We start from the raw sequence: 112106 nt of genomic DNA on the forward strand, positions 1-112106 counted from the left end.
TGGAGGGCAACGTCTTCCAGCCGATGATCCAGAGCCGGGGGCTCGGCCTGCACGCGGCGGTGGTCCTGCTGGCGGTGACGCTCGGCGGCAGTCTGGCCGGGATCGTCGGCAGCCTGCTCGCGGTGCCGGTCGCGGCACTGCTCGCGGTGGTCTGGAACTACGTGCGCGAGCAGCTCACCGACCCGGCCGAGGGGTCGGGGGCGGACGAGGCGCACGACGGGGTCGTGGTGCCGTCGTAGCGCGCCACGCGCGGTTCGGACAGGAGGGCCGGTCGGGTCCGGTCGGGTTCGGTCGGGCGGGGTCGGCGGCAGTGCGGGGGCCGGGCCGGGCGGTGTGCCGCGACGGGCCGGCCTCAGGCCGCCTTGACGACCTCCCCGCGGATGGCCGCGGCCCACTCGACCACCAACAGCTCGTACTCCGCCCGCTCCTGGGCCGACAGCGACCCGCCCGCGCGCAGCCACAGAGCCCGGATCTGCTCGTTCAACTCGGCGGCAGACCGCACGGAACCAGGGGCTGATGAACTCGGGGACATGCGCAACAGCCTAGGGGCAAGCACTGACACTGCGCTACCGGGTGGCTACGCAAACCCTATGGGCTCGGTCACGGGCCGCGTTCGCCGTGGCCGGGCGGTGCCCGGGTCGCGGCGAGGGACGGCGGCTTCCCGCCGCCCCTCGCGACAACTTCACGCGTAGTACTCTCGCCGGAGTGGTCCGATGACGCGACGGGAGGGTGTCCATGGCGAGACGGAACGACGAGCGGCGCGCCGCCCTGGTCGATGCCGCGATCGAGGTGCTGGCCCGGGAGGGAGCCCGGGGCCTGACCTTCCGGGCGGTGGACGCCGAGGCCGCCGTGCCCGTCGGTACCGCGTCCAACTACTTCGCCAACCGCGACGATCTGCTCACCCAGGCCGGCGCCCGCGTCTACGAGCGGCTCCAGCCCGACGAGGCCACGCTCACCCGCCAGCGGACGGCGGGCCGCGACCGGGAGACGTACGCGGAGCTGATGCGTGAACTGGTCAGCCGTGTCGCCTCGTTCCGCACCGGCTACCTGGCCCTGCTCGAACTGCGCCTCGAGGCCACCCGCCGGCCCGAACTGCGCGGGGTCCTCACCGAGCGGGTCCGTGCCGACGTCGACGCGAACGTCGCCTACCACGAGGCCTCCGGACTCCCCGGGGACGCCATGGCGGTGAAGCTGCTCATCCTGGCGCTCAACTGGCTGATCGTGGAGCAGCTCACCCTGCCGGACGTCTTCACGGCGGCGGAGCGCGACGAGCTGGTGACGGCGGCGGTCGACCGGATCGTGGCGGCCGGGTAGGCCGGACCCGCTGCCCGCTGCCCGCTGCCCGCCGTCCACGACCTGCCGCATGCCGTGTGCCGCCCGCCCCGTGTCCTGTGCCGCCGCCTAACGCGCGCAGCCCCGGCACGGTCGCGGAACGACCGTGCCGGGGCTGCGCGGGTCCGACTGCCGCCCGGGCGGGATCAGCCCGCCGACTCCGCCGCGTGCGGGCTCAGGACGCCCATCGAGACGAGGACGATGATCACGATGCCGAGGACCACGCGGTAGTACACGAACGGCATGAACGACTTGGTGCTGATGAACTTCATGAACCAGGCGATGACGGCGTATCCGGACACGAACGCGACCACCGTCGCGAACCCGGTCGGCGCCCAGTCCACGTGGCCGCCCTCCATGGCGTCCTTCAGCTCGAAGACGCCGGAGGCCAGCACCGCCGGGATGGCGAGCAGGAACGAGTAGCGGGCCGCGGACTCGCGCTTGTAGCCCATGAACAGGCCGCCGCTGATCGTGGCGCCGGAGCGGGAGACGCCCGGGATGAGGGCGCAGGCCTGGCAGAGGCCGAAGATCAGGCCGTCCTTGACGCCCAGGTCCTCCAGGCCCTTGCGCTGCTTGGGTGCCCGGTGCCGGCCGCCGTTCTCGTCGCGGGCGGCCAGCCGGTCGGCGATGCCGATGACGATGCCGATGACCACGAGCATCGTCGCGGTGATCCGCAGGTCGCGGAACGGTCCCTCGATCTGGTCCTTGAGGGTGACGCCGAGGACGCCGATCGGGATCGAGCCGACGATCACCAGCCAGCCCATCTGGGCGTCGTGGTCCTTGCGCATCGTCTTGTCGAAGAGCGACCTGGACCACGCGGAGATGATCCGCCCGATGTCCTTGCGGAAGTAGATCAGCACCGCGGCCTCCGTGCCGATCTGCGTGATCGCCGTGAAGGCCGCCCCGGGGTCCTCCCATCCGGAGAAGGCCGCGGTCAGCCGCAGGTGCGCGCTGGAGGAGACGGGGAGGAACTCGGTCAGCCCCTGGACGAGTCCGAGGATGAGAGATTCAAACCAAGACATGAGGTTACGGAGTCCAAGTGCCGATCGGGGAGGGCGACGGGCACGGCGAGCCGCCGCGCGCGCGGTGATCAAGTGATGTGTCAGGGGCAGCGTAGCGCCCCCGGGTGACGGGCCCGGCACAGGGGTTTCGAAGAGGGGCCCGCGGGGGAAGCGCGCACGGCGGCCGAACAGGGCGTACGTGTTGACCGGCCAGGGGGTCGCCGCTTACGTTGCTGCCGGGAGAAAGCGCTTGCTATGTCGGTGGTCGTGCTCGCCGCGCTTGTCGTGCTTGTCGTGCTTGTCGTGCTCGCCGTGCTCGCCGTGCTTGTCGTGCCGGCCGCTTTCGCTCCCGCTGCCGGGCCGTTCGTCGGAGGAGTGCTGATCACGCCCATGTCCCCATCCCCTCCGCCCGCCGGTCGCCGCATCCGCGCCGCCGTCGTCGGCACCGGTGCCATCGCCCGCGGCTCCCATCTGCCCGCGCTCGCCCAGCTCGCGGCGGAGGGCGAGACCGAGGTCGTGGCGGCCGTCGACATCGACGCCGGCGCGGTCGAGGCCTTCTGCGCGGAGGGCGGGATCCCGCACCCATACACCGATCTGGAGCGGATGCTCGCGGAGCAACGCCCCGACCTGGTGACGATCTGCACCCCGCCGACCCTGCACCGCGAGCAGAGCGTCGCCGCGCTGCGGGCGGGAGCCTGGGTGTGGTGCGAGAAGCCGCCCGTGCCGACCCTCGCCGACTACGACGCCGTGATGGCCGAGGAGGGGGCCGCCGGGGGGCCGTACGCCTCGATCGTCTTCCAGCACCGCTTCGGGTCCGGTTCCGATCACGTACGGCGGCTGCTCGCCGAGCGGGCGATGGGGCGGCCGCTCGTCGCCCACTGCCAGACGACCTGGTACCGCGACACCGCCTACTACGCCGTCCCCTGGCGTGGACGCTGGCACACCGAGGGCGGCGGTCCCGCGATGGGGCACGGCATCCACCAGATGGATCTGCTGCTCGATCTGCTCGGGCCGTGGAGCGAGGTGCGGGCCATGGCCGGCCGGCTCGTCCACGACGTGGAGACCGAGGACGTCTCCACCGCCCTGGTCCGGTTCGAGAACGGCGCCATGGCCACGATCGTGAACAGCGTCCTCAGCCCGGACGAGGTCAGCCGCATCCGCGTCGACTGCGAGCACGCCACCGTGGAGCTGACCCACCTCTACGGCCACGGCAACGACGACTGGCGGATCACCCCGGCGCGGGACGTCCCCGCGCGGCGGGCCGCGGCCTGGCAGGACTTCGGCACGGACGTGCCCAGTTCGCACCTGGCCCAGCTGCGGGAGCTCGTCGCCGGCATGCGGGCGGGCCGGCGGCCGCGCAGCAGCGGCGCCGACGGGCGCACCAGCCTGGAACTGGTCAGCGCCCTGTACAAGTCGGCGTTCACGGACGTGACGGTGCGGCGGGGCGAGATCGGGCCCGGCGACCCGTTCTACACGGCCCTGCACGGGGGTGCCCCCGGCTGGGCACCCGTCGTCACGTCCCCCGTCGCTCCCGCCGCCGGGACGGCGGCGGGGCCCGCCGCGGCTCCTGCCGCCCCTGCCGCTCCGGTCGGCGGCCGGGAGGGGGCGGCATGACCGGGCTGCGCCTCGTCCACGTCCACGGGGACCGCGTCACCGTGACCGACTCCGGCAGCGGCGTCGAACTGCTCGCGTACGTCTACCGGCCCGAGGCCGCCTGGGAGGCGCCGAAGCCGTACGTCCACCCGTTGCGCACCCTCGCGGGCGACGTCGTCACCGACTACCGGCCCAACGACCACCGCTGGCACAAGGGGCTGTCGCTGACCGCCTCCCACCTCTCGGGGGCCAACCTGTGGGGCGGCAACAGCTACGTCCACGGTGAGGGGTACCTCGCGCTCCCGGAGCGCGTCGGCTCGATGGCGCACGTCGGCTTCGACGAGGTCACGGCGGACGGCGACCGGGTCGCCCTCGCCGAACGGCTGACCTGGCATCCGCACGGCGGGGGGCTGTGGGCCGAGGAGCGGCGCCGGATCGAGGTGCACGACGTGGACCGGGCCGCCGGTTCCTGGGCGCTGACCTGGACCAGCGCGATCACCAACCGCCGCCGGGAGCCGTTGCGGTTCGGCAGTCCGACCACCGCCGGACGGGAGATGGCGGGTTACACGGGCCTGTTCTGGCGCGGCCCGCGCGCCTTCCGCGGCGGCCGGATCATCGGCCCCGACGGTGAGGGGCCCGCGCTGATGGGCACACAGGGCCCCTGGCTCGCGCTGTCCGGCGAGCACGACGGCACCGACGGGCACGCCACGGTCGTCTTCGCGCACGCCCCGGAGAACGACCAGTCCGGCGACGCCGGGTCGCATCCCGCGCACTGGTTCGTCCGCAACGAGCCCTTCGCCGGCGTGGCCCCGTCCTGGGCCTTCCACGACGAGCTGGAACTGGCCCCCGGCGACACCCTCACCCGCCGCTACCGGGTGGTCGTGGCGGACGGCGCCTGGGAGCGGGAGGAGATCGCCGGGTACCTGGCGGCGCATCCCTGGTGAGCGGGGACCGACCGCCGGCGTGGGCCGCGTCGCGGGTCACCGCGCCGGGCGGCTCCCGCCCGGACGCCGCCGGGGCCGCGGGATCCGCTCCGGGCGCCGGCCCCCGCCGACCGGCCGGATCCCGGCGCGCCCGCGGCGTCCGGTCCGGGGAGGGGGCGCTCAGGCGGCGGCCGTGGGGCCCGCCACCGTCCAGCCGGGGACCTGGGGGTGTGCCGAGATGTCCTCGTGGTGGACCGCGGCGCCGCAGGCCGTACAGGTGACCACGGGCACCATCTCGTGACCGCAGACGTGCTCGACGACCATGGGGCGGTCGTCGTCCGCGCGGAGGTGGCGGTCGCCCCACGCCATGAGCGTCAGCAGGACCGGTTCCAGTTCGAGCCCCGCCCGGGTGGGCCGGTACTCGAAGCGCTGCGGGCGCTCGCTGTACGCGCGCTTGGTCAGGATCCCCGCGTCCACGAGCCGGCGCAGCCGGGTGGCCAGGATGTCGCGCGGGGCGCCGATGTTGCGCACCAGCTGGTCGAAGCGGCCGTTGCCCAGGCACACCTCCCGCAGGACGAGCAGGGAGTACTTCTCGCCGACCAGTGCCAGGGCGTCGGCGATGGAACAGGGACGCGGGTCTTTGGTGGAGGCGGCCATGCCGCCCAGTCTAGATGAGGGTTGGATTTCCCAACTCATAGGTTTGATTTTCCAACTCGTCACGCTATGGTGAGTCCGGATTTCCTACTCGCCGGTAATCGCCGTGCGCGGCGACCGGTCACCGCCCGGCGGCCAAGGAGGCCCGCACATGCGTGACGCAGTCATCGTCGAAGCCGTACGCACCCCCATCGGCAAGGGCAGGCCGAACGGCTCCCTCGCCCACGTCCACCCCGTCGAACTCCTCGCCCACACCCTGCGCTCCCTCGCCGAGCGCTCCGGCGTGGACCCCGCGCTCATCGACGACGTCATCGGCGGCACCGTCGACCAGGTCGGGGAGCAGGCCATGAACACCACCCGGTACGCCCTCCTGTCGGCGGGCTTCCCGGAGACGGTGCCCGCGACCACGGTGGACCGGCAGTGCGGCTCCTCCCAGCAGGCCGTGCACTTCGCGGCGCAGGGCGTCGTCTCCGGCGCCTACGACCTCGTCGTGGCCTGCGGTGTGGAGTCGATGAGCCGGGTGCCGATGTGGTCCAACGTCCCGCCCGGCAAGGACCCCTTCGGTCCGGGCGTCGCCGAGCGCTACCCGCAGGGTCTGGTCCCGCAGGGCATCAGCGCCGAGCTCATCGCCGCGAAGTGGTCGATCACGCGCGAGCAGATGGACACCTTCGCCCTCTCCTCGCACCGCAAGGCGGCCGGGGCCTGGCAGGAGGGCCTGTTCGACGCCGAGGTCGCCCCCCTCGACGGGGTGTCGCGCGACGAGTGGGTCCGTCCGGACACCGGCCTGGACGTGCTGGCGGGACTCCGGCCCGCCTACCACGACCCCGCCTTCGCGGAGCGCTTCCCGCAGATCGAGTGGAACGTCACCGCGGGCAACGCCAGTCCGGTCAACGACGGCGCCTCGGCCGTCCTGATCGCGTCCGGCGACACCGCCGCCCGTCTCGGCCTGCGCCCGCTGGCCCGGCTGCACAGCTTCGCCGTGACCGGCTCCGACCCGCTGCTGATGCTCACCGGAGTCGTCCCGGCGACCGAGAAGGTCCTGCGCCGGGCGGGCCTGCGCCTGGACGACATCGACCTGTTCGAGGTCAACGAGGCCTTCGCCGCCGTCGTGCTCGCCTGGGCCCAGGAGACCGGCGCCGACCCGCGCAAGGTCAACGTGCGCGGGGGCGCGGTCGCGCTCGGCCACCCGCTGGGTGCGAGCGGCACCCGGCTGACGACGACCCTGGTCCACGCCATGCGCGACCGCGGGGCCCGCTACGCCCTCCAGACGATGTGCGAGGCGGGCGGTCTCGCCAACGCCATGATCCTCGAGGGCGTCTGACCCGCGACGCGCCCCGCACACGGAGGCGCCCGACACTCGCGCGGGCGCCTCGGTGTCTCGGTTCCTCGGCACGACGGACGCCGACGCCTGTGCGTGACGGCGTCCGCACGAGCGCCGGCGATGGCCCCGGAGGTGGCCGTCCGCAGGGGTGCCGGCGGTCGCTCCGGTGGTGGCGTCCGCACGAGTGCCGGCGGCGGCTCGGCGGTGGCGTCAGCGGCGGCGCAGGTGGTGGCGTTTGCGCCAGGCGACCACGGCGCCCGCCGCCGCGGGCAGCGCGATGGCCGCCATCGAGATCAGGAAGAGGGGCGAGGCCGGGGACGAGGCGCTCGCTCCGGCGACGACGTACGCGGTCGTGTTCGGGATCGAACCGAGCGCGGTCGCGGCCAGGAACGGCAGCCAGCCCATGCGCGAGACGGCGGCGCAGTAGTTCGCCGCCCAGAACGGCACCCCCGGGAACAGCCGGGCCGCCAGCATCGACCGCAGACCGTGCCGGCTCAACTGGCCGTCCGCCGCCTTCAGCAACCGCCCCCGCAGCAGGGGCCGCAGCGCGTCCTGGCCGAGGATCCGGCCGAGCCCGAAGGCGAGCCCGGCGCCCAGCACCGTGCCCGCCAGCGCCGCGCCGGCCCCCCACTGCGAGCCGAACAGCGCTCCGGCGGCCAGGTTCAGCAACGGGCGCGGTACGAACGCCACCGTGCACAGGCCGTACGCCACCGCGAACACCGACGCGGCGGCGACTCCGCCCAGCTGGGGTGGCCAGCCCTCCGAGAGCAGCCGTTGCGGCTCGAACAGCAGCACGCTCGACGCGGCCGCCGCGAGGAGCGTGACCAGGAGCGAGAACCGCGCCCACGGCGAGAACAGCGTTCTCGCGCGGCGCGCGGTGAACCCCGTCGACGCCGGGGCGACGACGGGGAGGACGGAGGGGAGGGCGGCGGGCAGGGGCACGAGCGGTGCGGGGACGACCAGCTCAGTGGCGGCGGCCCGGGGAGAGGCCGTTGCGGTGCCCCCAGAGCGGGTGTGGGCATCGAGCATCCGGCGACACTAACCGAAGGACAGGTGTGATCGCCGTATGGTGCGTCTCATGACCGTCACCGGAACAGGGGTGGGGGAGACACGCCCAGCGCTCTCGCCGACACCGTCCTGGAGCGGCTGACCACCGTGTACGGCGCCGCGGCCGACCCCGCGAGGGCGGCGGCCGTGCGCGCCTGCATGAAGGACGCGGCCCCCTTGCTGGGCATTCCCGCACCCGAGCGGCGGGCCCTGTCCCAGAAGCACAGGAGCGTGCGAACGCGCTGAGCGGTAACCATGTCGACCTGACGATGTCCGACGACGCGAACATGCTCGAAGAGGCTTGGGAAGCAGCTGGTTTGCCGATGCGCCGCGACCTCCTTCGGGTCGCTATCGAGAAGATCACGGTGACGCAGGCCGTTCGACGCGGTGCCCCGTTCGACGGTGACGCACGGTGCGGCATCGAGTGGGCGAGGCCGGAGGCGGAGCAGCAGGACACCTGAGAGCCCCGTCGGACTCACCTGACGGGCTCTTTCGTCATTCAGTGCGCTTTGCCTGTCGTACCCCCCTCCGCGATCCGCTGAGCGCGCGCCCTGCTGGCGCCTGGTTCCACCCCGGGTTCTGCGGTGCCCCGCCCCGGCGTGTGCCGCCCGCTCCCCCCGCTGGACCGCACGGCCCTGCCGGGCCTCCGGGCACAATGACAGGGTGAACGACTCCATACCCGTCACCCGAGCCGTCGATCACGGCACCGCCAAGCTGATGCCCGACGTCGACCGGGAGCGGGCCTGGCTGCTGACGGTGGACGGGGCGCCGCAGTCGTACGTCGACCTGGACGAGCCGACGCACCTGGAGTTCGAGTACACCCGGCGGCTCGGGCACGTCCTGGACACCGTCGCCGAGGCCGGCCGGCCGCTGGACGTGCTGCACCTGGGCGGCGGGGCGCTCACCCTGCCCCGGTACCTCGCCGCGACCCGGCCGGGCTCCCGGCAGGACGTCGTGGAGGCCGACCGGGGACTGCTGGACCTCGTGGCCGAGCAGCTGCCGGTCCCGGCCGGCACCGGCATCACCCTGCACGCGGCCGACGCGCGGGACTGGCTGGAGACGGCCCCGGCGGCCTCCGCCGACATCCTGGTGGCCGACGTCTTCGGCGGCTCCCGCGTCCCCGCCCACCTGACGACGCTGTCCTACGCCCGGGAGGCCGGGCGGGTGCTGCGCACGGACGGCGTCTACCTGGCGAACCTCGCGGACGCGGCCCCGTTCGCCTTCCTGCGCTCCCAACTGGCCACCTTCGCGGTGGTGTTCGAGCACCTCGCGGTCATCGCCGAACCGGCGGTGCTGCGCGGCCGACGGTTCGGCAACGCCGTCCTCGTCGCCGCCCGTCACCCCCTCGACGTCCCGCCCCTGGCCCGCCGCGCGGCCTCCGACGCCTTCCCGGCCCGCGTCGAACACGGCGCGTCCCTCAAGGAGTTCACCGGCGACGCCCGGCCGGTGGGCGACGAGGACGCGGTGCCGTCACCGGTGCCGCCCGAGGGGGCGTTCGGGATCGGGTGACCGGCGCCGGTCCGCGCGCGGGAACCCGTGCGCGGACCTCACCCGAGCGCGCCGGTGCCTCCGTCCGGCTTCGCCGGGGCCGGCGCGGCCCGGTCCGGCGGTGTCCCGGGGAGGGGGCCGGCGGGGTCCGCTGCCGCCCGCCGGCCGGCCACCGGCTTCGTGCGGCGGGTCAGGCGGCGTACGTCCGGCACGCACAGGACCGCCGCCGTCACCACGACGACGAGGACGGCACAGCCCCACAGGGAGGCCGTGCGGCCGAAGAGGGACTCCGAGGGGCCGGCCAGGGCCATGGCCAGGGGAACCAGGGCCACCGAGCCGAACCAGTCGTAGGCCGAGACGCGGGAGAGCTTCTCCTCCGGGATCTCCTGGTGGAGGGCGGTCATCCAGGACACGCCGAACACCTCCAGGGTGACGCCGGTCAGGAACATCACCGCGCACAGCACGCCGACCGGCACCGGCACGGCGAGGGCCGCCGAGGGCAGGGCCAGCGGGAACACGCAGAGGGTGCCGACGAAGAGCAGGCGGCGCGGTTTCCAGCGGGTCATCAGCAGGGCGCCCGCCACCGTGCCCGCGCCGAAGAAGCCGAGGGCGAGACCCCAGGGGCCCGCCCCGCCCAGGTGGTCCCGGGCGACGAGGGGGCCGTAGACCGCGTCGGCCGCTCCCACGACGGCGTTGGCGATCGAGAACTGGAGCACGACGCCCCACAGCCAGGGGCGGCCGCTGAACTCGTGCCAGCCCTCCCGCAGGTCGGCCAGCAGGCCGCCGCCGCGCTCGCGGACCGGGATGTGCCCCACGTCGAGGAACGCGCGCAGCGACCCGGCGACGGCGAAGGCGGCGGCGTCCGCCGCGAGCACCCAGCCCGGCCCGATCACCGCGACCATGGCGCCGCCGAGGGCCGCACCGCCGAGGCCCGCCCCCTGCATCGCCATCCGGAACACCGCGAACGCCCGGCCGGCCTGCTCGCCGCGCACCGAGGACATCAGCATGCCCTCGGCGGCCGGGCTGAAGAACGCCTGGCCGGTGCCGCCGAGGGCGGTCAGCAGCATCATCTGCCACAGCCGCGGCTCGCCGGTCAGGACGAGCGCGGCGAACGCGGCCTGCGACACACCGTTGAGGGCGTTGGCCGCGACCATCACCCGGTGCCGCGGCAGGCGGTCCGCGACCGCCCCGCCGATCAGCAGGAACAGCACCAGCGGCAGGGTGCGGGCCGCCGCCACCAGACCGACGTCGCCGCCGTCGCCGCCGGCTTCGAGGACGGCGAACGCGGCGGCGATGAGGGCCCCGTTGGCCCCGAGGCCCGTGACGAACGCGGCGGCCGTCAGCAGGCTGTAGTTGCGGCCCGCCCAGGAGGGTCTGCGCAGGCGGGGACGGGGGTCGGCGGCTGAGGTCACCGGCCGACTATCCCCGCCCGGCCGCCGATCCGGCAAACCGGCGACCGCTCCCGACGGCCGGGGAGCCGCGCGCGGACGGCGGCATGCGTACGGTCGCACGCACGGCGGCATGCGGACGGTCGCACGCGAGGCGCCGGCGCGCGGGCGGTGGCGCCTCAGCCGCCGGTCGGCTCCCCGTGCAACCGCACGGTGGCGAGGATCTGCAGGACGGTCGCCTCGGGCAGCTCGTCCTTCACGCCCCTGGCGCCGTACAGGTTCCACGACACGTAGTCGTTGTTGGAGTTCTTGAAGCCGAAGGTGATCGCCTTGCCGTCGCTGGCGCACTTGCCCTTCTGGGGCGTGTTCGTCGACCGCGCCCAGGCGTAGCTGCCCTCGACCCCCGAGGCGGTGGTGAAGGGGGTGGCCTTCTTGTCGGTGGTGATGCTCTTGCGGTCCGGCTCGGTGTAGCCGCCGAACACCCACCAGGCGGGCGTGTTGAGGGCGATCTCGTCGGTGTTCTTCGCCCCTTCGGCGCCCTTGCTGCCGACCACGGCCAGCGAGGTGTCGTCGGTCTTGCCGTCCTTGTCGTCGTCGGACGTGCACCACTTGGACTTGTACTCGGCCGTGCCCCCCTGGATGATCGCGTCGTAGCCGTCGGGCTGCTCCTTGTCCTCCCACTCGAAGCCCTGGCTCAGGCCCGGCGACTGGACCTCCCAGTCCGCGGGCACGTCGAAGGCGATGCCCCACTTGGGGTTCACGACGACCTTCCAGCCCGCCACGGTCGGCTTCTCCGTCTCGGCGTCGCGCGGGTTGTCGTCCGTGCCGGACGAGGAGGAGACCGAGCCGCTCGGCTCGACCGACACCGTCGGGCTCGCACCGCCCTTGCCCCCGGCCTCCGGCTGGTCGTCGTCGCCCAGCACCAGGAATCCGGTGACACCGGCGGCCAGGACGACGGCCGCGGCCGCCACGATCGCGACCACCTTCGTCCGGTTCCCGCCGCCACCGCCGGGCTGCGGGGAGCCCGGGGCCCCCGGCGTCCCCCACTGGGCGGTCTGCGCGTAGGCGCCGGGGTGCTGCTGATAACCGGGCTGCTGCTGGTATCCCGGCTGCTGGTACGGATTCGGCTGCTGGTATCCCGGCTGCTGGTACGGGTTGTTCTGCGCCTGCGGGTTCTGCTCTCCCCCGGGCGGCTGCTGTCCTGGCCACATGGCCGGAAACCCTAGTGCCGCCCATGACACGAACAGGTCACCGCCCCTCGTCAGGGCGGTACCGAATCGGTTGCGGCGCGTTCCTTCCCACGCGGGTTCCCCGTTCCCGCCCTCTGGCCGACGGACTCTACTCGTGGGTAACATCGCGGCATGAGCGCAGAGCAGATGTCCATCGGCGAGATGCTCGCCGCCACCGTGCCCATGGCCCGGACCCTGAACCTCGAGTTCCTCGAGACCGGGACGGAGAAGGCCGTGGTGGCTCTGCCGGACCAGGGGGCGTTCCACAACCACGTGGGCGGGCCGCACGCCGGGGCGATGTTCACGCTCGGCGAGTCCGCGAGCGGGGCGATCGTGCTCGCCGCGTTCGGTGACCAGCTCTCCCGGGCCGTGCCGCTCGCCGTCCGCGCCGAGATCGCCTACCGCAAGCTCGCGACGGGGCCCGTCACGGCGACCGCCACGCTGGGCCGCCCGGCCGCCGAGGTCGTCGCCCAGCTCGACGCGGGGGAGCGGCCCGAGTTCCCGGTGGCGGTCGAGATCCGCCGCGCGGACGGCGCCGTGACCGGCGAGATGACCGTGGTGTGGACCCTGCGGCCCAACGGCTGAGCGGACGGGCCGCGTTCCGCGTTCCGTGCCCCGTGATCGTGTTCCGGGGCCCGTGACCCGTGTTCCGGGGCCGAGGGCCACCGGTGCTACGCCGCCCCGGTGGCCCTCGCCCGCACGCGGCGGGACCGTTCGCGCGCCGGCGCGCTGGTTTCCTCCAGTTCCTCCAGTTCCGCCACGAACTCCTTGAGCCAGGAGACGAATTCCGGGCCCAGGTCGTCCCGGTCGCAGGCCAGCCGGACCACCGTGCGCAGGTAGTCGGCCTTGTCGCCGGTGTCGTAGCGGCGGCCGGTGAAGACGACGCCGTGCACCGTGCCGCCCGCGGCCAGTTCCTGGAGGGCGTCGGTGAGCTGGATCTCGCCGCCGCGGCCGGGCTCCGTGCGCTCCAGGACGTCGAAGACCGCCGGGTCGAGGACGTACCGCCCGATGACCGCGTACCGGCTCGGCGCGTTCTCGGGCGCGGGCTTCTCCACCAGCCCGGTGACCCGTACGACGCCGTCCTCCCCGGACGGCTCCACGGCCGCGCAGCCGTAGCGGCCGACCTGCTCGACCGGTACCTCCATCAGCGCGACCACGCTGCCGGCGTGCCGCTCGCGGACCTCCAGCATGCGGTCGAGGAGCGCGTCGCGCGGGTCGATGAGGTCGTCGCCGAGGAGGACCGCGAACGGCTGGTCGCCCACGTGGTTGCGGGCGCACAGCACGGCGTGACCGAGGCCGAGCGGATCGCCCTGGCGGATGTGGTGGATGTCCGCGAGCCGGGCCGGATCGCGCACCGCGTCCAGTCGCACGGTGTCGCCCTTGGCCGCGAGGGCCTGCTCCAGTTCGAAGGCGTGGTCGAAGTGGTCCTCGATGGCCCGCTTGTGGCGGCCCGTGACCATCAGCACGTCGTCCAGACCGGCCGCGGCGGCCTCCTCGACGACGTACTGGATCGCCGGCTTGTCGACGACCGGGAGCATCTCCTTCGGAGTCGCCTTCGTCGCGGGAAGGAAACGGGTGCCGAGCCCGGCCGCCGGGACGACCGCTTTGCGGACGGCGGGCACGGCAGGGGCGACAGGGGCCGCGGGGACCCAGCCGGCGGGGGGCGCGGAAGGGGCGGAAGGGCGGGGGGCGTTCATGGCGGTCATGCTGGACCACGGGGATGGGAGTTCCCCGGGAGGCGCCTCTGAGACTCCTGTGCGCCGGACCCTGCCGTCGTCTTCCCGTCGTCTTCCCGTCGTCCGCCCGGAGGGCGGGCCCCGCGGTGCCGGGTGCGTACCGCCGGGGGAGTACCCGCTCCTGATCCCCGTCCCCGTACGGGACGCAGGGGGCCGGGGGCCGGTGCGGCGAGAGGTCGTGCGGGATGTGCAGGCCGTCGCGGGGCGGGCGGGAAGGTGACGACAGGGACGGGGCCGGCCCGCCGTGACGAGGGGCGGCGCCCCCGGACCGGGCTTCCGGGGCCGTACCCCCGGGGCCGCGCCTCCTGGGCCGGGGCGGGCCGCACCGCGGAGTGGGCCGCACCACGGGACGGGCCGGGGCGGGCCGGTCGCGGGGCCGACCCGGTAGGCTTCCCGGCGTGCGCCCGTCCCGGCGCGCCGCGAAGCAGGACTCGCACGGGAGGAGCCGGCGGTGCACGTCCAGGAGTGGCTCGAGGCCGTACCACCGGTCGCCATCTACGCGCTGGTGGGCCTGGTCATCGGACTGGAGAGCCTGGGCATCCCGCTGCCGGGCGAGATCGTCCTCGTCTCCTCGGCGCTGCTGGCCTCGCAGCACGGCGACATCAACCCCCTGATCCTCGGCGCCTGCGCCACCGCGGGCGCGGTGATCGGCGACTCCATCGGCTATGCCATCGGCCGCAAGGGCGGCCGCCCGATGCTCGCCTGGCTGGGCAAGAAGTTCCCCCGGCACTTCAGCGAGGGGCACATCGCCGCGGCGGAGCGGTCCTTCGAGAAGTGGGGCATGTGGGCCGTCTTCTTCGGCCGCTTCATCGCCCTGCTGCGGATCTTCGCCGGGCCGCTCGCGGGCGTCCTGCACATGCCGTACTGGAGGTTCTTCACCGCCAACCTCCTCGGCGGCATCGTGTGGGCGGGCGGCACCACGGCCGTCATCTACTACGTGGGTGTCGTCGCCGAATCCTGGCTGAAGCGGTTCTCCTGGCTGGGCCTGGTGGCGGCCGTGCTCATCGGCCTCGCCTCGATGATCGTGGTCAAGCGCAAGGCGAAGAACGCCGCGCGGCAGGCCGAGACGGAGACCGGGGCCGGGACCGCCGCCGAGCCGAAGGCCGGGACGGTGGCGGCCGCCGAGTAGGCCGCGTCCGCGCGCCCGTCCGGGACCGCCCCACTCGTCAGCCGCCAGCCGTCAGCCGTCAGCCGTGGATCTCGCCGTGGGCCTTCGCCAGGTCGGCGTAGAGCGTGCCGTTCAGCGTGACGCCCTGACGCTCCTCCTCCGTGAGCGGCCGCCTGATCTTCGCCGGCACCCCCGCGACCAGCGAACCCGGCGGCACCTCCATCCCCTGCGGCACCAGCGCCTGCGCGGCGACCAGCGAACCGGCCCCGATCACCGCGCCGTTCAGCACGGTCGCGCCCATCCCGATCAGGCAGTCGTCCCCGACGCTCGCCCCGTGGACGACCGCGTTGTGGCCGACGGAGACCCGCTCGCCGATGGTCACGGGGAAACCGGGGTCGGCGTGCAGCGTGCAGTTGTCCTGGACGTTGCTCAGCGCCCCCACCGAGATCCGCTCCACGTCACCGCGCAGCACGGCGCCGTACCAGACGCTCGCGCCCGCCGCCAGCGTCACGTCCCCGACGACGGAGGACGTCGGCGACACGAACGCCTCCTCGTCGATCTTCGGTTCCCTGCCGCCGATGCCCGCGATCAGCGCCTTGTGCGTCATCACCGTCTCCTCGTGTCCGTCCGCTCCCCGCACCGTACGTCACCCGGTGGGGTGAAGATCACAGGCTTCCGCCGTCCTGGCGCCGGCGTGCGCTGAGTACGGTGAGCGGGTGCCGAAGCGCAAGAACACGTTCTCATCATGGCGGCGCCGCCTCGCCCAGCGGGCCGTCCACGCGGGCTGGGACTGGGTGCGGCGCACCGGTTCCGTCACCGCCGAACACCCCGGCGGGCTGCGCTTCGGCTCGATCGGCTCCGGCACCCGGCTCGCCTTCCCGCTCGGCACCGTCTTCGGCGAACCCTGGATCCACCTCGGCGCGCACTGCATCGTGGGCGAGCAGGTCACGCTGACGGCCGGCCTGATGCCGGACCTCGACCTCGGCCCCGACCCCATCCTGCGGATGGGCGACGGCGTCGTGCTGGGGCGCGGCAGCCACGTCATCGCCGACACGACGGTCACCATCGGCAGCGACTGCTACTTCGGGCCGTACGTCTACGTCACCTCCACCAACCACTCCTACGACGATCCGCACCAGCCCATCGGCAAGCAGTGGCCGCGGATGGAACCGGTCGAGATCGGCCCCGGCTGCTGGATCGGCACCGGCGCGGTGATCCTGCCGGGGGCGCGGATCGGACGGAACGTCGTCGTCGCGGCCGGCGCGGTGGTGCGCGGCACGGTGCCCGACCACGCCGTGGTGGCAGGGGCGCCCGCCCGGGTCGTACGCCGGTGGACCCCCGCCGAGGGCTGGCAGCCGCCGCTGCGCACCCCGGCCCCGGTGCCGATCCCCGACGGGGTGACCTCCGACCAACTGGTCGCGCTGTCCGGCCTGGACGAGGAGTCGGCGGCGAGGCTCGCCGCACTCGAACCGGAGAGGTGACGGGCGCGGCGCCACCGGCCGCCGCCGACCGGTGGTGCAGGACAGTAAACTCCGTCATCCAGACTGGTGGACTCCGGACAGCCTCCGGACAGGGCTCATTGGACGGAACGTGTCGGACCTCGACCTGCTGACCCGGTCCCTGGCGCGCAACGTCAAACGCTGGCGCACCGACCGCGGCTTCACCCTCGACACCCTCGCGGCCCGCGCCGGAGTCAGCCGCGGCATGCTGATCCAGATCGAGCAGGCCCGCACCAACCCCAGCCTCGGCACCGTCGTCAAGATCGGCGACGCGCTCGGCATCAGCATCACCACCCTCCTCGACTACGAGCGGGGACCCAAGGTCCGCGTCGTCCCCGCCGACCAGGTGGTCCGGCTGTGGCACACCGACGCGGGCAGCTACAGCCGGCTCCTCGCCGGCACCGAGGCCCCCGGCCCGCTGGAGATGTGGGACTGGCGGCTGATGCCGGGCGACAGCAGCGGCTCCGACCCGCACCCGGCCGGCACGGTCGAGATCGCCCACGTCACCGCCGGCGAACTGACCCTCACCGTCGAGGGCACGGAGCACCGCGTCCCGGCCGGCGCCAGCGTCACCTTCGAGGCCGACGCCGCCCACACCTACGCCAACCAGGGCGGGATCCCGACCGAGATGGTGCTCACCGTGTCCGTGCCGCCCGTGCACTGAGACACCCCGCCGACCGGCACGGCACCGCTGTTAGCGTGCGGCCATGGACGCACCCCTCGGACACTTCGACGACGCCGGCCCCGCCCCCGACCGCCTCGACGACCTGGTCGGACCGGTCGCCGACGCGGTGCGCCACTGGAGCGGCGGCGTCCCCGCCGACCGGATCGTCTACGTCGACACCGACCCGCGGTGGGCCGACACGGCCGTCTTCGTCGAGCACTACGGGCGAGAACTGCTGGAGCGGTCGGCGAACTGCGTGGTGGTCGCCGGCAAGCGCGGCACCGGGACCACCCTGGCCGCGTGCGTCGTGCTCTCCACCACCCGCGTCGACGTCAACGGTGTGGTGCGCCGTCACCTCGGCGCCCGCAAGGCGTCGTTCGCCGCGATGGACACGGCGGTGGGGGAGACCGGCATGGAGTACGGCGGCATCACCCCGCTCGGACTCCCCGCCGCCTGGCCGGTGCTGGTCGACCCGGCCGTCGTCGACCTGCCGTACGTCCTCGTCGGCAGCGGGCGACGGCGCGGCAAACTGCTGGTGCCCGGCAAGGCGTTCGCCGAACTGCCCGGCGCGGTGGTGCTGGACGGGCTGGGCGTCGCGGTCTGACGGACCGGGCGTCGCGGTCCGAGGCGGGGCCGGCACCGCCTCGGACCGCTGCACGCCGGTGACGAGGACCGGCCGGGCCGGCCCCTCCGACGACGACCGGAACGTACGGCGGGAAAGGGGAGCCGGCCGTGCAGAGCCCGCCCCACGAGACCGCCCCGGGAACGTCCGACGGGGAAGGGGAGCCGGGGCGGCAAAGGGGAGCCGGGGCGGAGAGGACCCTGATCCCCGCACCCCCGGGGAAGCCCCTCGGGGGAGGGGTGTCAGAGGGCCGGAGAGGTCACCCGTTCAGCCCAGCCGGGGAATCTCGATCGCCGGGCAGCGGTCCATCACCATCTCCAGCCCCGCGGCCCGGGTGCGGGCGTGGGCCGCCTCGTCGACGACGCCGAGCTGGAACCACACCGCCTTCGCCCCCTTGGCGACCGCCTCGTCCGCGACGGCTCCCGCGAGGTCGCTGTTCACGAACACGTCCACCACGTCCACGTCGAAGGGGACGTCCGCGAGGGAGGCGTACCCCCGCTCCCCGTGCACGGTCTCCGCCTTGGGGTGGACGGGGACGACCCGCTTGCCGTAGCGCTGGAGCACCTCAGCGACCCCGTACGCGGCCCGGCGCGGGTTCGTGGACAGTCCCACCACCGCCCAGGTGTCGCCCAGTTCGGTCAGGATCCTGCGGATCGTTGCCTCGTCGCCGTACACGGCGGCCTCCTTCGACGGACGGACATCCGGCGGGCGGACATCCGGCGGGCGGACATCGCAGGACGCCGAACGGCGTCCATCCGCTCAACATCGGACGGCCGCCACCGATTCCGCAACCAGGACTGCGGGCGGCCCTCCGCCCGCCTACGCTCGGGCGCGTGCTGCGCATCATCGACCCCCGAACCGGCGAGCCCGTCGTCGCCGCCCCCGTCCGCCGCGGCCTCACCCGTGTCGAGGCCCACGCCTCGGGGCGCGGCAGCGGGGCCCTCCGCGTCCTCCTCGTCGCCGACCTCGTCGTGCGGGTGCTGGAACTCGGCGGCACGTCGGTCCTGCCCGTGCTGACCGGCGAACGCGAGCAGGCGGAGCTGCGGGCGGCCGCCACGCGGCTCGGCGCCCGCCCCTTCGAGGACGGCAGGGACCTCTCCGCGGGATTCGGCGAGGCCCAGACCGTGCACGTCGCGGCGGCGGACGACGTCCCGGCGGCGGGGGAGGGCGTGTGGGTCCCGGTCGCGGCCGTGCGGCCCGACGGCCCGGCCGGCGCAGCCCCCGACCCCGCCGCCCTGCGCCTCGCCCTCCTCTCCCACCACCACCGCGCACCCGCCCCGCTCGACGAGGCCGCTCTCGGCGAGGCCGGCACCACCCTGGCCCGCTGGCGCCGGGCCGTCGCCCACTGGGCGCGCAGCCCGTCCCGCGCGGTCCCCGAGGACCTGCGCGGACGGCTGCGGACCGCCTGGGAGGACGACCTGGACCTGCCCGCCGTCCTGGGGGTGCTGCGTTCGGTCGAGGAGGCCGGGCCCCGGCTCGCGGACGGCGCCCGCTTCGAGACGTACGCCCACGCAGACCGTCTCCTCGGCCTCGAACTCACCCGTGACGTCGGAGCCCCGGCGTGAGCGCCGCCGGGGCCGGGCCGCCGCGCCGGCTGGTCGTCCTGCGGCACGCCAAGTCGGCCTGGCCGCAGGGCGTGCCCGACCACGAGCGGCCGCTCGCCCCGCGCGGCCTGCGCGACGCCCCGGCGGCCGGGCGCGCGCTGGCCGACGCCGGCTGCCTGCCCGGTCTCGTCCTGTGCTCCACCGCCGTACGCGCCCGCCGGACCTGGGAACTGGCCTCGGCCCGGTGGGACACCGCCCCGCCCGTGCGGTACGAACCCCGCCTGTACGCCGCCGACGTGCCCGAACTGCTGGCCGTGGCCCGCGGGACGCCCGCCGAGGTCGGCACCCTGCTGCTGGTCGGACACAACCCCGGCCTGCAGGACCTCGTCCTCGACCTGGCCGCGGACGCCCCCGGGGGCGCCCTGGACGGGATCCGGGCGAAGTTCCCCACCTCCGCCGTCGCGGTGCTGACCTGGCACGGCCCGGCCTGGAGCGACCTGCGGCCGGGCGCGGCCCTGCTGACCTGGACGGCCGTGCCGCGGGGGCGCGAGGACGACGGCCGAGGCGGCACCGGCGACGACTCGGACAGGGCCTAGGCTGGCCCGATGCAGGACGAGTACCGCACCGTCGCCCGCCCGGGCGTCCACGAGACCGAGATCAACCGCTCCCGCTTCCTGTGCGCGCTCGCCCCGGCCGCCACCGAGGAGGAGGCCCAGGCGTTCGTCGCGGCCGTCCGCAAGGAGCACGCCGACGCCACCCACAACTGCTGGGCCTACGTCATCGGCGCCGACGCCTCCGTCCAGAAGGCCAGCGACGACGGCGAACCCGGCGGCACCGCGGGCGTCCCCATGCTCCAGATGCTGCTGCGCCGCGACATGCGCTACGTCGTCGCCGTCGTCACCCGCTACTACGGCGGCGTCAAGCTCGGCGCCGGCGGCCTCATCCGCGCGTACGGCGGCGCCGTCGGCGAGGCGCTGGACACCCTCGGCACCCTCACCCGCCGCCGCTTCCGGCTGGCCACGGTCACCGTCGACCACCAGCGGGCCGGCAAGGTGCAGAACGACCTGCGCTCCACCGGCCGCGAGGTCCGCGACGTGTGCTACGGCGAGGCGGTCACCATCGAGATCGGCCTCCCCGAGGCCGACGTCGACGCCTTCCGCGCCTGGCTCGCCGACGCGACGGCGGGCACGGCGAGGTTCGAGACGGGCGGGGAGGCGTACGGCGACGCGTGAGAGCCGGGAGGCGTACGGCGACGCGTGAGGGGCGGCGGCCGGGTACGACGGCGGCTCAGGAGGGTCGAACGTCACACCGTAGGACATCTTTCCGGGCAAAGCGGGCGCCTCGGGGCGGACTTGCCGGAGCGACCGCCCGTGCTGCCGAATCCTCCCGATACGCTCGGGAACCATGAGGCTCCTGCACACTTCCGACTGGCATCTCGGCCGGGCGTTCCACCGGGTGAACATGCTCGGCGCCCAGGCCGGATTCATCGGCCACCTCGTCGACACCGTGCGGGAGCGCGAGGTGGACGCGGTGGTCGTGTCGGGGGACGTGTACGACCGCGCGGTACCGCCGCTCGCCGCCGTCGAGCTGTTCGACGACGCCCTGCACCGCCTCGCCGACCTGGGCGTGCCCACGGTGATGATCTCCGGGAACCACGACTCCGCCCGCCGGCTCGGCGTGGGCGCCGGACTGATCCGGCGCGCGGGCGTCCACCTGCTCACCGACCCGGCCGCGGCCGGCACGCCGGTGATCCTGGGCGACGCCCACGGCGACGTCGCCCTCTACGGGCTTCCCTATCTCGAACCCGCCCTGGTGAAGGACGAGTTCGGTGTTGAGAAGGCCGGGCACGAGGCGGTGCTCGCCGCCGCCATGGACCGGGTCCGGGCCGACCTCGCGGGCCGCCCGCCGGGGACCCGTTCGGTCGTCCTCGCGCACGCCTTCGTCACGGGCGGCCGGCCCAGCGAGAGCGAGCGCGACATCACCGTCGGCGGGGTCGCCTCCGTGCCCGCCGGTGTCTTCGACGGCGTCGACTACGCGGCGCTCGGGCACCTGCACGGCTGCCAGACCCTCACCGAGCGCGTGCGCTACTCCGGATCCCCGCTGCCGTACTCCTTCTCGGAGGCCGACCACCGCAAGACCATGTGGCTCGTCGACCTCGACGCCGCCGGAGAGGTCACCGCCGAGCGGATCGACTGCCCCGTCCCCCGCGAACTGGCCCGGCTCCGCGGCACGCTGGAGGAACTGCTCGCCGACCCCCGGCTCGACCGGTACGAGGAGGCGTGGGTCGAGGCGACCCTCACCGACGCCGTGCGCCCGGCCGACCCCATGGCCCGGCTCACCGACCGCTTCCCGCACACCCTCAGCCTCGTCTTCGCCCCCGAACGCGCCCCGGACGACCCCGACGTGTCCTACGCCCGGCGCCTCGCGGGCCGCAGCGACCAGGAGATCGCCGAGGACTTCGTGGCGCACGTGCGCGGCGCGGGCCCCGACGCGCGCGAACAGGGCGTGCTGCGGGACGCCTTCGACGCGGTGCGCGCGGACGACAGCACGCGGGAGGTGGCCCGGTGAGGAACCGGCCGCCCCACAGGGCGCTGCCGGGCCCGGTCCTCCCGGCCCCGGCCCCGGCCCCGACCCTGGTTTCGGCACCGGCCCCGGTTTCGGCCCTGGTTCCGGCCCCGTCCTCCGTCCACGCCCCGTCCCCGGCGCCGGGGCCCCGTTCCGACGATCACCGGGGAGACGCCCGATGAGGCTCCACCGCCTCGACCTCACCGCCTTCGGGCCCTTCGGCGGCAGCCAGAGCGTCGACTTCGACGAGCTGTCCGCCGCCGGGCTCTTCCTGCTCCACGGGCCGACGGGCGCGGGCAAGACCTCCGTCCTGGACGCCGTGTGCTACGCGCTGTACGGCTCCGTCCCCGGCGCCCGGCAGGGCGGTCAGGGCCTGACGCTGCGCAGCGACCACGCCGACCCCGGCACCCGCACCGAGGTCACCCTCGAACTCACCGTCGCCGGAAGGCGGTTGGAGGTCACCCGGCAACCGCCCTGGGAGCGCCCCAAGAAGCGCGGCACCGGCACCACCGTCGAGAAGGCCCAGACCTGGCTGCGCGAGCACGACGCCGTCGCCGGGACCTGGAAGGACCTCAGCCGCTCCCACCAGGAGATCGGCGAGGAGATCACCCAGCTGCTCGGCATGAGCCGCGAGCAGTTCTGCCAGGTCGTGCTGCTGCCCCAGGGCGACTTCGCGCGGTTCCTGCGCGCCGATGCCGAGGCCCGCGGCCGGCTGCTCGGCCGCCTCTTCGACACCCGGCGCTTCGCCGACGTCGAGAAACGGCTCGCCGAGCGCCGGCGTACGGCCGAGGCGCGCGTGCGGGAGGGCGACGCGGCGCTCCTGGCCGACGCGCACCGCATGCAGCAGGCCGCCGGCGACGCCATGGACCTGCCCGAACTGGCACCGGGCGAGCCGGGCCTGGCCGAGGCCGTGCTGACCGCCGCCGCCGTGGCCCGCTGCACCGCCCGGGAGCGGCTGACGATCGCCGAGTGCGGCCGCCTGGCCGCCGGGTCCGCGCAGGCGGCCGCCGAGCGTGCGCTGGCCGACGCGCGTGAACTCGACCGGTCGCAGCGGCGGTTCGCCGAAGCGCGGGAGCGGGCCCGGCTGCTGGAGGAGCGGGCCGGAGCCCACCGTGAGGCGCGGGCGCGGCAGGAACGGGCGCGCAAGGCCGAGGCGGTGGCGCCGGCCCTGGAACTGCGGGAGGCCGCCGACGCCGAGCACCGGGGGGCCGCCGCCGCCGAGGCACGCGCACGCGCGCTGCTGCCGGAGCGGTTCGCCGACGCCGGCGCGGCCGGACTCGCCTCCGCCGCCCGCCGCGCCGCGCAGGAGCTGGGCGGGCTGGAGTCGGCCCGCCGCGGCGAACGACGGCTGGCCGCACTCCTCGCGGAGCGCACCGACCTGGACCGCCAGGAGCGCGCCGACGAGGACGTGCTCGCCGAGACCGAGGGCTGGCTCGCCGACTGGGACGCCACCCGCGCGGCGCTCCAGGAACGGGTCGAGTCCGCCCAGGAGGCCGCCACCCGCGCCGAACAGCTCGCCGGACAGCGCGAGCCCGCCCGCCGCCGGCTGGCCGCCGCCCGGCTGCGCGACCGGCTCGCCCGCGACACCGACGACGCCCGGCGGGAGGCGCTCGCCGCCGGTGAGCGGGCACTGGCGGCCCGCACCCACTGGCTCGACCTCAAGGAACAGCGGCTCAGCGGCATCGCCGCCGAACTGGCCGCCACCCTGCGCACCGGTGAACCCTGCGCGGTCTGCGGCGGCACCGACCACCCCGCTCCCGCCCGCAAGGTCGCCGGACACGTCGGCCGGGAGGCGGAGGAGGAGGCCCTCGCCGCCCACCAGCGCGCCGAGCAGGAGCACGCGGACGCCGAGCGCGACCTCGGACGCCTCCGGGAGGACCTCGCCGCCGCCCGCGCCGAGGCCGGAGACACCCCCACCGGGCAACTCGTCGCGGAGAGCGACGAGTTGGAACGCGCCCACGATCAGGCCCGCCGGGACGCCTCCGTGCTGCACTCCGCGCGCGAGGAGCTGCGCCGGGCCGAGCAGGAGCACGAGCGCCGCACGGCCGCCCAGCGGGAGGCCGCCGTCCGGGCCGCCTCCCGGGTGGGCCACCGCGAGCGGCTGGAGCGCGAACGCCTCGCCCTGGAGGAGGAGCTGGCCGAGGCGCGGGGCAGCTCACCGAGTGTGGCCGCACGGGCGGAGCAGTTGGAGCGGCAGGCCGCGCGGCTCGCCGACGCGGCCGACGCGGCCCGCGCCGCCGAGGAGAGCGCCGGCCGCCTCAAGGCCGCCGACGGCCGCCTCGACGAGGCCGCCTTCCGGGCCGGCTTCGACACCCCGCGGGACGCCGCCGACGCCCTCCTCGACGAGGCCGCCCACCGCGAACTGCAACGCCGCCTGGACGCCTGGCAGTCCGAGGAGGCCGCCGTACGGGCCGTCCTCGCCGAGCCCGACACCGTGGCCGCCGGCGGGCGGCCCGCCGTCGACCTCACCGCCGCCGAGCACGAGGCCGGCCGGGCCGCCGAACGGCTGCGCCGGGCCGCCTCCGCCCAGGACGAGGCCGCCCGCCGCTGCGCCGAACTCGACCGGCTCTCCGCGCGCGCGGCCGACGCCGTACGGCGGCTCGCGCCGCTGCGCGAGGAGTACGAGCGGGTGGCCCGCCTGGCGGGACTCACCGCGGGCACCTCGGCGGACAACGAGCGCAAGATGCGCCTGGAGGCGTACGTCCTGGCCGCCCGTCTGGAACAGGTGGCCGCCGCCGCGACCGTCCGCCTCCGGCGCATGTCGTCCGGGCGGTACACCCTCGTGCACTCCGACGACCGGACCGGGCGCGGCCGCAGCGGCCTCGGACTGCACGTCGTCGACGCCTGGACCGGACGCGAACGGGACACGGCCACGCTGTCCGGCGGCGAGACCTTCTTCGCCTCCCTCGCCCTCGCCCTCGGCCTCGCGGACGTCGTCACCGACGAGGCGGGCGGCGTCCGGCTGGACACCCTGTTCATCGACGAGGGGTTCGGCAGCCTCGACGACCAGACGCTGGACGAGGTCCTGGACGTCCTCGACTCCCTGCGCGAGCGCGACCGCAGCGTGGGCATCGTGAGCCACGTCGCCGACCTGCGGCGGCGCGTCCACGCCCAGCTGGAGATCGTGAAGGGACGGTCCGGATCGGTGGTGCGGCAGCGCGGTCAGTGACCGAGCGGGCGCCGGGGCAGCGGTGAGGAGTAGACGACACTGGTCGTGACCGACCCCAGGCCGCCGATCTTCCCCGTCAGCTCCTCCAGGTGCCGCATGGAGCGGGCGGCGACCTTGATGACGAAGCAGTCGTCGCCCGTGACGTGGTGCGCCTCCAGGATCTCGGGCGTGACGGCCACGAGGTCGTGGAAGGGCCTGTAGTTGCCGTTGGGGTAGCGCAGCCGCACGAACGCCAGGATCGACAGCCCCAGCCGCTCGGGGTCCACGACCGCCGCGTACCCCTGGATGACGCCCGCCTCCTCCAGCCGCCGCACCCGTTCGGTGACCGCGCTCGCGGACATCGACACGGCCCGCGCCAGGTCGGCGAAACTGGCCCGGCCCTCCCGCTGGAGGACCTCGAGGATGCGCCAGTCGGTGGCGTCCGGGGAATACACGGTCATTCCCGAGGAATACCAGGGGGATCCCCGGCCCGGCAAGCTCCACGCCGGGGAAAGGCCCTTCAGCGGGGGGCTCCCCGGCCGTAGATTTCCGGTCATCGCCACCGCACCGAAAGGCCCGCAGATGACCGCCACCGCCGCCACCACGCCCGCCACCGCCGCCACGACCACCGCCGCCGCGCCCGCCCCCGCCGCCACGACCGTCACCACCACGGCCGCCGCCCTCGCCGCCCCCGTGGACGCCGCGGTGACGACCGCCCCCTCGTCGGCCGCCGCCGACCGCGTCCTGCGGTTCGCCCCCGCCGCCCCGGCCGAGGCCGCCGCCCACTTCCGGGCCTCTCTCGTCTTCCACGCCGACGTCTCCGACGTGGCCGCCGCGCTCGAGGCCGGCGGCGACCCCGGCTTCGTCGTCCTGGACTCCCGCTCCACCGAGTCCTGGGACCAGGGCCACGTCCCCGGCGCCGTCCACCTGCCGACCGCGCTCATCGCCGAGCGGGCCGGACGGCTCCTCGACAGGGACGTGCCGGTGGTGACGTACTGCTGGGGCCCCGGCTGCAACGGCGCCACCCGGGCCGCCCTCGCCCTCGCCGAACTCGGCTACCGGGTCAAGGAGATGCTGGGCGGCTTCGAGTACTGGGTGCGCGAGGGCTTCGCGTTCGAGACCCGGCAGGGCCCCGGGCGGCGCGGCGCCGACCCGCTCACCTCCCCGGTGGAGACGGCGGACTGCGGCTGCTGAACGGCGGCCGGCCGGGGCGGCGGGGCGGGGCCCGCCGGTGTCAGAGCCGGGCCAGTTCGTCCACCAGGTCGTCCAGGCCCAGGGAGCCCTGCGAAAGGGCCGCCATGTGCCACGACTTGAGGTCGAAGGCGTCGCCGTGACGGGCCCGGGCCCGCTCCCGGCCCAGCAGCCAGGCGCGCTCGCCGAGCTTGTAGCCGATCGCCTGGCCGGGGATGCTCAGGTAGCGGGTCAGCTCGCTCGCCACGTAGTCCCCGGGGCGGCTGCTGTGCGCGTTGAAGAACTCCTCCGCCAGCTCCGGCGTCCAGCGCTCGCCGGGCCGGAACGGGGAGTCGGCCGGGATCTCCAGCTCCGCGTGCATGCCGATGTCGATGATGACGCGCACGGCACGCAGCATCTGCGCGTCCAGGTAGCCGAGGCGCTGCTCGGCGTCCGTGAGGAAGCCCAGCTCGTCCATCAGCCGCTCCGCGTACAGCGCCCAGCCCTCGGCGTTGGCGCTGACCATGCCCACGGTGGCCTGGTAGCGGGAGAGGTCCTTGACCACGTAGGTCCACTGGGCGAGCTGGAGGTGATGTCCGGGGACCCCCTCGTGGTACCAGGTGGAGACCAGGTCGTAGACCGGGAAGCGGGTCAGGCCCATGGTCGGCAGCCAGGTGCGGCCGGGGCGGGAGAAGTCCTCGGACGGCGGCGTGTAGTAGGGGGCCGCGGCGCCGCCGGGCGGCGCGACGCGCGACTCGACCCGCCGCACCGGCGCGGCGAGTTCGAAGTGGGTGCCGTCCAGCGCGTCGACGGCCTGGTCCATGAGTCCCTGGAGCCAGTCGCGGACCTCGTCGACGCCCTCGATGTGCCTGCCGTGCTCGTCGAGGTGCGCGAGCGCCGTCCACGGTGTCGCGGCGCCCGGCAGGATCTTCTCCGCCTCCTGCCGCATCTCGGCGAGGAGCCGGTGGTACTCGGCCCAGCCGTAGGCGTACGCCTCGTCGAGGTCGAGGTCGGTGCCGTTGTAGTAGCGCGCCCAGCGGGCGTACCGCTCCCGGCCGACGGTGTCCGGGGCGCCCTGCACGGCCGGCACGTACACGTCCCGCATCCAGTCCCGCAGTTCGCCCAGGGCGGCGTTCGCGGTGCGGGCCGCCTGCTCCAGTTCGGCGCGCAGGGCCTCGGGGCCGGCGGAGACGAAGTCCTCGAACCAGCCGCGGCCCGAACCGTCGGTGTCCGTCCACTCGGCGAGCTGCCGCGCGAAGGTCACCGCCGGCCGGGGAGCCCCGTACAGCTTGCGCTCCAGGCCGAGTTCCAGGGACTGGCGGTAGCCCGCCAGTGACGCCGGGACCGCGCGCAGCCGCTCGGCGATCGCGGCCCAGTCCGCCTCGGTCTCCGCGGGCGTCACGGTGAACACCTCGCGCACCTGGTGGGCCGGCGAGGACAGGTTGCTGACCTCGCGCAGGCCCTCCTCGGCCTCGTGGACGGCGAGCTGGGCGGTCAGCCGCTCGCGCAGCAGGCGGGCGCACCGGCGCTCGATGTCACTGTCCGCGCCGGGCGCGCGTTCCGCTTCGTCGAGCCTGGCCAGCGTGTCGCGCGCGAGCCGTGCGCGCGCCTCCTGCCCCGCCGGCGAGAAGTCGGGCAGACGGCTCGAACTCTCCGGCACGCCGAGGAAGGTGCCGGTCACCGGGTCGAGGGCGATGAGGTCGTCGACGTAGGCGTCGGCGACCGCACGGGGCAGCGGGCTGTTGGTCTGTGACATGAACACCATCCTCGTACGCGGCGGTGCCGCGCGTCACGGCGTTTGACCCGAAGCCGTCGGTGGCAGCAGCGGTCCGCAGTCCCACTGCTGGAAGATCAGCCGGGTCTCGACCCGGGCCACCTCCCGGCGTGCCGTGAACTCGTCGAGGACCAGTCGCTGGAGGTCGGCCATGTCCGCGACGGCCACGTGCACGAGGTAGTCGTCGGGCCCGGTGAGGTGGAAGACGGTCAGTGCCTCCGGCAGGCCCCGGATGCGCTCCACGAACGGCCCCACCAGTTCCCGCCGGTGCGGCCTCACCTGCACGGACAGCAGCGCCTGCAGTCCCCGCCCCAGCTTGGCCGGATCGAGTCGCAACCGGTTGCCGAGGATCACGCCGGAGCGGCGCAGCCGCGTCACCCGGTCCAGGCAGGTCGACGGGGCGAGCCCGACCTGTGCGGCGAGGTCGCGGTAGGTCGTCCGGGCGTCGTTCTGGAGCAGCCGCAGCAGCTGGAGGTCCACCGGATCGAGTACGACGGATTCGGCCATCGGCCGAACGTAGCACGGCCTGAGCCCCGTGAGGACCGCCCGTTGTTCACCCTGCCGTCCATGGACTCAGCCGCAGTGAGCACCCGCGCGTACCCGGACCCCGCGGGCACGCGCGCGTACGACGACGTACGCACCTCCGAAGCGCCCCGCGCACTGGCCACCGAGGCCGTGCACGCCGGACGGGACGACCTGGCCCGCCAGGGCCTGCACGCCCCGCCCATCGACCTGTCCACCACCTACCCCTCCTACGACAGCCGCGCCGAGGCCGCTCGCATCGACGCGTTCGCGGCGACCGGCGCCGAACCGGAGGGCCCGCCGGTGTACGGCCGGCTCGGCAATCCGACCGTCGCCCGCTTCGAGACCGCGCTGGCCCGGCTGGAGGGCACCGGGAGCGCGGTCGCGTTCGCCAGCGGCATGGCCGCGCTGAGCGCGGTGCTGCTGGCCCGCGCCTCCCTGGGCCTGCGGCACGTGGTCGCGGTCCGCCCGCTGTACGGGTGCAGCGACCACCTGCTGACCGCCGGGCTGCTCGGCACGGAGGTGACCTGGACCGACCCGGCCGGGATCGCGGACGCGCTGCGCCCGGACACGGGCCTGGTCATGGTCGAGTCGCCCGCCAACCCGACCCTCGCCGAGGTGGACCTGCGGGCGGTCGCGCACTCCTGCGGTTCGGTGCCGCTGCTCGTCGACAACACCTTCGCCACGCCGGTGCTGCAACGCCCCGCCGAGCAGGGCGCGCGACTGGTGCTGCACAGCGCGACGAAGTACCTCGGTGGCCACGGGGACGTCCTGGCGGGCGTGGTGGCCTGCGACGAGGAGTTCGCCGGACTGCTGCGGCAGATACGTTTCGCCACCGGCGGGGTGCTGCACCCGCTGGCCGGATACCTCCTGCTCAGGGGCCTGTCGACGCTCCCGGTCCGGGTACGGGCCGCCTCCACGACGGCCGCCGAGCTGGCCCGCCGCCTGACCGCCGACCCGCGCGTGGCGCGCGTGCACTACCCGCGGATCGGCGGCGCGATGGTCGCCTTCGAGGTGCACGGCGACCCGCACGAGGTGATCGCCGGGGTGCGCCTGATCACTCCGGCCGTGAGCCTCGGCAGCGTCGACACCCTCATCCAGCATCCGGCGTCCATCAGCCACCGGATCGTGGGCGCCGAGGACCGCAGGGGAGCCGGGGTGAGCGACCGGCTGCTGCGGATGTCGGTGGGCCTGGAGGACGTCGACGACCTGTGGACGGACCTGGACGCCGCGCTGAACGGGTCCGTGGTCACGGTGAGCTGACGCCCGGCTTCCGTTTTCCGGGGGACGGGGGCGGACGGCCCGGCGACCGTCCAGTCGCCGGGCCGTCCGTCGTTCGCCGTCGGCGTCCGGGCCGCCGTCGGGTGGTCGCCCGTCGTCCGTCGTCCGTTGTCTGCCGTCTGCCGTCTGCCGCCTGCCGCCTTTCGTCCGTCGGCCGGCCGCAGGCCACCGGGGTCTTCGGCGGCGTCCGGCTCAGTCTCGGACGATCCGCTCCGCGGGCCGCCCGTCCGCCTGCCGGGCGCCGGCGGCGGCCGTGTCCAGGCGGGCGGTGATGACGAGCGTGCCCTCCTCGATCTGGTAGTCGAGCGGGAGGCCGAGGCCGCGCATGGCGGCGACCATGCCGGTGTTGGAGGCCTGCGTCACCGCGTACACGCTCTCGCAGCCCGCCTCGACGGCCATCGCGACCAGCCTGCCGAGCAGTTCGGCGCCGATGCCGCGCCGCTGCCACTCGTCCTCGACGAGCAGCGCGACCTCCGTCTCGTCGCCGTCCCACAGCAGGTGGCCGAGGCCGACGACGCGCCCCGACGCGGTCTGCACGGCGAGGGTGCGGCCGAAACGCGGGCTGAGCAGGTGGTTGAGGTAGCGGTCGGCGTCGCCGACCGGCCCGTGGTAGCGCATGCCGAGGGTGCGCGGCGAGCAGCGCTCGTGCATCGCCTTCGCCGCCGCCAGGTCACCGGGGTCGGCGCGGCGCACGGTGATGGCGTTGCCCTCGGGGAGCGTCAGCACGTCCTGGCCCGGCGGGACGCGCGGGCCCAGCCGGGCGTCCAGCTCCACCAGGGCCCGCGCCCGCGCGAACTCGGTCGGGGTGAACGGCAGGTACGGCCGCTCCACGGTGATCACTCCGCCCTCCGGCGCCCGCAGGCGCATCACGGTGTCCTCCAGGACCCCTTCCACGGGCACGCCCTCCGGCCCGCGCCCCCCGCCGCGCACCGCGGCGGGCAGTGAGCGGATCGTGCAGCGTCCCAGCAACTGGCGCAGCGCCAGCGGAAGTTCGGCGGCGTCCAGCGCGGTCCGGGTGGCCAGCCCCAGCACCCGGGTCGGGGCGTCCACCAGGTCGTGGGCGTCGGCCCGCTCGATCCAGGTGCCGGAGCCGCCCGCCCGTGCCACGGCCCGGCTGATCCCGGCCGCCGCGAGCGCACCGGGCGCCCGTAGCAGGAACTCGTCCACGGTGTCCCGGCCCAGCGGGTGCGTCTGGAGGCTCAGGATGTCGACCCGGTGCTCCGCCAGCGCCGCGCACAGCGCGGCCAGCGAGCCGGGAGCGTCCTTCACCGTCGTCCGCATCCGCCACAGGGCGCTCTCCCCGGCGACGCCGTCGGGGAGTCCGGACGGCCCGGCCTGCGCCTCGGTGGAGGGCGGCCGGGCATCGGTATCGCCGGTGGGCGGTGCGTGGCCGTGGCGCCGTGACCACCAGACGTGGAATCCGGCCGTGGCGACCAGGGCGGCCGCCGAGACCACCAGCAGTCGCGGGCCCTGCGGGCCGTGGCCCACGAGGCCCGCGACCACGTCGGCCACCGCGACCGCCGTGAACAGGGCGGCGAGTTCCACGACGTCCCGTCGCCAGTGGTGCACCGGGCGGCCGTGCTTCGCGCGCGTCACATCAGACATGTCTCGAGTCATGCGGCCACTGTGAAGGAATGGTGTTGCGCGATCACGAACGGTTTGTGACCGATGGGTAAAGGATACATTTGTCCTTTTTATTGATTCTTTGATGTCCTGGGCCGCGGCCCCGCTCCGAAGGCGCCGCGCACCGGGAGATGACGCCGGTGCGCGGAGCGCCTTCCAGGATAGGGGAGTTCAGGACGGGGGAGTCACTGCCCGACCCGGCCCGGCTGGAGCACCTTGGTGAACAGCACGGTGCCGTCCTGCTCGCGCAGCCGCACGGTCAGCTCCCCGCTCCCGCCGTCGATGTCGACCTCGCCGAAGAACTGGTAGCCGCCGGCCGGGGAGACGTTGGCGGTGGTGGGGGCCTTGACGAAGACCCGGTCCGGGCCGAACGTGCCGTCCAGCGCGTTCGCCGGGAAGGCGCCCGCGTTGAGCGGCCCGGAGACGAACTCCCAGAACGGCGCGAAGTCCTTGAACGCCGCCCGCGACGGGTCGTAGTGCTGGGCCGAGGTGTAGTGCACGTCGGCCGTGAGCCAGACCGTGCCGGTGATCCGCCGGTGCTTGACGAACCGCAGCAGTTCGGCGATCTGCAGTTCACGGCCGAGCGGCACGCCCGGGTCGCCCTGGGCGACCGCCTCGATGTTCGGCCTGCCGTCCGTGGCGTCGGGCACGACCAGGCCGAGCGGCATGTCGGAGGCGATCACCTTCCACACCGCCCGGGAGCGGGACAGTTCGCGCTTGAGCCACGCCAACTGCTCCTCGCCGAGGATGCCCTGGTCGTCCGTGCCCTGGTCGCCGGGGGAGTTGGCGTTGCGGTGGGTGCGCATGTCCAGGACGAACACGTCCAGCAGGGGGCCGTGGTGCTGCACCCGGTAGACGCGGCCGCCCGGGCGGCGCAACGTGGAGATCGGGAAGTACTCGGAGAACGCCTGCCGGGCGCGGGCGGCCAGCACGTCGACGCTCTTCTCGGTGTACCGCGCGTCGGAGAGGATCTCGCCCGGGTACCAGTTGTTGGTGACCTCGTGGTCGTCCCACTGCACGATGGAGGGCACGCGCGCGTTGAACGCCCGCAGGTTCTCGTCCAGCAGGTTGTAGCGGAAGTTGCCGCGGAACTCCGCCAGGGTCTCGGCGACCTTGGACTTCTCCTCCGTGGTGACGTTGCGCCAGGTGCGCCCGTCGGGCAGTGCCACCGTCGCGCCGATCGGGCCGTCGGCGTAGATGTTGTCCCCGCTGCACAGGAAGAAGTCCGGGTCGAGCGCGGCCATCGCGTCGTAGATCCGGTAACCGCCCAGCTCCGGGTTGATGCCCCAGCCCTGCCCGGCCAGATCGCCGGACCAGACGAACCGGACGCCGTCGCGCCGCCGCGCGGACACGGTCCGGAAGGAGCCGGCGACCGGCTCGCCGGTACGGCGCGGATCCTCCGGGTCGGCCAGCAGCACGCGGTAGTGGATCTCCTGGCCGGACGGCAGCCCGTGCAGCCGGGTCGTGCCGGTGAAGTCCGTTCCGGCACCGAGCAGCGGACCGGGCCAGCGGCGCGCGTTGCGGAACGACTCCGTCGCCGACGTCTCGACGATCATTCGCGCCGGCCGGTCGGAGCGGACCCACACCAGGCCGGAGTCCGCGGTCACGTCCCCGGTCTGCACACCCCACCCCGCGCGGGGCCGCCCCGAGAGGGCGAGGGCGGGCGCCGCGCCGAGGCCGACGGGCAGGGTCAGGGCGGCGGACGCGGCGAGCGAGCCGCGCAGCACGCTGCGGCGTCCGGGGAGTGGACGGTGGGACATGGGTGGGCCTCCTGGAACGGGAACCTGCCGGTGTGCACCGCCACACCTACGGGAACGCCGCAGCGCGCACGCGAACCACGGGTGAACAACCGGCCGCGGAACCCTACGGGCCCGCCCCGTCGCCGCACCCCGTCGTCCCGCCGCGCCCCGTCACCCCGCTCCCGCCAGCAGGCGGACGCCCTCCCGGATCCGCGCCGGCGACAGGTGCGCATACCCGAGGACCAGCCGCACCCCCGGGCCGGGGACGGTGCCCGCGTGGGCGTACTCCGAGAGGGGGCGCACCGCCACGCCCGCCGCCGTCGCCCGGGCGACGAACTCCGCCTCGGGGCCGTGGCGGTCCGGCAGCGCCGCGATGACGTGGAGGCCGGCGGCGATGCCGGTCACGCGGGTGCCGGGGAAGTGCTCCGCGAGCGCCGCCACGAGCGCGTCCCGGCGGTCGCGGTAGGCGCGCTGGCAGCGGCGCAGCTGCCGGTCGTAGTCGCCGCGTTCCACGAAGCGGGCGAACAGTGCCTGGTCCAGGGCCGGATGGCCCAGGTCCAGGGTCCGCTTGCGCTCGACGACCTCGTCGGCCAGCGCCTCGGGCACCAGCAGCCAGCCGAGCCGCAGCCCCGGCGCGAGGGACTTGCTGACCGACCCCGTGTACGCCACCCGCTCCGGGTCCAGCCCCTGCAACGCGCCCACGGGAGCACGGTCGTAGCGGAAGTCGCCGTCGTAGTCGTCCTCCAGCACGAAGCCGTCCACGGAGCGCGCCCAGTCGAGCAGCCGGGTGCGCCGCCGCGCCGAGTAGGCGATCCCGGTGGGAAACTGGTGCGCCGGCGTCGTCACCACGGACCGTACGCCCGACGCCCCCAGCGGCCCCAGCGCGATCCCCTCGTCGTCGAGGGGCACGGGCACGGCGGTGACGCCCGCCGCCGCGTACAGGGCGCCGTGCTGCGGGCTGCCGGGGTCCTCCACCGCCACGGCGTCGATCCCGCGCGCGCGGAGCACCAGCCCCAGCAGGGCCGTCGCCTGCGCCACGCCGGACACGACCACGAGCCGCTCGGGGTCGGCGACCACGCCCCGCCGCCGGGCGAGGAGGGCGGCCAGCGCGGTGCGCAGCCGGGGCAGCCCGCGCGGGTCCGGGTAGCCCAGCTCGTGGTGCGCGAGCCCGGCCAGCACCCCGCGCTGCGCGGCGGCCCACGCCGCCCGCGGGAACAGCGACAGGTCGGGCGCTCCCGCCGTGAAGTCGGCCCGCGTGCCCGGGGAGCGGGGCGCGAGGTCCCGCGCGCGGGGCGGCGCGGCGCGCACGGCACCGCCCACCCAGGTCCCGGCGCCGCGCCCGCTGCGCAGGTACCCCTCGGCCGTCAACTGCTCGTACGCCTCGGTGACCAGACCCCGCGACACCCCGAGGTCGGCCGCGAGGTCCCGGCTCGACGGCAGCCGGGTGCCCGGCGCGAGGCGCCCCGAGCGGACCGCCTCGCGCAGGGCGGCCCGCAGGGTGCGGCCACGCGCGCGCGGCGGTGCGGAGGCGGCCGGCAGCAGCACCTCCCACGCGGCGGAGGCGGCGGCCCCCGCCGGATTGGTCCCCGATGACGTCATGGAAGTGGACCTTAAACCGGGCCGCCGCGCTTCCTAGCGTCACCGTCATGAACGTCACCGTCCCGCGCGGCTCCCTGCTCGCCGCGCTCGCCTGCGTCCTCGTCGGAGCGTCCTTCACCGCCAACAGCGTCCTCGGCACCTACCCGTACGCGGGCGGCCAGGCCCTGCGCTACGGCCTCGCGTGCCTGCTGCTCGTGCCCCTCGCCGGCGCCGGCTCCCTGTCCCGCCTGCGCGCCCTCACCTTCCGCCGATGGGGCCGTCTCGCCCTGCTCGCCGCCGTCGGCATGGTCGGCTTCAACCTGGCCGTCCTGGCCGCCGAACGCTCCGCCGAACCGGCCGTCCCCGGCGTCCTGGTGGGGTGCGCGCCGGTCGTCGTCGCGGTCCTCGTCCCGCTCCTGGCGGGACGCCGCCCGCGCCGCACCGTCCTGTACGGCGCGTCGCTGGTCGCCGTCGGCGCGTTCACCGTGCAGGGCTGGGGCCGCACCGACGGCGTGGGCCTCGCCTTCTCGGTGTGCGCGCTGGGCGGCGAGGTCGGGTTCGCGGTGCTGGCCGTGCCCGTGCTGCGGCCGCTGGGCCCGCGGCTGCTGTCGGCCACGGTGTGCGCCCTGGCCGCCGTCGAGTCCGCGGCGGCGGGCCTGCTCCTCGACGGCGGCGGGTGGCTGCGACGCCCGGACGCCGGGGAGGCGGCCGCGCTGCTGTGGCAGGCGGTCGTCGTCACCGTCGTCGGCTTCGTGTGCTGGTACATGGGCATGCAGCGGATCGGCGCCGAGCGCGCCACGCTGTTCTCCGGCCTCATCCCCGTCGCCGCCGCCTGCACCGCACCGCTCGTCGGAACGGGTTCCTACGGCCTCGCGCAGGCCGCCGGCAGCGCCCTCGTCGGAGCCGGGGTCGCCCTGGGCGCGGGGGCGTGGAGCCGCCCCCGCGGGGACTCAGCGGCTGCCGTCGAGCAGCACGCGCGCCACGAGCGCCGGGTCGTCGTTCATCGGGCAGTGCCCGCAGCCGGGCAGCCGCACCAGCCGGGCCCGGGGGATGATCCGCTTGGCGCGGACGCCCTGGCGGCGCACCAGCAGCAGGTCGCGGGTGCCCCAGGCCACCGTGACCGGGATGCCGGGGACGTCGTCGGTGAACCGGACGGCCGCACCGGAGCGCAGGGTCTGGTCGAACCCGGTGGCCCCGGCCAGCGCCAGCGTCTCGGCGACCACGGCCTCGGGTGAACGGCGCGCCGGACGGGCGTAGACGGTACTGGTCAGGGCGGCCCGGCCGGCCGCCGACCGGGCCAGCCGCTCCACCAGCGGCAGCGGCATCCGCCGGGCGATCCGCCGCATCGTCAGCAGCACGCCGAAGGCGTAGCGCCGTTCCGCCTCCGACCAGAATCCCGCCGGGGACAGGGCGGTGACGGACCGCACGCGCTTGTCCCGGCCCAGTTCCAGGGCCAGCAGACCGCCCAGCGAGTTGCCCGCGACATGGGGGCGGTCCAGCTCCAGGGCCTCGCAGAGGGCGGAGAGCACCGCGGTCGTCGTGGGCAGGTCGTGGACGAGCCCGGCGGGCAGGGGCGGGGACGCCCCGAAGCCGGGCAGGTCCACCGCGATCACCTCGCGCTCGGTCGCCAGGATGTCCACCACGGGGTCCCAGGCCTGCCGGTGGTGTCCGATGCCGTGCAGCAGGAGCAGCGGCTCGCCGCGTCCCACGCGCGCGTAGGAGACGGTGACCGTTCGCGGACCGGCGGGGGTGGGGACCGGGAAGGAGACGGTGGCGGACATCGCGGACATCGGGGTGCTCCTCGTCTGAACAGGCGGACACGGTACGGATCCGAGGACGACAGGGGCTCGGAGGCGGTACGGAACCACGGCGGTACGGCCGGTGGGGGCGGGTCGGGGCGGGCGGACGGGCGGATGGACGGCCGCCGGTCGCGCGGACAGCTTGTCAGCAATCGCTACCGACGGGTAGCCCCATGGGTGCGCCCTGTCGCCGGTGGCGACACGTGCGTGCCGGGGGGCGCGACGGGGGCGACACGACTGGGGACGGCACGACGCGGCCGGTGCCGTGACGTCACGGCACCGGCCGCGTGCGAACACCCCGTGAACGCTGGTGCGCCGGACACCCGCGGACTCCCCGGGGCCGGAGGATTGGTCTTGACCAAGGGGTGGGGCCGTCCTATGGTCGCAGAGAAGTACAACAACCTTTAATAAACAAGGGCGCGAAAACGCCGACGTACCACGGCGATTGCGGAGGACAGGGTGGGGACCACGCAACTGGAATCGGTACCGGAACCGAAGTACTGGCATCTGAGGACCGTGCTCAGCGAGGCACTGGACTCGGAGTTCGCCGTGGGCGAGATCCTGCCCAACGAGCGGGACCTGGCCGCGCGCTTCGGCGTCGCCCGCGCCACGCTCCGGCAGGCGCTCGAGCAGCTCGAACTGGAAGGGCGCCTGCAGCGCCGCCGCGGCGTCGGCACGACCGTCGCGCCGCCCCGGGTCGGCGTCGACGTCGGCACGGAGGGGGAGACCTGGCCCGGCACGTCCGAGGACGCCTGGCAGCCCGTCGACTGCACGGTCGGGGCGCCGCCCCCGGCCGTCGCCGACGCGCTGGGCACCGGCCGCGACGAGGCCGTGCACATCGTGCGGCGCTCGCGGGTCTCCCACGGCCGGCCCGTCGCCGCGGAACTGCTCTACGTGCCGCGCGCGTCGGTGCCCGACCTGACCGCGATCGACACCCCGTCCGGAGCCGCCCTCGCGCGCGCGGTGCTGCGTGAACTGCGGCGTCCGGCGCTGGAGGGCCAGGACCGCGCGGTGGAACTGGGCTCGGCCGGCGTGGACGACGCGAAGGAACTCGACCGGCTCCCCGGCGCACCCGTCCTCGTCGTCACCACCCGCTTCTTCGCCGGGGGCCGCACCGCGGCACTCTCCGTGGCCACCTACCGCGCGGACACCTGCCGCCTGACCTTCGGCGCGTCGGGCACCGTGGAGATCCACCACGGCCCGGAACGCCAGGCGTCCTGACCGCCCGGCGACCGCACGGCAGGCTCCCTGAACGGCCTGCCCCCGGCCGCACGGCCGGCGCGCCCCGGAAGGACTCCGGGGCGCGCCGGAGGGCTCCCGTACCGCGGGACGGCCTCAGGCGCGGCCCGTCACCGTGCCCTCCACCGCGAAGAGCTGCTCCTCGACGTGGTCGAGCGCCAGCCGCAGCGCCCCCGTCGCCACGGCCGCCTCCCCGAGGAGGGACAGGGCCACCTTCGGCGGACGCAGACAGTAGCGTGCCAACTCCCGCCGCAGCGGCTCCAGCACGCCGTCCAGTCCCGCCGCCCAGCCGCCCACCACGACCAGCTCGGGGTCGAGGGCGAGCGCCAGCGCGGCCACGTCGTGGACGAGCCGCTGGATGAAGCGCTCCACGGCCGCCCGCGCCCGCCGGTCGCCCTTGCGGGCCTGCGCGAACACCTCGGCGACCGCCTGCTCGTCCAGCGGGTGCAGCGGCTCGTCCGTCGTGGACAGCAGCGTCTCCGGCGTCACCCCGCGCCCCAGCAGGTGCAGCGCGCCGATCTCCCCGGCCGCCCCGCCGTACCCGCGGTGCAGCCGCCCCCCGATCAGCGCGCCCGCGCCCGGACTCAGTCCGGCCAGCACGAACACGACGTCGTCGGACCCGGTGGCGCAGCCCTTCCAGTGCTCGGCCACGGCCGCGGCGTTGGCGTCGTTCTCCACCAGCACCGGGCACTTGAAGGAACGGCTCAGCCGCTCACCCAGCCGCAGCCCCGTCCACTCGGGCAGCGCGGTACCCAGCCGGACCGTCCCGTCCGCCTCCACGATGCCGGGCGTGCCGACGCCGACGGCCCGCAGGGAACCGCGCGGCACCCCGGCCCGCCGCAGCAGCTCGGCGACGGCGGTCCGCAGCCGTTCGAGCCGCTCGTCGGCGGGCGCCGACTCGTCGACGTCCTTCGCCTGCGCGCCCAGCACCCGCCCGTCCAGGTCGGCCAGGAGCGCGGCCACCCGGTGCGCCCCGATCTCCAGGCCCAGCAGGTGACCGGCCTCGGCCCGGAACCGGAAGCGGCGCGCCGGACGCCCCTGCCGGCGGGCGGCGCCCTCCTCGGCGGCCTTCTCGACGACGAGACCGGCCCCCATGAGGTCCTCGACGACCCCCTCGACGGTCGGCCGGGACAGCCCCGTCACCCGCGTGATCTCCGTGAGCGTCGCGCAGTCGGCGGCACGCAGCGCGTGCAGCACCACCGCGGAATTGATCCTTCGCAACAGCGAGGGATCCCCGCCGGTCAGCCGCCCCAACGTCCGTCCTCCCAGCTCGTGCGCGTGTGGGGCGGATCGTACTCGGCGCGCGGCACCCGGGCGAGCGCGGGCGGCGCACCGGCCCGCCTCACCCGTCGCCCGGACCCGTCCCACCGCCGGTCCGGCCCGCCGTGACGAACCCCGACTCGTACGCCGTGATCACCGCCTGCGTGCGGTCGCGGACCGCCAGCTTCGCCAGCACCGCGCTCACGTGCGACTTGACCGTCTCCGCGCCGACCACCAGCCGCGCGGCGATCTCCGCGTTGGACAGCCCGCCCGCCATCAGCCGCAGCACCTCGGCCTCCCGCTCCGTCAGCCGCGCCCGCTCCAGCAGCTCCCGCGCCGCCCGGTTCCCCGACCCCTCGCCGTACGAGGCGGCCAACCGCCGTACCGACGCCGGGAACAGCAGCGACCCGCCCTCCGCGACGAGCCGCACCGCGTGCACGATCTCCGCGGGCCGGGCCCGCTTCAACAGGAACCCGTCCGCCCCCGCGCGCAGCGCCTCGTACACGTACTCGTCGTTCTCGAAGGTCGTCACGACGAGGATCCTCGGCGGCGCCTCCACCGTCCGCAGCACCGCGCGCGTGGCCTCGATCCCGTCCATCAACGGCATCCGTACGTCCATGGCGACGACGTCGGGCCGCAGCCGCCGCACCAGCGGGATCACCGCCGCCCCGTCCGCGGCCTCCCCGACGACCTCGATGTCGGGCTGCGCCTCCAGCACGGCCCGCAGCCCGGCACGCACCAGGGGTTCGTCGTCGACGAGGAGCACGCTGACCGGCATCCGGCCAGTCTATGGATCAGCCCAGCGGCAGCTCCACGCGCACCCGCCAGTCGCCCCCGTCGGGCCCCGTCCACGCGCGGCCCCCCAGGAGCGCGGCGCGCTCGCGGATGCCGCGCAGTCCGCTGCCGCGCCCGGAGCCGGGCACGTCCTCCGCCAGCGGGTTGCGGATCTCCAGGAGCAGCGTGCCCCCGGCGACACCGATCCGGACCCGCACGGGGACCGCTCCCGCGTGCCGCAACGTGTTCGTCAGCGACTCCTGCAGGATGCGGTAGCCCTCGCGGGACACGGGCCCCGGAGCCGTCTCCAGCGGGCCCGTCACCTCGGCGTCGACCTCCGCCCCGGACGCGCGGGCGGACTCCAGCAGCCGGTCGGCGTCCACGAGCGTCGGGCGGCCGTCGACGGGCTTCTCGGGCTCGCGCAGCACGCCCAGGACCCGTTCCAGGTCCTCCAGCGCCGCCCGGCCGGTCTCCTCGATGGCCTCCAGCGCCCGGTCGGTGAACCCGGGGTCGCCCGCCGCCCGCGCGGCACCGGCCTGCACGACGGCGACGGTCAGGGCGTGACCGATGGAGTCGTGCAGTTCCCGCGCGATGCGGGTGCGCTCCAGGAGTTGTTCGGTCCTGGCCTCCAGCGCGGCCAGCCGCTCGGCGGGGGAGGGGCCGAGCAGACGGCGCGCGGCCGCGGTGACCAGTTCGCCGAGGCCCACCACGACCGCGTACAGGAGGACCAGGGGCAGTGGCACGAGCAGCGCGTAGGCCCAGTGGTGGTGCGCGTCCTCCAGCAGCGGCACGCCTGCGGGCACCGTCCCCGTGGCCACCTGGACCAGGGAGACGGCCAGCAGCGGCAGCCACACCGTGGCGAAGGCCGCCACCACCGCCAGCGCCAGGCGCACCGCCAGCCACAGCGCGGTGCGCAGCCGGTCCCGCCACGTCACCGCCGGCTCCTCCGAGATGCCCGGCTCCCGCTCCCCGGGCGTCAGCAGCAGCCGGGCCTGCACCCCCTCGCCCCTGCGCACCGGGGAGACCAGGCCCAGCGGAACCAGCACGAGCGCGGGCAGCCAGGGCGTCCGGGGATCGACGAACATCCACACGCTGAACGGCAGCCCGGGCACCCACAGATGCAGCAGTCGTGTGTACGTCGTCCCCCGCAGCAGCGGGCGCAGCAAGCGGCCCATGCGGACATCGTGACAGGCACCGCCGACGGGCGGCCTCCCCCGGGCGGGGGAGAAGGACCCCACCGGCGGGGGAGGCCGGACAGCGGGTCCGGCGGCCATCGTGGTGCCATGACCAGCATCGACGTCCGCGACCTCATCAAGGAGTTCGGCCCCCGGCGGGCCGTGGACCGGCTCACCTTCCGGGTCCTGCCCGGCCGCGTCACCGGCTTCCTCGGCCCCAACGGCGCCGGCAAGTCCACCACCCTGCGCCTCGTCCTCGGCCTCGACCGGCCGACCTCGGGAACCGCCGGCATCGGCGGCCGCCCCTACGTCACGCTGCCCGAACCCCTGCGCCACGTCGGGGCGTTGCTCGACGCCGGGGCCCCGCACGGCTCCCGCACCGGCCGCGACCACCTGCGGGCCCTCGCCGCGAGCAACCGCATCCCCGTCCGCCGGGTCGACGAGGTGCTGGAGGAGACCGGGCTGGCACCGGCCGCGCGCCGCCGGGTGAAGACGTACTCCCTCGGCATGCGGCAACGGCTGGGCATCGCCGCCGCCCTGCTCGGCGACCCCCGGGTGGTGCTCCTCGACGAGCCCTCCAACGGCCTCGACCCCGAGGGCATCATCTGGATGCGCGGGCTGCTGCGCCGGCTCGCGGGCGAGGGGCGCACCGTCCTGGTCTCCAGTCACCTCATGAGCGAGACGTCCTCCTTCGCCGACCACCTCGTGGTCCTCGGGCGGGGCCGTCTGCTGGCCGACACCTCCGTGCGGGACTTCATCGACGCGCGCGTGCGGCCCCGGGTCCGCGTCCGCACCTCCGACCCCGCCGCCCTGGCGGAGGCCCTGGCCCGGCACGGGCACGAGGGGGTCGCCCACGACGACGGGCACTGGACGGTGGACCACGCGCGCGTGGACGACATCGGCCGGCTCGCCTCCGAGGCGGGCGTCCCGCTGCTCGAACTGACCGCGGAGGAAGGCACGCTGGAACAGGCCTACCTCGATCTGACCGCCGCCGACACCGAGTTCGCGGCCGCTCCCCAGGAGGCATGACCATGGGATTCACGCCCGCGCTCCACGCCGAGTGGATCAGGACACGTACGCTGCGGTCCCAGACCGTCACCCTGGGCGCGGTCCTGCTCGCCACCGTCGCCTTCTCCCTGCTCGCCGCCGCCGACACCGACGCGGCCGACACCGATCCGCTGTTCTCCGCCTTCTTCGGCGTCAGCTTCGGCCAGATCGCGGCGGTGGCCTTCGGGACGACGGCGGTCGCGGCCGAGTTCCAGGGCGGCGCGCTGCGCGTGTCCCTGGCCGCGGTCCCGCGCCGCGGCCTCTGGTTCGCCGCCAAGACCACGGCGATCGCCCTGCCCGTCCTGGCCGTGGGCCTGGCCACCGGCCTGCTGACCTGGGCCGTGGGCCGCGAGACGTCCGGTGCGCGGGCGGCGGGGTTCGGCACGGCCGAAGGACTGCGCGCGGCCGTCGGCTGCGGCCTCTACCTCACGCTGATGGCCCTGCTCGCCGCCGGTCTGACGGCCGTTCTGCGCAGCGGGACGGCCACGCTCGCCGTCCTCGTCCCGTTCCTGCTGATCGTGTCCTTCGTGGTCGGCGACATGTCCGGCTCCGTCGCCGACCTGCTCCCCGACCGGGCCGGCCAGATCGCCCTCCACAGCACGTGGGACGGCGCCCTGGGACCGTGGACCGGGCTGACGGTGACCGCGCTGTGGACGGCGGCGGCCCTCGCGGCGGGGGCGTGGCGGGTGCGGCGCCGGGACGCCTGAGCGGAACCGGACCCCCGACGCGGCCCCTCGCCGGTGGCGGCCGGCCCACCGGATCACACGGACACGGAGAGGCCCGGGCACGGCCGTCGGGCGTCCCGGCGCCACCGGCACCGGCCGGGACGACGAGCCCCGGCCCCTCCTGCCCGCCACCGGGGACTGCTCACCACCGGCACCGGCCCGTCCCGGCCGCCCCCACCCCGGCGGAAGCCCGGGGGTCACTCCTCGGCCGCTACCCGCAGCCGCGCGTACTCCTGCGCCATCGTCGCCGTCGTCCAGTGGGCGTTCAGCCCACTGGGGTTGGGCAGCACCCACACGCGGGTGTCCCCGATCGTCCGCTCCTGCGGCCCGATCCTGGCCGTCCGGTCGTCGAACGCCACCCGGTACGCGGTCACGCCCACCACCGCCAGCCGGCGCGGCCTCAGCCGGGCCACCTTCTCCCGGAGCAGCCGGCCGCCCTCGCGGTACTCCTCCGCCGTCAGCTCGTCGGCCCGCGCGCTCGCCCGCGCCACCACGTTGGTGATGCCGAGCCCGTACGACAGCAGCTCCCGCTGCTCCGCCGGCTTCAGCAGCCTCGGCGTGAAGCCGGACAGGTGCAGCACCGGCCAGAAGCGGTTGCCCGGCCGGGCGAAGTGGTGGCCGGTCGCCGCCGACATCAGGCCCGGGTTGATGCCGCAGAAGAGCACCCGGAGGCCGTCCGCGACGACGTCCGGCACGAGACGGTCGCGGGCGGCCTCCAGTTCCGCCTGGGTGAAGCGGGTCAGAGGATCGCCCCCGGGGTGTAACCGGCGGCCTCCGGCCGCTGCTTCACGATCTCCTCGATCCGGCCGACGACGAGGGCCACCTGGCCGGCGGCGGCGCCCGTGAAGGACAGCTTGTCGGCCATCAGCGCGTCGAGCCGCGCGCGGTCCAGCGGGATGCGCTCGTCGGCGGCGAGCTTGTCCAGCAGCTCGTTGCGCTCGGCGCCGCGCTCGCGCATGGCCAGCGCGGCCGCCACGGCGTTCTCCTTGATCGCCTCGTGCGCCAGTTCCCGGCCCACGCCCGCCCGCACCGCGCCCATCAGGACCTTGGTGGTGGCGAGGAACGGCAGATAGCGGTCCAGCTCACGGGCGACGACGGCCGGGAAGGCGCCGAACTCGTCGAGCACCGTCAGGAACGTCTCCAGCAGGCCGTCGAGGGCGAAGAACGCGTCCGGCAGCGCGACCCGGCGCACCACCGAGCAGGACACGTCGCCCTCGTTCCACTGGTCGCCCGCCAGCTCGCCGGTCATCGACGCGTAGCCGCGCAGGATCACCATGAGGCCGTTGACGCGCTCGCAGGAGCGGGTGTTCATCTTGTGCGGCATCGCGGAGGAGCCGACCTGGCCCGGCTTGAAGCCCTCGGTCACCAGCTCGTGCCCGGCCATCAGCCGGATCGTCTTCGCCAGCGAGGACGGCGCGGCGGCCAGCTGCACCAGCGCGGTGACGACCTCGTAGTCCAGCGAGCGCGGGTAGACCTGGCCGACGGAGGTGAAGGCCTGCGAGAAGCCGAGGTGCCCGGCGATCCGCTGCTCCAGCTCCGCGAGCTTGCCCGCGTCGCCGCCGAGCAGGTCGAGCATGTCCTGGGCGGTGCCGACCGGGCCCTTGATGCCGCGCAGCGGGTAGCGGCCGAGCAGCTCCTCGACCCGCCCGTACGCCACGAGCAGCTCGTCGGCCGCCGTCGCGAACCGCTTGCCCAGCGTGGTGGCCTGGGCGGCCACGTTGTGCGAGCGGCCGGCCATGACCAGCTCGCCGTACTCGCCGGCGAGCTTGCCCAGGCGTGCCAGTACCGCCACCGTACGGTCGCGGACCAGCTCCAGCGACAGCCGGATCTGGAGCTGCTCGACGTTCTCCGTGAGGTCGCGGGACGTCATGCCCTTGTGGACCTGCTCGTGCCCGGCGAGGTCGTTGAACTCCTCGATCCGCGCCTTCACGTCGTGCCGCGTGACCTTCTCGCGCTCGGCGATCGAGGCCAGGTCGACGCTGTCGAGGACGCGCTCGTAGTCGGCGATCGCCGCGTCCGGCACCTCGATCCCGAGGTCCTTCTGGGCCCGCAGCACGGCGAGCCAGAGCTGACGCTCCAGCCTCACCTTCTGCTCGGGCGACCAGAGCGTGGCGAGCTCGGCGGAGGCATAGCGTCCGGCGAGGACGTTGGGGATGCGGGGCTTGGCGGGAGCGGAAGTCACGTGGACGGATTCTACTGGCGATTCGTGCAGGCCGGCGCCGTGGCCCCGTTCGGCGGAACCTACGAGACCCGGGTCACGCGAGGCTACGCCCGAGGGCTCTCGTACGGCAGCAGGTCGGGGCGCTTCGGCGGCAGGCCGTCGCCCGAGGAGCGGCCGGTGAGGCGGCGGGCGATCCACGGCAGCAGGTACCGGCGCGCGAACCGGGCGTCGGCCACCCGCCGCGCGACCCAGGCCGGCGGCACGGTCGCGGGCATCGGCTCGTGCCACCCGGTGTCCTCGGGGTCGTACCCGAGGCCCTGCCAGACCGCCTCGGCGACCCGGCGGTGCCCCTCGGCCGTCAGGTGCAGCCGGTCCACGTCCCACATCCGCGGGTCGCCCAGGGACGGGGCGCCGTACAGGTCGACGACCAGCGCGCCGTGCCGGGCGGCGAGGCCGTCGACGCAGGCGAACAGCTCCTCCATGCGCGGCCGGAACCGCTCCAGCACCGGACCCTGCCGGCCGGGGCTGCGCATCAGCACGAGCTGCTTGCAGGAGGGGGCCAGCCGCTCCACGGCCTCGGTCAGCAGGTCCCGCACCCGCACCATGTCGCACTTGGGCCGCAGGGTGTCGTTCAGACCGCCGACCAGGGTGATGACGTCGGCGCCCATGGTCGCCGCCACCGGCACCTGCTCCTCGACGATCTGGCCGATCAGCTTGCCGCGCACCGCGAGGTTGGCGTACCGGAAGCCGGGCGTGTGCGCGGCGATCCGGCCCGCGAGGAGGTCCGCCCAGCCCCGGTAGGTGCCGTCGGGCAGCAGGTCCGACATGCCCTCGGTGAAGGAGTCGCCGACCGCGACCAGGCTGGAGTACGGGGGAGTGGTGTTCGTCTGCATGGCGTCAGCGATGGTAACCCGCACGCCATACCCAGCGGTCGGTCACCCCCCGCCGCCCGGTCTCAGGCCCGCTGCCCGAACAGCTCCCGCAGCACGTCCTCCATGGTGACCAGCCCGGCGAGCCGCCCGTCGGAGCCGAGGACGGCCGCCAGGTGGGTGCGGCTGCCGCGCATCGCGGTGAGGACGTCGTCCAGCGGCGTCGTCTCGCGCACCCGGGCGATGGGCCGCAGGTCCCGCACCCGGAACGGCTCGTCGCGCGGCGAGGCGTCCAGCGCGTCCTTCACGTGCAGGTAGCCCACGATCCGGCGCCCCTCGTCGACGACGGGGAAGCGGGAGAACCCGGATTCGGCGCCGAGCCGCTCCAGCTCCTCCGGGGTGACCCCCACGCGCGCGTAGACGACGCGTTCCAGCGGCAGGACGACGTCCCGCACCGGGCGGCGGCCCAGCTCCAGCGCGTCGTGCAGGCGTTCCTGGGCGCGGTCGTCGAGCAGGCCCGCCTCCCCGGCGTCCCGCACGATCTGCGCCAGCTCCGCGTCCGAGAACGTGGCCGTGACCTCGTCCTTCGTCTCGACCCGCAGCAGCTTCAGCAGGCCGTTGGCGAAGGCGTTGATCGCGAAGATCACCGGCCGCAGCGCCCGGGAGAGCGTGACCAGCGGCGGCCCGAGCAGCAGGGCGCTGCGCACCGGTTCGGCGAGCGCGATGTTCTTCGGCACCATCTCGCCCAGCAGCATGTGCAGGTACGTCGCCAGGGTCAGCGCGATCACGAAGGACACCGCGTGGCCCGCCCCCTCGGGAACGCCGACCGCGTGGAACACCGGCTCCAGCAGGTGCGCGATCGCCGGTTCGGCGACCACGCCGAGGACCAGGGTGCACAGCGTGATGCCGAGCTGGGCGGCCGCCAGCAGCGCGGACACGTGCTCCAGGCCCCACAGCACGCTCCTGGCGCGCCGGTCGCCCTGCTCGGCGTACGGCTCGATCTGGGAGCGGCGTACGGAGATCAGCGCGAACTCCGCGCCGACGAAGAAGGCGTTGACGACCAGGGTCGCCAGGCCGATCAGCAGCTGGACGGCGGTCACCGGTCCGCTCCTTCCACGTGGTCCTGGGCGAGCGGGGCGTGCAGCAGGACACGCGCGGCCCGGCGACCGGAGGCGTCGACGACGTCCAGGTGCCAGCCGGCCACGTCCAGGCTGTCGCCGACGGCCGGTATGCGGCCCAGCTCGGTGGCGACCAGCCCGGCGAGGGTCTCGTAGGGGCCCTCGGGGGCGTGCAGGCCGACGCGCGCGAGCTGGTCGGTGCGGGCGGCGCCGTCGGCGGAGTAGGTCCGGCGGCCCTCGTCGTCGGTGCCCGCGTGGGCCAGGTCGGGCGTCTCGTGCGGGTCGTGCTCGTCGCGGACCTCGCCCACGACCTCCTCGACGATGTCCTCCAGGGTCGCCACGCCCGCCGTACCGCCGTACTCGTCGATGACCACGGCCATCGTCCGCTTGCCGGAGAGCCGGTCGAGGAGCCGGTCCACGGTGAGGGACTCGGGGACCAGCAGGGGTTCGCGCATCAGCTCGGCGACGGGCACGCGCGCCCGCCGCTCCGCCGGGACGGCCAGGACGTCCTTGATGTGCGCGGTGCCGACGACGGTGTCCAGGCCGCCGCGGAACACGGGGAACCGGGACAGGCCCGTCGCCCGGGTCGCGTTCGCGACGTCCTCGCAGGTCGCCTGGGCGTCGAGGGCGATGACCTGTACGCGCGGGGTCATCACGTTCTCCGCGGTCAGGTCGGCCAGGTTCAGGGTGCGCACGAACAGCTCGGCGGTGTCCGCCTCCAGGGCGCCCTGCCGGGCCGAGTGCCGGGCCAGCGCCGCCAGTTCCTGCGGGCCGCGGGCGGAGGCGAGCTCCTCGGCGGGCTCCAGGCCGAAGCGGCGGACGACCCGGTTGGCCGTGCTGTTCAGGTGGGCGATGAACGGCCGGAAGGCGGCGCTGAAGAAGCGCTGCGCGTTGCCCACCCGCTTGGCCATGGCCAGCGGGGCGGAGATCGCCCAGTTCTTCGGCACCAGTTCGCCGACGACCATCAGGAACACCGTCGACAGCGCCGTGCCCAGCACCAGGGCGACGGAGCTCGCGGTCGCGCCCGACAGACCGGCCGACTCCAGCGGCCCGGAGATCAGCTTGGCGATCGAGGGCTCGGCCAGCATGCCGACGACCAGGTTGGTGACGGTGATGCCGAGCTGGGCGCCGGAGAGCTGGAAGGTCAGGTTGCGGACGGCCTTGAGCGCGCCGGCCGCGCCGCGCTCGCCGCGCTCGACGGCCCGCTCCAGCTCGCCGCGCTCGACCGTGGTCAACGAGAACTCGGCGGCGACGAAGGCACCGCACGCGAGCGACAGCAGGATCGCCACCAGCAGCAACAGCAGTTCCATCACCGGTTCACCTCCGTCCCATGATCGGGCAGGACGGGGAGGATCGCGCGACGTCGGGAACCAGGAGGCTCGCCCATGGGCGGAGGCTCACACCTTTCGGGGACTCGGTGGGGGACCGCACGGTCGTACGGCCCCCCAAGGGTAAAGGATCGGCAAAAGGCCGTCGCCGGCCGCCCGGCCCGGCCGCCCGACCGGAGCGCCGTGGGCTCAGCCGGTCAGCGGCTTCACCCAGCGCCGCCACTTCTCCTCCGGCATGTACCCCGCCGCGCGCCACGCATGATGGGCCGTCTCGTTGCGCGTCAGCACCATCGCGTCGCCGCGCCGTCCCCCCAGCCGGACGAACCGCTCCTCCGCGGCGGCGAGCAGCGCCGATCCGATGCCCTGGCGGCGGTGCGCCGGAAGCACCGCCAGCCGGTAGAGGTGGCAGCGCCAGCCGTCGAAGCCGGCGATCACCGTGCCCACCGGCTCACCACCGCGCTCCGCCAGGATCAGCGCCCCGGGGTCGCGGGCGACGAGCCGCTCCACGCCCTCCCGGTCGTCGCTGATGCTCGTGCCCTCGGCGGCGGTCCTCCAGAAGGCCAGCACGGTGTCGAGGTCGTCGGGCGTCGCGGCCCGTATCCGCAGATCAGACATGGGGCGATCCCATCACGCGGGAAACACCCCGGCCCGGGATTCCGGCATCCGGACGCCCGCGGCCCCTCTCCCGCCGGGGGCACCTCCCCCGCCGTTCGGGCGGTGGGGGAGCGTCGCAAGGCGGAGGATCGCCCGTGCACCGGACGTACTCGGGTGGTCCGACGACGCGGCGGTGGGGGTCCCTCCCGCGCGAGCGAAGCCGGGCGTGGGGGAGCCGTGCCAGGCGTCGCGCGCCCGACGGGAACCGCCGGACACGCCCTAGCGGAGCGTCCCGTCGGCGACCGGCCGCCAGGCCGTGCCCAGCCTGCAGTACGACGAGGGCAGCGCCGGGCCCTTCTCCGGGACCAGCAGGCTGCGGTACGGGCCGATCTCGAACCCGGCGTCGCGCAGTGCCCCGACCGGGTCGCGGGAGAGGTGGCAGCCGCCGCTGAGGAGCGGCCACACCGTCCGGTCCAGCGCGCGCTGGGTGAGGACCATGGCCGGGCCGCCGCCCGTGCCGTGCTCCAGGAACCGCACCTCGCCACCGGGCCGCAGCACCCGCCGTACCTCGGCGAGGGCCCGCGGCAGGTCCCGCACGCTGCACAGGACCAGGGAGAACACCGCCGCGTCGAAGGCCCCGCTCCCGACCGGCAGGGACTCGGCCGTGCCCGGCACGACGTCCACCGGCACCCCGGCCCCCGGCGCGGCCCGCACCGCCAGGGCGCGCAGCCGCCGCTCCGGCTCGATCGCCACGACCTCGGAGACCGTGCCCGGGTAGTGCGCGAAGTTCAGGCCGTTGCCCGCGCCGATCTCGATGACACGGCCGGAGAGCCCGGCGAGCAGCCGGCCGCGCAGCGCGGCCAGGCCTCCGCGGGTCTCCGCGGCCACGCTCAACCGGGCGTAACAGCGCGCGAACAGCGGGTGGTGGACGGGATCGCCGGACACCTCGCCGGAGCCGGCGGGCCGTATCGGCATGGCGACCTCCCTGGCGGCACGGGCCTACCGGGATTCTCCTCCGTACCCGTCCGTCGCGCCCCCGCTCACGCGTCGGACCGATCCGCCTCCCGGCCGGAGGGCAGGGCCCGGCCCTCCGGCGGCTCCGGGGACGGACTCCAGGGCTCCGGTGCCGTCCGGCGCCGGAAGGCCTCCGCCTCCCACGTCCCGTCCAGCCGGGACGCCAGCCAGCCGGGGGCCGCCGCACGGAAGCCGGCCGGGGCGAGCGCACCCGAGCCGGCGGGCAGCGCGCCGAGCAGCGGGGCGCCGGCGACGTCCGGCAGGTCGACGACGTTGCACCGCGTCGCCAGGTCGGGCGACGCGGGCCAGGAGCCGATCACCACCCCGAGCAACTCCAGTCCCCGCAGACGCAGTTCACGGGCCGTCAGATCGGTCGTGTTCAGCGTGCCCAGTCCCGCCGACGCCACCACCAGCACCGGCGCCCGCAGCAGCTCCGCGGCGTCGGCCAGCGTGCCGCCCGCCTCGTCGAACCGCACCAGGAGCCCGCCGGCCCCCTCGACGAGGACCAGGTCGTGCCCGGTGGCCAGTTCGATCGCCGCGTCGGCGACCTCGCGCGGCCGCACGGGCACCATCCCGGCCCGCAGGGCCGCCGTCGCCGGTGCCAACGGCTCCGGGTAGCGCGCCAGTTCGGCGGTCGTGACGTCACCCGCCAGCCGTGCGACCTCGTCCGCGTCACCGCGCTCGTCCGGCCGTACGCCGGTCTGGGCGGCCTTCAGCACGGCCACCGAGCGGCCCGCCGCGAGCGCGGCGGCGGCGACGGCGGCGGTCGTGACCGTCTTGCCGACCTCCGTTCCCGTCCCCGTGATCACCAGGATCGGCATGCTCATCCCTCCCGCGCCGCCGCGCACACGGCCCGCGCGATCCGTGCCACGTCCTCGTCGCCGGTGACGTACGGCGGCATCGTGTAGACGAGGTCGCGGAAGGGCCGCAGCCAGACGCCCTCGCGCACGGCCGCCCGCGTGGCGGCCCTCATGTCCACGTCGTGGTCGAGCTGGACCACCCCGACGGCCCCGAGCACCCGTACGTCCTTGACGCCCGGCAGGTCCGCGGCCGGGGCGAGCCCCTCCCGCAGCCCCGCCTCGATCCGCCGGACCTCCGCGAGCCAGTCCTGCCCGAGGAGCAGCTCGATCGAGGCGCAGGCGACCGCCGCGGCCAGCGGGTTGCCCATGAACGTCGGACCGTGGGCCAGCACCGGCACCTCGCCCCGCGAGATGCCGTCGGCGACCCGGCTCGTGCACAGCGTCGCGGCCATCGTCAGGTAACCGCCGGTCAGCGCCTTGCCGACGCACATCACGTCCGGGGTCACCCCGGCGTGACCGGCGGCGAACAGCGCGCCCGTGCGGCCGAATCCGGTGGCGATCTCGTCGAACACCAGCAGCACGCCGTGCTCGTCGCACGCCTCGCGCAGCACCGTCAGGTACGCGGGGGAGTGGAACCGCATCCCGCCGGCGCCCTGCACCACCGGCTCCACGATCACCGCGGCCAGCTCGTCGGCGTGCCGCCCGATCGCCGCACGCAGCTCACGCGCGTACGTCTCGTCGTACTCGGCGGGCGGCGGACCGACGAAGACCTGCCGGGGCAGGACCCCGGTCCACAGGTCGTGCATCCCGCCCTCGGGGTCGCACACGGACATCGGCTGCCAGGTGTCCCCGTGGTAGCCGCCGCGCCAGGTCAGCAGCCGCTGCTTGCGGGGGCGGCCCAGCGAGCGCCAGTACTGCAGGCACATCTTCACCGCGACCTCGACCGACACCGACCCCGAGTCGGCGAGGAACACGTGCTCCAGTCCCTCGGGCGACATGTCGACGAGCAGCTTCGCCAGCCGTACGGCGGGCTCGTGGGTGAGCCCGCCGAACATGACGTGGCTCATCCGCCCGAGCTGGGCCCGCACCGCCTCGTCGAGCACCGGGTGGCGGTAGCCGTGGATCGCCGACCACCAGGAGGACATGCCGTCGACCAGCTCGCCGGAACCGTCGGCGAGGCGCAGCCGGACCCCGCTCGCCGACTCCACGACGAGCGGGTCCACCCGGCCCGGCATCGGACCGTACGGATGCCACACGTGCCGCCGGTCGAGGTCCAGCAGTCCGGACACGTCCCGCTCAGGCATTGGGCGCGAGGTCCGTCCCGGCGCCCCGGCGGCGGACGGCGACCAGGTCCGTACGGGCCTCGTTCGCCTGCGGGGCGGAAGCCGGGGCGCGGACACCGCCGTCCTCGTGCGCGTCCTCGTGCGGCCCGCAGACGCCGCCGGCCCCGTGCCCACCGCAGCCGCCGGCGTCCTCGGAGGACCCGCAGCCGCCCCGGTGCGATCCGCAGCCGCCGCCGGCCCGGTGTTCCGGCAGCGTCACCTCGCCCGCGCCCTCCACCTCGAACCCGGCGTCCGCGATCATGTCGAGGTCCGCCTTGCCGGCCTGGCCCTCGGTGGTGAGGTAGTCGCCGAGGAAGATCGAGTTGGCCAGGTGCAGGGCGAGCGGCTGCATCGTGCGCAGGTGGACCTCACGGCCGCCCGCGATGCGCACCTCCACGTCCGGGCAGACGAACCGCACCATGGCCAGGATGCGCAGGCAGCGCTGCGGGGTGAGGTTCCACTCCTTCGCCAGCGGGGTGCCCTCGACCGGGATCAGGAAGTTCACCGGTACGGAGTCGGGGTCCAGCCCGCGCAGCGAGAAGACGACGTCGACCAGGTCCTCGTCCGACTCGCCCATGCCGGCGATCAGCCCCGAGCACGCCGACAGGCCGGCCGCGTGGGCCTTCTGCACCGTGTCCACCCGGTCGGCGTACGTGTGCGTGGTGGTGATGTCCGCGTACGTCTCCTCGGACGTGTTCAGGTTGTGGTTGTAGGCGTCCGCGCCCGCCTCGCGCAGCCGCTCCGCCTGGCCGTCGGAGAGCAGGCCCAGGCAGGCGCACACCTCGACGCCCTCGTTCTGGTCCTTGATCGCCCTGATGGTCTCGGAGACCCGGTCGACGTCCCGGTCGGTCGGGCCGCGCCCGGACGCCACCAGGCAGACCCGCTTGGCGCCCCCGGCCAGCCCCGCGGCGGCGGCCCGCGAGGCCTCGTCGGGCTTGAGCCAGGTGTACTTGAGGATCCCGGCCGTGGAGCCGAGCCGCTGGGAGCAGTAGGAACAGTCCTCCGGGCACAGGCCCGACTTCAGGTTGACGAGGTAGTTGAGCTTCACCCGTCGCCCGAACCAGTGGCGGCGCACTCTTCCGGCCGCGGCCACCACGTCGAGCAGGTCGTCGTCGGACGTGGCCAGCACGGCCAGCGCCTCTTCGCGGGTCGGCGGCTCGCGCCGAAGCCCCTTGTCCACCAGCGTGTTCAGCAGGTCCATGAGAGCCGATCCTGTCTTACCGACCCGTGCGCGGGCCAGGGAGAGTTCGTACAACGAAGGGCATTCGACGTGTGGGTATTGCCACACCATGGGATGCGCACCGTACGGCTAGTGTCTGTCCACTGCCTACAAAATCCCCGGAGGGCGAGCCATGGCGTTCGGCTGGATCGACGAGCGGGCGCGGGCGCGCCGCACCGCCGGACTCGTACGGACCCTGCGCCCCCGTCCGGCCGACTCGCCCCTCCTGGACCTCGCGAGCAACGACTACCTGGGCCTCGCCCGTCATCCCGAGGTCACCGAGGGCGCGGCGCGGGCCGCGCGGACCTGGGGCGGCGGCGCGACCGGCTCCCGGCTCGTCACCGGCACCACCGAGCTGCACGCCGAACTGGAGCGGGAGCTGGCCGACTTCTGCGGCTCCGAGGCGGCCCTGGTCTTCTCCTCCGGCTACGCCGCCAACCTCGCCGCGGTCACCGCGCTGGCCCCGCACGGCTCCCTGATCGTCTCCGACGCGGGCAACCACGCCTCGCTCATCGACGGCTGCCGGCTGGCCCGCGGCACGACGCAGGTCGTCGCGCACGCCGACCCCGACGCCGTGCGCAAGGCGCTGGGCACGGGCGAGGGCCCGGCCCTGGCGGTCTCCGACACGGTCTTCTCCGTCGACGGCGACGCGGCCCCGCTGGCCGCCCTCGCCGACGCCTGCCGGGAGCACGGTGCCGGTCTGGTCCTCGACGACGCCCACGGTCTCGGCGTCCTCGGCGCGGGCGGCCGCGGCGCGCCGCACGCGGCGGGACTGGCGGGGGCCGAGGACGTCGTGGTCACGGTCACGCTGTCCAAGTCGCTGGGCGGTCAGGGCGGCGCCGTGCTCGGTCCCGCGCGCGTGATCGACCATCTGGTCAACGCCGCCCGGACGTTCATCTTCGACACCGGCCTCGCCCCGGCGGCGGCCGGTGCCGCCCTGGCGGCCCTGGCGCTGCTGCGGCGCGAGCCGGAACGCGCGGCACGCGCGCGTGCGGTGGCGGGCGAGCTGCACGCGCGCCTGACGGCCGCGGGGCTGGAAGCGGTGCGTCCGGACGCCGCGGTCGTCTCCGTGCGGGCTCCGTCCCCGGAGGCGGCCGTGCGCTGGGCGGCGGACTGCCGGACGGCGGGTCTGGCCGTGGGCTGCTTCCGCCCCCCGTCCGTGCCCGACGGCGTCTCGCGCCTGAGGCTGACCGCCCGCGCGGACCTCGGCGAGGAACAGATCGACCGCGCCGTACGGGTGATCGACCGGACACGGCCGTGAGCCGGTGCGGCACCGCCGTGAGCCGGCGCGAGGCGGCCGTACGCCTCCCCGCCCGCGTCCACCGGCGCCTCCGCGTTCGCGTCACCGGCGCCTCCGCCGGTCCTCGTCGGAGCCCTCCGCCACGGCCCGGCGGCGCACCGCGGGGGCGTCCCGCGGGGAGCTCCATACTCCCTCCGGGCCCTCCGCATACGCTCTGCCCTAGCAGAGTTCACCGCAACGAGCGACAGACATCTGCATATCTTGGTGGATGGCCACCCGCGACCGGCGTGTTGATGGCACTCTGACGGCGAAGCACCAGTCCGGGACCGTACGTGAACCATCCGCACCGTGTCGGACGCCGGTCCCGTGGGAAAGGGACGACGTCGCCATGGCAGACCACCTGGAAGCATCCGTCACTCTGCCGAGCGATCCCGCCTCGGTGTCCACCGCCCGCACCCACGTGCTCGACACCCTCGCGCAGTGGGGCCTCCCGGCCGCCGCGGAGCTGACCGACACCGCCCGCCTGATCGTCTCCGAGCTGGCCACCAACGCCGTGCAGCACACCTTCGGGCAGTCGCCCACCTTCACGGTGGACCTCGTCCTCGTCCGCGACGAGCGGCTGTACATCGGCGTCACCGACAGCCACCCGCGCTTCCCGCAACGACTGCCGGCCGCCGTCCAGCAGGACAACGGCCGAGGCATGGTGATCATCAGGTGGCTGACCGCGGAGCGCGGTGGCAGGCTCCGGGTCCGCCCCACCCGCGAGGGCGGCAAGACCGTCTTCATCGAGCTGCCCTGGACGGTCCCCGACGAGCCTGCCGGCAAGGCGGCGCCGGGGACGGCGGGGCCGGTGACGGCGACGGGGCCGCAGGACCCCCTGACGGGCCCCGGGGGCCGCTCGGACTCCGCCGTGCCCCTCTGAGGCCCCTCGGGACTCCCTCGGGACCCCACGGGGACCCCGCCCGGCCCACGGAGCCACGGGAGGCCGTCCTGAGCCCGTGGCGCCCCTCGCGGGGCGGGAGCGGATCCCGGGGCGGTGGCGGCGCGTCAGGACGCCACCACCGCCCCGGGAGATCACTTGACCCGGCCGTACCAGACGCTCTTGGTCCAGATCTTCTGGAGCCTCACCACGTCCCCGGTCTTCGGGGAGTGCCAGATCTTGCCCTTACCGGCGTAGATCCCGACGTGGTAGACGTTCGACCCCGAGTGGAAGAACACCAGGTCGCCGGCCTTGCGGCTGCCGGCGGAGATGTGGCGCGTCTTGTTGTACTGCTGGGCGGCCGTGCGCGGCAGCTTCTTGCCGGCCTTCTTGAACGAGTACAGCGTCAGCCCCGAGCAGTCGAACCTGCTCGGCCCGGTGGCCCCGTACCGGTAGGGAGAGCCCTTCTTGGAGGCCGCGATCTGAAGTGCCTTCGTCGCCGGGGTGGCGGCCGCGGCGTCGGACGCCGCCCCCGGGACCACGATCGAGCCGCCGACGGCGGCGATGGCGAACGCCGAGGCCGTACCGGCCCGGGCCATGAGCGACGGGACACGATTGAGCGCAGTCATGCGCAACCCTTCGTCAGCCGCCTGTGAAGGATGACCTGTCGGATTCGGGCTGGCGAAGTTGCCCGGCCGCTGCTGCGGCTTCACCCCAAGGGCTGCTCGGTCCGGCGCCTCCCCTCCCGGGGACGTCCGGTCCGGCGACCCGGCTTGCTCGGGTCCTCCACTCCTGCCGGTGCACTCCTGTCGACTCGGGCATCCGGACGGCGGCAGGACTCGGCGTCCGCCCGGACCGCCCCGCCGCTTGTGGCGGGGGCTTGTCGTCAGTCAGGGATCTTGGCTCACCGATGTCCGAAAATCCCAACGGAACCGGGTATTTGTGGGGTTACTCACCACTCACCCGTTCGGGTGGACACCCTGATGTCGCATCAGATGTCAAGGCGCCACCAGGCCTCCGACCAGCACGGGAACACGGGATTCCGCCCACTTTCGCCGTTCTCCGCGCAACTTGAGCGGTCCGGAAAAACAGCCACGCGTACGCCGAACAGGGGTACACCGTTTGGTCCGTTTGTGTCCCGGACCGGACGTCACGCGCTCCGCGCCCGCCGCCCGGTCCGGACGGACGCGGGTCAACTGTCGGAGAGCGGCGGCACCGTGACGCGCGCCGTGCGGCGCTCCCCGTCGAGGAGGCGCAGCGCCCGCGCGAGCGTCGGCGCGTGCAGCTCGCTCTCGCCCCGCTGGTGCATCAGCGTCAGCGCGTCCCGCAGCGCGGTCGCCCGGCTCACCAGCGCCTGGGCGGCCCGCAGCCCGCCGTACGTGTCGCCGCGCCGGGCGGGGTTGACGCGGCCGACCAGGTCGATCACCTCCAGGTAACGGTCGATCAGCTCGGCCTCGGCGCGGGTCAGAGCCGGCAGCGGCGGCAGTTCGGGGAGCATCGGCGGCTCACCCCGCGTCCGGGGTGCGACGGGCGGGCGGTCGGGCCATGGGAACCCCCTCCTTCGGCATCGGTAAAAAATGTACAGGACGTACGTCACGTTAGAATGGGTCCATGGCCTACGAGATTCCGGTGACGCAAGCCAGGGCTGAACTCGCCGACCTGATCAACCGGGTGGTGTACGGCGGTGAGCGCGTCGTCGTGACGCGGCACGGCAAGCCCCTCGTCGCCCTCGTCTCCGCCTCCGACCTGGAGCGGCTCGACGCGCTGGACGCGCCCGACGCCCCGGCCGGGGGGCCAGTGGTCAGCTCGGTCTCGGCGGTCCGTGACGTGGCGTCCGCTTCCCGTGAGCGGCAGCGGTTCGGGATCGCGGCGGAACACCGCGGGCCCGATCCCGCCTAGACGCGCGGACCGGCCTCGCGGACGGGACACGCGGGGCGGGACACGCGGGGCGGAGCGCGCACCGGACGCACGGACCGGCCCCGAGCCCGAGCGCCGCCGGACACGCGGATCACCGCGTGGTTAACGTCCGCGAAACGCGGTCCCACTAGCCTGCCCCTCCACGCCACCAGGCGATTTGCCCGATGGCCGCGGCGACCGGGCCCCGCGCGGTCCGGAGCGAGGAGGTGAGGCGGGACGTGCGACTGACCCCGCACGAGCAGGAGAGGCTGCTCATCCATGTGGCCGCCGACGTCGCCGAGAGGCGCCGGGCCCGAGGGCTCCGGCTCAACCACCCCGAGGCCGTCGCCCTGATCACCGCGCACCTCCTCGAGGGGGCGCGCGACGGCCGCACCGTGGCCGAGCTGATGGCCTCCGGCCGCACGCTGCTCACCCGTGACGACGTCATGGAGGGCATCCCCGAGATGATCCACGACGTGCAGGTCGAGGCGACCTTCCCGGACGGCACCAAGCTCGTCACCGTCCACGACCCGATCGTCTGAGGGGGCCGCGATGATTCCCGGCGAGATCCTGTTCGCGTCCGGCCCGATCGTCTACAACGCGGGCCGCGGGACCACCCGGCTCACCGTCCTCAACGCCGCCGACCGGCCCGTCCAGGTCGGCTCCCACTACCACTTCGCCGAGGCCAACCCCGGACTGGAGTTCGACCGCGCCGCCGCGCGCGGCAAACGGCTGAACGTGGCCGCCGGCACCGCCGTGCGCTTCGAGCCCGGAATCCCCGTCGAGGTCGAACTCGTACCGCTCGCCGGAGCCAGGGTCGTGCCCGGTCTGCGCGGGGAGACCGGAGGTGCCCTCGATGCCTGAGATCTCGCGCGCCGCGTACGCCGACCTGTTCGGGCCGACCACCGGGGACCGCATCCGGCTCGCCGACACCGACCTGCTGATCGAGATCGAGGAGGACCGCTGCGGCGGGCCGGGCCTCGCCGGCGACGAGGCCGTGTTCGGTGGCGGCAAGGTCGTCCGGGAGTCCATGGGCCAGGCGCGCGCCACCCGCGCGGACGGCACGCCGGACACCGTCGTCACCGGGGCCGTCGTCGTCGACCACTGGGGGATCGTCAAGGCCGACATCGGCATCCGCGACGGGCGCATCACCGGCATCGGCAAGGCCGGCAACCCCGACACCATGGACGGCGTCCACCCCGATCTGGTGATCGGGCCCGAGACCGAGATCATCGCCGGCAACGGACGGATCCTCACGGCCGGCGCGATCGACGCGCACGTCCACTTCATCTGCCCCCAGATCGCCGACGAGGCGCTGTCCGCGGGCGTGACCACCCTGGTCGGGGGCGGCACCGGGCCCGCCGAGGGCTCGAAGGCGACCACCGTGACGCCCGGCCCCTGGCACCTGGCCCGCATGCTGGAGGCGATGGAGCAGTACCCGCTCAACGTCGGCTTCCTCGGCAAGGGCAACACCGTCTCCCACGAGGCGATGCTCTCCCAGATCCGGGGCGGCGCGCTGGGCCTGAAACTCCACGAGGACTGGGGCTCCACCCCGGCCGTCATCGACGCCTCCCTCACGGTCGCCGACCGCACCGGCATCCAGGTCGCCATCCACACGGACACGCTGAACGAGGCCGGCTTCGTGGGCGACACGCTCGCGGCGATCGCCGGCCGCGGCATCCACGCGTACCACACCGAGGGCGCCGGCGGCGGGCATGCGCCCGACATCATGACCGTCGTCTCCGAGCCGCACGTGCTGCCGAGTTCGACGAACCCGACCCGGCCGTACACCGTCAACACCGCCGAGGAACACCTCGACATGCTGATGGTCTGCCACCACCTGAACCCCGCGGTGCCCGAGGACCTCGCCTTCGCCGAGTCCCGGATCAGGCCCTCCACCATCGGCGCGGAGGACGTCCTCCACGACCTCGGCGCCATCTCGATCATCTCCTCCGACTCCCAGGCGATGGGCCGGGTCGGCGAGGTCGTCCTGCGGACCTGGCAGACGGCGCACGTGATGAAGCGACGCCGGGGCGCGCTGCCCGGGGACGGCCGCGCCGACAACCACCGGGTGCGCCGCTACGTCGCCAAGTACACGATCAATCCCGCGCTCGCGCAGGGCCTGGCGCGGGAGATCGGCTCCGTCGAGACCGGCAAACTGGCCGACCTGGTCCTGTGGGAACCGGCGTTCTTCGGCGTCAAGCCGCACCTCGTCATCAAGGGCGGGCAGATCGCGTACGCGCAGATGGGCGACGCCAACGCGTCCATCCCCACCCCGCAGCCGATCCTGCCGCGACCCATGTACGGGGCGACCGGCCGGGCGCCGGCGTCCAACTCGTTCAACTTCGTCGCACCGCTGGCGATCGAGGACGGGCTTCCGGAACGCCTGCACCTCGGCAAGGCGTTCGTCGCGATCGACTCCACGCGGGGCGTCACCAAGGCCGACATGCGGGAGAACGACGCCCGGCCGCGGGTCGAGGTCGACCCCGACAGCTTCGCCGTACGCATCGACGGCGAGCTGGTCGAGGCGGAACCGGCAGCCGAACTGCCCATGGCCCAGCGTTACTTCCTCTTCTGATGGGCGGGCGATGAGCAGGGCGGCGCTCCTCGTCCTCGCCGACGGACGCTTCCCCGCCGGCGGGCACGCCCACTCCGGCGGGGCCGAGGAGGCCGTCAAGGCGGGCCGGATCGCCGGCGCGGCGGACCTGGAGGACTTCTGCCGGGGCCGGCTGCACACGGCCGGACTGGTGGCGGCGGCGCTGGCCGCGGCCGCGGCGGCCGGGGCGGACCCCGGCGAACTGGACGCCGCCGCCGACGCGCGCACACCGTCGCCCGCGCTGCGGGCGGCCGCCCGCCGGCTCGGCCGGCAGCTCCTCCGGGCGGCGCGGGCCACCTGGCCGGACGCCGGACTGGACGCCCTGGCGGGGAAGTTCCCCAAGGGGGCGCACCAGCCGGTGGTGCTCGGGCTGACGGCCCGTGCGGCCGGGCTCGCACCCCGGGACGCGGCGTACTGCGCGGCGTACGAGAGCGTGAGCGGGCCCGCCTCGGCGGTCGTGCGGTTGCTGAGCCTCGATCCGTTCGAGGCGACGGCGGTGCTGGCGCGGCTGGCTCCGGAGGTGGACCGGGTCGTCGACCGGGCGGTGGCGGCGGGGGTGGCGGTGCCGGGCGAGGGGGTGGGGGCGCTGCCCGCGGCGTCCGCGCCGCTGCTGGAGATCGGGGCGGAGGCGCACGCCGGGTGGGGTGCGCGGTTGTTCGCCTCGTGAGGGGTTCCCGTCATGAGGAGTTCCCGCCCCCCGCCCCCGCCTTCTCTTCCCTTCCCGTCCCGGGGACTCCGCCCCCGGACCCCCGGACCCCCGTCGGCCTGAACGGCCTCGTCCTCGAGCGCCGGACGGGCTGTGCGGCCCCGTCAGTCGAAAAGGAGCGGTACATGCATCTCGACCACGCCCCCCACGGTCCCGCCGCCGTCGGTGCCGACGCCCGGCGGCCCGACGGGTCCCGCCGCGCGCTGCGGATCGGGCTCGGCGGGCCCGTCGGGTCCGGCAAGACCGCCACCGTGGCCGCGCTCTGCCGGGCGCTGCGCGACGAGTTCTCGCTGGCGGTCGTCACCAACGACATCTACACCCGCGAGGACGCCGAGTTCCTGCTGCGGGAGGCCGTGCTGCCGCCCGAGCGGATCACGGCCGTCGAGACCGGGGCCTGCCCGCACACCGCGATCCGGGACGACATCTCCGCCAACCTCGAAGCGGTGGAGGACCTGGAGGACGCGGTGGGGCCGCTGCACCTCGTCCTGGTCGAGTCCGGCGGGGACAACCTCACCGCCACCTTCTCCAAGGGGCTCGTGGACGCGCAGATCTTCGTCATCGACGTCGCCGGAGGGGACGACATCCCCCGCAAGGGCGGGCCCGGCGTGACCACCGCCGACCTCCTCGTCGTCAACAAGACCGACCTCGCGCCGCACGTCGGCTCCGACCTCGCCCGGATGGCCGCCGACGCCGAGGCGCAGCGCGCCGGACTGCCCGTGGTGTTCCAGTCGTTGCGGGGCGAGGACGGCGTACGGCAGGTCGCCGCCTGGGTGCGGGAGCGGCTCGCCGCGTGGACGGCCTGACGTGAGCGGTGTGCACGCCACCGCGCGGATCCGGGCCCGCGCGGACGGGCGCGGCGGCACCGCCCTGCCCGTGCTGGAGAGCGACGGACCGCTCGCGCTGCGGCGTACCCGCGGCGACGCCGGTGAGGCCCGCGTGATGCTGGTCGGCGCGATGAGCGGGCCGCTCGGCGGCGACCGCCTCACCGTCACGGCGGACGTCGCCGACGGCGCCCGGCTGCGCGTCGGCTCGGCCGCCGCCACCATCGCCCTGCCCGGCCAGGCCGAGGACGAGGCCCGTTACACGGTACGGCTGGACATCGCCGAAGGCGGCGAACTGCACTGGCTCCCGGAGCCGTTGATCTCCGCGCGGGGCAGCGACCTGCACGTCGCCACCCACGCCGACCTCGCCCCGGGCGCCCGTCTCGTCCTGCGCGAGGAGCAGGTGCTCGGCCGGGCCGGCGAGGTGCCCGGCCGGCTCACCGGCCGGCTCGTCGTCCGGATCGGCGGGCGGGCCCTCCTCGACCAGGAACTGGCCTGCGGGCCGGGCGCCCCCGGCGGCTGGGACGGGCCCGCCGTCCTCGCGGGCCATCGTGCCGTCGGACAACTGGTGGTCGTCAGGCCGGAGTTCGACGCCGCCCCGGTCGCCGCCCGGATGCTGGGCGACAGCGCCACGCTCGTGCCGCTGGCCGGCCCCGCCGCTCTGGTGACCGCGGTCGCGCCGGACGGCCTGCGGCTGCGGCGCGTCCTGGACGCGGCCCTCGAGTCCCTGACCTGACGAAGGCGTTCATCCGGTGAGCGGGACGTGTCTCTCCGGTTATCGGATTGGCAAAGAAGGTCAACGACACCTGTTCCCAGGGGCCTCACAGCGGCAAGGATCCCGTACTGACGTTCTGAACGGACGAACTGACATACGGGGAGGGTCCACTTGAGGGACATACGACCTACCGGACGGACGGCGGCGCTCGGCTCGGCCGGCGCACTCGTCGCCGCGACGCTGGTGGCCGGCGCGGTCATGGCACCGACCGCGAGCGCGACCGGCGACCGGTCGGGGCAGAACCGCGAGATGCGCGGCGCGGCGATCGCCGCGGAGCGGGCCGCGAAGGCCGGCGTCGACTGGCAGGACTGTCCCGCCGACTGGGGGCTGGAGAAGCCCATCCAGTGCGGTTACGTGACCGTGCCGCTCGACTACGCCCGACCCGACGGCAAGCAGATCAAGATCGCCGTCGACCGCATCGGCAACACCGGGACGAAGGAGGAGCGCCAGGGCGCCCTCGTCTACAACCCCGGCGGCCCCGGCGGCTCCGGCCTGCGCTTCCCGCGCCGGGTCACCACCAAGGCCCCGGTCTGGGCCAAGGTCGCCAAGGCCTACGACTTCGTGGGCTTCGACCCGCGCGGCGTCGGCCACTCCGCGCCCATCTCCTGCGTCGACCCGCAGGAGTTCGTCAAGGCGCCCAAGGCCGACCCCGTGCCGGACACCGAGGCCGACAAGCGCGCCCAGCGCAAGCTGGCCCGCGAGTACGCCGAGGGCTGCTACGAGCGCAGCGGCGACATGCTGCCGTACATGACCACGCCGAACACCGTGCGCGACCTCGACGTCATCCGCGCCGCCCTCGGCGAGAAGAAGCTGAACTTCCTCGGCGTCTCCTACGGCACCTACCTCGGCGCCGTCTACGGCACCCTGTTCCCGGGGCACGTGCGCCGCATGGTCGTCGACAGCGTGGTGAACCCCTCGCGGGAGAAGATCTGGTACCAGGCCAACCTCGACCAGGACGTCGCCTTCGAGGGCCGCTGGAAGGACTGGCAGGACTGGGTCGCCGCCAACGACGCGACCTTCCACCTCGGCACCACCCGCGCCGCCGTCCAGGCCAAGTGGCTCGACCTGCGCGCCACGGCGAAGAAGAGCCCCCTCGGCGGCGTCGTCGGCCCCGCCGAGCTGATCTCCTTCTTCCAGAGCGCCCCCTACTACGACTCCTCCTGGGTCCCGGTCGCGACCGTCTTCAGCAAGTACGTCGCCGGTGACACCCAGGCCCTCGTCGACGCCGCCGCCCCCGACCTGTCGGACACGGCCGGCAACGCCTCCTCCGAGAACGGCAACGCCGTCTACACGGCCGTCGAGTGCGCCGACGCCAAGTGGCCCACCAACTGGACCAGGTGGGACCGCGACAACACGCGTCTGCACAAGGACCACCCGTTCATGACCTGGGCCAACGCCTGGATGAACCTGCCGTGCGCCACCTGGCCGGTCAAGCAGCAGACCCCGGTGAACGTCAAGACCCACAAGGGACTTCCGCCGGTGCTCATCGTGCAGTCCGAGCGGGACGCGGCCACCCCCTACGAGGGCGCCGTCGAACTGCACCAGCGCTTCAAGGGCTCCCGCCTGATCACCGAGAAGGACGCGGGCTCCCACGGCGTCACCAGCCTGGCCAACTCCTGCGTCAACACCCGGGTGGACACCTACCTCCTGACGGGTGAGCTGGACACCGCGGACGTGACCTGCGCCCCGCACGCCACGCCCAAGCCGTAGGCCCCGCGGCGGCTGCCTCGCAGCCGCCGGCACGACGGTGAGGGGCGGCCGGGTCATCCCGGCCGCCCCTCACCCGTACCGTCCCCGCCCGCGGCGCCGGGTCCCCGGGCGCCCGGACCGTCCCGCCGGTGTCAACGCGTGGGGAAACGAGGGAACCTGCGGGCCCTCTCCCGGGCGGCCGCCGCTTCCTCCGCCTTGACCTCGGCCGCGTACCGGTCGACGTACTCCTGCCCCGACAGCGTCAGGATCGCGTACATGATCTCGTCCGTGATCGCGCGCAGGACCGCCTTCTCGCCCTCCATGCCGGCGTAGCGGGAGAAGTCGAGGGGCTCGCCGAAGCGGATCGTCACGGGCCGGATGCGCGGGATCTTCCTGCCGGGCGGCTGTGCCTCGAACGTGCCGATCATCGCGCAGGGCACGACGGGCGCCCCGGCCTTCAGGGCCATCACCGCGACCCCGACCTTGCCCTTGTAGAGGCGGCCGTCGTGCGAGCGGGTGCCCTCCGGGTAGATGCCGAGCAACTCGTCCCTGCCCAGCACGCCGAGCCCCTCACGGATGGCGGCCTGCCCCGCGTCCTTGCCGGAGCGGTCGACCGGGATCTGCCCCGCGCTGCGGAAGAAGGCCGCGGTCAGCCGGCCCTTCACGCCGGAGCCCGTGAAGTACTCGGCCTTCGCGAGGAACGTGATGCGCCGCTTGAGGACGGCCGGCATCAGGAAGTGGTCCGAGAACGACAGGTGGTTGCCCGCGACGATCGCCGCCCCCGCCGCCGGCACGTGCCCGAGCCCCTCGATGCGGGGCCGGAACAGCAGGCGCAGGAACGGTCCCAGCACCACGTACTTCAGGAGGTAGTAGAACAACGGGTGGCTCCTCAATCCGGCGGATCGGCTCAACCGCCGTGTCCCAGCAGGTCAACCGGCATGGTGCGGGGGGCAATTCTAGGCGGGGCGGCGCACGGCAGGAACCCGCGCGCACCGGCCTCGCGAACCCTGCGGCGCACCCCCGTCGGCGGTCACAGCCGGACGACGACGAGGGCCGTGTCGTCGGTGGCGCCCCCGTGGGGCAGCAGCTCCAGCAGGACGGCGTCGGCTATCTCCTCCGGGTCGGCGTGCCGGTGGCGGGTCAGGGATCCGGCGAGCCGGGCGAGGCCGGTGTCGATGTCCTCGCGCCGCCGTTCCACCAGGCCGTCGGTGTACAGCGCGAGCAGCGCGCCCGGCGCGTAGGCGGTGGACGCCTGCGGCCGGGGCCGGGGATCGGGGCGGGCGTCGAGCGGGGGATCGGTGGCCCGGTCGAGGAACTCCACCCGGCCGTCGGGGTGCACCAGCACCGGTGGGAGGTGGCCCGCGCTGCTGTAGGTGACGGTGTGGTCGTCGCAGTCGATGAACGTGGTCACCGCCGTCGCCGACTCGGCGCCGTCCACGACGTGGGCGTAGCGGCCGAGCACGTCCAGCGCCTGGGCGGGGCCCGCCGCCACCCGGGAGGCGGCACTGAGCGCGCTGCGCAGCTGCCCCATCACGCCCGCGGCCGCCAGCCCGTGCCCGACGACGTCGCCCACCGACACCCCTATCCGGTTGCCGCCGACCAGGTCGACGAGGTCGTACCAGTCGCCGCAGACGTTGAGCCAGCCGACCGCGGGACGGTAGCGGACCGCCACCTGGTGGCGGCCGACCTGCCGGCGGGCCGGCAGCATCGCCTTCTGCAGGGCCAGGGCCACCTCGCGCTCGAGGGTGTGCGCCAGCCGCAGGCGCTCGTTCAGTTCCTGGAGTTCGCGCGCGCGGGTGTACAGCTCGGCCTCCAGCACCCGGGCCCGGCTCCCGGCAGGGCCCCCCGCGCCGCCGCCCCGGGCCCGGATCAGCTCGGTGACCTCCTCCACGCGGTGCACCAGCAGCACCACCGAGCCGTTCCCGTCGCACACGGGCGCGTTGACGGGGCTCCAGTACCGCTCCTCCCACTCGCCGGGCCGCTCCGGCGACTCCACGTCGTAGCGCTGCAGGGCCATCGCGTCGCGTTCGCCGGTCGCCAGCACCCGCCGCAGCGAGGCCTCCAGGTTGCGCATGCCGCTGGCGGCGGGGTCCTGCGGGTTGTCGGGGAAGACCTCGAAGAGGTGGCGGCCGACCACCTGTTCGCGCCGGCGGCCGGACACGCGCAGGAACTCCTCGTTGACGTCGGCGTACACCAGGCCCGGGGTCAGCAGCGCGACCATGCCGGGCAGGGACTGGAACACCGCCGAGTAGTCGATCACCGAGTCGTTCATGGACACGCCCCATCTGCCGGTCTTCGGGATATTTTCGCATGCTGTGACCGGAAGGCGGGATGCGGCGGAAGGCGCGGCGGAGGGGGGAGGGCAGGTGCGGCGGAAGCCCCTGGAGGGGGAGTCAGGCGTCGGGGCCGGTGAGGGACTGCTCGGCCCAGATGATCTTTCCGTCGGGGACGAACCGCGTGCCCCAGCGCCGGGTCATGCTGGAGACCAGCAGCAGGCCGCGGCCGCCCTCGTCGGTGGTGCGGGGGTGGCGCAGATGAGGAGCGGTGGCGCCGCCGTCGTGCACCTCGCAGACCAGGGTGCGCTCACGGATCAGGCGCAGCCGGATCGGGCCGTCGGCGTGGCGGATGGCATTGGTGACCAGCTCGCTGACGACCAGCTCGGTGGTGAACGACAGCTCCGCGAGGCCCCAGTCCGCGAGCCGGCGGGCCGCGGCCTTGCGGGCCTCCGCCACCGCGGCCGGATCGGCGGGCAGTTCCCACTGCGCGACCCGGTCCGGGGGCAGCCGCCGGGTCCGGGCCATCAGCAGGGCCACGTCGTCGTACGGACGGTCCGGGACCAGCAGGTCGACCACCGCCCGGCAGCGCAGGTCCAGCGACCCCGCCCGTGCCTTCAGGGCCCGCACCAACTGCTCCCGGGCGGCGTCCGGCGCCCCCCGCCCGCCCTGGACCAGCAGCCCGTCCGTGTGCAGCGCCAGCGTGCTGCCCTCCGGCAGCAGCAGCTCGGCCGACTCGAAGGGCGGCCCGCCCGCCCCGAGCGGCGGCCCCTGCGGCAGCTCGACGAACGCGACCGTGCCGTCGGGCAGCACGACCGCCGGTGCGGGGTGCCCGGCGGCGGCCATCGCGCACCGCCCGTCGACGGGGTCGTACACCACGTACAGGCACCCGGCCCCCACGGCCTGTGCCGCGCCCTCCGCCACGGCCGCCGCGCCCTCTCCCGCGTCCTCCTGCGCCGTGCGCGCCACCTGGTCGTCGAGGTGGGCGAGGATTTCGTCGGGCGGCAGCTCCAGCGCGGCGAGCGTGCGGACGGCGGTGCGCAGCCGCCCCATGGCCGCGGCGGCGGCGATGCCGTGCCCCTGCACCTCGCCCACCACGAGGGCCACGCGGGCCCCCGAGAGGGGGATGAGGTCGTACCAGTCGCCGCCGAGACCGGTCAGCTCGTCCGCCGGCCGGTAGCAGGCGGCCACCTCGACCGCCTCCTGCTCGGGCAGCCGCCGCGGGAGCAGGCTGTGCTGCAGCACCAGGGCGGCGTCCCGCTCGCGGGTGTAACGGCTGGCGTTGTCCACGCACACGCCGGCGCGCGAGACGAGGTCCTCGGCCAGCGTCACGTCGTCCTCGCCGAAGGGCTCCCGCGTGGCGCGGCGCAGGAACACGGCCACCCCCAGGGTGGCGCCACGGGCCCGCACGGGCGCGATCAGCGCGCTCGCCGGCTCCCGCTCGGCCCCCTGCGCGGCACCCAGCGGCGGAAGGCCCGGGCTCCACTCCGCGGCGTCCGGCCAGAGCCGTTCCGCCCACCAGGCCCGCCCGGTCACCAGACAGCGGACGGCGGGGGACCCGGCCCGGTGGGCCACGACGGCGGTGGCGCCGGACTCCGTCTCCCCGGCCGGCCGCGGGCCGTCCGCCGCCGACCGCTGCCCGGCCCGGCGCAGCAGCATCGCCCCGTCCGGCCGCGCAGCCCGGCCCACCACGGGCTCGGCCCCCCGCAGCACCGACTCCAGCAGGTCCACGGCCACGGCGTCGGCGAAACCGGGGACCACCACCTCGGCCAGTTCCTGCGCGGTCCGGGCGATGTCCAGGCTGCGGCCGATGTGCCGGCCGGCCCGGTCCAGGAGGGCGAGACGCTGCCGGGCCCGGTGCCGTTCGGTGATGTCCACGACGGTGTAGTAGACGCCCATCGGCCGGCGGTGGTCGTCGTCCAGACGGGTGAACGACAGCATGTGCGCCGTCTCGCGCCGCGGAGCGGCCCGCAGCCGCCCCACGTGCTCGTAGCCGACGACGGGCTCGCCGGTCTCCAGCACCTGCCGCATCCGGGCCTCGACCGCCTCCGCGTCGAAGCCCGGCTGGACGTCCGCCAGCCGCAGCCCCAGCCGGCTGCCGGGCGCACCGCCGCCGAACCGGGCCAGCGCCGTGTTCGACCACACGAACCGCAGGTCCGTGTCCACGATCGCGATGCCGATCGGCGACCCGGCGACCATCTGCTCCAGCACGTCACGGCTCATGCTCCAGCCGTGCGCCTCGGCCATCTCGTTCACCAGGACCAGCCAGTGCCACGGCCCGGCGGGCTCGTCCGCCGAGGTGATCCGCGCCATCACGGGCACCGGCCGCCGGTCCTTGCGGCGGGCCGACAGCAGTCCCGTCCAGCCGCCGGACCGACGGCACCGCTCCAGCACGTCCGGCACCCGCGAGGCGTCCCCGGCCGTCAGCAGATCGGCCAGACCCCTGCCCACCGCCTCCGCGGCCCCGTAGCCGAACAGCCGTGCGGCGTCCCTGGTCCAGCTGGTCACCACACCACGCGCGTCGAGCAGCAGGGGTACGGCGTCCGCCACGTCGAACCGCCGGCGGGCAACATCGTCCAGGTCGTCACTGCCCACGGCCGACCTCTCCGTCGCTGAGGGTCCTGAGGGTCCTGAGGGGCCTGAGGGTCCTCTCCCACGTCTCGACTCCATCTTCACCCCGCACCCCGGGGAAGGCCTCCGGCGGACCGACGGCACCCCCGCTCCCCGGAACCCACCGGAGCCACGGCGGAGCCGGGAGCGCGGGCCGCGCACGGCCCGCCTCGGACCGCGCGCCGCACCGCGATCGCGTGGACGCCGGGGCGAAGAAACTGCGAGGAAATCACCCTCCCTGGAGGCCCTGGAGGCCCTGGAGGCCCTGGAGGCCCCAGAAGCCCCGGGAGCCCTGAAGGTCCGGGGCCCGAGGGCTCCAGGGCCTCCAGGGCTCCCGAGGTTTGCGGAGGCCCCGAGAGTCCCGAGAACCCCGGGAGTCTCGGGGGACCCGGAAGTCCCGGGGGACCCGGGGGGACCCGGAGGGGAGCCACCCGTCAGGACCTCCCGAAGCCCTGCCGTCTACGCCCCCAGCACCTCCTCCAGCGTCTCCAGCGCCATCCGCAGCTCCTCCTCCGTGATCGTCAGGGGCGGGGCCAGGCGGATGGTGGAGCCGTGGGTGTCCTTCGCCAGGACGCCCCGCGCGAGCAGCCGTTCGCCGATCTCCCGGCCGGTGCCGATCGCCGGGTCCACGTCGACCCCCGCCCACAGCCCGCGCGCGCGGAACCCGACGACTCCCCGGCCCACCAGCCCGGTCAGCCCGTCCCGCAGGACACCGCCCAGCGCGGCCGCCCGCGCCTGGAACTCACCGGTCTCCAGCAGCGACACCACCGCCGTCCCCACCGCCGCCGCCAGCGGGTTCCCGCCGAACGTCGACCCGTGCTCACCCGGCCGCAGCACGGACAGCACCTCGCGCCGCGCCACGACGGCCGACACCGGCACGATCCCGCCGCCCAGCGCCTTGCCGAGCAGCAGCACGTCGGGGACGACCCCCTCGTGGTCGACGGCCAGCGTCCGGCCGGTGCGCCCGAGCCCGGACTGGATCTCGTCGGCGACGAAGAGGCAGCCCCGGCGCCGGGTCAGCTCCCGCACCCCGGCCAGGTAGCCGTCGTCCGGGATGACGACGCCCGCCTCGCCCTGGATCGGCTCGAGCAGCACGGCCGCCGTCGTCTCGTCGACCGCCGCCTCCAGCGCCGCCAGGTCGTTGTACGGCACGATCCGGAACCCCGGCGTGAACGGGCCGAAGCCGGCCCGCGCCGTCTCGTCCGTCGAGAAGCTGACGATCGTCGTCGTACGGCCGTGGAAGTTGTCGGCGGCCACCACGATGGTCGCCCGGTCGGCCGGCACCCCCTTCACGTCGTACGCCCACTTGCGGGCCACCTTGATCCCGCTCTCGACGGCCTCGGCGCCGGTGTTCATCGGCAGCACCATGTCCAGCCCGGTCAGCGCGGCGAGCCGCTCCGCGAACCCGGCGAGCCGGTCGTTGTGGAAGGCGCGGGAGGTCAGCGTCAGCCGGTCCAGCTGGCGGTGCGCGGCCTCGATCAGCGCCGGGTGGCGGTGCCCGAAGTTCAGCGCCGAGTACCCGGCCAGCATGTCGAGGTAGCGGCGGCCCTCGACGTCCTCCACCCAGACCCCCTCGGCACGCGCGACGACCACGGGCAGCGGGTGGTAGTTGTGCGCGAGGACGGGCTCCTCGGCCCGGATCAGGTCGGCGGACGTGCGCGGGCGGGCGGGTGCGGTCATGGACGGATCTCCTGGGTGCAGCACTTGATGCCACCTCCGGCCTTCTGGAACTCCGAGAGGTCGACGGGGACGGGGACGTAGCCGTGGTCGGCGAGACGCTCGGCGAGCGCCTCGGCACGCGGCGCGATGAAGACGTTGCGGCCGTCGGAGACGGAGTTCAGCCCGAACGTCATCGCGTCGTCGCGGGTGGCGAGCACCGCGTCCGGGTAGAGCCGGGCGAGCACCGCGCGGCTTCCCGGCGAGAACGCCTCGGGGTAGTAGGCGATGTTTCCCTCGGGCCCGCCGTCCAGCACGAACAGCGCGGTGTCCAGGTGGTAGAAGTGCGGGTCCACCAGCGTCAGGCTGACCACCGGGTGCCCGAAGAACTCCTGCACCTCCCGGTGCGCCTCGCGGGTGGTGCGGAACCCGGTGCCGGCCAGCATGTACCGGCCGGTCCACACCAGGTCGCCCTCGCCCTCGCAGACGGACGCGGGCCGGTGGACGTCGAAGCCCGCCGTCTCGAACCAGCTGTCGTAGTGGACGGACTCGGCACGCCGCTCCGGAGCGTGGAAGAGGGAGCCGAAGACGCGGCCGTCGACGACGACCGCCGAGTTCGCGGCGAAGACCATGTCGGGCAGCCCGGGGGCGGGCTCGACGGTGTCGACGGTGTGGCCGTGCGCGCGATAGGCGCTGATCAGCGCCTGCCACTGCGCGTGCGCGAGGTCGACGTCGACGGGGGAGTCGGGATGCATCCAGGGGTTGATCGCGTACTGCACGGCGAAATGTCTGGGTTCACAGACGAGGAAACGCCGAAGGCGTGGCACACGGCTGACGGTCACAGAGGGGTTCCTCCGCTTTTCCTGCGCGGTCGACTGGGGGTGACACCACGGTAGGAAGCGGGCGGGACGCCCGACAAGGAAGATGAGCTGCGCGTTCACGCAGGAATGCTGCGTCTTGGCCCTGCTCAGCGCATGTTCGCTGCGTCGTCGGAAGCGGTGTGCGGGGCGTGCGGGGCCTCGTGGGTCGCACCCGCCTCCGGGCTCTCCGGCAGCAGGTGCGACAGCACCATCACGCTGATCGTCTTGCGGATGAACGGCTCCACCCGGATGCGCTCCAGCACCTCCTCGAAGTGCTCCACGTCCCGCGCCCGCACGTGCAGCAGCGCGTCCGCGCCGCCCGTCACCGTCATCGCCGCGGTGATCTCCGGATGGTTGCGCACCACCTCCGCGAGCCGCCGCGGCGGCGCCGCCCCCTCGCAGTACACCTCCACGTACGCCTCCGTGCGCCAGCCCAGCGCCGACGGCCGCACCGTCGCCGTGAACCCGGTGATCACCCCGCTGTCCCGCAGCCGGTCCACCCGGCGCTTGACCGCCGTGGCCGACAGCCCGATCGCCGTGCCGATCTCGGCGAAACTCGTCCTGGCGTTCGCCATCAGCGCGGTGAGGATCTTCCGGTCGAGTCCGTCGAAAGGGGCGGGGCCGCTGCTCATGGGGGCACTGTATCCAGCGCCCACGTCCGTCCCCCGGCACGTGTCCAGCCGTCCGGATCGCCCCTACACTCCACCTTCATGCTGCGCGCCCTAGCCGTCGACGACGAACGCCCCTCGCTGGAGGAGCTGCTCTACCTGCTCTCCGCGGATCCCCGGATCCGCAGCGCGGAGGGCGCCGGTGACGCGACGGAGGCGCTGCGCCGGATCAACCGGGCCCTGGAATCCGGCCCCGAAGGCCCCGACGCCGTCGACGTCGTCTTCCTCGACATCCAGATGCCCGGCCTCGACGGCCTCGACCTGGCCCGGCTGCTCACCGGCTTCGCCCGCCCGCCCCTGGTCGTGTTCGTCACCGCCCACGAGGACTTCGCCGTGCAGGCCTTCGACCTCAAGGCCGTCGACTACGTCCTCAAACCGGTCCGCAAGGAACGGCTCGCCGAGGCCGTCCGCCGCGCCGCCGAACTGCGCGGCGCCGCCCCGCGCGTCCCCGTCCACGAGCCCGACCCCGACCACATACCCGTCGAGCTGGGCGGCGTGACCCGGTTCGTGTCCGTGGACGACATCACCCACGTCGAGGCCCAGGGCGACTACGCCCGCCTGCACACCGACCGCGGCAGCCACCTCGTCCGCATCCCGCTGTCCACCCTGGAGGAGCGCTGGCGGGCCCGCGGCTTCGTCCGCATCCACCGCCGCCACCTCGTCGGCCTGCGCCACATCGGCGAGCTCCGCCTGGACGCCGGCACGGTCAGCGTCGTCGTCGGCGGCGAGGAACTCCAGGTCAGCCGCCGTCACGCCCGCGAACTGCGGGACCTGCTGATGAGGAGGCCGTGACCGTGCCCCAGCAGGACCCCGCCGAGCGCCGCGTCGTCGTCACCGCCCCGCCCCGCCGCCCCCTCCCGCACGCCCGGCCCCGCTCCCGCGGGCGGTACCCCCACGCCTCCGGCTACTACCGTCCGCGCACCGAGATCGACGAGCAGACGACCCTCGGCCACACCTACGTCCGCTCCCTGATGCGCACCCAGCTGCGGGCCGCGCTCACCGTGTTCGCCGTCCTCGTGCTGCTGGTCGGCCCGCTGCCCCTGCTGTTCGCGGCGCTGCCCGACGCCCGCCGCCTGGAGTGGGCGGTCCTCGGCTTCGGCCTGTACGCCCCGCTGGTCCTGCTCGCCCGCTGGTACGTCCGCCGTGCCGAGCGCAACGAACGCGACCTCGTCCGCCTGGTCGAGGACCGGTGAACTCCGCCTTCGCCGTCCCCGCCGTCGCCCTGGTCGTCGTGGCGACCGTCCTCGTCGGCGCCTTCGGCCTGCGCATCTCCCGCACGACCTCCGACTTCTACGTCGCCTCCCGCACCGTCGGCCCCCGCCTCAACGCGGCCGCCATCAGCGGCGAGTACCTCTCCGCCGCCTCCTTCCTCGGCATCGCCGGACTGGTCCTCGTGCAGGGCCCGGACATGCTCTGGTACCCGGTGGGCTACACCGCCGGCTATCTGGTGCTGCTCCTCTTCGTCGCCGCCCCGCTGCGCCGCTCCGGCGCCTACACCCTCCCCGACTTCGCCGAGGCCCGCCTCGCCTCCCAGGCGGTGCGGCGGCTCGCGGGCGCCTTCGTCGTGGGCGTCGGCTGGCTCTACCTGCTGCCCCAGCTCCAGGGCGCCGGACTGACCCTGACCGTGCTCACCGGGGCGCCCGACTCGCTCGGCGGGCTGATCGTCGCCGTGGTCGTCACCGCGACCGTCGCCGCGGGCGGCATGCGCAGCATCACCTTCGTGCAGGCCTTCCAGTACTGGCTCAAGCTGACCGCCCTCCTCGTCCCCGCCCTGTTCCTGGTCCTCGCCTGGCAGGGCGACGGCGCGCCCCGCCGGGTCTTCGAGGAACCGCCCGCCTTCCGCGACCAGCGGGCCGTCCGGGTCGGCTCCACCCTCGACCTGGCGCTGGACCGGCCCCTGACCGTGACGGTCACCGGCACCGTCGACGGCCGACGGCACGAGCGGGCCGCACTGAGCCTGCCCGCCGGCACCCACCGCATCGAGCGGGGCACCCGCCTCGTCTTCGCCCCGGGCACCCCCGTCCCCGCAGCCGAACGCGGCGGCAACGGCGGCATGTCCACCAGTCTCGCCGCCGGCCGCGAGGAACGCCCCCTGTACGCGACGTACGGCCTGATCCTCGCGACCTTCCTCGGCACGATGGGGCTGCCGCACGTCGTCGTCCGCTTCTACACCAGCCCGCACGGCGTCGCCGCCCGCCGCACCACCGTCGTCGTCCTCGCCCTGATCGGCGCCTTCTACCTGCTGCCGCCCGTCTACGGGGCCCTCGGCCGCCTGTACGCCCCGGAACTGGCCCTCGCCGGCGACGCCGACGCGGCCGTCCTGCTGCTGCCCGACCGGATGATCGGCGGTCTCGGCGGCGACCTGCTCGGCGCGCTGGTCGCGGGCGGCGCCTTCGCGGCGTTCCTGTCCACCGCGTCGGGCCTGACCATGGCCGTGGCGGGCGTCCTCACCCAGGACGTCCTGCCCACCCGCGGCGTACGGCACTTCCGGCTCGGCACCGGTCTCGCCATGGTCGTCCCGCTCGCCGCGAGCCTGCTGGTGGGCGGGCTGCCGGTGGCCGACGCGGTGGGCCTGGCCTTCGCGGTGTCCGCGTCCTCGTTCTGCCCGCTGCTCGTCCTCGGCATCTGGTGGCGGCGGCTGACCCCGCCGGGCGCGGCCGCCGGGATGCTCGTGGGCGGCGGCTCGGCCTTCGCCGCCGTCGCCGCCACCATGGCGGGCCTGCCCGTGACGGGCGGAGCGCACGCCCTGCTGGCCTGGCCCGCCCTGTGGTCGGTCCCGCTGGGCTTCCTCACCATGATCCTGGTCTCGCTGGCGACCCCGGGCCGCGTCCCGGCCGGCACGGCGTCCATCCTGGCCCGCTTCCACCTCCCCGAGGAGCTGCGGGCGGCGGAGGTCAAGGCGTGAGCGGCTTCCTGGCGGGCCTGTGCATCGCGATCCTGCCCTTCCTCGCGGCCGGTTTCTGGCTGGGCCGCCGCACCGCCCGCCCGCAGAGCCCCGGTGACCTCGGCACCCCCGTCGAGCACGCCACCTTCCAGACCCTGCACACCGCCTCCCTCGCGGCCCCGCCCCTGCGCGCCGGCCTCACGGAGGAGACGGCCCGCAGGTCCGCCGGCCGACTGCGCACCCTGCTCGGCACGGACGCCCTCTGCCTGACCGACCGCGAACGGCTGCTGGCCTGGGACGGCGTGGGCGCCCACCACCGCACGGAGATCATGGCCCGGCTGGCCGGCGCGCTGGACACCGGCCGCGGCGAGGCCTTCCCGCTCACCTGCGACGCCCCCGACTGCCCGGTCCGCTGGGCCGTCCTGACCCCGCTCACCGTCGACGACCGGGTGCACGGCGCCCTCGTCGTCTGCGCGCCCCGTGAGTCCGCCGTCCTGGTCCGGGCCGCGGGGGAGGTGGCCCGCTGGGTGAGCGTCCAGCTGGAGCTCGCCGACCTCGACGACTCCCGCACCCGCCTCATCGAGGCCGAGATCAAGGCCCTGCGCGCCCAGATCTCCCCGCACTTCATCTTCAACTCGCTCGCGGTGATCGCCTCGTTCGTCCGCACCGACCCCGAGCGGGCCCGCGAGCTGCTCCTGGAGTTCGCCGACTTCACCCGCTACTCGTTCCGCCGGCACGGCGACTTCACCACCCTCGCCGACGAGCTGCACGCCATCGACCAGTACCTGGCGCTGGTGCGGGCCCGCTTCGGCGACCGCCTCTCCGTCACCCTCCAGATAGCCCCGGAGGTCCTCCCGGTGGCCCTGCCCTTCCTCTGCCTGCAGCCCCTGGTGGAGAACGCCGTCAAGCACGGACTGGAGGGCAAGGCCGACAAGTGCCACATCCAGATCACCGCGCGGGACGCCGGCGCCGAGGCCCTCGTCGTCATCGAGGACGACGGCGCGGGCATGGACCCCGTCCTGCTGGGCCGCATCCTGGCGGCCGGGGTCAGCCCGTCCGGCGGCATCGGGCTGTGCAACGTCGACGACCGGCTCCGCCAGGTGTACGGCGATGACCACGGCCTCGTCATCGAGACGGCGCCCGGCGCGGGCATGAAGGTCAGCGCCCGGCTGCCGAAGTACCAGCCGGGCGTCCACTCGGCGGCCCGCCGCGCCCCGGGGTGAGCCGCCCGGCGCACCCCCGGGCGAGCCGCCCGCCGCTCACGTCGTGCGCGTGGCGACCATCGCGAGCGTGATCAGACCCAGCACGACCCAGCCGAACCACAGCCAGCCGTTGCTGCCGAGCGCCACCGTGTAGGCCGTCACCGCGACGAGGCCGCCGATGGTGAGCACCCCCATGGTCTTCGTGGAACCGTCCGCCGGACCGTTCGTGGAACCGGGCATCGCGACACCCTCCTCCGGCACACCCCCCACGGGGTGCGTCCGCCTCCATGGTGCCCCGGCTCCGGCCCTTCAGCCCCGGTGACGGCTCAACCGCGGCCGCTCAGCGAGGCCAGGTAGGCGTTGTACGCCTCCAGCTCCTTGTCGCCGTCCCGGTCGGCCGCCCGGTCCTGGCGCTTGGCCTGCCGCTGCTCGGAGCCGTACCACTGGAACAGCAGGGCGATCAGCACCAGCACCGACGGGATCTCGCTGAACGCCCAGGCGATGCCGCCGGCCGCGTTCTGGTCGGAGAGGGCGTCGATGCCGAGGGAGGCGGGCGGGTTGCGGAACGTCTCGACCATCGGCGTGGACGCCATCATCAGCGCGATGCCGAAGAACGCGTGGAAGGGCATCCCGGCGAACAGCTCCAGCATGCGCATCAGGTAGCCCGGCCGGTTCGGGCCCGGGTCCACGCCCATGATCGGCCAGAAGAAGACCACGCCGACGGCGAGGAAGTGCACCATCATCGCGACGTGCCCCGTCTTCGACCCCATCAGGAAGTCGAAGAGGGGCGTGAAGTACAGCGCGTACAGGCTGGCGATGAACATCGGGATGGTGAACACGGGATGCGTGACGATCCGCATGTACCGGCTGTGCAGCAGCATCAGCAGCAGCTCACGCGGCCCCTTGCGGCCCCTGCCGGCGGGGGGCAGGGCGCGCAGCGCCAGGGTGACCGGGGCGCCGAGCAGGATCAGGATCGGCGACAGCATGCTGATCACCATGTGCTGCACCATGTGCACGCTGAACATGACCATGCCGTAGTCGTTCAGCCCGGTGCACATCACCAGCATGATCGTCAGCACACCGCTGACGTACGCCACCGTCCGGCCCGCGGACCAGGTGTCCCCGCGCCGCCGCAGCCGGACGACCCCCCAGGCGTACAGCCCGAGGGCGGCCAGACAGGCCACGAGGAAGAAGGGGTCCGCCGACCACTGGAGACCCCGCCCCAGCGTGAACGGCGGCAGATCCATCGTCATGCCGTGCCCGCTGTGATCCATCCGCCGGCTCCTGATTCGTGGGGGGTTGTACGTTTCTCGCCGCCCCCAGAGTAGAACCGCCCCCGGTCGCGCTCGCGACCGGGGGCGGGACAGCCGGCTCGGGGGTGCGGGGCCCCGTCGGCGCGCGGGCGCCGACGCGCGGTCGCGGCCGGCCGCGGGGCGCCCGCAGGACGGCTACAGCACGCACTCCGCCTCGGCGTACCGGTCCGCGGGAACCGTCTTCAGCGTCTCGACGGCCTCCGACAGCTCCACCATCACGATGTCCGTCCCCCGCAGGGCGGTCATCCGCCCGAACTCGCCCCGGTGCACGGCCTCCACCGCGTGCCACCCGAACCGGGTGGCCAGGACGCGGTCGTACGCGGTGGGCGTGCCGCCGCGCTGCACGTGCCCGAGGATCACCGGCCGGGCCTCCTTGCCGAGGCGCTGCTCCAGCTCGACGGAGAGCTGGCGCGCGATCCCGGCGAACCGCTCGTGCCCGTAGATGTCCTTGCCGCCCTCGTCGAAGGCCATGGAGCCGGGCGCGGGCTTGGCGCCCTCCGCGGCCACGACGATCGCGAACCGCTTCCCCGCCGCGAACCGCTCGCCGACCCGCCGGGCCAGCTCCTCGATGTCGAAGGGGCGTTCCGGCACGACGACGGCGTGGGCGCCGGCCGCCATGCCGGAGTGCAGCGCTATCCAGCCGGTGTGCCGCCCCATGACCTCCACGACGAGGACCCGCTGGTGGGACTCGGCGGTGGTCTTGAGCCGGTCGAGCGCCTCGGTGGCGACGCCCACCGCGGTGTCGAAGCCGAAGGTGACGTCGGTGACGGCGATGTCGTTGTCGATGGTCTTCGGCACGCCGACGATGGGCAGGCCGCTGTCGGACATCAGGCGGGCCGCCTTGAGCGTGCCCTCGCCGCCGATCGGGATGACGGCGTCGAGGCCGAGCTCCTCGACGTGTCCGCGGGCCCGCTCCACGCCGTCCCTCAGCTGCGAGGGCTGGACGCGGGAGGAGCCGAGGATGGTGCCGCCGCGGGCGAGGATGCCGCCCACCGCGTCGAGGTCGAGCTTGAGGTAGTCGCACTCCAGGAGGCCCTTCCAGCCGTCCCGGAAGCCGATGACCTCGTCGCCGTGGTCGACGACGGCGCGGTGCACGACGGACCGGATGACGGCGTTCAGGCCGGGGCAGTCGCCGCCGGACGTGAGGACACCAATGCGCATAGCCCGAACAACCTTCTCCACGTGGGCCGGATCCGGACCGCGTCGTCCGGCTCGATCCCCGCCACCCTAGCGGCAGGAGGGGGCGGGACCGAAGCACACGTCCGCCTGCTGGACGTGCCTGCTCACCTGTGCGGACGTACCGTCATCCGGGCTGCTGACGGCACCCCGGAGATCGGGTGATCACACAGGTCGCGCGGGCGTTCCGCGGGCTTCCGCGAGGGGCCGCCGGAGGCTGCGGGGGCCCGCGGAGGCACCGGCTAGGCGGGCTGCTGGGCGGCCGCGATGCGCTCGTTGCGCAGGGCCTCGTACCAGCGGTCGTCGGTCGGCGGGAGCGCGTTCACGTCGAGCGCCAGCTTCAGCAGCAGGTCCGCGATGAGCGGGTTGCGGGCCAGCACCGGACCGTGCATGTAGGTGCCGAAGACGGTGTCGTTGTACGCGCCCTCGGTGCCGTCGCCGGTGCCGTTGCCCTTGCCGATCTGGACGCGGGCGAGCGGGCGGGCGGTCGGGCCGAGGTGGGTGATGCCCTGGTGGTTCTCGAAGCCGGTGAGCGGGGGCAGCCCGAGGCGCGGGTCGATGTCCGCGAGGACGTCGCCGACGCACCGCTCGCCCTCACCGCGGGTGGTGGTGACGTCGAGCAGGCCGAGACCCGGCTCGCGCTGGCCGAGGTCGTTGACGAACTCGTGGCCCAGGATCTGGTAGCCGGCGCACACCGCGAACACGATCGCGCCGTTCTGCACCGCCTGGTACAGGTGCCCGTCGCGCCGCAGCCGCTCGGCCGCGAGCCGCTGCGGCCGGTCCTCGCCGCCGCCGATGAGGTAGATGTCGCCGGAGGTGGGGATCGGCTGGTCGCTGCGCACGTCCAGCCGCGCCACGTCCAGGCCGCGCTGCCGCGCCCGCCGTTCCACGACCAGGACGTTGCCCTGGTCGCCGTAGGTGCTGAGCAGGTCCGGGTACACCCAGACGACCCGCAGTTGGTTGTCGTTCATCACGGTGATGTATCCCTCGGGGCTCAGTTGCCGACGCGGCGGCGCAGGTCCTGGAACGCGGTGTAGTTCGCGATGACCTCGATGCGGCCGGGCGGTGCCAGCTGCACGGCCTGGTCGATGTTCTCGCACACCTGGAAGTGCTGGTTGGCGACCTCCAGGCGCACCGCGAGGTCCAGCTTGCGGTCACCGACGACGAAGATCGGGTGGCCGGTGAGACGGGTGTAGTCGACGTCCCACAGCCAGGACGTGTCGGTGCCGTCGGCGCCGCGCGCGTTCACCGAGAGGATGACCGGCGTGGGCGGCGGGTCGATCAGGCTGAACGTCTCGAGCCAGCCCGCCGGGTTCTTCGCCAGCAGCAGGCGCAGGTCGCGCTGCATGAACTGGACGACGTCGTAGCGCCCGGCGACGGCCTGCACCTGGTACATGCGCTCCAGCGCGACCTGCGGCGGCACGCCGAATACGGCGGCGACGGCGGCCGAGGAGGCGGCGTTGGCCTTGTTGGCGCGGCCCGGCAGCTGGAGGTGGATCGGCCAGGCGGAGCCGTGCGGGTCGAGGACGTGGTCGCCGGAGAGCGCCCAGCTCGGCGTCGGCCGCCGGAACCCGCACTCGCCGCAGAACCAGTCGTCGCCCGGGCGCTGCATCACGCCGCCGCAGGACGGGCAGGACCAGGCGTCGTCCTTCCACATCTGTCCGGCGGCGACCCAGATCACGTTGGGGGAGGAGGACGCGGCCCACACCACCAGCGGGTCGTCGGCGTTGGCGACGACGACGGCCTTCGAACCGGCCAGTCCCTCGCGCCAGTTCTCCGCGAGCATGCGGGTCTCGGCGGCGCGGTCCAGCTGGTCGCGGGAGAGGTTCAGCAGCGCGATGCACTTGGGCGCGGTGTCGCGGGCGACGCCGGCCAGGTACTTCTCGTCGACCTCGATCACGCCGTACTTGGCGTCGGAGCCGCCCGCGAGCGCCGAGGTGATGCCGGCCGGCATGTTCGCGCCCAGCGCGTTGGAGACGACCGGTCCCGCGGCCCGCAGGGCCTCCGCGATGAGGCGGGTGGTCGTGGTCTTGCCGTTGGTCGCCGAGACGAGGGTGACGTCCAGGTTCTGGGCGAGCCGTGCGAGGAGGTCGGGGTCGAGTTTCAGCGCCACCTTGCCGCCGATCACCGAACCGCTGCCGCGTCCAGCGGCACGCGATGCCGCCGCGACCGCCTTGCCCGCGGTCACGGCGATCTTGGCCCGCGGCGTGAGCGGGTCCGAGTTGCCTGCCATCAGTTCTCGATCCTCCTTGCGTACGCGCCGCGCCTGAAGCCTGACGGCAACGTGGTAGGTGGTCAGCCTATCGAGATCCATTCACAGTCCCGAATCCCGGCACCGTCCCACGCTGCGCACGGCATGCGCGTGTCAGGAAGGACCGTACCCTTGCCGCCATGCGACAAGGTTCCATCCCGGGTGCCCACGGGCGCGTCCGGCCCCTCACCCTGCTCGGCGATCCGGTCCTGCGGCAACCCTGTGCGGAGGTCACCGAGTTCGGTCCGGCCCTGGCCCGCCTGGTCGAGGACCTGTTCGCCACGATGTACGCGGCCCGGGGCGTGGGCCTCGCCGCCAACCAGGTCGGCGAGTCCCTGCGGGTGTTCGTCTACGACTGTCCGGACGACGACGAGGTCCGTCACCTCGGCCACGTGGTGAACCCGCGCCTGGTGGAGGTGGACGGCGTGGTGGTCCGCGGCCCCGAGGGCTGCCTGTCCCTGCCGGGCCTGGAGGCGGGGACGGAGCGCCACGACCACGCGGTGGTCGAGGGCCTCACGGTGACGGGCGAGCCGGTCACCGTCCACGGCACGGGGTTCTTCGCCAGGTGCCTGCAGCACGAGTGCGACCACCTGGAGGGGCGGGTGTACGCGGACCGGGTGACGGGGTGGCGCGGGAGACGGCTGGCGCGTCAGGTGGCACGGGCCTCCTGGGGCGGGTGAGGGCGGCGTGCGGCCGTCAGAACCCCGGGCCGCCGACCCTGTCCCCGGCCGCCGCGAGGCGGCCCCACAGCAGGTCGGCGAGGCCGCGCACCAGCTCGGCCCGGGAGCACGGCCGCTCGCCCAGCCACCAGTCGCCCGCCGCGTGCATCATGCCGACGATCCCGTGTCCCCAGACGCGGGCGAGCTGCTGGGTCCCGGGCCCGAGGTCCATCCGCTCCTCGATGACCTGGGCCAGTTCCTCGCCCATCCGCCGCAGCAGGGGGGCCGAGTGCTTGCCGACGTCGAAGCCCTGTTCGCCGGAGGCCCCGTCCGCGGGGTGCATCAGGAAGCGGTAGACCTGGGGGCGGGCCTCGATGGCCGCGAGGTAGGTCTCCAGCGTGGCCTCGACGCGCTCCCGGCGTTCGGCGGGGGCGTCCAGCGCGGCGCGCAGGGAGGCGAGCAGCGCGTCGGTGTGCCGCTTGGCGAGGGCGGCGTAGAGTCCGCCCTTGTCGCCGAAGTGGCGGTAGAGGATCGGCTTGGTGATGCCGGCCTCCGCCGCGATGGCGTTCATGGAGGCCTGGGGGCCGTCCCGGAGCACCACTCGGTCGGCGGCCTCCAGCAGTTCGCGCCTTCGGCGGTCGGCGGACCGCTGCTGCTCGGTCCGCTGCGTGGTGTCCATGTGCTCTCCCCACCCGTGCTGATTCGGTGACGCCTGCGCAAACTAACACCTGAAGACGACGCCGCATCGAACGGGCTGCTGTGCTGTCCTCGGGAGTTGACTTTTCCTACCGACCGGTAACAGACTCGCGTTACCGCTAGTAACACGCACGTTCCGCCGCTGGAGGGGACATGGCCGAGTTCACCATGGAGCTCAACGACGAACAGAGGGAGGTCCGGGACTGGCTGCACGGCTTCGCGGCCGACGTGATCCGCCCCGCGGCCGCCGAATGGGACGAGCGTGAGGAGACTCCCTGGCCGGTCATCCAGGAGGCCGCGAAGGTCGGCATCTACTCCCTCGACTTCTACGCCCAGCAGTACTTCGACGCCACCGGCCTCGGCATCCCCATGGCCATGGAGGAGCTGTTCTGGGGGGACGCGGGCATCGCCCTGTCCATCGTCGGCACCGGCCTCGCCGCCGTGGGCGTCCTCGCCAACGGCACCGAGGAGCAGATCGGCACCTGGATCCCCCAGATGTACGGCGACGCCAACGACGTCAAGGTCGCCGCCTTCTGCTCCTCCGAGCCCGACGCCGGCTCCGACGTGGCCTCGATGCGCACCCGCGCGGTGTACGACGAGGCCAAGGACGAGTGGGTGATCAACGGCACCAAGACCTGGGCGACCAACGGCGGCATCGCCAACGTCCACGTCGTGGTCGCGGTCGTCGACCCCGAGCTCGGCTCCAAGGGCCACGCCTCCTTCATCGTCCCGCCGGGCACCCCCGGCTGCTCGCAGGGCCAGAAGTTCAAGAAGCACGGCATCCGCGCCTCGCACACCGCCGAGGTGATCCTCGACGACGTGCGCGTCCCCGGCTCCTGCCTGCTCGGCGGCAAGGAGAAGCTCGACGAACGGCTGGCGCGGGCCCGCGAGCGGGCGAGGGCGGGCGGCGGCGAGCGCGTGAAGAACGCGGCCATGGCGACCTTCGAGGCCTCCCGGCCGGCGGTCGGCGCGATGGCCGTCGGCACGGCCCGCGCCGCGTACGAGGTCGCCCTCGACTACGCGATGACGCGCGAGCAGTTCGGCCGCCCGATCATCGACAACCAGGGGGTCGCCTTCCAGCTCGCCGACATGCGCACGCAGATCGACGCGGCGCGGCTGCTGGTCTGGCGCGCCTCGTGGATGGCGGTCAACGGCAAGCCGTTCACGGCCGCCGAGGGCTCCATGTCGAAGCTGTACGCCAGTGAGACGGCGAAGAAGGTGACGGCGCAGGCCGTCCAGATCCTCGGCGGCAACGGCTACACGCGGGAGTACCCGGTGGAGCGGATGCACCGCGACAGCGCGATCTACACCATCTTCGAGGGGACGAGCGAGATCCAGCGGCTGGTGATCGCCCGCACCCTGTCCGGAATGCCGATCCGGTAGCCGCCGGCGCCGGGGACCGCGCGACCGGCCACGCCGCGCCTCGCCCGCGGCAGCGCACCGGCGCCCTACGGCGCCCCGCCGCTGCTGTGGGCGATGCACGCCACGTCGATCCGGTCGGCCAGCTTCGCCAGCTCGATCGTCAGGGCGGCGACCGTGTCCTCGTCCAGCCCCTCCGCCCCGGCCTCGACGAGATGCAGCCACCGGCCTCCCAGCGTGCGGAGCAGCTTGCTCACGTCGGCCGCGGACACCTGGAGGGCTCCGCGGTCGTCGACGATCAGAGGCAGGGTCACTTCGCGGTTCACAACCGGGATCGTAGCCGCGCGGCGCTCACGCGCCGTGCCAAACCGTGGTGATGTTGCAGAACTCCCGGATTCCGTGCCCGGACAGCTCACGCCCGTAGCCGGACCGCTTGACCCCGCCGAACGGCAGCGCCGGATGGGAGGCGGTCATCCCGTTGACGAACACCCCGCCCGCCTCCAGATCCCGGACGAACCGGTCCACCTCGGCCTCCTCGCGGGTCCACACGTTGGAACTCAGCCCGAAGGGGGAGTCGTTGGCGATGAGGACCGCCTCGTCCAGGTCGGCCGCCCGGTAGAGGGTCGCCACCGGTCCGAAGGCCTCCTCGCGGTGGACGCGCATCTCGCGGTCGACGCCGGCGAGGACGGTCGGCGGGTAGTACCAGCCGGGCCCGTCCGGGCGTTCGCCACCGCACAGCACCGTGGCGCCGCTGCGCCGGGCGTCGTCCACCAGCTCCTCCAGGTCGGCGCGGCCCTGCTCGGTGGCGAGGGGACCGACCTCCGTCTCCTCCTCCAGCGGGTCGCCGACCCTCAGCGCCCGCATGCCCTCGGTGAAGCGTTCGGCGAAGCGGTCGTACACGTCGGAGTGGACGATGAACCGCTTGGCGGCGATGCACGACTGCCCGTTGTTCTGCACGCGCGCGGTCACCGCCACCTCGGCGGCCCGGTCGACGTCCGCGGACGGCATGACGACGAAGGGGTCGCTGCCGCCCAGCTCCAGCACCGTCTTCTTGACCATCTCGCCGGCGGTGGAGGCCACCGCGCGGCCCGCGGGCTCGCTGCCGGTCAGGGTGGCCGCCCTGATCCGCTCGTCGCGCAGGATCTCGTCGACCGCGGCGGAGCCGATCAGCAGGGTCTGGAAACAGCCCTCGGTGAAGCCGGCCCGGTGGAAGAGGTCCTCCAGGTAGAGGGCGGTCTGCGGGACGTTCGAGGCGTGCTTGAGCAGGCCGACGTTGCCCGCCATCAGCGCGGGCGCGGCGAAGCGGACGACCTGCCACAGCGGGAAGTTCCACGGCATCACCGCGAGCACCGGGCCCAGCGGGCGGTACCGCACCAGGGCGCGGGAGGCGCCGGAGTCCCGCACGTCGGACTCGGCCGGCCGCTCGTCGGCGAGGAGCTCCGGCGCGTGCTCGGCGTACCAGCGCATGGCCTTCGCGCACTTGGCGGCCTCCGCGCGGGCCTGCTTCACCGGCTTGCCCATCTCGGTGGTCATCACGCGGCCGATCTCCGCCCGGTCCTCGTCGAGGAGGTCGGCGGCCCGGTTCAGCAGCCGGGCGCGGTCGGCGAACGCCGTCGTGCGGTACGTGCGGAACGTGGCCTCGGCGAGCTGGAGCCGGCGTTCGAGCTCCTCCTCGTCCATGGCCTGGTACGTCTTGAGCGTCTCGCCGTTCGCCGGGTTCACCGTCGCGATGGGCATGACCGACCTCCCTCGGTGCTGGACGTGCTTCGACCTTCGCGCGTCCCGGGGGGCCCCGCAACGCGTGCGCGTCCGCTCAGCCCGAGTGCTCCGCCAGCCGGTCGAGAAACGCGGCCTGGGCCTTCACGATCACCTCGCGGGCCCGGTCCGTGCCGTACCAGGCGACCCGGTCCAGCTCCGGGAACTCCCGCATCCGCCCGGAGCGCGGCGGCCACTCCATGACGAAGGTGCCGGGGGTGATCGCGGCCGGGTCGAGGTCCGCCTCGATCGCCCAGGCCGTCACGATCTTGCCGTTCGTCTGCCGGACCTCCCCGAGCGGGAACGCCTCGCCGTCCGGCGGCGCCACCCCCAGCTCCTCCCGGAACTCGCGGCGGGCGGCCTCCCAGGCCGGCTCGTCCGGTGCGTACTCGCCCTTCACGACGGTCCAGGCGCCGGCGTCCTTCTTCGCGAAACAGGGCCCGCCCATGTGCCCCAGCAGCACCTCCGGCCCGTCGCCGGTGTGCCGGAACAGCAGCAGGCCGGCGCTGCGCCGCGCCGTCACGGCCGTACCCGCGGGTGCGCGGCCAGCACCGTCTCCACCGTGTCCGCCTGCTCCGGGCCCTTGTCCTCGCGGTAGCGGACCACGCGGGCGAAGCGCAGGGCGACGCCGGCCGGGTAGCGGCTGGAGCGCTGGATGCCGTCGTAGGCGATCTCGACGACGAGTTCGGGGCGTACGGTCACCACCCAGCCGTCGTCCTCCACGGCCAGGTCCCGCAGGCGGTCGGTCTGCCAGGCGAGCAGGGCGTCGGTCAGGCCCTTGAAGGTCTTGCCGAGCATCGCGAAGCCGCCGTCGGCGGTGCGGGCGCCGAGGTGGAGGTTGGAGAGTCTCCCGGTGCGCCGGCCGTGGCCCCACTCGGCGGCCAGCACCACCAGGTCGAGCGTGTGCACGGGCTTGACCTTCAGCCACGCCGCGCCGCGCCGGCCCGCGCCGTAGGGCGCGTCCAGGGACTTCACCACCACGCCCTCGTGGCCCCGGGCCAGCGTCTCCTCCAGGAAGTCCTCGGCCGCCCGCAGGTCCGCCTCGCCCGCCAGGACGGTCCGGCGCACCCGCATCGGCTCGGGCACCAGCCGGGCCAGCTCCGCGTGCCGCTCGAAGAAGGGCAGGTCGAGGAGGTCCCGGCCGCCGACCGACAGCGCGTCGAAGAAGACGGGGGAGACCGGGACCGCGGCGGCGGCCGCGGCCACGTCCACCCGGGAGCCGACGCGGCCCGCCGTCTCCTGGAAGGAGCGGGGCCGGCCGCTCTCGTCGAGGGCGATGACCTCACCGTCCAGGATGAACGAGTCGCCGTGCAGCTCCCTCGCCGCGGAGGTGATCTCGGGCAGCCGGTCGGTGATGTCGTCGAGGGTGCGGGTGTGCACCCGCACGGTGTCGCCGTCCCGGTGGACCTGGACGCGGATGCCGTCCAGTTTCTCCTCCACCGCGCAGGCGCCCAGCCTGCCGACCGCCTCGGCCACGGAGGACGCGGTGTGCGCGAGCATCGGCAGCACCGGACGGCCGACGGTGAGCCGGAACCGCTCCAGCGCCGCCGGCCCGTCCGCGAGCAGTGCCCGGGCCACGGTCTGGAGCGAGCCCGCCAGCATCACCGCCCGCCGCACGTCCGCCGGGGGAGCGCCGGTCGCCTCCGCGAGCCCCTCCACCGCCACCGCGTCCAGGGCGCCCTGCCGGACCTCGCCGCTGATCAGGGCGACCAGGAAACGCTGCTCGTCCTCGGTGGCGGCGCCCATCAGCTCCCCGACCAGCCGCACCCGTTCGGCCTGCGAGCCGGGGCCCGACACCTCGCGCAGAGCGGTGAGCCGGGCGTCCACCTCGCGCACGGTCAGCGTCGGCGCGGCGGCCGGGGCCACCGGGCGGCCCAGCACCTTCCCGCCGATGCCGAGCCGCCCCTGCGGGAGCCGTCCGGCGAGGTACGGGATCACGACCGGCACGTCCTCCGCCTCCGCCTCCCGGAACAGCGCGGCGAGCAGAGCGATCTTGCGGGAGCGCGCCGAGGCGGCGGCGACCTCCCGGGACACGTCGGCGAGCCGGATCAGCAGCATGCAGTCATGGTGCACCGACGGCGTGGTGGCTACACCCGGACGGCGGCGTCGAGATCGGCCATCAGCAGCTCCCCGTTGATCGCGGCGCCCGCCCGGTAACCGCGGCTCGCCGCGTTGACGACCTGTTCGGCGAAGCCGGAGGCGTTGCCCGCCGCCCACAGGCCCGGCACGGTGGTCAGGCCCCGGCCGTCGACCACCGGGTAGCGGCCGAACGGCGTCTCGGTCGTCTCGGCGCCGAGCCGGGCCAGGAGACCGGTCCGCGGGACCGCCCTGGGGGCGACGAACAGCACCTGGCGGGCGTGCACGGTCCCGTCCACGGCGGTCCCGCCCCCGGCCAGACGGACCCCGGTGAGCCGGTCGTCCTCGACGACCAGTGCGGCCACCTCGCCCGGGACGACGTCGACGCCGGCCGCGGCGAGCCGGCGCAGGTCCTCGTCGGACAGCTCCGCCTCGCCGACGGTGTGCAGGAACAGCTTCACGTCCTTCGACCACTGCGTCACCATCAGGGCCTGGTGCACGCTCATCGGGCTGGTGGCGAGCACGCCGAAGGCCTGGTCGCGGACCTCCCAGCCGTGGCAGTACGGGCAGTGCAGCACGTCCCGCCCGAACCGTTCGGCGAGGCCCTCGACCGGGGGCAGTTCGTCCTTCAGGCCGGTGGCGACGACGAGCTGACGGGCCCGCACGGTCCGTCCGCCCGCCAGCGCCACGGCGAAGCCCCCGTCCCGCGTGGCGTCCACCACCCGGTCCCGGACCAGTTCCACGCCGTACCGGGCGATCTCCTCGCGTCCGGTCGCCAGGAAATCGGCCGGGGACATCCCGTCCCGCGACAGGTAGCCCTGCATGTGCGCGGCGGGCGCGTTGCGCGGCTCGCCCGCGTCCACGACCAGGGTGCGGCGCCGGGCCCGGCCCAGGACCAGGGCGGCGGACAGTCCCGCCGCGCCGCCGCCGACGACGACCACTTCGTAGGCGTCGGCGCCTCCCGGGGCGTGCCCGGGGCCGCCGGCGTGTCCGGTTCGTCCTGTGTGTCCGGCCTGCTCGGTCCGTCCGGTGTTCGTGGTGTGCTCGGTCATCTGTGACCACCTCCACGGCCGACCGTCGCGCCATCGCTGCCGTATTGACAAACGAGTTTGCCGAAACTGCAATAGCGTCATGAGTGACGACAAGGACGACGACAGGGCCGCGGGCGAGGGCGTCGACGCGGTGCTCGCCGAGGTCGGGCCGCGACTGCGGCGGATTCGCAAGGAGCGGGGCGCGACGCTGGCGGGGCTGTCCGAGGCGACGGGCATCTCGGTGAGCACGCTGTCCCGGCTGGAGTCGGGGCTGCGCAGGCCCAGCCTGGAACTGCTGCTGCCGATCGCGCGGGCCCACGAGGTGGCGCTGGACGAACTGGTGGGCGCGCCGGCGGTGCGCGACCCGCGGGTGCGGGCGCAGCCGGTCGTCCGCCACGGCCGCACCCACTGGCCGCTGACCCGTCAGCCCGGCGGCCTCCAGGCGTTCAAGGTGCTGGAACCGCAGCGCAGGACGGACCCGGACCCCCGCACGCACGAGGGGTACGAGTGGCTGTACGTGCTGTCCGGGCGGCTGCGGCTGGTGCTGGGCGAGCACGACGTGGTGCTGTCGGCGGGGGAGGCCGCCGAGTTCGACACGCGCGTGCCGCACTGGTTCGGGTCGACGGGGGAGGGGCCGGTGGAGTTCCTCAGCCTCTTCGGGCCGCAGGGGGAGCGGATGCACGTACGGGCGCGGCCCAAGGGGGCGTGACGCGGGCGGTCTTCGCGCGTGGCGTCCCGGCGGCCTCCGTCCGCGGCGTCCCGGCGGCCTCCGTCCGTGTCGTCCCGGCGGTCCGTGCCCGTGTCGTCCCGGTGACCCGTGCCCGTGTCGTCCCGGCGGTCCGTGCCCGTGTCGTCCCGGCGGTCCGTGCCCGTGTCGTCCCGGTGACCCGTGCCCGGGACGTCCCGGTGGGACGCGCCCGCGGCGTGCCGGCGGCCCGCTCGCGACCTCCGGCGCGGGGCTGTTGTCCGCCGGCTGTTCCCTGATCGGCAAGCGACCGCTTAGTATGCGATCGACCCCGGTCAGACGACGCAGTCCCGTGGAGGCTCCGCATGCAGGCATGGCAGGTGCACGAGAACGGCGAGCCGAGCGAGGTGATGCGGCTCGCGGACATCGAGCGGCCCACGCCCGGCGACGGCCAGGTCCTGCTCAGGGTGCGCGCCGCGAACGTCAACTTCCCCGACGCGCTGATGGCCCGCGGCCACTACCAGGTCAGGCCGCCGCTGCCGTTCACCCCGGGCGTGGAGATCTGCGGCGAGACCGAGGACGGCCGCCGCGTCCTCGCCACCCCCGCGCTGCCGCACGGCGGCTTCGCCGAGTACGCCGTCGCGGACGCCGCCGCCCTGCTGCCCGCGCCCGACTCCCTGGACGACGCGGAGGCCGCCGCGCTGCACATCGGCTACCAGACGGGCTGGTTCGGCCTGCACCGCCGGGCCGGTCTCCAGGCCGGTGAGACGCTCCTCGTGCACGCTGCGGCGGGCGGGGTCGGCAGCGCGGCCGTACAGCTCGGCAAGGCGGCCGGCGCCACCGTCGTCGGGGTCGTCGGCGGGGCCGACAAGGCGGCCGTCGCCCGCGAACTGGGCTGCGACGTGGTGATCGACCGGCGCGCCGAGGACGTGATCGCCGCCGTCAAGGAGGCCACCGGCGGCCGGGGCGCCGACGTCGTCTACGACCCGGTCGGCGGCGAGGCCTACACCCAGTCCACCAAGGTCGTCGCCTTCGAGGGCCGGATCGTGGTCGTGGGCTTCGCGAGCGGGACGATCCCCAGCCCCTCGCTCAACCACGCGCTGGTGAAGAACTACGCGATCCTCGGCCTGCACTGGGGCCTGTACAACACCAAGAACCCGAAGCTGGTCCGGCACTGCCACGAGCAGCTCACCGAGCTGGCCGCCCGTGGCGCGATCAAGCCGCTGGTGAGCGAGCGCGTGCCGCTGGAGGGGGCCGCCGCCGCCGTGCAGCGGGTCGCCGACGGCGCCACCACCGGCCGGGTCGCCGTCGTCCCGCAGAACGGAGCCGCCGTATGACCGACGCAGCCGAACTCCGGCGCCGCACAGCCGAACTGCTGGCCGCGCACCCCCCGGCCGGCACCGACCGGCTGGACTTCCTCAAGGCCCGCTTCGACGCCGGACTCGCCTGGGTGCACTACCCCGAGGGGCTCGGCGGACTCGGCGCCCCGCGCTCCCTCCAGGCCGTCGTGGACGCCGAACTGGAGGCCGCCGGCGCCCCCGACAACGACCCGCGGCGCATCGGCATCGGCCTCGGCATGGCCGCGCCGACGATCCTCCAGTACGGCACCGAGGAGCAGAAGCGGCGCTTCCTGCGGCCCCTGTGGACCGGCGAGGAGGTCTGGTGCCAGCTCTTCAGCGAGCCCGGCGCCGGCTCCGACCTGGCCGCCCTCGGCACCCGGGCCGTCCGGGAGAGCGGAGGGGACTGGGTCGTCGACGGGCAGAAGGTGTGGACGTCCAGCGCCCACGTCGCCCGCTGGGCCATCCTCATCGCCCGCACCGACCCGGACGTGCCCAAGCACCGCGGCATCACGTACTTCGTGTGCGACATGACCGACCCCGGCGTGGAGGTCCGCCCGCTGCGGCAGATCACCGGCGAGGCCGAGTTCAACGAGGTCTTCCTCACCGGCGTCCGCATCCCCGACGCCCACCGCCTCGGCGAGGTCGGCGACGGCTGGCGGGTCGCGCAGACCACGCTGAACAACGAGCGGGTCGCGATCGGCGGCATGCGGCTGCCCCGCGAGGGCGGCATGATCGGGCCCGCCGCCAGGACCTGGCGCGAGCGCCCCGAACTGCGCACCCACGACCTGCACCAGCGGCTGCTGAAGCTGTGGGTGGAGGCCGAGGTCTCCCGGCTCACCGCCGAGCGGCTGCGCCAGCAGCTCGTCGCCGGCCAGCCGGGCCCCGAGGGCGCCGGCATGAAGCTCGCCTTCGCCCGCCTCAACCAGGAGATCAGCGGCCTGGAGGTGGAACTCCTCGGCGAGGAGGGCCTGTTGTACGACGACTGGACCATGCGCCGGCCCGAACACGTCGACTTCACCGGCCGCGAGGCGGGTTACCGCTACCTCCGCTCCAAGGGCAACAGCATCGAGGGCGGGACCACCGAGGTCCTGCTGAACATCGTCGCCGAGCGCGTCCTGGGCCTGCCCACCGAGCCGCGCACCGACAAGGACGTCGCCTGGAAGGACCTTGCCCGATGATGGACCTGCTGTACACCGAGGAGGAGGAGGCGCTCCGCGCCGCGGTCCGCGACCTGCTCGGCGACCACTGCGACGCGGCCGGCGTGATCGCCCGCACCGAGTCGGACGCCCCGCACGACCTCCGGCTGTGGAAGGCGCTCGCCGGCACGATGGGCCTCGCCGGACTGCTGGTGCCCGAGGAACTGGGCGGCCAGGGCGCCACCCACCGGGAGGCCGCCGTCGTCCTGGAGGAACTGGGCCGCGCGGTCGCCCCCGTCCCGTACCTCACGAGCGCGGTCGTCGCCACCGAGGCGCTGCTCGCCTTCCACCGCTCCCGGCTTCGCCCGGGCGGGGAGACCTCCGTCGCCGCCGACCTGCTCGGCCCGCTGGCACGGGCCACCGCGGTCGCGGTGCTCGCCGTCGGGCTGCACACCGCGCCGGGCGCCGCCTTCCCGACCGTACGGCTGGAGGACGGCACCCTGCACGGGAAGCTGACCGGCATCGCCGACGCCGCCTGTGCCGACCTGCTGCTCGTCCCCGCGGACGACGGCGGGCTGTACGCGGTCGACGCCGCCGCCGTCACCGTCACCCCCCAGGTGTCCTTCGACCTGACCCGCCCGCTCGCCACGGTCACCCTCGCCGGAGCCCCCGGCCGTCGGCTCGGGGACGCCGCACCCGCCGTCCGGCGGGCCCTGCGCGCCGGTGCCGGACTGCTCGCGTCCGAGCAACTCGGTTCCGCCGACTGGGCGTTGACCGAGACCGTGCGCTACCTCAAGGACCGCAAGCAGTTCAACCGGCCCGTCGGAGGCTTCCAGGCGCTCAAGCACCGGCTCGCCCAGCTGTGGCTGGAGGTCGTCAACCTGAGGGCCGCGGCCCGCGGCGCGGCGGACGCCCTGGCGACCGGTGAGGACGCCGAGGTGGCCGTCGCCGTGGCGCAGGCGTACGCGGCGCCCGTCGCCGTGCGGGCCGCCGAGGAGGCGGTCCAGCTGCACGGCGGCATCGGGATGACGTGGGAGCACCCGGCCCATCTCCACCTCAAGCGCGCGAAGGCCGACTCGATCGCCTACGGCACGGCGGGCGCCCACCGCGCCGCCCTGGCCGAACTCGTCGACCTGCGGGCCCCCTGACGGTCCCCCGCTGAAGCCCGCCCCACCCCCGGGGCGGGCTTCTTCGCGTGCTCGCGCGCAAGGTTCGCGTGCCGGCCCGGAAGGTTCGCGTGCTCGCCCGGAAGGTTCGCGCGCCTGCCCGGAAGGGGTGAACGCCCGGCGGCGGTCCGGCCAACTCCTTTCACGCGCAGGTCCATTGCGGCTCCGCCGGATTCATACTCCCTGTGGTTCGGACCGTCCCCCAGGGAGGCAGAGCATGGCCCTCATCACCCGCCGCGGAGCCCTCACCACGTTCGGCGGAGCCCTCACGGCAGTGCTGGCGCCGCCCGCCGGCAGCGCCTTCGCCGGCGAACGGCGGCACCGGCCGCGCCCGTTGTGGCACGCCCACGCCCACAACGACTACGAGCACCCCCGGCCCCTGCTCGACGCCCTCGACCACCGCTTCGGCAGCGTCGAGGCCGACGTCTTCCTCGTCGACGGCCGACTGCTCGTCGCCCACGACCCGGTGGACCTCGACCCGGCCCGCACGCTCGAGTCCCTCTACCTCGCCCCGCTCGCCGCCCGCGTCGAGGCCCACCACGGCTCGGTGTACCGCGGTTCGCGCACCCCGCTGCAACTGCTCGTCGACCTCAAGACCGAGGGCGCGTCGACGTACCTCGAACTCGACCGCCAACTGCGCCGCTACCGGCACCTGTTCACCACCTACGACCACGGCCGGGTGCGGCGCGGCCCGGTCACCGCCGTCATCTCGGGCGACCGCGCGGCCCGGGCGCCGATGGCGGCCCAGACGGTGCGCCGCGCCTTCTACGACGGCCGTCTCGCCGACCTGGGCGGCACCGACGCCTCCTTCGCCTCCCTGATCAGCGACAACTGGACGCTCCACTTCACCTGGCTCGGCGTCGGCGCCTTCCCCGACGCGGAGCGGCGCAGGCTGCGCACCCTCGTCCGGACCGCGCACGACCGCGGACAGAAGGTGCGCTTCTGGGCGACGCCGGACCTGGCGGGACCCGCACGGGAGGCACTGTGGGGCGAGCTGCTCGACGCCGGCGTCGACTACCTGAACACCGACGACCTGGCCGGCCTGGAGGCCTTCCTCGACGCCCGCGGGAGGACGTGACCACGGTCCGCCGGGCCGGTCGCCCGGCACTCCTCCGCCCGGCCGGCCGCCCCACCGGCCCGTGAACCACTCGTTCGGCGGACAGGTCAGCCGCCCGGGCGAACCCTCCCCTACGCCACACTTGCGGCCGAATGCCGCGAAAGCGGACGTAATGGAGGAGGTTGACGTGACGGTTTCCCTTTCCGTGGTGGTGTTGCTGCTGATCCTGGCGGTGATCTTCCTGCGCAACGGCGGACTGAAGGTCTCGCACGGGCTGGTCTGCCTGCTGCTCGGCTTCTTCCTGGCCGGCACGAGCATGGCCCCCACCATCCACAGCGGCCTCACGGCGACCGCCGACATCGTCGGCAGCATCCGGCCGTGAGGCCCCGCGGGGCCACCGGCTGAACCGGCCCCCGCGGGGGCCGGTTCACCGGACGAACACCCCGATGCCGTTCGGCACGGCGCGCTCCGCCCCGGCCGAGGGGTGGTTGCGCACCGACACCGTGGCCGTCCCCGGCTCCCGCGCCACCAGGGTGGAGGAACCGCCGCCGTCCAGGCTGAAGCCCTCGCTCGCCCCGAGGCTCCCGAGAGCGGCCGCGACCTCGGCGACCGTCAGGCCCCTGCGGTACGCCGGCGCACCGTCGACCGCGAACAGCAGCACCCGCCGCCCGCCGTTCGCGATGCCCACCGCGGTGCGTACCGCGGAGGTCCGCGTGTCCAGGCCCGTCAGCGGCCGCCCGCCGGTGAGCACCGGATATCCGCCGAGGACGAAGCGGTAGGCGCGCCCCGAGGCGGCGGTGAGGCCGTGGCGCACCGTCACCGGCTGCCCCGTGACCAGTTCCCTGAGGCGCCGCGCGCCCGCCTCCCGGCCGACGAGCACCGTCGTGCCCGCCGCGACCGCGCCGCCGCCCGGCGTGGCCGATGCGGCCACCACCCGGCCCTGCCGCACCGTCACCTCGTAGGTCTCCGTGACGCACGGCGCGGCCCGGTCGGTGTCGGTGCCGCAGACGGCCCGCGCCCGGGAGGCGTCGCCCCAGTCGGAGGTGTAGGCGCCGATGGAGTCCTCCGGCAGCGCGTACTGGTTGAGGCCGCCCAGCGGCCACCGCCGGCCGGGGGTGACGAGCGTCCCGTGGAGCGCCACGCGGTCCAGCCGGGCCCGCCCGTCCTCGCTGACGCCGAGCACGTCCTCGGTGTCCGTGCCGGGCGGAAGTCCGGGACCGAACCGCTGCCCCGTCGGCACGGCGGCCTTGAGCGCCCTGCCGTCCGCCACGGCGGGGCCCACGCTCGCGCCGGTCGCGGCGACGCCCGGATGCTGCGTCTCGCTGATGTCGAAGAAGTCGCCGTTGACGCCGGCGACGGCCTTCTGGGCGGTGGCCTGCCGGGAGACGGTGGCGCGGGCCGCGACCTTCCCCGGATGCAGCAGACCCAGGCTCACACGGGTGTCGGTCAGATCGACGTCGAGCACGTGCACGTGCGTCACGCCGGCACCCGCCCCGAGGTCGTACTGCCGGTACACCACGCCGGCCGCGACGGTGGTTCCCGGCCCCGGCCCCGAACCCGCCCCCGTCGCCGCCCCGGCCGGTGCCGCTCCCGTCAGGGCGGCACCGGCCAGCGTGCCGAGCGCCGTCAGCAGTGCCAGTGACGTTCTGCGGGCACGGGGACGTTCTTGACCACGTGTCACATGGCCCCCTGTCTCGTGTGGGCGGCAACCTTCTCACGGGGGCCGGGCGATACGGCGGCAGCGCGGACGGGAACGACGCGGAACGGGTGAGGGACGGCGCGAGTCCGGGGCGGCGGTCCCGAGGGGACGACGGGCGCTAACCGGCCCGTTCCGCGGCGACCGGCGCCGCGTAACAGCGCAGGGTGACCACCTGGTCGGGGCCCCACCTCCGGTCCACGCGACCGAGGTCCCGCCAGCCGAGCCGGGCGTAGAAGGACGCCGCCGGATCGGTGGCCACCACGTCGAGCACGGGGTGCAGGCCGCGGGAGCGCGCCTCCCCGGCGGCCCGCTCCACGAGGGCCGCTCCCGCGCCGAGTCCGCGCGCCTCGGGCGCCACGAACAGCCGGTTCACACCGGCCGCCGGCACCCCGTTCCCGCGCGCCGCCCACAACGCCGGTGCGGGATCGCCGTCCTCGCCCCGGCACAGCGCGGCGTGCCCGACGATCCGTCCCTCCCGTTCGGCGACCCAGGCGGCCAGGAGCGTGACGGGGGTGAGCCAGGAGGCGGGATCGGCGGGCCAGTCGACCGGGTAGCGGCTGTGCGCGTGCACCAGCGCCAGCGCGCTCACGCAGTCGTCCAGGTCGGCCGGCACCCGGGGCCGGACGGAGAGGGCAGGGGCTGCGGCGGGGTCGGGGATCACCGTCGTATGCAAGCACGGCGACACGTCACGGGGCACGCGATCACGGATGTCGGGGGAGGAACGGGAAGGGGGCGAAGGGGCAAGGACGGGAGCGCCGCTGACGGCTCGTCCGCTCGGCTGTGGTTCCTCCCCGTCCTCGGCCCCTCCATCCCTCCGTCCCTCCGTCCCTCCGCTCATCCGCGAGCGCGGAGGTACGCCTCCAGCTCGGCGGCCCCGGACACCATGGCCCGGCCGCGTGCCGAGAGCCGGGCACGCCACTCGGCCAGGGCGGCCTCCAGGGGCTCGACCCCGCCGGCCGACCGCACCTGGGCCGCGTCCCACGGGCTGGTGGTGATGAAGTTCGCCAGGGTCTGCCGGTTGCCGTCCTCGCCCAGCCGGGCGGCCGTCGGTTCCACCGACTTGCGCCGCCCGTCCAGCAGCAGGCCCCGCAGATACACCTGGCCCCACCGGCGTTGATCCGCCCGCGCGAACGGCTCGAACACCTCCGCCGCGAAGTCCTCCGGATCACACCGGACCGCGGCCGGCTCCCCACCCGTCACAACAGGTCAACGGAACAAGCGATCAAACGGACACGCCACCGGTGAGTGAACCTGACCAGGCATTACCAGGGGTGTCCGACACATGCCCGCGCCGCCCGGGTCAGCGCACCGGGTGCCCGCTCAGGACGGAGACCCGGTTGAAGGCGTTGATGGTGACCGCCACCCAGAGCACCGCCGCGATCTGGTCCTCGGTGAGGGCCTCGCGGGCGTCGGCGTACGCGGTCTCGCGCAGGGCGGCGTCGGCGGGGAAGGTGGTCGCCTCCGCCAGCGCCAGGGCCGCCCGCTCCAGCGGGCTGAACAGTTCGGTGTCCCGCCACGCGGCGAGCACGCCGAGCCGCCGGGCCGACTCCCCGGCGCGCAGGGCGGCCCGGGTGTGCAGGTCGAGGCAGAAGGCGCAGTCGTTGAGCTGCGAGACGCGCAGGTTGACCAGTTCCACGACGGTGCGCTCCAGACCCGCCTCGGCGGCGGTCGCGCGCACGGCCTCGGAGGTCTGCACGAGTGCGTGGTAGGCCCGGGGGCTCTGCTTGTCGATGAAGATCCGTCGAGTCACAGTCGAATATAGAACGTCCCGGGGCCCGACGTCCCCTCGTGCCAGGGGCGTTGTCAGTGGTGGGAGGCAGGATGACGGGCATGACGACACCTGCCGCACAGATCGTGGACGCCGCCGCCTACGCGCAGGCGGTCGAGGACGCCGTACGGGCGTCCGCCGCCTACTACACCGGGGGCACCTCGGTGCTGGACGACGACGCCTACGACCGGCTGGTGCGGTCCATCGCGGACTGGGAGGCCGCCCATCCCGGACAGGTGCTGCCCGACTCGCCCAGCGGAAAGGTGGCCGGCGGCGCCGTCGAGGGCGACGTCCCGCACACGGTCGCGATGCTCAGCCTGGACAACGTGTTCTCTCCCGAGGAGTTCACCGCCTGGGCGGCCTCGCTGGCGCGGCGCGTCGGCCACGAGAGCGAGCGCTACAGCGTCGAGCCGAAACTGGACGGCCTGGCGATCGCGGCCCGTTACACCCGGGGCCGTCTGACGCGGCTGATCACGCGGGGCGACGGGACGGCGGGCGAGGACGTCACGCACGCCGTCGGCACCGTCGAGGGCCTGCCCGAGCGGCTGACCGAGCCGGTCACCGTGGAGGTGCGCGGCGAAGTCCTGATGACGACCGCCCAGTTCGAGCACGCCAACGAGGTCCGCACCGCGCACGGCGGCCAGCCGTTCGCCAACCCGCGCAACGCCGCCGCCGGCACCCTGCGCGCCAGGGACCGCGCCTACACCGTGCCGATGACCTTCTTCGGCTACGGCCTGCTGCCCCTCGACGGCACCGGGGCCGGCCTCGCCGCCGCCCTCGACGAGGCCGCCCACAGCGACCTGATGGCCCGGGCCGCGACGCTCGGCGTGAACACGACCGCCACGACGGCCGTACCCGGCGTCACCGCGGACACCGTGGAGGACGTCCTGGCCCGGGTGCGGGAGATCGCCGCCGTGCGGCCGCACCTGCCCTTCGGCATCGACGGGATCGTCGTCAAGGCCGACCTCGCCGCCGACCAGCGGGCCGCCGGGTCGGGTTCCAGAGCCCCGCGCTGGGCGATCGCCTACAAGCTGCCGGCCGTCGAGAAGATCACCCGCCTGCTGGAGGTGCAGTGGAACGTGGGCCGCACCGGCATCATCGCGCCCCGCGCCGTCCTCGCCCCGGTGGAGATCGACGGCTCCACCATCACCTACGCCACCCTCCACAACCCGGCCGACATCACCCGCCGCGACCTGCGCCTGGGCGACCACGTGATGGTCCACCGGGCGGGTGACGTCATCCCCCGCGTCGAGGCGCCCGTCGCCCACCTGCGCACCGGCGAGGAACAGCCGATCGTCTTCCCCGAGGCGTGCCCGCGCTGCGGATCGGCCATCGACACCGGCGAGCAGCGCTGGCGCTGCGAGAACGGCCGCAACTGCCACCTGGTCGCCTCCCTCTCCTACGCCGCCGGACGCGACCAGCTCGACATCGAGGGCCTCGGCCACACCCGCGTCGTGCAACTCGTCGAGGCGGGCCTGGTGGCCGATCTCGCCGACCTGTTCACCCTCACCCGCGACCAGCTCCTCGGCCTGGACCGGATGGGCGGGACCAGCACCGACAACCTCCTCGCCGCCATCGCCGCGGCCAAGGGCAGACCGCTGGCGCGCGTGCTGTGCGCACTCGGCGTGCGCGGCACCGGACGCTCCATGTCCCGCCGCATCGCCCGGTACTTCGCCACCATGGACGAGCTGCGCGCCGCCGACGCGGAGACGGTCCGGCGGGTGGAGGGCATCGGCGCCGAGAAGGCCCCGTCCATCGTCGCGGAACTCGCCGAACTCGGCCCGCTCATCGACAAGCTCGTCGCGGCCGGCGTCAACATGACCGAGCCCGGCGCGACGCCGCCCGCCCCGCCGTCCGACGGGACCGACGGCGGCACCGGGACGGCGGACGGCGCGCACGCCACCACCACCGGCACCGCCCGCGCCACCGACGTCACCGCGTCGGCGGGCGGGCCGCTGGCCGGCATGACGGTGGTGGTCACCGGCGCGATGACCGGTCCGCTCGAGAAGCTCAGCCGCAACGAGATGAACGAACTGGTGGAACGGGCCGGCGGCCGCTCCTCCTCCAGCGTCTCCAAGCGGACGAGCCTGGTCGTCGCCGGGGAGGGCGCCGGTTCCAAGCGGGCCAAGGCGGAGTCCCTCGGCGTGCGCCTGGCGACCCCCGACGAGTTCGCCCTTCTCGTCGCCGGCCTCGTCGGCTGACCGCGACCGCCCCGGGCGGAGCCGGACCCGCTCCGGTTCCGCCCGGCGGGATCAGTAGTTCTTCCACTCGTCGAGCACGTACTCCAGCACTGTCGGCTCCATCAGCGTGCTCGGCCGCACGTCCTCGCGGCGGCGGTCGACGGGGAACACCGCGGCCGCCTTCAGGACCGCGTCGTCCAGGTAGCGCAGGCGGGGGGCGTCCGGGGCCAGTCGCAGCGGCGGGGGAGCGGCGGCGCCGCGGGCGGCCAGCACGAACCCCCAGTTGCCGAAGCTCGGTACGTCGACCTGGAACTCGGTCGTCGCGTACCCGGCCGCCTCCACGGTCGCCGCGATCGACCAGAACGTCTTCGGCGCGAAGAACGGCGACCCGCTCTGCACCATGACCTGGCTCCGCGGCGTGAGGACCTGGCCGAGCAGGGTGTAGAACTCCACCGAGTACAGCTTGGCCAGCGCCGCCGTGTCCGGGTCCGGGAAGTCGATGACGACCGCGTCGTACCGCTGCCGCGCGCCGCGCAGCCAGTTGAAGGCGTCGTCGTTGACCACCTCGACCCGGGGATCGGCGAACGAGGCGCCGTTCAGCTCGCGCAGCGGCGCGAAGTCGCGGGCCAGCTTCGTCATCGCCGGGTCCAGCTCGACGAGCGTCACGTGCCGCACGTCGTCGTAGCGCAGCACCTCGCGCAGGGCGAGCCCGTCGCCGCCGCCCAGGATCAGTACGTCGCCGCGCCCCCGCGACAGCGCGGGGTGCACGAGCGACTCGTGGTAGCGGTACTCGTCGACGGAGCTGAACTGGAGGTCCCCGTTGAGGAAGAGGCGCATGTCCGCACCGCCGGTGAAGGCGGTCGAGCGGGTGACGACGATCTCCTGGTACGGCGTCGTCTCGGCGTGCACGATCGGGTCCTGGTACATCTGCTGACGCGCGGTGACCTCCAGGTCGTCCGCCAGCACGTACGCCGTGCCGAGCACCGTCAGGACCGCCGTCACGCCGCAGAGCAGGCCGACCTGGACGAAGCGCCGGGTCTGCCGGCGGAAGATGAACAGCACCACGACGACGCCGGCCACCGCGTTGACCGCGCCGACCACCAGCGCGCCCCGCAGCTGTCCGAACGTCGGCAGGAGCAGCAGCGGGAAGCACAGCCCGCCCACCAGCGCCCCGATGTAGTCGACGGCGAACATGTCGGCGACGGCGCTGCCCGCCTCCTGCCGCCGGATCCGCTGCAGCAGCGTCATCAGCAGCGGGATCTCGGCCCCGATGAGGAGGCCGACCACCAGCGTGATCACGATCATCGCCGGGGTGTACAGCTGGAGCCAGGCGAACGCCGCGTACAGCACCAGCACGGACAGCCCGCCGACCAGCGCCAGTACCCCCTCGACGACGGCGAACGCGCCGACCGCGCGGCGGCGCAGCGGTTTGGCGGCGAGCGAGCCGAGACCCATCGCGAAGACCATCACGGAGATGACCACGGAGGTCTGGAGCACGGAGTTGCCGATGAGGTAGCTGCCCAGCGCGGTGAGCGCCAGCTCGTAGACCAGGCCGCAGGCGGCGCAGAGGAAGACGGCGAGCAGCAGGAGGAAGCGCGCCCCCCGGGTGTGCCGGACGGCCGGGGGGCGGGTGGGGGCCGCGGCGCCGCGGTCCCGGAGTGCGGTGGTGCTCACGGGTGCGGTGCCTAGGACAGTGCCGCGCCGACCATGAACGCGGTGCCGAGGTACATCCCGGCCTGGACCCAGGCGGCCGGGTGCGGACGGCCGTCACTGCTGTCGTCGAGTGCGACCGCGCCCATCTGGCCCGGCGCGAGGTGGCCGATCACGATGCCGACCAGCGTCATCACCAGCACCCCGGCGAGGCCGTACAGCAGCGTGCTCAACAGGCCCTGGCCGAGGCCCTCCTCGGACTCGCTGGCCCGGATGGCCTCCATGATGACCAGACCCACGGCGATCGACTGGCTGCCCAGCAGTACCGCCGCGCCGCGGTTGCGGTCCCTCCAGACCACGTGGAACAGCTTGCCGGGTGTGACGAGGTCGAGGGCGATGAAGCCGACGGCCATCACCGCGAGGCCCACGACTCCGTAGAGCAGGGCCTGGCCCGTCGACTCGAGGATCTCGGTCACTGTGTTGCCTTTCTTGAGGGCGTCGTCGGGGTCTGGTGGTGCGTCACGCGCGGAGCCGGTCCACCGGTGTCACTTGCCCTCGCCGGGGCCGCCGCCGCGGAAGCTGGCGCTGTCCGGGTTCGGCCAGTAGGTGAGGTACGTGCTGTGCCGGTGGTAGCCGTTGCGGTAGTCCTCGATCTCGATCCGGCTGCCGCTCCGGTACGGCGACACGGTGACCATGTCGTCGCCGTAGCGCAGGAACTCCAGGCTCCCGCCGGACGCGCGGTCGAGGGCCGCGCGGTGCCCGTGGATGGCGTCGGCCACCCGCGTCGGGGACTTGTCCGGAACGACCCAGTCCGCGCCGCTCTCGGTGTACGTGTCGCGTATCCAGCCGCGCGGCACCCCGTTGCCGCCGTCGGAGGAGCAGGCGGCCAGCAGGGCGACGGCCAGCACGGCGGCCCCCGCCGCGCGGACGAGTCGGGCGCTCTTCATCGGGCCTCCAGCCGCGTGTGCGTCGATACGATCTGGCCGTGCTGCGGGTACGTGTGCCAGGTGCGCCAGACCAGCCCGCCGCCGGGCGCCCCGGCGGCCGCCTCGACGACGACGGCCGTCAGCGCCTCCGGCGACCCGGGGAAGATCCCGCACAGGCTGTCGGGGCCGGCGGCGACCTGCCGGCGGATCCCCGCCACCAGCTCGCTGAAGTCCGCGGGGGCCAGCCGTCGGGTGTCGGCCGTGAAGTCGTAGGTCCAGCCCGGCAGTTGACGGGTGTACGCCCCCGGCAGGCCCTTCACGGACCCCAACAGGCAGGCCACGGTCTCCCGTACGGGGCCGGCGAAGACCTGGTGCGAGGCGCCGAGGAGCCGCAGACGGACGTCGAGCCCACCCACGGTCGTCTCGTGCTCGGCGAGGGCCGGCCGCTCGTCCAGGTCCAGCGAGAAGCAGAGCTGCTCCGCGTCCGTGTCCAGGTAGGGAGCGTCCAAGGCTATGGCGTGCAGGTGGATTCCTCCGGTCAGATCTTGCTATGAGCGGCGCCGAGTATGGCACATGGGGAGCAAGGGCTTTGACGCGCGGGGGAGGAACGATCGGTTCCCCGTCGTGCCGCCGCCCGCCGGTGCGGCCTCGGGGCCCCACCCGGTCCGCTCGCCGCGAGGGCCGGTCGCCCTACCGGGAAGCGGAGTTCGAGCAGGTGACCGCATGGCCCCGCAGGCGGCCGGCGCCGGTGCTCACCGGGGGGCCGGCCGGCCGCGGACCCAGCCGAGCAGCAGCACCGAGCACACCGCCGCGAAGGCGCACCAGGTGGAGACGAACTCCAGCCGCCACAGCGTCCAGCAGAACAGCGCGCCCACGGCGACGAAGGTCCCCAGCACCAGCAGCCGCCGGTCGCCGGACAGCAGCAGGGAACCCACCGTGGCCAGCAGATAGCCGGCGATCAGGACGACGGGATGGGACAGGTCGGTCGCATAGCCGATCGTGCGCCCCCGGATCTCGGCCGTGACGGGGCCGGTGGCCAGCCCGTACGCGAGGCCGGCGGCGGTCGCGGCGCCGACCGCGAGAACGGGTCCGAGCCGGCGCCGGGCGCGCGGCGGGGCGGCGCACCACACTCCCGCGGGCACCCACACCGCCAGCAACGGCAGCGCGATGACGGTCCACACGACGGTGGCGGGCCCGTCGCCACCGCCCGCGTCCCAGACCATCGCCTCGACGATCTGATGGACTCCGAGCAGGAGGGGCAGCGCGGCGAGCGGCAGGTCCCGCACCCGGCGCACCCGCGCCACACAGGCCACGCCGACGGCGGTGACCCCGGCGCCCGCCACCAGATCGGCCGTCGCACTCCAACACATGACGCCACCATCGAGTCGACCGTCGCGATCCCCGGTACGTCCGGGGTGTGCGGGCCACGCTACGTCGCGCCCCGGCGAGGGCGGAGCGGACCGCGCCGGACCGGTCCGGCGCGCCTCGGCGCGGTCCGGACCGGGCCAGGGCGCCCTGGCCGACCCCGGGGGTGCCCTGCCGGCCGGGGTACGTCGCCTCGCGGGCCGCGGCCCGCCGACATGCCGCCCGTGACGTGCCGCCCGCGACGTGCCGTCCCGCAACACGCCAACGTACGGCCGATACCACCGGATCGCCGACCCGTCGAGCATATTGTCCGGAATATGAAGAAATGCCATCTCGTGTACCTCACGTGCACCGCCGCGGTCGTGGGGGCGGGCCTCGGCGCCGCCCCGGCGTCCGCCGGCCACATGATCCATGTGGTCCACGCGGGACAGTCGATCCAGAAGGCGGTGGACGCCGCCGCGCCCGGTGACACGGTGCTGATCGCCCCGGGCACCTACCGGGAGAGCGTCACGGTGACCACTCCCGGACTGACCCTGCGCGGCGTGGGCCGGGGCGTGGTGATCCAGCCGGCGGCCGCCAAGTCCGCCGCCAAGTCCGCCGCCGGGACCACCGGCAGGTCCGCCGCCGCGGCCACCGCCGGCTGCGCCGCGGCCGGCAACGGCATCTGCGTGGTCGGGACGAAGGACCGCAAGCTCGAGGACGTCACCCTCGCCTCCCTGACCGTCACCGGCTTCACCCGCAGCGGCGTCTACGCCACCGACACCGACGGACTGACCGTGCGCAAGGTGACCGCGGTGAGGAACGGGGTGTGGGGCATCGCCCAGGAGGCGTCGGTGCGCGGTGTGTTCCGGGGCAACACCGCCCGGGACAACGGCGACGCGGGCCTCTTCCTCGCCAACACGATCACCGCCGAGCAGGGCGCCACCGACACCGGCGGCACCCTCGTCGAGCGCAACCGGCTGGAGGGCAACCGGATCGGCGTGACCGTCCGCCGGCTGCGCCACCTCACCGTCGCGGAGAACCACGTCACCGGCAACTGCGCGGGCGTGTTCGTCGTCGGCGACGAGAACAAGCCCAAGGCCGGGGCGGTGACCGTCGCCGCCAACCGCATCGTGCGCAACAACAAGTCCTGCCCGAAGACCGCGCGGCTGGACGCCCTGCAGGGCTCCGGCGTCGTCATGACCGGCACCGAGGACACCCTGGTGACCCGGAACGTCATCCGGGACAACGCCGGGAAGTCCCCGCTGTCCGGCGGCATCGTCCTGTTCAAGAGCTTCGTCGGCACCACCAGCGAGCGGAACCGGATCAGCGACAACGAGCTGAGCGGAAACCTCCCGGCCGACCTCGTCGACCAGGAGACCGCGAAGGCCAACACCTTCGAGGCCAACTCCTGCCAGGTCTCCAGGCCCGCGGGCCTGTGCTGACCGCAAGCCCGTGACCACCCGTGAAAACCCGTGAGAACCCGTGAGAACCCGTGAACACGACGAAGAGGAAAGGCGGCACATGACGACCGCAGAAACTGCCCCGGCGCCGTCCATGCGGCTGCGGGAGCTGGCGTTCGGGGCGGCCTGTGCCGCCGCCCTGCGCGCGACGGCCCGCCTGGGCGTCGCCGACGCCCTCGGCGACAGCCCCATGACCGTGGAGGACCTCGCGGCCGCGGTGAAGGCCGAACCCAAGCCCCTGCGAAGGCTGTTGCGGGCCGTCTCCTGCTACGGCGTCTTCGCCGAGCAGGGCGACGGGACCTTCGCGCACACCGAGATGTCCCGCCTGCTGCGCGAGGACGATCCGCACAGCCTGCGCTACATCACCCTGTGGTGCACCGAGCCGTGGACCTGGGACTCCTGGCCGAAGCTCGACGAGGCCGTGCGCACCGGCCACAACGTCGTCGAGGACCTGTACGGCAAGGAGTTCTTCACCTACCTCAACGAGGACGCCCCCGAGTCCGCCCTCGTCTTCAACCGCGCCATGACGACCTCCAGCGCGCAGTCCGCACGGGACGTCGCGCAGCTCCTCGACCTGTCGGGGAGCGCCTCGGTCGCCGACATCGGAGGCGGCCAGGGGCACGTGGTGGCGAGCCTGCTGGAGAAGTACCCGGCGCTGCACGGGACGCTGCTCGACCTGCCCCGCGTGGTGGAGAACGCCGACCCGCGGCTGCGTCCCGGCGGCGCGCTCGCCGACCGGATGCGCGTCGTCCCCGGCGACTGCCGCGAGGCGATCCCCGTCCAGGCCGATGTGTACATCATCAAGAACATCCTGGAATGGGACGACGACAGCACCGCCCGGACCCTGCGCAACGTCATGGCGGCGGGCGGGCCCGGCGCACGGGTCGTCGTCATCGAGAACCTCGTCGACGACTCGCCCTCGATGCGCTTCAGCACCGCCATGGACCTGCTGCTGCTCCTCAACGTGGGCGGCGCCAAGCACACCACCGAGAGCATGGTGAGCCGGCTGACCGGGGCGGGCCTGGTCGTCGACGACATCCGGCCGGTCAACCCCTACCTCCACGCGTTCGACTGCACCGTGCCCGCGTGACACCCCCGGACCGACGGCGGCCGGCCCCGCGAGGTACGCGGGGCCGGCCGCCGTCGGTCATCGGCTCCTCACGCCGTGGAGTCGCGCTCCCAGCGGTAGAAGCAGTGCGCCATCGCGTCCTTCGGCGAACGCCAGGTCGCGGGGTCGTAGGCGCTGACGTACGCGCTCAGCCGCTCACTGATGGCCCGGAACTCCGGGTGCCCGGCCAGCTCGGAGATGGCGGGCGTCGGGTCCTGCTCGGCCTCGACGAGATGCATGTACACGTCGTCGAACTGGAAGAGGCTGCGCCGCGAGACGCCGATGAGGTGGGGCAGTTCCCCGCGGTCCGACTCCGCGAACAGCTTGGCGATGTCCGGGGCGGACCCCGGGGCCATCCGGGCGACGATCAGGGTCTGGTGCGTCATCCTGTCCTCCGTCCGGCTCAGTCGGCCAGGCTCGGCACGGGCCGGTGCTCCGTGGCCGCCTGCTCGATGCGGTCCCGGATCAGCTCCATCTGGACCTTGGAGTTCCGGTTGATGTTGTCCGTCATCCAGTCGTCGTCGACGGGCGCCTCGGGCTTCATCTCGAAGTCCTGGGTCCACACCATCCGGGTGCCCTGCGGCACCTCCTCGTACCGCCACCGGATGTTCATGTAGGCGAACGGGCCGGTCTCGACGCGGCGGGCCCGCACGGTGAGCGTGCCGCGGTCCGCCTCCCGCTCGGAGACCCAGCTCCACACCTTGCCGTTCTCGTCGGGGTGCATGGTGAGCCGGAAGGTGGTCTTCCCGTCCTCCTGCTTCAGGATCTCGGCCGAGGCGTACTCGCTGAACAGCCGCGGCCAGTTCGCCACGTCGTTGGTCATGTCCCAGACCAGGTCCAGCGGGGCGGCGATGACGATCTCGTTCTCCGTGTGTCCGGACATGTCACGCCCCCGCCAGCAGAGCGCTGTTGACCTGGTCGAGGAACTGCCGGGGCGTCTTGCTGCGCTCCGCGTCCTGGGGCATCGGCGTGCCGTAGCGGTTCTCCAGCTCGCCCACGATGCCGAGCAGTCCGAGCGAGTCGATGCCGAGGACGTCGAAGCCGACGTCGTACTGCCGCTGGAGGTCGTCCGGGGCGACGGTGACGCCCGCGGACTTCTTCATCAGTTCGGCCAGTTCCTCGACCGTGATGCGGTCACTCATGCGGTTCCTCTCCTTCTGCTGTGTTCCTGCTGCTCCGTGCTTGCTGGACGCGCCCCGTCACGAGGCGCCGGTGGCGCCGTGCCGCAGCACCAGCGCCGAGTTCGACCCCATCAGGCCCCGGCTGAGGACCAGCGCCGTGCGCAGCTCGGCGGGGCGGGCCCGGCCGGTCACCAGGTCGAGGTCGTGACAGACGTCGAAGACGTGCGGGGTGGGCGGGATCAGGCCGTGCTCCATGGCGAGCACCGCCGCCGCGGTGTCCAGCACCGGCGCCGCGCAGTAGCCGCGGCCGGTCCCGGTCTTCGGCGCGGTGACCGGCACCCGCCTGCCGTGCGCACCGAGGGCGTCGGCGATGGCCAGCGCCTCGGCACGGTCCGCCGCCGGCACGCCGAGCGCGTCGGCGAAGACCACGTCGATCTCCTCCGGCGCGCACCCGGCGTCCGCCAGGGCCGCGCGGACGGCTTCCGCGAGGCCCTCCCGGGACCGCTCCCACCGGGCGGCGCCGGTGAACGTCGCCGCGTGCCCCGCGAGGACGGCCCGCACCCGCGCCCCGCGTTCCCGGGCCGCGGACTCCTCCTCGACGACGAACATGGCGCCGCCCTCGGCCGGCACGAACCCGCGGGCCTCCCGCGTGAACGGACGGTAGGCCCGCTCGGGGTCGTCGCCGGTGCTCAGCTCCTCGTAACCGAGCTGGCACACCACCGAGTACGGGGCGAGCGGTGCCTCGGTGGCACCGGCCACGATCACCCCGGTGCCGCGCCGCACCGCCCGTGCCGCGTGCGCCAGGGCGTCCAGTCCGCCGGCCTCGTCGGAGGCGACGACCGAGCACGGCCCCTTGAAGCCGCGTCGGATGGAGACCTGGCCGGTGCTGGCGGCGTAGAACCAGGCGATCGACTGGTACGGCCCGACGAAGCGGCTGCCCTTGCCCCACAGCTGCTGGAGCTCGCGCTGGCCGAACTCACCGCCGCCGGAACCGGCCGCGGTGACCACGCCCACCGAGTACGGCGCGGCACCGGTGTCGGCCTGGCCGAGGCGGGCGTCCTCCAGGGCGAGGTCGGTCGCGGCGAGCGCGAAGTGCGTGAACCGGTCCGTCTGGACGAGGTAGCGCTCCTCGACCGCCGCCGTCGGCTCGAAGTCCCGCACCTCGCCCGCCACGCGCAGCGGGAGGTGTTCACAGCCCTCGCGGGTGACCCGGCCGAGGGCGCTGATGCCCTCCTGGGTGGACTTCCAGAAGGACTCGGTGCTGGCTCCGTTGGGTGCGACGACACCGATACCGGTGACGGCGGCACGCCGCGGACGGGATGCGGTCATCGTTCCCTCTCCCTCGGCCGGTTGAGGACCACCGCCGACTGGAAACCGCCGAACCCGCTGCCCACGGAGAGCACGCTGTTCAGCTTCCGCTCGCGCGCGTCACGCGGCACGTAGTCCAGATCGCACTCGGGGTCCGGGGTCTCGTAGTTCGCGGTGGGCGGCACCACCTGGTGGGCCAGGGCCAGCACGCAGGCCACGACCTCGATCGCGCCGATCGCGCCCAGGGAGTGCCCCACCATCGACTTGATGGAGCTCATGGGCGTGCCGTAGGCGTGTGCGCCCAGGGTCCGCTTCACGGCGGCGGTCTCGTGCCGGTCGTTCTGCTTGGTGCCCGAGCCGTGCGCGTTGACGTAGTCGACCCCCGTGGGGTCGACCCGGGCGTGGTCGAGGGCCTCCTCGATGGCCCGCGCCATCTCCAGGCCCTCGGTGGTCAGGCCGGTCATGTGGTACGCGTTGCCGAAGGTCGCGTAACCGCCCAGCTCGCAGTAGACGTGCGCACCGCGGGCCCTGGCGTGCTCCAGCTCCTCCAGGACGAGCACCGCACCGCCCTCGCCCATGACGAAGCCGTCACGGTGGGCGTCGAAGGGACGTGAGGCGTGCGCCGGGTCGTCGTTGTTGGGCGACGTGGCCTTGATGGCGTCGAAGCAGGCCATGGTGATCGGGGAGATCGGCGAGTCCGAGGCACCGGCGATGCAGATGTCGGCCCGGCCCTCCTCGATCGTGTGGAAGGCGTACCCGACCGCGTCGAGCCCGGAGGTGCAGCCCGTCGACACCGTCTGCACCGGCCCGCGCGCCTCGAACCGCTCCGCCACCGTGGAGGCCAGCGTGCTGGGCGAGAAGGCGCGGTGCAGGTGCGGCCGGGCCCGGTCGTGGTCCACGTCCCAGCGCTGCCCGCCGTGGCTGACCAGCACGTAGTCGTGTTCCAGGCGGGTGGTGCCGCCGACCGCGGTGCCCAGCGAGACACCCACCCGCCAGGGGTTCTCCCGGCCCAGGTCGAGACCGGAGTCCCGCACCGCCTCCTCCCCGGCGACCAGGGCGAACTGGATGTACCGGTCGCACCGGGCGACCTGCTCCGCGTCCAGCCCGTGCGCCGCCGGGTCGAAGTCGCACTCGGCCGCGATGCGCGACCGCAGGCCCGCCGGGTCGAAGAAGGTGATGCCCCGCGTCGCGGTGCGTCCGTGGGACAGCAGGTCCCAGAACGCCGGCACTCCTATGCCGCCCGGAGCGACGACGCCTATGCCGGTGACCGCCACCCGCCGGTTCATGAACCGGCCTGCCGGCGTCCGGCCGTGCGGACCGCACCGCCGTGGGCACCCTCCGCCGCCGCCACGGCGACGGGCTCGGTCTCCTCCGTGTCGACGTGACCGAGCGGCGGGCTCGGCGCCAGCGGGCCCAGGTGGAAGACCAGGCGCGCCTCGACCTTGCCCACATTGCGGAAGCGGTGCCGCATGTGCATCGGGATCATCAGCCCCTGCTCGGGCTGGAGCGGGTGCGGTTCGCCGTCGAGGTCGACCTCCAGCTGCCCGCACACCACGTACACGAACTCCTCCGAGTACGGGTGGTAGTGCTCGCCGATGCGGTCACCCGGCTGGACGATGGCCACGCCCATGAAACCGCTGGTGGCGCCCGACGTGGTGGGTGTGAGCATGGCGCGCAGGTCACCGCCGCGCCGGGTGTTGGGCTCGACCTCGCTGAGGTCCACGATTCTGGGACGGGATGTGATCACGACGTTGCTCCGTTTCGTGTGCTGTGTCGGCGTGGCGAACGGCGCCGCGCCTGCCGGACGGCTCAGGCGTCGGGCGAGCGGCGATCGGTGACGAGCTCCATGCGGGCGAGGCTGAGGAGACGGTCGGCGGCCCCGTCCCGCAGCGCGGAGGCGTCCACGCCGAGCGCGTCGGCGTCCAGCAGGCCCGTCAGCTCCGCCGTCCGGTCCCGGTCCGCCAGACCGAGCACCCGGCCGGCGTCGGCGTCCTTGCCGCGTACGTCGACCAGGCGCACCACGACGTCGTCGCGCTGGAAGATTGTGCTGCGCAGCACCGGGCTGTCCGGGGCGTCCGCCGCCCTCTCGTCCTGCTGGGCGAGGAGTTCGGCCAGCCGCAGACCGCCGCCCTCGCGCGCCGGGTAGTACAGCGCGTGCCGTACGGTGTCCTGCCGCTCCTCGCCCGCCGACACGTGGTGGACGGCCGGCAGCGCCGCACGGGTGAAGAAGACCCGGGCCGACTCGGGGTCGTCGAGGTCCCGGTCCTGCTCCAGGTAGGGGTTGATGGCCTCCTCGACGGCCCGCACCTCGGGCTGCCGGGCGACGTGCCGCAGCGCGGCGAGCAGGTCGCCCCGCACCTCGATGGCCCGCACCACCCGGTTGCCGTGCATGAAGAGGGAGGTGCGGATCAGGCGGGTGGTGTCGTCGACCCGCGGTTCCGGCGAGGCGTAGTCGCCGAGGATCTTCGCGACGGCCCCCTCGCTGCCCGGCTTCACCGTGAAGGTGAGCGCGTGGCGGATCACGCCGTCGCCGATCCGGGGCGACGACTGGAGCCGGCGCTCGCCGGGCTCGGCCAGCGCGGCCGGTCCGCCCGTCTCGCGGACGACGTGGAACCGCAGCGACCTGGTGTCCCGCACGCAGCTGTGCAGCGGCTCCACCATCCGGACGTGCTCCTCGCTGTTGACCCAGGTCAGGAACGGCGGGGCGCTCTCCCACTCACTGGTGATGAGCCACTGGGAGGGGTTCTCGATCGACTGGCACAGCTGGTCGCTGACGTGGCCGGGGACCGCCGCGATCTGGTTGCAGAGCTGCTCGTACGCCTCCAGGAACTGCTGCTGGGCCCCGTCGTAGACGTCCACCAGCAGGACGACCCGGAGGTGGGAGCCGTCGAAGACGGACTGGGAGACGCGCTGCGACACCTGGCGCGTCAGCTGTTCGGAAGCGGGGGCGGACGTGGTGGTCATCGTGGGGATCTCCTTCGGGGAGCGAGGCGGAACCTCGGCTGCGGTCGGGCGACGTGAGCGTGTCTCGATCCTGTGGCGGCCCGGACGGACGCGCGACCGGGAGGGACTGGGCGGGTGACCGGCGCCCCTCGTCCGTGTGAGGTTCCGTCACTTGAGGTGCGCGAAGACGACGAGGTTCTCCGTGTAGTCCTTGACCGTCCGGTCGTAGTCGCCCGCGCAGGTGATGAGCCGTACCTGGGCGTCGGCGGTGTCCCCGTAGACCCGCCGGCTGGGGAAGCGGTCCTTGTCGAACTTCTCGACGCTGTCGACCACGAAGACGGGTGTGCGCCCGTCGGCCCGCCGCACCCGGAAGACGTCACCCTTGCGGAGTTCGTCCAGTTCGGCGAAGACGGCGGCGGAGGTGGCGGTGTCGACGTGCCCGGCGATGATCGAGGTGCCCGTCTCACCGGGCGAGGCGCCCTTGGCGTACCACCCGACCAGATTCGTGTCGTGCGGCGGCGGGGCCTGGAGCTGCCCGTTCGCGCCGATGGCGAGGTCGGTGAAGGGGGCGTCGACGGAGATCTTCGGGATGAGCAGCCGCACCGGACTGGACCGCGGCAGGTGCTTTCCCGCCGGCCCGGTGCCGGGCGAGGCCGGTGCGGCGGCCTGCGGGGCGGACCGCGGGTCGGACGGCGGACTGGGCGCGCCCGCCTGCGGGGTGTCGTCGCCGAGCAGGCGCACCGCCAGCAGCAGCAGGCCACCGGCGCACAGCAGGGTCAGGCCCCGGCGGGGCCGCCGGGCCGGGGCCGACCCGTCGGAGGAGGAGGCGGAGGAGGGGACGGCCATCTGAGGTGACCTCACTAGCTGGTTCACGGCAGCGGGACGGGCGGGGGTGGGGCGGGGGCGGAAAGCGAGCCGGGCCGCCACGTCCAGCTCAGGTGGCGGCCACGGCTGCTATGTCGCCCGGCACGGGTCAGGCCAGGCCGGGAGCCGACTTCTTACGGCGCGCGGCGTACAGCCCGGTCGCGGCGACGGCCAGGACGGCCAGGCCGCCCGCGGTCGCGCCGGGCGCGTCGAGCGCGCCGCCGCCGGTGTGCATGCCGCCGCG

The 112106-nt window shown here is 74.3% G+C and carries 111 protein-coding genes, 3 pseudogenes and 1 riboswitch (1 of these 115 only partly in view); of the genes and pseudogenes, 49 read left to right on the plus strand and 65 right to left on the minus strand.

Features of this window, described 5'->3' with window-relative positions:
* Positions 1-239, plus strand: the 3' end of a protein-coding gene (locus ACF09K_RS11470; protein WP_392242547.1) for an AI-2E family transporter. Its footprint begins 877 nt before the window's first position; the window shows 239 of its 1116 coding nt (coding positions 878-1116); the start codon falls outside the window, past its left edge; the stop codon is at positions 237-239.
* A gap of 113 nt (positions 240-352) precedes the next feature.
* Here the strand turns inward: ACF09K_RS11470 and ACF09K_RS11475 are convergent, their stop codons facing one another.
* Entirely contained in the window at positions 353-532 is a 180-nt protein-coding gene (locus ACF09K_RS11475; RefSeq protein WP_392242549.1) for a hypothetical protein, read from the minus strand.
* Positions 533-735: 203 nt separating this feature from the next.
* Between ACF09K_RS11475 and ACF09K_RS11480 the strand changes: the two genes are divergently transcribed.
* Complete coding sequence (locus ACF09K_RS11480; RefSeq protein ID WP_392242551.1) at positions 736-1314, plus strand: TetR/AcrR family transcriptional regulator; 579 nt, start codon at positions 736-738, stop codon at positions 1312-1314.
* Positions 1315-1478: 164 nt separating this feature from the next.
* On the opposite strand, the gene ACF09K_RS11485 is transcribed toward ACF09K_RS11480, so the two are convergent.
* A complete protein-coding gene (locus ACF09K_RS11485; protein ID WP_392242553.1) occupies positions 1479-2354 on the minus strand; it encodes an undecaprenyl-diphosphate phosphatase in 876 nt (291 codons plus the stop codon).
* A 369-nt stretch (positions 2355-2723) separates the two neighbouring features.
* Between ACF09K_RS11485 and ACF09K_RS11490 the strand changes: the two genes are divergently transcribed.
* The gene (locus ACF09K_RS11490) at positions 2724-3947 is read left to right on the plus strand and encodes a Gfo/Idh/MocA family protein (RefSeq protein ID WP_392242554.1); all 1224 of its coding nucleotides are present in this window, start codon (positions 2724-2726) and stop codon (positions 3945-3947) included.
* Entirely contained in the window at positions 3944-4870 is a 927-nt protein-coding gene (locus tag ACF09K_RS11495; protein WP_392242556.1) for a PmoA family protein, read from the plus strand. Before ACF09K_RS11490 ends, ACF09K_RS11495 begins: the two co-directional genes overlap by 4 nt.
* A gap of 159 nt (positions 4871-5029) precedes the next feature.
* Here the strand turns inward: ACF09K_RS11495 and ACF09K_RS11500 are convergent, their stop codons facing one another.
* The gene (locus ACF09K_RS11500) at positions 5030-5506 is read right to left on the minus strand and encodes a winged helix-turn-helix transcriptional regulator (RefSeq protein WP_392243177.1); all 477 of its coding nucleotides are present in this window, start codon (positions 5504-5506) and stop codon (positions 5030-5032) included.
* 148 nt (positions 5507-5654) lie between these two features.
* Between ACF09K_RS11500 and ACF09K_RS11505 the strand changes: the two genes are divergently transcribed.
* Positions 5655-6824 (plus strand): thiolase family protein, encoded by a 1170-nt coding sequence (locus ACF09K_RS11505; protein ID WP_392242557.1) that lies wholly within the window; start codon positions 5655-5657, stop codon positions 6822-6824.
* A gap of 210 nt (positions 6825-7034) precedes the next feature.
* On the opposite strand, the gene ACF09K_RS11510 is transcribed toward ACF09K_RS11505, so the two are convergent.
* Entirely contained in the window at positions 7035-7853 is an 819-nt protein-coding gene (locus tag ACF09K_RS11510; RefSeq protein ID WP_392242559.1) for a TVP38/TMEM64 family protein, read from the minus strand.
* A 49-nt stretch (positions 7854-7902) separates the two neighbouring features.
* Between ACF09K_RS11510 and ACF09K_RS11515 the strand changes: the two are divergent.
* From ACF09K_RS11515 to ACF09K_RS11525, 3 genes and pseudogenes are all read left to right on the plus strand, one after another.
* Positions 7903-8090: pseudogene (locus ACF09K_RS11515) on the plus strand (DNA alkylation repair protein); the annotation flags it as partial.
* Positions 8091-8140: 50 nt separating this feature from the next.
* A complete protein-coding gene (locus ACF09K_RS11520; RefSeq protein WP_392242560.1) occupies positions 8141-8332 on the plus strand; it encodes a hypothetical protein in 192 nt (63 codons plus the stop codon).
* Positions 8333-8534: 202 nt separating this feature from the next.
* Positions 8535-9380, plus strand: a complete 846-nt coding sequence (locus tag ACF09K_RS11525; protein WP_392242561.1) for a spermidine synthase — start codon at positions 8535-8537, stop codon at positions 9378-9380.
* Positions 9381-9418: 38 nt separating this feature from the next.
* Here ACF09K_RS11525 and ACF09K_RS11530 read toward each other — a convergent pair whose 3' ends face one another.
* Positions 9419-10771 (minus strand): MFS transporter, encoded by a 1353-nt coding sequence (locus ACF09K_RS11530; RefSeq protein WP_392242563.1) that lies wholly within the window; start codon positions 10769-10771, stop codon positions 9419-9421.
* Between the two features lie 155 nt (positions 10772-10926).
* Entirely contained in the window at positions 10927-11958 is a 1032-nt protein-coding gene (locus tag ACF09K_RS11535) for a hypothetical protein (protein WP_392242565.1), read from the minus strand.
* 165 nt (positions 11959-12123) lie between these two features.
* On the opposite strand from ACF09K_RS11535, the gene ACF09K_RS11540 reads away from it, so the two are divergent.
* Positions 12124-12561, plus strand: a complete 438-nt coding sequence (locus ACF09K_RS11540; protein ID WP_392243179.1) for a DUF4442 domain-containing protein — start codon at positions 12124-12126, stop codon at positions 12559-12561.
* Between the two features lie 86 nt (positions 12562-12647).
* On the opposite strand, the gene galU is transcribed toward ACF09K_RS11540, so the two are convergent.
* Complete coding sequence (gene galU / locus ACF09K_RS11545; RefSeq protein ID WP_392242567.1) at positions 12648-13673, minus strand: UTP--glucose-1-phosphate uridylyltransferase GalU; 1026 nt, start codon at positions 13671-13673, stop codon at positions 12648-12650.
* Between the two features lie 490 nt (positions 13674-14163).
* On the opposite strand from galU, the gene ACF09K_RS11550 reads away from it, so the two are divergent.
* Complete coding sequence (locus ACF09K_RS11550; RefSeq protein ID WP_392242569.1) at positions 14164-14841, plus strand: DedA family protein; 678 nt, start codon at positions 14164-14166, stop codon at positions 14839-14841.
* A gap of 58 nt (positions 14842-14899) precedes the next feature.
* Here the strand turns inward: ACF09K_RS11550 and ACF09K_RS11555 are convergent, their stop codons facing one another.
* Positions 14900-15427 (minus strand): gamma carbonic anhydrase family protein, encoded by a 528-nt coding sequence (locus tag ACF09K_RS11555; protein ID WP_392242571.1) that lies wholly within the window; start codon positions 15425-15427, stop codon positions 14900-14902.
* Between the two features lie 109 nt (positions 15428-15536).
* Between ACF09K_RS11555 and ACF09K_RS11560 the strand changes: the two genes are divergently transcribed.
* From ACF09K_RS11560 to ACF09K_RS11570, 3 genes are all read left to right on the plus strand, one after another.
* The gene (locus ACF09K_RS11560) at positions 15537-16301 is read left to right on the plus strand and encodes an acyltransferase (RefSeq protein WP_392242573.1); all 765 of its coding nucleotides are present in this window, start codon (positions 15537-15539) and stop codon (positions 16299-16301) included.
* A 109-nt stretch (positions 16302-16410) separates the two neighbouring features.
* A complete protein-coding gene (locus tag ACF09K_RS11565) occupies positions 16411-16983 on the plus strand; it encodes a helix-turn-helix domain-containing protein (RefSeq protein WP_392242575.1) in 573 nt (190 codons plus the stop codon).
* A gap of 43 nt (positions 16984-17026) precedes the next feature.
* Positions 17027-17587 (plus strand): YbaK/EbsC family protein, encoded by a 561-nt coding sequence (locus ACF09K_RS11570; RefSeq protein ID WP_392242577.1) that lies wholly within the window; start codon positions 17027-17029, stop codon positions 17585-17587.
* A 285-nt stretch (positions 17588-17872) separates the two neighbouring features.
* Here the strand turns inward: ACF09K_RS11570 and ACF09K_RS11575 are convergent, their stop codons facing one another.
* Positions 17873-18280, minus strand: coding sequence for a CoA-binding protein (locus tag ACF09K_RS11575; RefSeq protein WP_392242578.1), 408 nt, complete (start codon positions 18278-18280; stop codon positions 17873-17875).
* A 158-nt stretch (positions 18281-18438) separates the two neighbouring features.
* Here ACF09K_RS11575 and ACF09K_RS11580 point away from each other — a divergent pair, with 158 nt between their 5' ends.
* The 5 genes from ACF09K_RS11580 (at position 18439) to ACF09K_RS11600 (ending at position 24883) form a co-directional block, all read left to right on the plus strand.
* A complete protein-coding gene (locus ACF09K_RS11580; RefSeq protein WP_392242580.1) occupies positions 18439-19170 on the plus strand; it encodes a hypothetical protein in 732 nt (243 codons plus the stop codon).
* Positions 19167-19745, plus strand: a complete 579-nt coding sequence (locus tag ACF09K_RS11585; RefSeq protein ID WP_392242582.1) for a SixA phosphatase family protein — start codon at positions 19167-19169, stop codon at positions 19743-19745. Before ACF09K_RS11580 ends, ACF09K_RS11585 begins: the two co-directional genes overlap by 4 nt.
* Before the next feature lie 9 nt (positions 19746-19754).
* A complete protein-coding gene (locus ACF09K_RS11590; protein ID WP_392242584.1) occupies positions 19755-20381 on the plus strand; it encodes a YigZ family protein in 627 nt (208 codons plus the stop codon).
* Between the two features lie 172 nt (positions 20382-20553).
* Positions 20554-21717: an exonuclease SbcCD subunit D gene (locus tag ACF09K_RS11595; protein ID WP_392242586.1), complete on the plus strand. Its 1164-nt coding sequence runs from the start codon at positions 20554-20556 to the stop codon at positions 21715-21717.
* A gap of 175 nt (positions 21718-21892) precedes the next feature.
* Entirely contained in the window at positions 21893-24883 is a 2991-nt protein-coding gene (locus tag ACF09K_RS11600) for an AAA family ATPase (protein WP_392242587.1), read from the plus strand.
* Here ACF09K_RS11600 and ACF09K_RS11605 read toward each other — a convergent pair.
* Positions 24877-25323, minus strand: coding sequence for an Lrp/AsnC family transcriptional regulator (locus ACF09K_RS11605; protein WP_392242589.1), 447 nt, complete (start codon positions 25321-25323; stop codon positions 24877-24879). The genes ACF09K_RS11600 and ACF09K_RS11605 overlap by 7 nt on opposite strands.
* Positions 25324-25555: 232 nt before the next feature.
* On the opposite strand from ACF09K_RS11605, the gene ACF09K_RS11610 reads away from it, so the two are divergent.
* Positions 25556-26056, plus strand: a complete 501-nt coding sequence (locus tag ACF09K_RS11610; RefSeq protein ID WP_392243180.1) for a rhodanese-like domain-containing protein — start codon at positions 25556-25558, stop codon at positions 26054-26056.
* 40 nt (positions 26057-26096) lie between these two features.
* Here ACF09K_RS11610 and ACF09K_RS11615 read toward each other — a convergent pair whose 3' ends face one another.
* Together ACF09K_RS11615 and ACF09K_RS11620 are read right to left on the minus strand one after the other, a co-directional pair.
* Positions 26097-27788 carry a DUF885 domain-containing protein gene (locus ACF09K_RS11615; RefSeq protein WP_392242590.1) on the minus strand — a complete coding sequence of 564 codons (1692 nt, stop codon included), beginning with the start codon at positions 27786-27788 and terminating at the stop codon, positions 26097-26099.
* 33 nt (positions 27789-27821) lie between these two features.
* Complete coding sequence (locus ACF09K_RS11620) at positions 27822-28313, minus strand: Lrp/AsnC family transcriptional regulator (protein WP_363089845.1); 492 nt, start codon at positions 28311-28313, stop codon at positions 27822-27824.
* A gap of 60 nt (positions 28314-28373) precedes the next feature.
* On the opposite strand from ACF09K_RS11620, the gene ACF09K_RS11625 reads away from it, so the two are divergent.
* Complete coding sequence (locus ACF09K_RS11625; protein ID WP_392242592.1) at positions 28374-29591, plus strand: trans-sulfuration enzyme family protein; 1218 nt, start codon at positions 28374-28376, stop codon at positions 29589-29591.
* A gap of 210 nt (positions 29592-29801) precedes the next feature.
* On the opposite strand, the gene ACF09K_RS11630 is transcribed toward ACF09K_RS11625, so the two are convergent.
* From ACF09K_RS11630 to ACF09K_RS11640, 3 genes are all read right to left on the minus strand, one after another.
* Positions 29802-31214 carry a GNAT family N-acetyltransferase gene (locus tag ACF09K_RS11630; RefSeq protein WP_392242593.1) on the minus strand — a complete coding sequence of 471 codons (1413 nt, stop codon included), beginning with the start codon at positions 31212-31214 and terminating at the stop codon, positions 29802-29804.
* A gap of 203 nt (positions 31215-31417) precedes the next feature.
* The gene (locus ACF09K_RS11635; RefSeq protein ID WP_392242595.1) at positions 31418-32992 is read right to left on the minus strand and encodes an alkaline phosphatase D family protein; all 1575 of its coding nucleotides are present in this window, start codon (positions 32990-32992) and stop codon (positions 31418-31420) included.
* Positions 32993-33142: 150 nt separating this feature from the next.
* Positions 33143-34570 (minus strand): PLP-dependent aminotransferase family protein, encoded by a 1428-nt coding sequence (locus ACF09K_RS11640; RefSeq protein WP_392242597.1) that lies wholly within the window; start codon positions 34568-34570, stop codon positions 33143-33145.
* A gap of 47 nt (positions 34571-34617) precedes the next feature.
* Between ACF09K_RS11640 and ACF09K_RS11645 the strand changes: the two are divergent.
* Positions 34618-35406 (plus strand): annotated as a pseudogene (locus ACF09K_RS11645) (EamA family transporter); the annotation flags it as partial.
* Between the two features lie 93 nt (positions 35407-35499).
* Here ACF09K_RS11645 and ACF09K_RS11650 read toward each other — a convergent pair.
* Complete coding sequence (locus ACF09K_RS11650; protein ID WP_392243182.1) at positions 35500-36330, minus strand: alpha/beta fold hydrolase; 831 nt, start codon at positions 36328-36330, stop codon at positions 35500-35502.
* A 477-nt stretch (positions 36331-36807) separates the two neighbouring features.
* On the opposite strand from ACF09K_RS11650, the gene ACF09K_RS11655 reads away from it, so the two are divergent.
* The gene (locus ACF09K_RS11655) at positions 36808-37569 is read left to right on the plus strand and encodes a GntR family transcriptional regulator (protein WP_392242598.1); all 762 of its coding nucleotides are present in this window, start codon (positions 36808-36810) and stop codon (positions 37567-37569) included.
* Positions 37570-37683: 114 nt separating this feature from the next.
* Here ACF09K_RS11655 and ACF09K_RS11660 read toward each other — a convergent pair whose 3' ends face one another.
* The 3 genes from ACF09K_RS11660 to ACF09K_RS11670 all read right to left on the minus strand — a co-directional run bounded on the left by ACF09K_RS11660 (position 37684) and on the right by ACF09K_RS11670 (position 40796).
* Positions 37684-38841 carry an ROK family transcriptional regulator gene (locus ACF09K_RS11660; RefSeq protein WP_392242600.1) on the minus strand — a complete coding sequence of 386 codons (1158 nt, stop codon included), beginning with the start codon at positions 38839-38841 and terminating at the stop codon, positions 37684-37686.
* An 88-nt stretch (positions 38842-38929) separates the two neighbouring features.
* Positions 38930-39625, minus strand: coding sequence for a response regulator (locus tag ACF09K_RS11665; RefSeq protein ID WP_392242602.1), 696 nt, complete (start codon positions 39623-39625; stop codon positions 38930-38932).
* A gap of 16 nt (positions 39626-39641) precedes the next feature.
* Entirely contained in the window at positions 39642-40796 is a 1155-nt protein-coding gene (locus tag ACF09K_RS11670; RefSeq protein WP_392242604.1) for a sensor histidine kinase, read from the minus strand.
* 108 nt (positions 40797-40904) lie between these two features.
* Between ACF09K_RS11670 and ACF09K_RS11675 the strand changes: the two genes are divergently transcribed.
* Together ACF09K_RS11675 and ACF09K_RS11680 are read left to right on the plus strand one after the other, a co-directional pair.
* On the plus strand, positions 40905-41825 hold the full coding sequence (locus ACF09K_RS11675) for an ABC transporter ATP-binding protein (RefSeq protein ID WP_392242606.1): 921 nt from the start codon (positions 40905-40907) through the stop codon (positions 41823-41825).
* Between the two features lie 2 nt (positions 41826-41827).
* Complete coding sequence (locus tag ACF09K_RS11680) at positions 41828-42550, plus strand: ABC transporter permease (RefSeq protein WP_392243184.1); 723 nt, start codon at positions 41828-41830, stop codon at positions 42548-42550.
* 215 nt (positions 42551-42765) lie between these two features.
* Here ACF09K_RS11680 and mug read toward each other — a convergent pair whose 3' ends face one another.
* The 10 genes from mug to bioB form a co-directional block, all read right to left on the minus strand.
* Entirely contained in the window at positions 42766-43263 is a 498-nt protein-coding gene (mug, locus tag ACF09K_RS11685) for a G/U mismatch-specific DNA glycosylase (protein ID WP_392242608.1), read from the minus strand.
* A 44-nt stretch (positions 43264-43307) separates the two neighbouring features.
* Positions 43308-44750, minus strand: coding sequence for an adenylosuccinate lyase (gene purB / locus ACF09K_RS11690; protein WP_392242609.1), 1443 nt, complete (start codon positions 44748-44750; stop codon positions 43308-43310).
* A gap of 83 nt (positions 44751-44833) precedes the next feature.
* Positions 44834-45622 (minus strand): SGNH/GDSL hydrolase family protein, encoded by a 789-nt coding sequence (locus tag ACF09K_RS11695; RefSeq protein ID WP_392242611.1) that lies wholly within the window; start codon positions 45620-45622, stop codon positions 44834-44836.
* A 62-nt stretch (positions 45623-45684) separates the two neighbouring features.
* On the minus strand, positions 45685-46698 hold the full coding sequence (locus ACF09K_RS11700; RefSeq protein ID WP_392242612.1) for a hemolysin family protein: 1014 nt from the start codon (positions 46696-46698) through the stop codon (positions 45685-45687).
* A complete protein-coding gene (locus ACF09K_RS11705) occupies positions 46695-48029 on the minus strand; it encodes a hemolysin family protein (protein WP_392242614.1) in 1335 nt (444 codons plus the stop codon). The genes ACF09K_RS11700 and ACF09K_RS11705 overlap by 4 nt, the downstream gene beginning before the upstream one ends.
* A 204-nt stretch (positions 48030-48233) precedes the next feature.
* Positions 48234-48659: a GNAT family N-acetyltransferase gene (locus tag ACF09K_RS11710; protein ID WP_392242616.1), complete on the minus strand. Its 426-nt coding sequence runs from the start codon at positions 48657-48659 to the stop codon at positions 48234-48236.
* Between the two features lie 258 nt (positions 48660-48917).
* Positions 48918-49613, minus strand: a complete 696-nt coding sequence (locus ACF09K_RS11715) for a class I SAM-dependent methyltransferase (RefSeq protein ID WP_392242618.1) — start codon at positions 49611-49613, stop codon at positions 48918-48920.
* A gap of 65 nt (positions 49614-49678) precedes the next feature.
* Positions 49679-50473 (minus strand): dethiobiotin synthase, encoded by a 795-nt coding sequence (bioD, locus tag ACF09K_RS11720; RefSeq protein WP_392243186.1) that lies wholly within the window; start codon positions 50471-50473, stop codon positions 49679-49681.
* 2 nt (positions 50474-50475) lie between these two features.
* The gene (locus ACF09K_RS11725; RefSeq protein ID WP_392242619.1) at positions 50476-51756 is read right to left on the minus strand and encodes an adenosylmethionine--8-amino-7-oxononanoate transaminase; all 1281 of its coding nucleotides are present in this window, start codon (positions 51754-51756) and stop codon (positions 50476-50478) included.
* A complete protein-coding gene (gene bioB, locus ACF09K_RS11730; RefSeq protein ID WP_392242621.1) occupies positions 51749-52975 on the minus strand; it encodes a biotin synthase BioB in 1227 nt (408 codons plus the stop codon). Before bioB ends, ACF09K_RS11725 begins: the two co-directional genes overlap by 8 nt.
* Before the next feature lie 151 nt (positions 52976-53126).
* On the opposite strand from bioB, the gene ACF09K_RS11735 reads away from it, so the two are divergent.
* Positions 53127-54254: an 8-amino-7-oxononanoate synthase gene (locus ACF09K_RS11735; protein WP_392242623.1), complete on the plus strand. Its 1128-nt coding sequence runs from the start codon at positions 53127-53129 to the stop codon at positions 54252-54254.
* 367 nt (positions 54255-54621) lie between these two features.
* Entirely contained in the window at positions 54622-55155 is a 534-nt protein-coding gene (locus ACF09K_RS11740; protein ID WP_392242625.1) for an ATP-binding protein, read from the plus strand.
* Between the two features lie 152 nt (positions 55156-55307).
* On the opposite strand, the gene ACF09K_RS11745 is transcribed toward ACF09K_RS11740, so the two are convergent.
* Together ACF09K_RS11745 and ACF09K_RS11750 are read right to left on the minus strand one after the other, a co-directional pair.
* Entirely contained in the window at positions 55308-55781 is a 474-nt protein-coding gene (locus tag ACF09K_RS11745) for a C40 family peptidase (protein WP_392242627.1), read from the minus strand.
* 3 nt (positions 55782-55784) lie between these two features.
* Positions 55785-55928: riboswitch (cyclic di-AMP (ydaO/yuaA leader) on the minus strand.
* 416 nt (positions 55929-56344) lie between these two features.
* Entirely contained in the window at positions 56345-56650 is a 306-nt protein-coding gene (locus tag ACF09K_RS11750) for a hypothetical protein (RefSeq protein ID WP_392242628.1), read from the minus strand.
* A gap of 113 nt (positions 56651-56763) precedes the next feature.
* Here ACF09K_RS11750 and ACF09K_RS11755 point away from each other — a divergent pair, with 113 nt between their 5' ends.
* The 8 genes from ACF09K_RS11755 (at position 56764) to ACF09K_RS11790 (ending at position 63656) form a co-directional block, all read left to right on the plus strand.
* Positions 56764-57051, plus strand: coding sequence for a type II toxin-antitoxin system Phd/YefM family antitoxin (locus ACF09K_RS11755; protein ID WP_392242630.1), 288 nt, complete (start codon positions 56764-56766; stop codon positions 57049-57051).
* Between the two features lie 236 nt (positions 57052-57287).
* Positions 57288-57590 carry an urease subunit gamma gene (locus ACF09K_RS11760; protein ID WP_392242632.1) on the plus strand — a complete coding sequence of 101 codons (303 nt, stop codon included), beginning with the start codon at positions 57288-57290 and terminating at the stop codon, positions 57588-57590.
* 10 nt (positions 57591-57600) lie between these two features.
* Positions 57601-57912: an urease subunit beta gene (locus tag ACF09K_RS11765; RefSeq protein ID WP_392242634.1), complete on the plus strand. Its 312-nt coding sequence runs from the start codon at positions 57601-57603 to the stop codon at positions 57910-57912.
* Positions 57905-59626, plus strand: a complete 1722-nt coding sequence (locus tag ACF09K_RS11770) for an urease subunit alpha (RefSeq protein ID WP_392242635.1) — start codon at positions 57905-57907, stop codon at positions 59624-59626. Before ACF09K_RS11765 ends, ACF09K_RS11770 begins: the two co-directional genes overlap by 8 nt.
* 10 nt (positions 59627-59636) lie before the next feature.
* Entirely contained in the window at positions 59637-60311 is a 675-nt protein-coding gene (locus ACF09K_RS11775) for an urease accessory protein UreF (protein WP_392242637.1), read from the plus strand.
* Positions 60312-60475: 164 nt separating this feature from the next.
* A complete protein-coding gene (gene ureG / locus ACF09K_RS11780) occupies positions 60476-61153 on the plus strand; it encodes an urease accessory protein UreG (protein WP_392242639.1) in 678 nt (225 codons plus the stop codon).
* A 1-nt stretch (position 61154) separates the two neighbouring features.
* Complete coding sequence (locus tag ACF09K_RS11785; RefSeq protein WP_392242641.1) at positions 61155-61907, plus strand: urease accessory protein UreD; 753 nt, start codon at positions 61155-61157, stop codon at positions 61905-61907.
* A 150-nt stretch (positions 61908-62057) separates the two neighbouring features.
* On the plus strand, positions 62058-63656 hold the full coding sequence (locus ACF09K_RS11790) for an alpha/beta hydrolase (protein WP_392242643.1): 1599 nt from the start codon (positions 62058-62060) through the stop codon (positions 63654-63656).
* 131 nt (positions 63657-63787) lie between these two features.
* Here ACF09K_RS11790 and ACF09K_RS11795 read toward each other — a convergent pair whose 3' ends face one another.
* The 6 genes from ACF09K_RS11795 to ACF09K_RS11820 all read right to left on the minus strand — a co-directional run bounded on the left by ACF09K_RS11795 (position 63788) and on the right by ACF09K_RS11820 (position 71666).
* Positions 63788-64513 (minus strand): lysophospholipid acyltransferase family protein, encoded by a 726-nt coding sequence (locus ACF09K_RS11795; RefSeq protein WP_392242644.1) that lies wholly within the window; start codon positions 64511-64513, stop codon positions 63788-63790.
* Positions 64514-64665: 152 nt separating this feature from the next.
* A complete protein-coding gene (locus ACF09K_RS11800; protein ID WP_392242646.1) occupies positions 64666-65907 on the minus strand; it encodes a PP2C family protein-serine/threonine phosphatase in 1242 nt (413 codons plus the stop codon).
* Between the two features lie 121 nt (positions 65908-66028).
* Positions 66029-68503, minus strand: a complete 2475-nt coding sequence (locus ACF09K_RS11805; protein ID WP_392242647.1) for a SpoIIE family protein phosphatase — start codon at positions 68501-68503, stop codon at positions 66029-66031.
* 474 nt (positions 68504-68977) lie between these two features.
* Positions 68978-70198, minus strand: a complete 1221-nt coding sequence (gene rocD / locus ACF09K_RS11810; RefSeq protein WP_392242649.1) for an ornithine--oxo-acid transaminase — start codon at positions 70196-70198, stop codon at positions 68978-68980.
* Entirely contained in the window at positions 70195-71016 is an 822-nt protein-coding gene (gene ddaH / locus ACF09K_RS11815; protein ID WP_392242650.1) for a dimethylargininase, read from the minus strand. Before ddaH ends, rocD begins: the two co-directional genes overlap by 4 nt.
* A gap of 125 nt (positions 71017-71141) precedes the next feature.
* Positions 71142-71666 carry an Lrp/AsnC family transcriptional regulator gene (locus ACF09K_RS11820; RefSeq protein ID WP_392242652.1) on the minus strand — a complete coding sequence of 175 codons (525 nt, stop codon included), beginning with the start codon at positions 71664-71666 and terminating at the stop codon, positions 71142-71144.
* Positions 71667-71744: 78 nt separating this feature from the next.
* Here ACF09K_RS11820 and ACF09K_RS11825 point away from each other — a divergent pair, with 78 nt between their 5' ends.
* Genes ACF09K_RS11825 through ACF09K_RS11840 form a run of 4 tightly spaced genes read left to right on the plus strand, consistent with a single transcriptional unit; the run spans position 71745 to position 75809 of the window.
* Positions 71745-72494, plus strand: coding sequence for a LytR/AlgR family response regulator transcription factor (locus ACF09K_RS11825; RefSeq protein ID WP_392242654.1), 750 nt, complete (start codon positions 71745-71747; stop codon positions 72492-72494).
* A complete protein-coding gene (locus ACF09K_RS11830; RefSeq protein ID WP_392242656.1) occupies positions 72491-72895 on the plus strand; it encodes a hypothetical protein in 405 nt (134 codons plus the stop codon). The genes ACF09K_RS11825 and ACF09K_RS11830 overlap by 4 nt, the downstream gene beginning before the upstream one ends.
* Positions 72892-74607, plus strand: coding sequence for a cation acetate symporter (locus ACF09K_RS11835; RefSeq protein ID WP_392242658.1), 1716 nt, complete (start codon positions 72892-72894; stop codon positions 74605-74607). The genes ACF09K_RS11830 and ACF09K_RS11835 overlap by 4 nt, the downstream gene beginning before the upstream one ends.
* The gene (locus ACF09K_RS11840) at positions 74604-75809 is read left to right on the plus strand and encodes a sensor histidine kinase (RefSeq protein WP_392242660.1); all 1206 of its coding nucleotides are present in this window, start codon (positions 74604-74606) and stop codon (positions 75807-75809) included. The genes ACF09K_RS11835 and ACF09K_RS11840 overlap by 4 nt, the downstream gene beginning before the upstream one ends.
* 36 nt (positions 75810-75845) lie before the next feature.
* On the opposite strand, the gene ACF09K_RS11845 is transcribed toward ACF09K_RS11840, so the two are convergent.
* From ACF09K_RS11845 to ACF09K_RS11865, 5 genes are all read right to left on the minus strand, one after another.
* Positions 75846-76028, minus strand: a complete 183-nt coding sequence (locus tag ACF09K_RS11845) for a hypothetical protein (RefSeq protein WP_392242661.1) — start codon at positions 76026-76028, stop codon at positions 75846-75848.
* Positions 76029-76114: 86 nt separating this feature from the next.
* A complete protein-coding gene (locus ACF09K_RS11850) occupies positions 76115-77062 on the minus strand; it encodes a cytochrome c oxidase assembly protein (protein WP_392242662.1) in 948 nt (315 codons plus the stop codon).
* Between the two features lie 174 nt (positions 77063-77236).
* Entirely contained in the window at positions 77237-78262 is a 1026-nt protein-coding gene (locus tag ACF09K_RS11855) for a 6-phosphofructokinase (protein ID WP_392242664.1), read from the minus strand.
* A gap of 257 nt (positions 78263-78519) precedes the next feature.
* Entirely contained in the window at positions 78520-79248 is a 729-nt protein-coding gene (locus ACF09K_RS11860; protein WP_363089799.1) for a glutamine amidotransferase, read from the minus strand.
* Between the two features lie 23 nt (positions 79249-79271).
* A complete protein-coding gene (locus ACF09K_RS11865) occupies positions 79272-80510 on the minus strand; it encodes a MurT ligase domain-containing protein (RefSeq protein ID WP_392242665.1) in 1239 nt (412 codons plus the stop codon).
* Between the two features lie 158 nt (positions 80511-80668).
* Between ACF09K_RS11865 and def the strand changes: the two genes are divergently transcribed.
* Entirely contained in the window at positions 80669-81208 is a 540-nt protein-coding gene (gene def / locus ACF09K_RS11870) for a peptide deformylase (RefSeq protein ID WP_392242667.1), read from the plus strand.
* A 16-nt stretch (positions 81209-81224) separates the two neighbouring features.
* On the opposite strand, the gene ACF09K_RS11875 is transcribed toward def, so the two are convergent.
* On the minus strand, positions 81225-81866 hold the full coding sequence (locus ACF09K_RS11875; RefSeq protein ID WP_392242669.1) for a TetR family transcriptional regulator: 642 nt from the start codon (positions 81864-81866) through the stop codon (positions 81225-81227).
* Positions 81867-82036: 170 nt separating this feature from the next.
* Between ACF09K_RS11875 and ACF09K_RS11880 the strand changes: the two genes are divergently transcribed.
* Positions 82037-83266 (plus strand): acyl-CoA dehydrogenase family protein, encoded by a 1230-nt coding sequence (locus ACF09K_RS11880; RefSeq protein ID WP_392242671.1) that lies wholly within the window; start codon positions 82037-82039, stop codon positions 83264-83266.
* Between the two features lie 65 nt (positions 83267-83331).
* Here the strand turns inward: ACF09K_RS11880 and ACF09K_RS11885 are convergent, their stop codons facing one another.
* The 5 genes from ACF09K_RS11885 to ACF09K_RS11905 all read right to left on the minus strand — a co-directional run bounded on the left by ACF09K_RS11885 (position 83332) and on the right by ACF09K_RS11905 (position 88125).
* Positions 83332-83568: a DUF6213 family protein gene (locus tag ACF09K_RS11885; RefSeq protein WP_329214575.1), complete on the minus strand. Its 237-nt coding sequence runs from the start codon at positions 83566-83568 to the stop codon at positions 83332-83334.
* Between the two features lie 25 nt (positions 83569-83593).
* Entirely contained in the window at positions 83594-84979 is a 1386-nt protein-coding gene (locus ACF09K_RS11890; RefSeq protein ID WP_392242673.1) for an NADP-dependent succinic semialdehyde dehydrogenase, read from the minus strand.
* A gap of 76 nt (positions 84980-85055) precedes the next feature.
* Complete coding sequence (locus ACF09K_RS11895; protein WP_392242675.1) at positions 85056-85520, minus strand: NUDIX domain-containing protein; 465 nt, start codon at positions 85518-85520, stop codon at positions 85056-85058.
* The gene (locus ACF09K_RS11900) at positions 85517-87055 is read right to left on the minus strand and encodes an ATP-dependent DNA ligase (RefSeq protein WP_392242677.1); all 1539 of its coding nucleotides are present in this window, start codon (positions 87053-87055) and stop codon (positions 85517-85519) included. Before ACF09K_RS11900 ends, ACF09K_RS11895 begins: the two co-directional genes overlap by 4 nt.
* Positions 87056-87084: 29 nt before the next feature.
* Positions 87085-88125, minus strand: coding sequence for an NAD(P)/FAD-dependent oxidoreductase (locus ACF09K_RS11905; RefSeq protein WP_392242678.1), 1041 nt, complete (start codon positions 88123-88125; stop codon positions 87085-87087).
* A gap of 79 nt (positions 88126-88204) precedes the next feature.
* Between ACF09K_RS11905 and ACF09K_RS11910 the strand changes: the two genes are divergently transcribed.
* The 6 genes from ACF09K_RS11910 to ACF09K_RS11935 all read left to right on the plus strand — a co-directional run bounded on the left by ACF09K_RS11910 (position 88205) and on the right by ACF09K_RS11935 (position 93870).
* Positions 88205-88813, plus strand: coding sequence for a helix-turn-helix domain-containing protein (locus ACF09K_RS11910; RefSeq protein WP_392242680.1), 609 nt, complete (start codon positions 88205-88207; stop codon positions 88811-88813).
* Positions 88814-89154: 341 nt separating this feature from the next.
* Positions 89155-90126 (plus strand): NADPH:quinone oxidoreductase family protein, encoded by a 972-nt coding sequence (locus ACF09K_RS11915; protein ID WP_392242681.1) that lies wholly within the window; start codon positions 89155-89157, stop codon positions 90124-90126.
* Positions 90123-91307 carry an acyl-CoA dehydrogenase family protein gene (locus tag ACF09K_RS11920; protein WP_392242683.1) on the plus strand — a complete coding sequence of 395 codons (1185 nt, stop codon included), beginning with the start codon at positions 90123-90125 and terminating at the stop codon, positions 91305-91307. The genes ACF09K_RS11915 and ACF09K_RS11920 overlap by 4 nt, the downstream gene beginning before the upstream one ends.
* Positions 91304-92413: an acyl-CoA dehydrogenase family protein gene (locus ACF09K_RS11925; RefSeq protein WP_392242684.1), complete on the plus strand. Its 1110-nt coding sequence runs from the start codon at positions 91304-91306 to the stop codon at positions 92411-92413. Before ACF09K_RS11920 ends, ACF09K_RS11925 begins: the two co-directional genes overlap by 4 nt.
* Positions 92414-92648: 235 nt before the next feature.
* On the plus strand, positions 92649-93509 hold the full coding sequence (locus ACF09K_RS11930) for a phosphatidylinositol-specific phospholipase C/glycerophosphodiester phosphodiesterase family protein (protein WP_392242686.1): 861 nt from the start codon (positions 92649-92651) through the stop codon (positions 93507-93509).
* Between the two features lie 166 nt (positions 93510-93675).
* Positions 93676-93870 carry a hypothetical protein gene (locus tag ACF09K_RS11935; RefSeq protein ID WP_392242687.1) on the plus strand — a complete coding sequence of 65 codons (195 nt, stop codon included), beginning with the start codon at positions 93676-93678 and terminating at the stop codon, positions 93868-93870.
* Positions 93871-93915: 45 nt separating this feature from the next.
* Here the strand turns inward: ACF09K_RS11935 and ACF09K_RS11940 are convergent, their stop codons facing one another.
* From ACF09K_RS11940 to ACF09K_RS11955, 4 genes and pseudogenes are all read right to left on the minus strand, one after another.
* Complete coding sequence (locus ACF09K_RS11940) at positions 93916-95169, minus strand: phosphodiester glycosidase family protein (RefSeq protein WP_392242689.1); 1254 nt, start codon at positions 95167-95169, stop codon at positions 93916-93918.
* A 136-nt stretch (positions 95170-95305) separates the two neighbouring features.
* Positions 95306-95848, minus strand: coding sequence for a GNAT family N-acetyltransferase (locus ACF09K_RS11945; RefSeq protein WP_392242691.1), 543 nt, complete (start codon positions 95846-95848; stop codon positions 95306-95308).
* A gap of 299 nt (positions 95849-96147) precedes the next feature.
* A pseudogene (locus tag ACF09K_RS11950) lies at positions 96148-96330 on the minus strand (transposase); the annotation flags it as partial.
* A 157-nt stretch (positions 96331-96487) separates the two neighbouring features.
* Entirely contained in the window at positions 96488-96937 is a 450-nt protein-coding gene (locus ACF09K_RS11955; RefSeq protein WP_392242693.1) for a carboxymuconolactone decarboxylase family protein, read from the minus strand.
* Between the two features lie 71 nt (positions 96938-97008).
* Between ACF09K_RS11955 and ligA the strand changes: the two genes are divergently transcribed.
* On the plus strand, positions 97009-99156 hold the full coding sequence (gene ligA / locus ACF09K_RS11960) for an NAD-dependent DNA ligase LigA (RefSeq protein WP_392242695.1): 2148 nt from the start codon (positions 97009-97011) through the stop codon (positions 99154-99156).
* Positions 99157-99207: 51 nt separating this feature from the next.
* On the opposite strand, the gene ACF09K_RS11965 is transcribed toward ligA, so the two are convergent.
* The 5 genes from ACF09K_RS11965 to ACF09K_RS11985 all read right to left on the minus strand — a co-directional run bounded on the left by ACF09K_RS11965 (position 99208) and on the right by ACF09K_RS11985 (position 103081).
* Entirely contained in the window at positions 99208-100809 is a 1602-nt protein-coding gene (locus ACF09K_RS11965) for a polyamine aminopropyltransferase (RefSeq protein WP_392242697.1), read from the minus strand.
* A gap of 11 nt (positions 100810-100820) precedes the next feature.
* A complete protein-coding gene (locus tag ACF09K_RS11970; RefSeq protein ID WP_392242699.1) occupies positions 100821-101261 on the minus strand; it encodes a DUF350 domain-containing protein in 441 nt (146 codons plus the stop codon).
* Positions 101262-101330: 69 nt separating this feature from the next.
* Positions 101331-101732: a DUF4247 domain-containing protein gene (locus ACF09K_RS11975; RefSeq protein WP_392242700.1), complete on the minus strand. Its 402-nt coding sequence runs from the start codon at positions 101730-101732 to the stop codon at positions 101331-101333.
* Positions 101729-102220: a DUF2617 family protein gene (locus ACF09K_RS11980; RefSeq protein ID WP_392242702.1), complete on the minus strand. Its 492-nt coding sequence runs from the start codon at positions 102218-102220 to the stop codon at positions 101729-101731. The genes ACF09K_RS11975 and ACF09K_RS11980 overlap by 4 nt, the downstream gene beginning before the upstream one ends.
* Positions 102221-102463: 243 nt before the next feature.
* Positions 102464-103081 (minus strand): DUF6629 family protein, encoded by a 618-nt coding sequence (locus tag ACF09K_RS11985; RefSeq protein WP_392242703.1) that lies wholly within the window; start codon positions 103079-103081, stop codon positions 102464-102466.
* Between the two features lie 312 nt (positions 103082-103393).
* Here ACF09K_RS11985 and ACF09K_RS11990 point away from each other — a divergent pair, with 312 nt between their 5' ends.
* Positions 103394-104500 carry a nitrous oxide reductase family maturation protein NosD gene (locus tag ACF09K_RS11990; protein WP_392242705.1) on the plus strand — a complete coding sequence of 369 codons (1107 nt, stop codon included), beginning with the start codon at positions 103394-103396 and terminating at the stop codon, positions 104498-104500.
* Positions 104501-104579: 79 nt separating this feature from the next.
* Positions 104580-105608, plus strand: a complete 1029-nt coding sequence (locus tag ACF09K_RS11995) for a methyltransferase (protein ID WP_392242706.1) — start codon at positions 104580-104582, stop codon at positions 105606-105608.
* Between the two features lie 68 nt (positions 105609-105676).
* On the opposite strand, the gene ACF09K_RS12000 is transcribed toward ACF09K_RS11995, so the two are convergent.
* The 8 genes from ACF09K_RS12000 to ACF09K_RS12035 form a co-directional block, all read right to left on the minus strand.
* Entirely contained in the window at positions 105677-106012 is a 336-nt protein-coding gene (locus ACF09K_RS12000) for a TcmI family type II polyketide cyclase (RefSeq protein WP_363089773.1), read from the minus strand.
* Between the two features lie 17 nt (positions 106013-106029).
* Positions 106030-106509 carry an SRPBCC family protein gene (locus ACF09K_RS12005; RefSeq protein WP_392242708.1) on the minus strand — a complete coding sequence of 160 codons (480 nt, stop codon included), beginning with the start codon at positions 106507-106509 and terminating at the stop codon, positions 106030-106032.
* 1 nt (position 106510) lies between these two features.
* Positions 106511-106768 carry an acyl carrier protein gene (locus ACF09K_RS12010; protein ID WP_392242710.1) on the minus strand — a complete coding sequence of 86 codons (258 nt, stop codon included), beginning with the start codon at positions 106766-106768 and terminating at the stop codon, positions 106511-106513.
* A 57-nt stretch (positions 106769-106825) separates the two neighbouring features.
* A complete protein-coding gene (locus ACF09K_RS12015; RefSeq protein WP_392242711.1) occupies positions 106826-108076 on the minus strand; it encodes a ketosynthase chain-length factor in 1251 nt (416 codons plus the stop codon).
* Positions 108073-109341: a beta-ketoacyl-[acyl-carrier-protein] synthase family protein gene (locus tag ACF09K_RS12020; protein ID WP_392242713.1), complete on the minus strand. Its 1269-nt coding sequence runs from the start codon at positions 109339-109341 to the stop codon at positions 108073-108075. The genes ACF09K_RS12015 and ACF09K_RS12020 overlap by 4 nt, the downstream gene beginning before the upstream one ends.
* Complete coding sequence (locus tag ACF09K_RS12025) at positions 109338-109802, minus strand: cupin domain-containing protein (RefSeq protein ID WP_392242715.1); 465 nt, start codon at positions 109800-109802, stop codon at positions 109338-109340. The genes ACF09K_RS12020 and ACF09K_RS12025 overlap by 4 nt, the downstream gene beginning before the upstream one ends.
* A gap of 62 nt (positions 109803-109864) precedes the next feature.
* Positions 109865-111019 (minus strand): SchA/CurD-like domain-containing protein, encoded by a 1155-nt coding sequence (locus ACF09K_RS12030; protein ID WP_392242717.1) that lies wholly within the window; start codon positions 111017-111019, stop codon positions 109865-109867.
* 147 nt (positions 111020-111166) lie between these two features.
* Positions 111167-111844, minus strand: coding sequence for a class F sortase (locus tag ACF09K_RS12035; RefSeq protein ID WP_392242718.1), 678 nt, complete (start codon positions 111842-111844; stop codon positions 111167-111169).
* Between the last annotated feature and the right edge of the window lie 262 nt (positions 111845-112106).

Origin of the sequence: Streptomyces sp. NPDC014882, assembly GCF_043081325.1 — a bacterium.
Lineage (GTDB): Bacteria > Actinomycetota > Actinomycetes > Streptomycetales > Streptomycetaceae > Streptomyces.

Coding starts and splice junctions, on each gene's coding strand:
- ACF09K_RS11475 (WP_392242549.1), bottom strand. CDS start 532: ATGTCCCCGAGTTCATCAGCCCCTGGTTCCGTGCGGTCTGCCGCCGAG.
- ACF09K_RS11480 (WP_392242551.1), top strand. CDS start 736: ATGGCGAGACGGAACGACGAGCGGCGCGCCGCCCTGGTCGATGCCGCG.
- ACF09K_RS11485 (WP_392242553.1), bottom strand. CDS start 2,354: ATGTCTTGGTTTGAATCTCTCATCCTCGGACTCGTCCAGGGGCTGACC.
- ACF09K_RS11490 (WP_392242554.1), top strand. CDS start 2,724: ATGTCCCCATCCCCTCCGCCCGCCGGTCGCCGCATCCGCGCCGCCGTC.
- ACF09K_RS11495 (WP_392242556.1), top strand. CDS start 3,944: ATGACCGGGCTGCGCCTCGTCCACGTCCACGGGGACCGCGTCACCGTG.
- ACF09K_RS11500 (WP_392243177.1), bottom strand. CDS start 5,506: ATGGCCGCCTCCACCAAAGACCCGCGTCCCTGTTCCATCGCCGACGCC.
- ACF09K_RS11505 (WP_392242557.1), top strand. CDS start 5,655: ATGCGTGACGCAGTCATCGTCGAAGCCGTACGCACCCCCATCGGCAAG.
- ACF09K_RS11510 (WP_392242559.1), bottom strand. CDS start 7,853: ATGCTCGATGCCCACACCCGCTCTGGGGGCACCGCAACGGCCTCTCCC.
- ACF09K_RS11520 (WP_392242560.1), top strand. CDS start 8,141: ATGTCCGACGACGCGAACATGCTCGAAGAGGCTTGGGAAGCAGCTGGT.
- ACF09K_RS11535 (WP_392242565.1), bottom strand. CDS start 11,958: ATGTGGCCAGGACAGCAGCCGCCCGGGGGAGAGCAGAACCCGCAGGCG.
- ACF09K_RS11540 (WP_392243179.1), top strand. CDS start 12,124: ATGTCCATCGGCGAGATGCTCGCCGCCACCGTGCCCATGGCCCGGACC.
- galU (WP_392242567.1), bottom strand. CDS start 13,673: ATGAACGCCCCCCGCCCTTCCGCCCCTTCCGCGCCCCCCGCCGGCTGG.
- ACF09K_RS11555 (WP_392242571.1), bottom strand. CDS start 15,427: ATGACGCACAAGGCGCTGATCGCGGGCATCGGCGGCAGGGAACCGAAG.
- ACF09K_RS11570 (WP_392242577.1), top strand. CDS start 17,027: ATGGACGCACCCCTCGGACACTTCGACGACGCCGGCCCCGCCCCCGAC.
- ACF09K_RS11590 (WP_392242584.1), top strand. CDS start 19,755: ATGCAGGACGAGTACCGCACCGTCGCCCGCCCGGGCGTCCACGAGACC.
- ACF09K_RS11595 (WP_392242586.1), top strand. CDS start 20,554: ATGAGGCTCCTGCACACTTCCGACTGGCATCTCGGCCGGGCGTTCCAC.
- ACF09K_RS11600 (WP_392242587.1), top strand. CDS start 21,893: ATGAGGCTCCACCGCCTCGACCTCACCGCCTTCGGGCCCTTCGGCGGC.
- ACF09K_RS11605 (WP_392242589.1), bottom strand. CDS start 25,323: ATGACCGTGTATTCCCCGGACGCCACCGACTGGCGCATCCTCGAGGTC.
- ACF09K_RS11615 (WP_392242590.1), bottom strand. CDS start 27,788: ATGTCACAGACCAACAGCCCGCTGCCCCGTGCGGTCGCCGACGCCTAC.
- ACF09K_RS11620 (WP_363089845.1), bottom strand. CDS start 28,313: ATGGCCGAATCCGTCGTACTCGATCCGGTGGACCTCCAGCTGCTGCGG.
- ACF09K_RS11625 (WP_392242592.1), top strand. CDS start 28,374: ATGGACTCAGCCGCAGTGAGCACCCGCGCGTACCCGGACCCCGCGGGC.
- ACF09K_RS11630 (WP_392242593.1), bottom strand. CDS start 31,214: ATGTCTGATGTGACGCGCGCGAAGCACGGCCGCCCGGTGCACCACTGG.
- ACF09K_RS11635 (WP_392242595.1), bottom strand. CDS start 32,992: ATGTCCCACCGTCCACTCCCCGGACGCCGCAGCGTGCTGCGCGGCTCG.
- ACF09K_RS11640 (WP_392242597.1), bottom strand. CDS start 34,570: ATGACGTCATCGGGGACCAATCCGGCGGGGGCCGCCGCCTCCGCCGCG.
- ACF09K_RS11650 (WP_392243182.1), bottom strand. CDS start 36,330: ATGTCCGCCACCGTCTCCTTCCCGGTCCCCACCCCCGCCGGTCCGCGA.
- ACF09K_RS11665 (WP_392242602.1), bottom strand. CDS start 39,625: ATGCCGGTCAGCGTGCTCCTCGTCGACGACGAACCCCTGGTGCGTGCC.
- ACF09K_RS11670 (WP_392242604.1), bottom strand. CDS start 40,796: ATGGGCCGCTTGCTGCGCCCGCTGCTGCGGGGGACGACGTACACACGA.
- ACF09K_RS11675 (WP_392242606.1), top strand. CDS start 40,905: ATGACCAGCATCGACGTCCGCGACCTCATCAAGGAGTTCGGCCCCCGG.
- ACF09K_RS11680 (WP_392243184.1), top strand. CDS start 41,828: ATGGGATTCACGCCCGCGCTCCACGCCGAGTGGATCAGGACACGTACG.
- ACF09K_RS11695 (WP_392242611.1), bottom strand. CDS start 45,622: ATGCAGACGAACACCACTCCCCCGTACTCCAGCCTGGTCGCGGTCGGC.
- ACF09K_RS11710 (WP_392242616.1), bottom strand. CDS start 48,659: ATGTCTGATCTGCGGATACGGGCCGCGACGCCCGACGACCTCGACACC.
- ACF09K_RS11715 (WP_392242618.1), bottom strand. CDS start 49,613: ATGCCGATACGGCCCGCCGGCTCCGGCGAGGTGTCCGGCGATCCCGTC.
- bioD (WP_392243186.1), bottom strand. CDS start 50,473: ATGCCGATCCTGGTGATCACGGGGACGGGAACGGAGGTCGGCAAGACG.
- ACF09K_RS11725 (WP_392242619.1), bottom strand. CDS start 51,756: ATGCCTGAGCGGGACGTGTCCGGACTGCTGGACCTCGACCGGCGGCAC.
- bioB (WP_392242621.1), bottom strand. CDS start 52,975: ATGGACCTGCTGAACACGCTGGTGGACAAGGGGCTTCGGCGCGAGCCG.
- ACF09K_RS11735 (WP_392242623.1), top strand. CDS start 53,127: ATGGCGTTCGGCTGGATCGACGAGCGGGCGCGGGCGCGCCGCACCGCC.
- ACF09K_RS11740 (WP_392242625.1), top strand. CDS start 54,622: ATGGCAGACCACCTGGAAGCATCCGTCACTCTGCCGAGCGATCCCGCC.
- ACF09K_RS11745 (WP_392242627.1), bottom strand. CDS start 55,781: ATGACTGCGCTCAATCGTGTCCCGTCGCTCATGGCCCGGGCCGGTACG.
- ACF09K_RS11750 (WP_392242628.1), bottom strand. CDS start 56,650: ATGCTCCCCGAACTGCCGCCGCTGCCGGCTCTGACCCGCGCCGAGGCC.
- ACF09K_RS11755 (WP_392242630.1), top strand. CDS start 56,764: ATGGCCTACGAGATTCCGGTGACGCAAGCCAGGGCTGAACTCGCCGAC.
- ACF09K_RS11765 (WP_392242634.1), top strand. CDS start 57,601: ATGATTCCCGGCGAGATCCTGTTCGCGTCCGGCCCGATCGTCTACAAC.
- ACF09K_RS11770 (WP_392242635.1), top strand. CDS start 57,905: ATGCCTGAGATCTCGCGCGCCGCGTACGCCGACCTGTTCGGGCCGACC.
- ACF09K_RS11775 (WP_392242637.1), top strand. CDS start 59,637: ATGAGCAGGGCGGCGCTCCTCGTCCTCGCCGACGGACGCTTCCCCGCC.
- ureG (WP_392242639.1), top strand. CDS start 60,476: ATGCATCTCGACCACGCCCCCCACGGTCCCGCCGCCGTCGGTGCCGAC.
- ACF09K_RS11800 (WP_392242646.1), bottom strand. CDS start 65,907: ATGAACGACTCGGTGATCGACTACTCGGCGGTGTTCCAGTCCCTGCCC.
- rocD (WP_392242649.1), bottom strand. CDS start 70,198: ATGACCGCACCCGCCCGCCCGCGCACGTCCGCCGACCTGATCCGGGCC.
- ACF09K_RS11820 (WP_392242652.1), bottom strand. CDS start 71,666: ATGAGCAGCGGCCCCGCCCCTTTCGACGGACTCGACCGGAAGATCCTC.
- ACF09K_RS11825 (WP_392242654.1), top strand. CDS start 71,745: ATGCTGCGCGCCCTAGCCGTCGACGACGAACGCCCCTCGCTGGAGGAG.
- ACF09K_RS11845 (WP_392242661.1), bottom strand. CDS start 76,028: ATGCCCGGTTCCACGAACGGTCCGGCGGACGGTTCCACGAAGACCATG.
- ACF09K_RS11850 (WP_392242662.1), bottom strand. CDS start 77,062: ATGGATCACAGCGGGCACGGCATGACGATGGATCTGCCGCCGTTCACG.
- ACF09K_RS11855 (WP_392242664.1), bottom strand. CDS start 78,262: ATGCGCATTGGTGTCCTCACGTCCGGCGGCGACTGCCCCGGCCTGAAC.
- ACF09K_RS11860 (WP_363089799.1), bottom strand. CDS start 79,248: ATGAACGACAACCAACTGCGGGTCGTCTGGGTGTACCCGGACCTGCTC.
- ACF09K_RS11865 (WP_392242665.1), bottom strand. CDS start 80,510: ATGGCAGGCAACTCGGACCCGCTCACGCCGCGGGCCAAGATCGCCGTG.
- def (WP_392242667.1), top strand. CDS start 80,669: ATGCGACAAGGTTCCATCCCGGGTGCCCACGGGCGCGTCCGGCCCCTC.
- ACF09K_RS11875 (WP_392242669.1), bottom strand. CDS start 81,866: ATGGACACCACGCAGCGGACCGAGCAGCAGCGGTCCGCCGACCGCCGA.
- ACF09K_RS11880 (WP_392242671.1), top strand. CDS start 82,037: ATGGCCGAGTTCACCATGGAGCTCAACGACGAACAGAGGGAGGTCCGG.
- ACF09K_RS11890 (WP_392242673.1), bottom strand. CDS start 84,979: ATGCCCATCGCGACGGTGAACCCGGCGAACGGCGAGACGCTCAAGACG.
- ACF09K_RS11900 (WP_392242677.1), bottom strand. CDS start 87,055: ATGCTGCTGATCCGGCTCGCCGACGTGTCCCGGGAGGTCGCCGCCGCC.
- ACF09K_RS11905 (WP_392242678.1), bottom strand. CDS start 88,125: ATGACCGAGCACACCACGAACACCGGACGGACCGAGCAGGCCGGACAC.
- ACF09K_RS11910 (WP_392242680.1), top strand. CDS start 88,205: ATGAGTGACGACAAGGACGACGACAGGGCCGCGGGCGAGGGCGTCGAC.
- ACF09K_RS11915 (WP_392242681.1), top strand. CDS start 89,155: ATGCAGGCATGGCAGGTGCACGAGAACGGCGAGCCGAGCGAGGTGATG.
- ACF09K_RS11920 (WP_392242683.1), top strand. CDS start 90,123: ATGACCGACGCAGCCGAACTCCGGCGCCGCACAGCCGAACTGCTGGCC.
- ACF09K_RS11925 (WP_392242684.1), top strand. CDS start 91,304: ATGATGGACCTGCTGTACACCGAGGAGGAGGAGGCGCTCCGCGCCGCG.
- ACF09K_RS11930 (WP_392242686.1), top strand. CDS start 92,649: ATGGCCCTCATCACCCGCCGCGGAGCCCTCACCACGTTCGGCGGAGCC.
- ligA (WP_392242695.1), top strand. CDS start 97,009: ATGACGGGCATGACGACACCTGCCGCACAGATCGTGGACGCCGCCGCC.
- ACF09K_RS11975 (WP_392242700.1), bottom strand. CDS start 101,732: ATGAAGAGCGCCCGACTCGTCCGCGCGGCGGGGGCCGCCGTGCTGGCC.
- ACF09K_RS11985 (WP_392242703.1), bottom strand. CDS start 103,081: ATGTGTTGGAGTGCGACGGCCGATCTGGTGGCGGGCGCCGGGGTCACC.
- ACF09K_RS11990 (WP_392242705.1), top strand. CDS start 103,394: ATGAAGAAATGCCATCTCGTGTACCTCACGTGCACCGCCGCGGTCGTG.
- ACF09K_RS11995 (WP_392242706.1), top strand. CDS start 104,580: ATGACGACCGCAGAAACTGCCCCGGCGCCGTCCATGCGGCTGCGGGAG.
- ACF09K_RS12000 (WP_363089773.1), bottom strand. CDS start 106,012: ATGACGCACCAGACCCTGATCGTCGCCCGGATGGCCCCGGGGTCCGCC.
- ACF09K_RS12005 (WP_392242708.1), bottom strand. CDS start 106,509: ATGTCCGGACACACGGAGAACGAGATCGTCATCGCCGCCCCGCTGGAC.
- ACF09K_RS12010 (WP_392242710.1), bottom strand. CDS start 106,768: ATGAGTGACCGCATCACGGTCGAGGAACTGGCCGAACTGATGAAGAAG.
- ACF09K_RS12015 (WP_392242711.1), bottom strand. CDS start 108,076: ATGACCGCATCCCGTCCGCGGCGTGCCGCCGTCACCGGTATCGGTGTC.
- ACF09K_RS12020 (WP_392242713.1), bottom strand. CDS start 109,341: ATGAACCGGCGGGTGGCGGTCACCGGCATAGGCGTCGTCGCTCCGGGC.
- ACF09K_RS12030 (WP_392242717.1), bottom strand. CDS start 111,019: ATGACCACCACGTCCGCCCCCGCTTCCGAACAGCTGACGCGCCAGGTG.
- ACF09K_RS12035 (WP_392242718.1), bottom strand. CDS start 111,844: ATGGCCGTCCCCTCCTCCGCCTCCTCCTCCGACGGGTCGGCCCCGGCC.